The sequence below is a fragment of the Sphingobacterium spiritivorum genome, assembly GCF_016724845.1.
In the GTDB taxonomy this organism is placed as follows: Bacteria; Bacteroidota; Bacteroidia; order Sphingobacteriales; family Sphingobacteriaceae; genus Sphingobacterium; species Sphingobacterium spiritivorum_A.
The window spans coordinates 2,017,295-2,132,637 of the sequence record NZ_CP068082.1 but is presented as its reverse complement, the minus strand read 5'-3'; the positions used below and the strand labels follow the sequence as shown (position 1 = coordinate 2,132,637).

Genomic DNA, 115,343 nt, shown 5'->3' with positions numbered 1-115,343 from the left:
TCCAGGTAATGATTGTCTGTATTGATAAAAAAATCTTTGCGAGATCCTTTAAAACGCACTTCGACAACATCGAAGGCTTTATAGTTAGATGGCATATCCATATTGGAAAGCCAGTCATATACATCTAATTTATTACATCCGCTGGTCATGCAAGAGCCATTGCTTTGGCAACCTGCCGGGGTAGCGCCTGCAACTGCAGTTCCGCTTCCACAACCTCCACCGGATGAGCAACTGCCACATCCCATATTTTTTCTTTATATATATTGAGTCCCTTTTGGGAACGTTTGATACTTAAACAATAAAACTAATTGCAAAGATAAATCTAAAAATAATATTTTAGGATTTGCATTGCGTTCTACACAATAATGTGTTTTTTCAAATAAAGATACAGCTTCTTCGATCTGATTCACCGTAAAAAGAGGCGCAAATTTATTTACAAACTCCAATTCCTTCTCCGGAAGGAACACCAGATCATGCAATTCTTCCTTGATAAGGATAATCTGCCTCATCATATTTATGGCATACAACAGAAAACTTTTCTGATTCTCTCTCCCCAGTTTTGACAACTCATCGTCACATATACTGATCATATGCAGACCTGCATCGCTGACAATAAATCGCAGCCAACGGATCAGTAAATCCAGATGATTACCGGATTCTGAGAGCAGATTGAGCGCCTGTTGAAGATTCCCGTCTGCAATAAATGCAATTTCTCCGGCCTGTTCTTTCTGAATTCCGCGTTCTTCTATCAGATAATTTGTAATTTCCTGATGTGGAAGTTTTTGAATCTTGACAAGCTGTGTACGGGAAATAATAGTATTTAATATGCGATCCTGATTTTCTGATACCAGTAGAAAAAGGGTTTTTTCCGGTGGTTCCTCTATTAATTTGAGCAGAGCATTACCCTGTGTATCCAGGTATTCCGGCAGCCACATGATCAGGATTTTGTATTCTGCTTCAAAGGCTTTCAAACTAAGCTTTTTGATAATATCATGCGCTTCTGCTATATTGATATTCGCTTGTTTATTATCTGCTTCGAGTTGTCCTCTCCAATATTCAAGACTGAGGTATGGATTTTTCAAAAAAGCAGCACGCCATTCTTCCATATATGTTACAGAAGTTTCTTCTTTTCCTTTCGCAAAAAAGGGAAAAGAGAAGTGAAGGTCGGGATGAATTATTTTGGCATATTTCCGACAGGAATTACACTGACCGCAACTGTCGTCTGCAAGTTTGGCTTCGCAATTGATAAATTGGGCATAGGCATGGGCCAGAGCCAGGCTCCCCGAACCCTCAGGACCCAGAAACAACTGAGCATGACTCACCCTGTTCTCCAATACTGTGCGTACGAGATGATCTTTAATTTCCTGATGACCAATAATATCTTTAAACTGCATAATTCAAAGCCAACATACAAATGTAACAAAATATATTTGCGGATAGGGTTTCACCTGCTGTATGATAAAACAAAATGTCGAAAACTATTCGTGATTAACGACGGGTGAATACAAAGAATATTGATTCTTTTCTGTATTATTGCAAGTATAAATAAGTATATTAGGAAATGAGATTTATAGTATCCACTTCAATTCTATTAAAACAGTTGCAAGCCATCAGTGGCGCTTCAAGTAGCAGTACTGTTCTGCCTATTTTGGAAAATTTCCTGTTTGAAATCAAAGATAATACGCTGACAATTTCTGCGACAGATTTGCAAACAAGTATGGTGACTTCTTTACAGATAGAGTCTAAAGAGGAGGGGCGTGTCGCTATGCCATCTAAGATTTTGATTGAGACCTTAAAGACATTACCTGATCAGCCTGTAGCATTTTCTGTTGACACAAATACGTTAGCTATCGAGATCAGTGCGGGAGATGGTAAGTATAAGCTGAGTGGTGAAAATGCAGATGACTTTCCTAAGATTCCGACAGTAGACAATACATCTACCGTAAATATTCCTGCACCTGTTTTGGCTGAGGCTATCAACAAAACAATCTTTGCGGTGAGTAACGATGAGTTGAGACCTGCGATGTCCGGTGTATTGGTACAACTGGCGGAACAATCGACTACTTTTGTTTCTACAGATGCACACAAATTGGTGCGTTACCGCCGTACAGATATTTACACGGATAAACCGGCATCTCTTATTTTGCCTAAAAAAGCACTTTCTTTATTAAAATCGTCTTTACCATCTGACGATGTGAATGTGACTATTGAATATAATAATACAAATGCATTCTTCCAGTTCGGCAATATCTTTCTGATCTGTCGTCTGATTGATGAGCGTTATCCGGATTATGAGGCTGTAATTCCTCAGGTAAACCCTAATAAACTGACCGTAGACCGCTCTTTGTTTCTGAATACATTGCGTCGCGTTGTCATTTTTGCAAATAAGACTACTCATCAGGTACGTTTGCGTATCTCAGGTAGTGAGCTTAACATTTCTGCGGAGGATCTTGATTTTTCAAATGAAGCACACGAACGTTTGAGCTGCCAGTTTGAAGGAGATGATATGGAGATCGGTTTCAATGCTAAATTTTTGGTTGAGATGTTGAATAACCTGAGCAGCGAAGAAGTAATTATTGAGATGAGTACACCAAACAGAGCCGGATTATTGATCCCGGCAATCAAAGATGACAATGAGGACATCCTGATGTTGGTAATGCCTGTCATGTTGAATAATGCCGGTTAATTAGAACGTCTTGGAAGTTATATCATCACTTATTGATTTTATTCTCCATATTGATAAACATCTGGTCGAGATCGTCAATGATTATCAAACGTGGACTTATCTGATTCTTTTCATTATTATTTTTGCAGAGACAGGTTTTGTAGTTACTCCTTTTTTACCGGGGGATTCTTTACTGTTTGCAACTGGAGCCATCATTGCCAAACCAGAAACAGATTTAAATATCTGGCTGATGTGGGTTTTACTGATGGTCGCCGGTATACTGGGTGATATGGTGAATTATCATATCGGAAAGTATATAGGACCCAAAGCCTTCAGCGGTAAGTACCGTTTTCTCAAAAAAGATTATCTTGACAAGACTGAAAAATTTTATGAAAAATACGGAGGTAAGACAATTATATATGCCCGTTTTGTACCTATTGTAAGGACATTTGCACCTTTTGTAGCGGGAGTAGGATCTATGTCATACCGCAAGTTTGCTTCCTATAATATTATCGGAGCGATTGTGTGGGTGTCTAGTTTCTTATTTCTGGGATTTAAGTTTGGAGAGTTAGAATTTGTAAAGAAAAATTTTACATATGTCATTCTTGGTATTATTGTATTCTCTATACTGCCTCCTGTAGTGGAAGTGATAAAAGAAAAATTTAAAAAGAAGGAAGCCTAAAAGCTTCCTTTTTTTGTACTATACGTATTGCTATGGATCTGATTGCACAGCTTTTTGATTTTATACGACATATAGATCGGCATATGGTAGATATTGTCAATGATTACCAGGCATGGACATATGTTATACTATTTGTCATTATTTTTGCAGAAACAGGCCTTGTTGTAACTCCTTTCTTACCCGGAGATTCGGTTTTGTTTGCAACAGGAGTTATTTTAGCCAAGCAGGAAAGTCAGTTGTCAGTATGGATCATGCTTGTGTTGCTGATAGCTGCGGCTGTACTTGGTGATTTTGTAAATTATGAAATAGGTAAATACTTTGGTAAGCGATTGTTCAAACCTGATTCTAAGATTTTTAAACCCTCTTACTTATTAAAGACAGAACAATTTTATGAGAAATATGGTGTTAAAACTATAATATATGCTCGTTTTGTACCAATTGTAAGGACATTTGCTCCTTTCATTGCTGGTATTGGTAAGATGCCTTATTCCCGTTTTGGATCCTATAATATAATTGGGGGAGTATTGTGGGTGTCTCTTTTTCTTTTGACCGGTTATTTCTTTGGTCAGATTTCCTTTATACAGCATAACTTTTCTCTCGTTATTTTGCTTATTATAACTATATCGGTTATTCCTCCGGTTGTAGAGATTGTCAGAAATAAAAGCAAATAAGTAACGTTTATAGATTAAACTTTTGTCTGACTCTTCAGTCTTCACTATAAAATATGCCTATGAAATATCTGATTGTAGCGATTTTTTCGCTGGTTGTTCATGCTGCGCAAGCACAACGTATTACCACAGAAAGAGATGAAGCGAAAGATGCGTATGTATTACTTAATGATATACGTAGTAATCCTTCTAAATACAGAAAGCAACTGGGAATATCGGATATACAAAATGTAACCCGGAAGGCATTGGTCTGGAATAAGCAATTAGCTAAAGTTGCAGAAGAAAGAGCCTATGATATGGCCAAAAGAGATTATTTTGACCACATTACACCTGATGGTGTAGGGGTGAATGTACAGATCGCAGAAGGAGGATATACTTTAAACAAAGACTGGTTAAAAAACATTAAAGCAAATAATTTTGAATCTATAGCTGCCAATCATCCTTCTGCTGTAGAAGGAATAAGAGCGCTGATCATCGGAAAGGGATCTCCCGGTTTTATGCACCGTAAACATTTGCTAGGTATGGATAAATGGAACGGATCGCTTCAGGATATAGGTATTGGATATGTCAGGATTCCTTCGGGAGCGACTTATAAAAGCTATCTCTGTGTTATAATCGCAAAGCATGACTGGTAATAAATGCATTATCTTCTATAAAGCTCACTTTCACAGGTTTATTTTTTACTTTTTATTTTTTACTTTTCATACCTTTGCATATGATAAAATCAATGACCGGGTATGGTATTGGCACTCATGACAATGAAAAGGTTAAGTATAGTGTTGAAATAAAATCCCTCAATTCAAAATTCTTAGAGCTTAATATCCGTCTTCCTAAGGCGGTTTCCGATAAAGAGCTGACCCTTCGCGGAGAATGTGGTAAGCTTATTGAAAGAGGGAAAGTCAACGTGATGGTAAACGTTGAGTATACCGATCAGACAGCAAAGGCCTCAAATATTAATGCTGCTCTCTTAAAAAAGTATTACGAACAACTTCAGGACATTGCTTTAGAACTTGGGGATAAACAGGCTTCCTTGTTTGCTTTGGCTTTGGATATGCCCGAAGTAGTCACCAATAATGATGACACGGTTGATGAAGAAGAAGGCGGTATATTGATGGCTGCATTTAAAGAAGCCGTTAATCAGTTTAATATATTCCGTGAAAAGGAAGGAGTGGTATTACGGAATGATCTGGAGCAGCGTGTACAGTTTATCCTCGATTATCTGACTTCAGTAGAAGCAAAAGAAACTTCCCGTATTCCGTTGATAAGAGAACGGATTAGTCAGTATATGGATGAAGTAGTCGGCAAAGAGAATATCGATAAGAACAGATTTGAACAAGAGCTGATTTATTATATCGATAAACTGGATATCACGGAAGAGAAAGTCCGCTTACGCAGTCATTGTAACTATTTTTTAGAAGCATTGAATGCACCGGATTCTAATGGTAAAAAACTTGGTTTTATCTCTCAGGAGATGGGAAGAGAAATCAATACTTTAGGATCAAAAGCTAATAATGCGGAGATACAGCAGATCGTGGTCCGTATGAAAGAGGAGTTGGAAAAAATTAAAGAACAGTTGCTAAACGTTTTATAGCCGAATGAAAGGAAAGTTAATCATTTTTTCTGCACCATCAGGAGCAGGAAAAACAACCATAGTAAGACACTTATTAAATAAATATCCGGATAAAATAGAATTTTCGATTTCGGCCAGCACGCGTGAACCTCGTGGAGAGGAAGTGGATGGAAAAGATTATTATTTTATTTCGAAAGAAGAATTTTTGCATAAAATCGCAAAACAGGAATTCATTGAGTTTGAAGAAGTTTATTCGGGTACATTTTACGGCACACTTCGTTCAGAGGTAGAGCGTATCTGGGAAAAAGGGAAACACGTTATCTTTGATATAGATGTAGTCGGCGGTTTGCGCCTGCGATCCAAATTTCCGGACCAGGCACTTTCTATATTTGTACAACCACCTTCTCTGGAAGTATTGAAGGATCGGTTAAGAGGTCGTGGCACTGATAGCGAAGATAAGTTAAAAGAGCGTTTTGCAAAAGCAGAGCATGAGTTGTCTTTTGCTGATCGGTTTGATGTCATCCTCAAAAATTATGATCTGGATACGGCATGTGCTGAAGCAGAAAAATTACTGTTAGATTTTATCGGTAAAGATTAAGTAAAGAGTCAGTGATGAAGAAGGTTGGGCTTTTCTTTGGATCTTTCAATCCGGTACATGTAGGACATTTGATCATTGCCAATTATATGGCCAATCATACTGCTCTGGATGAAGTTTGGTTTGTGGTATCGCCTCAGAATCCTTTTAAAAAGAAAGCATCTTTGGCGGATCCTTATGATCGACTGGAGATGGTGAATCTGGCTATTGAAGATACGGAAAACTTAAGGTGCAGTAACATCGAGTTTAATCTTCCTGTGCCATCTTATACTATAGATACACTTGTACACTTATCTGAGAAATATCCGGATAAGCAGTTTCACCTTATTATGGGGCAGGATAATCTGGAATCTCTCCAGAAATGGAAGAATATTGATATTATTCTGCGGGATTATCATATCTATGTATACCCACGGCCAGGATATAATTCCGGCGATCTGAAAGATCATCCTTCTATAACCCTCACCGATACCCCTTTAATGGAATTGTCTTCTACTTTTATACGAAAGGCCATTCAGGAAGGCAAGGATATTAAATTTTTCACACCGGATAAGGTTATAGAATTTATTGACAAAAAAGGTCTTTATACTAAATAGAAAAACAGAGCCCATCTACGTAGATGGGCTTTTTTATTGCCACATCGAAAGAATATGGTTTTCCTGTTTTATGGAAAGGCAGTTCGTAAAGCATCCTAAAGTTAAATAACCATTATTTAACTTTTAAAATTCAAGGTCATGGCAGAGCTAAGTCTTAAACAACAAAACACCGGAAAAAAGGAACGAAGAAGTATCAGGGCAAGGGCAATGCCTAAAGTAGATCTGACGGCTATGGTAGATCTGGCATTTTTACTGATTACCTTTTTTATGCTGACCACTTCATTGAATACACCCAATAATCTGGCTGTCGCTATGCCGGATAAGGGACCCATTACCGAACCGGTATTGATCAATGAGGACCGCACCATCAATCTTTTATTGGGAGATCATAATGAAATCACCTATTATAAAGGTGCTGATCAGCATCCAAAGAGCAGACCTGTAAAGGTTTCATATGGTAAACTGGGACTGAGAGAGCTATTGATAAAGCTAAAAACGGAGATTTTCCAAGGCACAGGCGGCCAGGATATGATTGTGCTGATCAAGCCCGGAAATGAATCTGTGACAAAGGATCTGGTAGATGTTCTGGATGAGATTCAGATAGCAGATGTCCGGCGGTTTATGATTACAAAGATGTCTGAAAAAGAAAAGGAAATGCTCTAATGGGTAGGATACAAACAGTAAAATAAATGGCTTCCGAAAAGGGAAGCCATTTATTTTATTCTGAGACTATCTTCCCATCCATCCGCCATCTACGGTAAGAATGGTACCGTGTACATAGTCAGATGCCTGAGACGCTAAGAAAACGGCAGGACCTTTAAAATCTTCCGGTTGTCCCCATCTTCCTGCAGGAATACGATCTAATATAGATTTTGATCTTTCAGGATCGTCTCGGAGTGCTTCCGTATTGTCCGTTGCAATATATCCCGGAGCAAATGCATTCACATTGACTCCTTTGGAAGCCCATTCATTGGAGAAAGCTTTTACAAGAGAGCCTATTGCTCCTTTTGAAGCGGCATATCCCGGAACATTGATTCCCCCCTGGAATGTCAGCAGAGAAGCTGTAAATACAATTTTACCGGATCCTCTGGCAATCATCTCTTTTCCGATTTCGCGGGTCAGTATAAATTGTGCATTTTGATTGATTTCGATAATCTGATCCCAGTATTCGTCCGGATGTTCTGCAACAGGTTTTCTCAGGATATTACCGGCATTATTAAAAAGAATATCAATCTGCGGATGTTCTGCTTTGACCTTTTCAATAAAAGCATACAGGTCTTTTCTGTCGGAAAAATCTGCCTGATATGCGCTGAATTTTCTTCCGATAGCTTTAACGGATTTTTCTACCGCAGAGTCCTGCAGTTCTAAGGATGCAGATACACCTATAATATCTGCTCCGGCCTCAGCAAGTGCTTCGGCTATGGCTTTTCCGATACCTCTTTTACAGCCCGTTACGAGAGCTGTTTTCCCTGTCAGGTCAAACATTTGGGTTATGGACATAGTATATTTATCTTTAAAAGTTGTATGCTGATAACTCTTCTTTAGTACAATTATTTCAGCGTAACCTTTAGCGGTTTGCTAATATTTTGTTGTTGCTTCTTTACATAATCAAACCATTTCTGTGCAGATGTGATTTTTCCGGCTCTATCCCAGGCAGCACCGTTATAGTAAACGAATTTCTTATTTCCGGGAATAGTCGTGTGTACCAGAAACTGTTTAGGATCCTTAGTATCTAGCGTTATTTTATCTTTTCCGAACAATACAGCTGTGCCGGTAGTTCCTTTGTCAGTTAATGTCGGTTCCCAATACGCAAGACTGTTGTTTGCAAATTGATAAGCTGGTTTTTCTTCACCTCTGCGGGATAGCCCTATTACGACAGCTGTAGAAGATTTCTTATTGTTTTTCAGCTCTACCTGTATTTTATTGAGCTGAGACCCTGCATCAATAGATATTGTTTTGGAGAGTTCAATCGTGTTTCCTTCAATTTCCTCAGGTTCGAATATCAATCTGAATGTCGACCGGATAGGGCCATTGTCCAGCACTTCAAATTTGCGGTAATGTTTGGTAAACTTTATATTTCCATTGACAAATAAGGCCAGATCACCGACACCTAAAGTCTGACCTACTGAATAATAGTCCAGACCTTTGCCATGATCTGCATGATAATCGCCTGTTTTGTACCATTCATTAATAACCAGTTCAGATGTTCTTTTTGACCAAAAATCGAAACCTTGTGCATCTTCACTTGTACCTTCTAATGCTTTGCCATAGGCTCTGTATGCCGCAATATCATTTTCCCAGGCAAAATCATCTTTCCGCTCAGGGACATACCTTGCATAGGTCCGTACCTGAAAAGTAGCTCCTTTTTGAGGTTTTACCATTAAAGTCAGTTCCTGTTGTTTACCAACGCTGACTTCCACCAGAACATTCTGCGGAGAAGACTGTCCCAGTTTTTCAAGTTGATGTGCAACTTCGGAACCGTCAGCAGCATTGACAATCGTAAATACGGAATCTACTTTAAAATGCTTTGTGAACGAGGAATAAGGGATACTTATCAGTTCATGACGCGAATGATTACCCGGGTTTTTAACTACAATTTTTTGCTGTGCGGATAAAGAGTGTGCAAGAGCAAGAGCTACAAAAGCGGCTATGAATGTCTTTTTCATCTTTATTTATTTTAATTCGTTAATGGCCACTTTGTCCATATCATCATAGTCCAGGTTTTCACCGGCCATTCCCCAGATAAAAGTATAATTACTTGTTCCAGCTCCTGAGTGTATGGACCATGGCGGAGATATTACGGCCTGATCATTTTGCATCCAGATATGTCTTGTTTCATCCGGTTGTCCCATAAAGTGACATACGGATTGCTCCTGAGGCACTTCGAAGTAAAAATAGACTTCCATGCGGCGGTCGTGTGTATGTGCCGGCATCGTGTTCCAGACAGAGCCCGGCTGAAGCTCAGTCATTCCCATCTGCAGCTGGCAAGTTTCCAGTACCGTATTCAGTAGCATTTGATTAATGGTACGGTGATTCGCCGTTTCCAATGTTCCCAGTTCTTTTTTGATGGCTGTTTCCTTTGTTACTTTTTTCGTTGGAAAACTACGGTGTGCCGGAGTGGAATTCATATAGAATTTGGCTGGTTTTTGAGTATCCTCACTGCTAAAGAAAATCTCTTTATTTCCTTTTCCTATATAGAGCGCCTCTTTATAATCCAGTTCATATACTGTTCCGTCAACCTCTACCGAACCTTTTCCGCCGACATTGATAATACCCAATTCACGGCGACTCAAAAAATACTCTTCTTTCAATAATTCAGGAATCGTATCTAATTTGATTTTTCCGGATACAGGCATTGCGCCTCCGGCCATATAACGATCATAGTGTGTATATACAAAATGAATTTGATCTGCATCAAAGAGCTTTTCTATCAAAAAGTTTTTTCTGAGACCGGCGGTGTCAAGAGTTTTGCTTTCCTGAGGACCGATGGCGTATCTGGATTCAAATATTGTTTTCATGTTAGAAAAAATTTAATCGTAATGAGGGATGAATAAATTTCTAAATTAACGGTTTTAGACGGGATTGACACATAATTCTACGAAAAGGTTTTCAATCATTTATGAAAGTAAAAATAAAGATTAAAGGGCAGATAAATATAAAATATAAAGAGCTGATTATAAGAAGAGTGCTGAAGAATAGCCATTCTTCAAAAACAATATGGGGGCTAAGGTTGTTATCTTATTACATTCTCAAAATTTTTTAAACTAAAACAAAGGAGGAAAAAGATGAGTAAATTAACATGGGAAGGCCGTTGGAACGAATTAAAAGGTAAGGTTAAACAGTCGTATGCAGATTTGACAGATGATGATTTGTTGTACGAAGAAGGAAAAGCCGATGAACTGTTGGGCCGCATTCAAAAGAAAACTGGAAAAACGAAGGAAGAAGTAGAAAACTGGTTCAACAGTTTGTAATCCTTTAGTTATTGTAATAAGATCGTTAAGCGTTAGCTAATTTAGCTAGCGCTTTCTTTTTTTCTTTCTAAATTAGCAGTATGGTAAAAAAGAAGCCAACCATATTAGTGGTTAATGATGACGGTATAACAGCACCGGGAATAAAGGTGCTTATCGAAGAAATGCAAAAACTGGGACATGTGGTCGTCGTCGCTCCTGACAGCCCGCAATCGGGAATGGGACATGCGATCACTATCGGAAAACCTTTGCGACTGGATAAAGTAAGCCTTTATGAAGGAGTAGAAATGTACAAATGCTCCGGTACTCCGGTAGATTGCGTAAAACTGGCCGTAAATAAGATTTTCAAAGGTAAAAAGCCTGATATCTGTGTATCAGGCATCAATCACGGACTTAATAATTCTATTAATGTCCTGTACTCCGGGACAATGTCTGCTGCGGTGGAAGGGGCTATAGAATCTATCCCTTCTATCGGATTTTCTCTGGATGACTTTACTTACGATGCTAACTTTGATCCCTGCAGGCCTTATATATTGAGTATAACTCAACAGGTACTCAACAACGGATTGCCAAAGAATACCTTATTAAACGTCAATTTTCCGAAAGGAAACGATATTAAAGGAATTAAGATCTGCCGTCAGGCAGGAGCACGTTGGGTAGAGGAGTTCGATGAACGTGTAGATCCGCACAACCGGGATTATTTCTGGCTTACCGGCAAATTTCAGCTGGAAGACCGCGGAGAAGACACAGATGCACATGCTCTCAATCATGGATATGTATCTGTCGTTCCGACACAATATGACATGACTGCACATCATGCTATTCCGGAGTTGAATTCTTGGAGTTTTGATGTTTAATCCGGATCATGCAGAAAAATAACTTTTTGATCGGGATAGCATTAGGCATAATTGCTCCGGTGATCGCCTATCTCTTGACAACCTATACCAGTCTGGAGACCATGTTGTCTGCCAATAAGCCTGCGATAATGTATTTCATAGCCGGATTGGTCAATCTGGTTATGCTCCGTTACTTTTATAGAAATGACAAAGAGCAGACGGCCAGAGGTATTATGTTGGTTACATTTGCAGGGACAGTCATATTGATTTATACATTAAAAATATTTGGATAATGAAATTAACATTAGGTTTTTCTCCATGCCCTAATGATACGTTTATCTTCGATGCGCTCATTCACAATAAGATAGATACAGAAGGGTTGAGTTTTGACGTAGAATACCAGGATGTGGAAACCCTTAATCAAAAAGCTTTTCAACAGGAACTGGATGTAACCAAGCTGAGTTATCATGCCTTCGCCTATGCAGTAGAGGACTATGAATTACTGGATGCCGGAAGTGCCCTCGGATTTGGTGTTGGCCCCTTGCTGATCACAAAAGATGAAAAATTGGCAGGGCGACTGAAAGAATCTCTGGATAATAAAGGTACGTTGAGTGCTGATCTGGCAGATTTGAGAATAGGGATTCCGGGAAAGTACACCACCGCAAATTTTCTCTTAGGCCTGGCTTTTCCGCAATTGCAAAATAAACAGGAAGTCGTTTTCTCGGGTATTGAACAGGCTTTGATTGACGGAGACATTGATCTGGGCTTGATTATCCACGAGAATAGATTCACATATGCAGATAAGGGACTTCATAAAGTAGTCGATCTGGGTGATTTTTGGGAAAAGACGACCGGATACCCCATTCCGTTAGGCGGTATTGTGGTCAGGAGAGGGTTGGAAGATGAGGTGAAACAAAAGCTTAACCGTGTGTTAAAGAGGAGTGTAGCCTTTGCTTTTGAAAATCCAAAGTCCGGACTGGACTTTATCCGTTCGCATGCACAAGAAATGAGTGAAGAAGTGATGTACAAGCATATTGAGCTGTATGTCAATTCGTATTCCAGAGACCTGGGGAATGAGGGCAGAAAGGCCATTGCCTATATGTTTGATAAGGCTTTGGCATTAAAGCTGATCCCTGATACCGACAAGAAATTGTTTCTTTCTTAAAATGAATAAAAAAAAGCCGGTGATTTTGTAAGTTATCATATCTAATAACTAAATTTGCCCGATTAGTGTCAAATTGTCTGCAAAATAGTTTTGGAGTCATTATTGCGAAATGCTATAAATTGAGATAGATAAAAAATTATGTTAAAATTTTTAAGTAAATTATTTGGTAGTAAATCCGAAAGGGATATCAAAGTTATCCAACCCATTGTTACCAAAATCAAAGCTGAATACGAAAAGTTATCCAGTATAACCAATGATGAGCTGCGCGCTAAGACAACAGACTTCAAAAACCGAATTAAAGAATACTTAGCTGATATCGATGAGGAAATCAATGCCCTGAAAACAGAGGCTGATGCTGATGATGTCGATATGATGCATAAAACAGAAATCTATGATAAAATAGATAAACTGAAAAAGGATCGTGATAAAAAACTGGAAGAAGTGTTGATGGAAATTTTACCTGAAGCATTTGCAGTAGTAAAAGAAACAGCAAGACGTCTTTCCGAAAATGATCAGCTGGAAGTTACGGCTTCTGAGTTTGACAGAGAAATAGCATCCCGCAAACCGAATGTCATTATAGAAGGTGATAAAGCGTTCTGGAAAAATACATGGATTGCTGCCGGTACAGAAGTGAAATGGAACATGGTTCACTATGATGTGCAGTTGATAGGTGGTATTGTATTACATCAGGGTAAAATTTCTGAGATGTCTACAGGGGAGGGTAAAACATTAGTAGGAACATTACCTACTTATCTGAATGCCCTTTCAGGACAAGGAGTTCACATCGTAACGGTCAATGATTATCTTGCTCGTCGTGACTCGGAGTGGAATGGCCCGTTATTCGAGTTCCACGGATTGAGTGTAGACTGTATAGACAAGCACCAGCCAAACTCTCCGCAACGTCGTAAAGCATATGCTTCTGACATTGTTTACGGTACAAATAACGAATTTGGTTTTGACTATCTGCGTGACAATATGACGCAGACTCCCGATGCACTGGTACAAGGCAAGCTGCACTATGCCATGATCGATGAGGTTGACTCTGTATTAATTGATGATGCCAGAACACCGTTGATTATCTCCGGACCTATTCCACGTGGCGATGAACATGAGTTCTACCAATTGAAACCTCGTATCGAGCGATTGGTAAATGCACAGAAAAACTATATCAATACTGTCCTGAATGATGCTAAAAAAGCGATCAATGCCGGTGATTCAGATGTAGAAGGCGGAGGAATGGCCTTATTACGTGCTTACAGAGGTCTTCCAAAAAATAAAGCATTAATCAAATTCCTGAGTGAAGGCGGTAACAGACAAATTCTTCAAAAGGTAGAGAACTACTATATGGCGGAGCAAAACCGTCAGATGCCTAAGGTAGATAAGGAATTATTCTTCGTCATCGATGAAAAAAATAATCAGGTAGAGCTGACAGATAAAGGTATCGAACTGATCACGGCATCAGGTGAAGATCCAAGTTTCTTTATTCTTCCGGATGTAGGTACAGAGATTGCTGAAATTGAAAAATCAACACTTACTACAGAAGAGAAAGTTCATAAAAAAGAAGAGTTGTTACGTGACTACGCTGTTAAATCTGAGCGTATTCATTCGATCAATCAGTTATTAAAAGCATACACATTATTCGAAATCGATGATCAGTATATCGTCGATGACGGAAAAGTGAAAATCGTAGATGAGCAGACAGGTCGTATTATGGAAGGACGTCGTTATTCTGACGGTCTTCATCAGGCGATCGAAGCAAAAGAAAATGTAAAAGTAGAGGACGCTACACAGACATACGCTACGATTACTTTACAGAACTACTTCCGTATGTACCACAAATTGTCTGGTATGACGGGTACAGCATCTACAGAAGCAGGAGAGCTTTGGGAAATCTATAAACTGGATGTTGTAGAAATCCCGACAAACAGAGCAATTCAGCGTGATGACAGAAATGATCTGATTTATCGTACCGCTCGTGAGAAATACAATGCAGTAGCAATGGAGATACAGAGACTGACAGAAGAAGGCCGCCCGGTACTGGTGGGTACGACTTCAGTGGAGATCTCCGAATTACTGAGCCGTATGTTGAAGATGAGAGGTATCAAACACAATGTACTGAATGCTAAATTACACCAGAAAGAGGCAGATATCGTTGCTGAAGCAGGTAAAGCCGGAACAGTGACTATTGCTACAAATATGGCGGGTCGTGGTACGGATATTAAGCTTAGTGAAGATGTCATCAAAGCAGGTGGTCTGGCTATCATCGGTACGGAGCGTCACGAATCACGTCGTGTAGACCGTCAGCTGAGAGGTCGTGCGGGTCGTCAGGGAGATCCGGGTTCTTCTCAGTTCTTCGTTTCTCTGGAAGACAACCTGATGCGTCTGTTTGCTTCTGAGCGTATTTCTAACATCATGGTAAAAATGGGTGTGGAAGAGGGCGAAGAGATGCAACACAGCATGCTGACGAAATCTATCGAACGTGCTCAACGCAAAGTAGAGGAAAATAACTTCGGTATCCGTAAACGTTTACTGGAATACGATGATGTGATGAACTCGCAGCGTACAGTTATTTATACTAAACGTAAAAATGCATTATTCGGAGAGCGTCTGGATGTAGATTTGAATAACACTATTTTTGATGTTGTTGAGGATATCGTAGCAGAAACAAAAGAAGGAGGATCATTCGAAGAGTTCCAACTGGAAGTGATCAGACTGTTTGCTTTGGATCCGGAAGTTACAGCAGAAGAATTTGCACAAAGTAATATTACTACATTAACAGATCGTTTGTTTGATCAGGTGATCAGTCATTATCACAATAAAGCTGTTCAGATCGGAACACAGACATTGCCTGTACTGGCGAATGTGTTTGCTGAGCGTGGTAATGTTATCGAAAATGTAGTTGTTCCTTTTACGGATGGTATCCGTGGTATTCAGGTTGCGACTAATCTGAAAAAGGCAATCGAAACAAACGGAAGAGAAGTCTTCAAATCATTCGAAAAAGGTATAGTACTGGCATTGATAGACGAAGCCTGGAAAGAACACCTTCGTGAGATGGACGACTTGAAACAGTCTGTTCAGAATGCGGTATACGAACAGAAAGATCCGATCATTATCTATAAAATGGAAGCTTACTCTTTATTTAAATCGATGTTAGCTTCGATGAATAAAGAAATTGTCAGCTTCCTATTTAAAGGAGAAATCCCGGGTCAGACACAGGAAGTGGCTGAAGCTCGCCCTATACCGGCACAGCCGGCAAGAGTTGTTGCTTCAAAAGCAGAACTGACTTCTCCGACCGGAGTGAGTGATGAAGATGTACAGGACACCAGAGAAAATGCCGTTACACAGCCTATCCGAAAAGAAGCTACTGTAGGCAGAAACGATGATTGTCCTTGCGGATCAGGTAAAAAATACAAAAATTGCCACGGCAAAAACAGTTAATCTTTTTGAAGAATAAAGTATTCACAATGTATAAAAAGGGATTAATACTATTTTTTTTGATGTTTGGATGTGCAGTGTTTGCGAAAGCACAGCAATTAGGACGGGTTGAGGTGTTTAAGGACTCCCTGATCTCGGTTCTGCAAGCCTACAGATCGGAAGAAGGTATTAATCCCTCTCTTGAAAAAAAGACAGTTTCTATAGGAAAAACCTCTGTAGTGGATAAATCCAAGATGAAGCGTGTCAAAGTTCGGGGATTCAGAGTACAGATCTTTTCCGGAGCCAGCCGTAACGAGGCATATGCTGAACAGGGAAGGTTCAAAAACCTATATAAAGAGTACGAGGCTTATGTTAATTATGACGAGCCAAACTACCGTGTAAAAGTGGGAGACTTTACAAGTCGCTCAGAAGCAAACAATCTGATGCGTATTTTAAGGTCTCAGTTTGATAATGTATTCGTCTTTACAGAAGACGTTTACGTCTATCGTTAAAGTTGCTAATCATGACAATTTCAAAGGAACAGGTACAACAGCTTGCAGAAGAGTTTTTAAATGATATTATAGCTATCAGAAGACATCTGCATCAGCATCCTGAGCTTTCCTTTGAAGAATACAATACTTCTGCTTTCATACAGGATCAGTTAAGACAGCTGGATATTCCGTTTACAACAATGGCCAATACAGGTGTAGTGGCATTAGTAAAAGGAGATCTTCCAGGTGAACAGGTAATTGCCCTCCGGGCAGATATCGATGCTTTACCGATTCAGGAAGTAGAAGGCAGATCATATGGTTCATCCAATCAGGGTGTGATGCATGCCTGCGGACATGATGCTCATACATCCTCTTTGCTAGGGGTTGCCAAAATTCTTCATCGTCTCAAATCTACTTTTTCTGGCACAGTCAAAATGATCTTTCAGCCGGGAGAAGAACGTCTTCCTGGCGGAGCATCACTGATGATCAAAGAAGGAGTATTGCATAATCCGGAACCCAAATCTATCATCGGACAACATGTAATGCCGTTTATCGAAACCGGGAAAGTCGGTTTCAGAGAAGGTAAGTATATGGCTTCCTGTGATGAGTTGTTTATGACTGTCAAAGGCAGAGGCGGCCATGGAGCACATCCTCACCAGAATATAGATCCTATTGTCATCACAGCACATATTATTACCGCTTTACAGCAGATTGTAAGCCGTATGGCAGATCCGCGTACACCTACTGTATTATCCTGGGGTAAGGTACAGGCAAATGGTGCAACAAATATAGTTCCCAATGAAGTTTATCTGGAAGGAACTTTCAGAACATTTGATGAAAAATGGCGTGCTGAAGCACACGAAAAAATGATTAAGATGGCTGTTGGCATAGCCGAAAGCATGGACGCTGTCTGCGACTTTGAAGTGCGTAAAGGCTATCCTTTCTTAATTAATGACGAATTAACAACCCGTCAGGCCAGATTGCTGGCCGAAGATTATCTGGGGAAAGAGAATGTTGTGGATCTGGATCTGTGGCCTGCAGCAGAAGATTTTTCATATTATTCTCAGGAAACGGACGCCTGTTTCTATCGATTGGGAACGGCTAATACAGCCCGCGGAATTACCTCAGCGGTACATACCCCTACATTTGATATTGATGAGCAATCGCTACGAACAGGTATGGGTCTGATGGCTTATATCGCACTTCGTAAATTAGGAAATTAATATGTCTTCTCACCACATTGTCCGTGAAAATCAAGAGCCGGCCTTATTGATAGATGTACTGGATGCTATCGATGAAGAATCCTTAGGTCAGTTACTGGAATGGAGCCCTACACTTATCAGCAGTGACGCCAGTTACGATGCGCTCGAAAGTCTGGGGATTAAGGTAGATGTTCTTTTTCTTCACGGTTCCGTATATGATATCGATATACAGGAACATACCCGAATATTTCCTGTAGAACAATCCTACCTCAGCAGTGCGCTACATTATCTTGTCGAAAACGGACATCGGGCCGTCAATGTTATAACAGATCACATCCCGTTTGAGCTATTGCTTTCCTACGCAGACAAGCTGGACATGGTTATTATATCCACAGAGAGAAGAACAGTCCTGGTAAAGTCTCCTTATGAAAAGTGGAAGCCGCAGGGAGAGATATTACGTGTTGTCGGTTCGGATAAAATACGTACACATGGATTGACCGCAATTGGAGATAATCACTATAAAACTTCTGCCGAAGGATTTTTTAAGATAGAATTTGATGAACCTACATTTCTGTTTATAGAAGAAGAACGATGAGCATTACCATCCAAAAGGCAACGGAGCATGAAGCGGAAACTATTGCTCAAATTGGCTGGGCCAGTTATTATACTACATACCCTGAAATCTTATCAGCCGATCAGATTGAATTTATGCTGGAGAAGAGTTACACAGCATCTGCAATCAGCCAATTGATGAAAGAGGGGCATTTGTTTTATATCCTGTATGATGAAGGAGAGGAACAGGGCTTTTTATCTGTCAGATTGAAACCTGAGGATGCTGCTGTGCTGCGCATAGAAAAACTTTATTTACTTGCTGTTGCGCAAAAAAAAGGGTTTGGAAGTAGACTTATTTCATTTGCAGAAGATGAGGGCGTACGGTTTGGCTGTAAGGTATTGGAACTTAATGTAAACCGGAATAATCCGGCTTACCATTTTTATAAAAAAGAGGGATTCCACGTCTCTGAAGAAGTAGATATCCCTTATTTTGGTTATGTGCTGGATGATTATGTCATGCAGCGTTTACTCCCTTAGTTTTTCCACTCTGGATGGTGTCTGTTTACCGTTGACGATACCCGTAATACCAATGGCAATTGCCTCAATACTGGCTTTTATATTTTCGATATTCAGTGTGCTTACTTCATCTTTTACAGTGTGGTAGTAGGTATCCTGATCCATCTGACTGGTTGAAAAAGAGTGAGCAGGTACACCTTGTGCCGCCAAGACAGCATTATCACTTCTGTAAAACAGATTCTGCTGCGGATAGGGATCCGGATAAAATTTAAATTTAGAACCTTTCAGATTTTGCTGCATCAATTCTCCGAGATTGGATTGATGATAACCCGTAATGTACATCGTATTGGGGCCGAATTTGGAATCTTTACCAATCATTTCCATATTGATCATGGCTGTGACCTGATCCGGATTAATGTGTTTGGAAAAATAAGTGGAACCGTACATACCAAGCTCTTCTCCGGTGAAGGCCACGAAAATAAGCGTTCTTTCATTCTTATTTACTTTTTTAAAATGCTTTGCCAAAGCAATCATAGCCGTTACACCTGACGCATCATCGTCTGCACCATTGGCAATAGAATCCTGTCCTTCGGGAGTCAGAATGCCGATATGGTCATAGTGTGCTGAAAAGATTACATATTCGCTGGCTTTGGATTTTCCCGGAATTATACCTGCCACATTGAACATAGGTATACTTTCATAGTTATTCTTAAATTCTATCTCATAATTATCTGAAATCTGATGGCCGAGAATAAAGACAAAACTATTTGTGAAGACCGCATTGCCGTCTGTAACCAGACTTTCTTTTTCATATATCTTTTGAAAACGTTTAAACATATCTTTAAAAGACGTATCTACCTGAACAATTGCATTTTGGATTCCGCTTTGTACAATTTTTCTGAACTCTTCTGAAAAATCACTGCCAGCCTCTATCTTTATTACTTTAGTACCACTTTTTGCATCCAGGTGCAAATCTTTTACGCGGCTCAGGATCATTACATTTTCTGGTGAGACAGGGGTTTGATCAATAGATACTTTCGGAACGGACGGGCTAATCTTTTGTACCTGAAAAGTCTGACGGTAGTTCTTTTCTGCATATGGCTCCAGACCTATACTTTGAAATTCACCTGCGATATAATCTGCTGCTTTCTCGATGTCCTTTGTCAGGGCCGAACGTCCCCGCATCTCATCTGACGCGAGTGTATTGAGGATATTGGTGATATAGGCATTATCTACAACAGGGGTTGTGGATTTTTGTGCCGTACTATTAAGAGAGGCAAATACAAACAAACCACAAAATAAAGCATTAATTCTGTTCATAATTAAAAAGGTATTTACATGGACAAGATACGGATTTTTAACAAAAATAGGTTTTACATGTAACGGCCGCAACAGGAACCTTCCCGAAGACGGGGAGAAGAAATTGTTAGGACTATTTTTTTAACACTAAAGAGCAGTTCATTATTCCTTTTTCCTTGAAGCAAATCCTTATATTTGATTAAAATATTTTAAGAAATCATGAAAGAAGTATCCGTTGCTGAATTAAAGCAAAAAATCGATAATAATGAAGATTTTCAACTAATAGATGTTCGCGAACCCTTTGAGTATGAAGTGTCTAATCTGGGTGGACTTAATATTCCTTTGGCAGGTATTGTTATTGAAGCTGAAAAAATTGCGAAAGACAAACCTGTTATTATCCAGTGCCGTAGCGGCAAACGCAGTGCACAAGCCGTAATGCTTCTTGAGCAGCAGGGATTTGATAATCTGGCAAACCTTAAGGGAGGTATTCTGGCCTGGAAAGAAGAGATCGATCCTGAGCTGGACGTTTATTAGTCTGCACATGAAAAATCTGGAGCATCAGACCAAACAGGCTTTTTTGTTTAGTCTTGCTTTTTATGTAATAGGTCTGTTTTCCTGTTTTATCAATATACAGTTTGCGACACTTATTATAAGTGTTTCGTTATTGATTTCCCTGATCTGGGTATTTCTGGTCCTGAGGGAGATTTTTCTTTCGGGGAGGATTTCTAATGTAGAAAGATTGGGATTAGCCATTTTCATTGTAATGGGCAATATTCTGGCGGGAGCTGTATATTTCTGGTTTTTACGGAATAGGGTAATCCATTCCGTTCAGAAAAATAAGTTTAATAAATGAAAAAAGAGATTATTTATAATGTAGGCCTGAATGTGGGTATGATGTTGCTTATCATGATCGGATATACAGCTTACAAGAGTGGGAATGCATTAATTTTCGGACTGTCAATTGCGCTGGGAGTCGTACTGATCTACCTGAAAATTGTGTTGCTGAAACAGGTCAGAAGAAAGACAAGAACACCTCAGCAGGTTTCGTTGAAGACTACGACGACAACAAAGAAGAAAAAGAAACGGGCTTAATTTTAAGCCCGTTTCTTTTTCTATTTTACAAATGGCGGTTTTGCCACTTTAGCTTTAATTTTCTGATTACGGATGTGGATAAAAATCTCTGTCCCTTCTTTAGCGAAAGCCTGATCAACATAGCCTAATCCGACAGATTTTTTCAGTGATGGTGACTGCGTTCCGGAAGTAACACGACCGATAACATTTCCGTCTGCATCTACTATTTCATAGTCGTGACGGGGAATACCGCGGTCTATCATTTCAAAACCCACTAATTTTTGTTTTACTCCGGCTTCTTTTTCGGCTTTCAGATTCGCAGAATTTACAAAATCCTTTGTGAATTTCGTTACCCAGCCCAATCCTGCAGCTAATGGTGAAGTGTTATCATCAATATCATTGCCATACAGACAAAAGCCCATTTCCAGACGAAGTGTATCTCTCGCACCTAAACCGATTGGTTTAATGCCGTAAGCCGCTCCAGCTTCAAATATGGCATCCCATACTTTCTGTGCATCCTCATTGGCAACATAAATTTCAAAACCACCTGCTCCGGTGTATCCTGTAGCAGACACCAATACATTGTCTACACCTGCGAAAGTACCTTTAGCAAATGTATAATATTCCATTGGAGCAAGCTCTATATCAGTAAGGGATTGCAGAGCTTCTGCAGCCTTAGGACCCTGAACTGCAAATAATGAAGTCTGGTCAGAGATGTCTTTCATCTCAACACCATATGTATTGTATTTGCTGATCCAGTTCCAGTCTTTTTCTATATTGGATGCATTGACAACAAGGAAATAAGTCTTTTCATCAATACGGTAAGTCAGAAAATCATCTACGACACCACCATTTTCATTCGGAAGGTAGCCGTACTGTACTTTTCCGTCATATAATTTGGATACGTCGTTTGAAGATACTTTCTGAAGTAAATCCAGGACATTGTCTCCCTTTAAAATAAATTCACCCATGTGACTTACATCAAACACGCCGACACCGTTGCGTACAGTTTCATGTTCGTCATTAATCCCAGAATATTGAACCGGCATATTGAATCCCGCGAAAGGAACCATTTTTGCGCCCAACGCAATGTGATGCTCTGTAAGAGCTGTATTTTTAGACATAAACAACTTAAGTTTAATTTTGTACAAATTTATAAATTAAACCCACAAAAAATGAGGGTTTACGCTTTTTGTGCAATCGTTTACTTCGATAAGGTTAGCTTATATATTATAGCTTCGTCTTCGTCATTATCCCGATCCTCACAAAGCAGAAATTGAACAGACTTCTGATCTTCGCTATAAAAAGTAATGCCTTCGATCTTATGTGTTGTGGAAATCTCGAGAGTACGCTTTATTTCAAAAGTCCCGGCATCCATTATTCCGATGAGCGACCCGCCGATCTCTCCATCGTGATAATTGGAATTTGAATCTTCTGCAGCAGCAATAAAATAGATCTGATCCTGATGTAAGATGGCATCTGTAAAACCTGTGCTGATCGTCTTAATGGCCGGCAGAGCAATATCCTTCCACAGAATTTCCTGTTCCGGATGCTTTCGGTTGATCTGGAAAACAACATTACGCTTCTGCGGTCCGTTGCCTCTGTTGAATAAGAGGATGCGGTCTTGATCTACAATAGCACCTTCTATATTAAAATCAGCTTCGCTGATGTTTGCCGCTTTCTGTAATCTCGAATAAAGTGCTGTCAGATCAGACGGATTTACTTTAAATGAGTTGTCCGGGAAGACCTCAAAACCCTTATTTCGCTTAGCTGTCGAACCGGAGCCGTATAGAAATAACGTGTTATCATACAGACTGATTGCTTCAATGTCGGCTTTTTCTTTTTTAATAATATTTTCTCCCAGTATTTCAGAAGAGGTAAGAGGAAACTTCTGAAGTTGATTTTTTTTGAGGTGATAGTCATATATGTAATGGCTGTTATCAGCGATCAGATACAGATGAGACTGATTATAGACTAATCCGGACGCTGCACTGATGCCGATTATTTTACAGAAGACCTCTAAGATAAATGTGTTCATGACTACAGATTTGGTGACTCTAATTTTAAAATAGATAATACCCTTTCAAACTCCGGTTGTAAGGGGGCTTTTATAAGTATTATATTTCCTGTTGTGGGATGTTCAAAAGATAGCTGAGATGCATGAAGCATCATTGTATCCATTTCGAAACGTTCTTTCCACAATTTGTTTTGCTTGTTGCAGCCATGCGGCCTGTCGCCCAGTATAGGATGGAAGATATGGGCAAAATGCTTTCGCAGCTGGTGCATACGACCCGTTTCCGGATTGGCTTCTACAAGAGAATATCTGGAAGTTGTGAAATTGCCTGTAGGAAGATCAATTTCAGACCGGGACAATGTTTTATAATGCGTTAAAGCCTCCTGCTCTTCTCCGTTCTCTTTTTTCAACGGATAATCTATCCGACCTTCATCTTCTGTATATCCTCTTACCACTGCCAGATAAGACTTATTCATTTTTCGATCCTGAAACAGTTGCTGCAATGACTTGTCCATTTCTTTTGTAAGCGAGAATAACAGTATTCCTCCTGTTTTGCGGTCTAGCCGGTGGGCAGGATATACGCGTTGCTGAAGCTGATCACGCAGGAGCTGTAGTGCAAATTCAGAAGCATCCCTTGCTATAGGTGAACGATGTACCAGCAGACCATGTGGTTTATTGATAGCGACGATCTCCTGATCTTGATGTAGGATATCCAGCATTATCTTTGGTTATATTTTTTTAAGAACTTTGATGATATCTGCTATTTTCTCGTCTATCTTACTGCTTAGCCATACTTTGCCGAAAGCACCAATACCGATTACGGTTTGTTTATTTTCCCAGCGAACCTTAGTTGTAGAGAATAAAAAGTAATTGTCTATCTGTACACTTCCTTTCATAAACTGATTGATCATCTGGTCTCCAAATAATTGCATTCCGAAATCAAATGCATCCTGATGCTTGTAGCTTAACTGCTCTTTTAAGATCTGCTTTGCTTTGTCGCGTATAATCTCTTCGTGTTTTTCGCGCGGAGGATTTGTTAAGAACGCGGTGATCATCAGAATGATCAGCACAAGTGCTATATATCTGCTTTTATTTTTCATGCTATCGCTTTATAAACAAAAATAGCGTTAAACTTTCGCTTAACGCTATTCTTAAAGAAAGATCTTTTTTAAAAGATAAGTTGATAGATCCATTCGGTAAGTTTCCAAAGGATGAAAATCATAATTCCGCAGATCAGCAGGAGTATACCCAGTACTGCGGCAACTAACCAAACACCTGAACCCTGGTGCTTTCCTTCGTAATAATGTTCCCGTAAGATCTCCACATTGCGCTGATTGGACTTCTTAAAAAAGTCAAAGATATTTCCTAAAAACGGAATGGCACCCAGTATGGCATCGATCATAATATTGATCAGCATCTTGACGACAGCTTTAGAGCTTACCCCGTTTCTCCACATCACCATGACCAGCATCAGTGATGTCGAAAAGGTAACCAGATTGCCTGCAAACGGGATCAGATTAAGAAGAGGGTCCAGGCCAAACCGGACTCCTCCAATCTTAAATTTGTTGTCCAGTATCCAGGATACTCTTTCTACCCAGGCAAAATCCTGCTTTAAGCGGAGTTCCTTTTCTTCGGGCAATAGAAATTTTGGCATGGATTATAATAATTCAAAAATCGCATCTATCTCCATATATATTTTGATAGGTTTGATATCGATGTCGAGACTTTCCTGTTCAGGTGCTCCGCCCATTGCATCCGCAGATTTGAATGACATAGCACGTACACTAGGCGCATAATTTGCAAAATTGAAACTTGTATTATCATTGATGATTAATACCTTACCAACTTTGTCACCAGCAGCAGCAGCTAAGATAGTTGCATTGCTTTTTGCATCATTAACAGCTTCTGTTTTTAATTGTTTCTCCAGTTCTTTCTTTCCTGAATAGTCGTATTCATTGATTGATGTGTTTTGAAGACCTTTTGCATCTACATCATCAAACAGACTGTTTAGTTTGGAAAGATCAGTTACTTTAAGACGATACTGACGGGACTGCAGTAATTCTGAGTTTTTCTTTTTCTTAGCGTCGTTGTTGTTATAGCTCCAAATATTCTGAATGGTGAAATCTTCTTTTTTGATACCATTGGCCATAGCAGCATCAAACAATTGTTTTTCAAGTGTTTCGATGGTTACTTTCTTTTTGGTATTTCCATCCAGGTAGTACTCTCTTAAAGATACAGAAAGATAAATAATGTCCGGAGTGACTTCTTTTTCAGCCTTTCCTTTTGTTGACACCTTGCGTATATTGTCTGTAACTTGCTGTTGTGCGTACGTGGTTCCCATAATTCCTAGAATTAAAATACCTAATATTATTTTCTTCATATCTGTTGTTTTATGCCTTAGACCTGTCAAAAACTTGACCATTTTTCAGGCTATAAGTAAAATATAGACGTAAAAAAGAGAATTTAGTTTAATGTTTTTTGCCGATTTTAAATAATTATAAATATCTTTAGGGAATTAAATATTATACAAAATGCAAGAAGGAGTAGTAAAATTCTTTAATGAAGCCAAAGGTTTCGGTTTCATCATTCCTAATTCTGGTGAAGGAGAAATCTTTGTTCACGTTACTGGATTAATTGACAAAATTCGTGAAAACGACAATGTTTCTTACGAAGTAGAACAAGGCCGTAAAGGTCTTAACGCGGTAAATGTAAAAGTTATCTAATTAATAGATTCAAGATATATTTATTGTGAAAAGAGCCGTTTTCGATATCGAAAACGGCTCTTTTTTTATCGGAATATTTCTTCAAGAATATACACTGAATTTATTTCTCCAAAATTCGCAACATGTATATTATAAAAGTCCAGCATCTTGGAAAGTAATAAGGCACGCTCTTCTTTATTGATTTTGAGAAGAGCTGCGGATGCATAGGTCGACCCGATAAGCTGATGAAATATTTCAGTGTGCGGAGGCTGCAGTACATCGCTGTGAGCCGGCAAAGAGCTGCTGAAGTTTCCTTCTCTCAGGTCAAAATAGGGCAGAACTTTTGTTCCCACATTTGGGAGAAACCCCAAAAACATGCTCAGTTTTATAAGAAAAGTAAGGTGAAAGTTTGCCAGACTATGGTCCGTTTCATCCAGATAGCGTATTGACTGAAAAATAAAATTAAACAGAAAACCGTCATGCTGCTGTTGCTTTAATGACTTGTACAGGACCTCATTAAGAAAGATAGCGATAGAGCTCTTTACAATATTGTAGGGCAGATCCAGTAAAGGAGGAGTCTGGTGTGCTTCAGAGATGCGTTGCAGATTGTTGTTATCCTTGTGATATACGATCAGTTCCAGCAGATGAAGTGGCTGAAAGAGGTTTGCCTTTATCTTTGCTTTTGGTTTTTTCGCCCCGTTGACCAAATAGGACTGTAGTCCGAAACTTTCAGTATAGACCTGTACAACCACACTACTTTCAGAATAGTTTGTCAGTTTGAGGGCTATACCTTTTGTTTTATGCAGCATGCTGTTCGGATTGAGGCAGGCAAAAATAGTGATTTGACAGCAGTAATATCTGACTGATTAATCTTTGTGCTGCTCTTCATGTCTGGACTCCATAATGCTCTTTCTTTCTATCTTACGGATCAGACTGTAGATAATTGTTACAAATCCCCAACTGAAAATAAGAACCCCCAGGATCATGATAATCTTATAGAGATCAATCTCCTGACTCATCATCCAGTATCCCCCATATATAATCAGTATGCCTGATACAGATAGTATAAGCCCTCTTCGTAAATATTTGTTCATTGTGAATTGTTGAAAACTATTTGATTAAAGATACAAAGTTAGATTAAAATAAAAAGTTATTTTTGCGCACTGAACTGTCCTGCATCATAAATATTTTAAATATTTCCCTTCCAAGTCTTGTATTTGCAAAAAGAAATATAGATATTTGCAAACTCTTTGCGAAAAGACATATTAGTAATATACAGACAACAATAAAAATCAGATATCATGTCAAGAATTTGTGATTTAACAGGCAAGACGGCATTAAATGGTTACCGCGTATCGAATTCGAACGCAAAAACCAAACGTAAATTTTATCCAAACTTACAAACGAAGCGTTTCTTCATTCCAGAAGAAAATCGTTGGATTACGTTAAAAGTTTCAACTTCGGCGATTAAGACGATTAATAAGAACGGTATCACTGCTGCTATTAATACGTTTATTAAAAAAGGATCTATCTAATTAGGTCAGTCGCCTGTTGCATTAAATATTCTGAAATTCAATCCCCGTTAAGGCGGATATAAAATAAAGTAAAACAATGGCTAAAAAAGGAAATAGAGTACAAGTAATCTTAGAGTGTACTGAGCACAAAGAAAGTGGTCTTCCGGGAATGTCTCGCTATATCACCACAAAAAACAAAAAGAACACAACTGAGCGTCTTGAATTGAAAAAATTCAATCCGGTGTTGAGAAAAGTTACTGTTCACAAAGAAATTAAATAATCATTATCACAAGATCCCTTTTGGGATATTGAGTTAAAAAATATAAAACCATGGCAAAGAAAGCAGTTGCATCGTTACAAAAAGGTGGCGGTAAAGAATTTACAAAGGTTATTATTACTACTCGTTCTGCAAAAACTGGAGCTTATACTTTCAAATCAAGCATGATTCACAATGATAAAGTGAAAGATGCTTTAGCTGCAGCTACTAAATAAGACGAAACAGTAAGATATTCCTTTTTTAAAGTTTTTCTTTAAAAAATTCTCAAAAGCCGTTTTGGTATATTACCGAAAGGGCTTTTTTCGTTACATCTAAATTTGCGTATATTTGATGCGTATATCTGTTCTGCAAAGGGATAAAACCTATGCGACAGAATCATTTTACATTACACGGTTTCGCTCAGGACATCTATGGGATTATTCGATTTTTTCAAAAAGAAGCAAGAAACGCCAGAAGCACAGGAAGCGCTAGATAAGGGCTTAGAAAAAACTAAAGAAGGGTTTTTGTCTAAAATTACAAAAGCAGTGGTCGGTAAATCTACTGTGGATGATGACGTGCTTGATGAGCTGGAAGAAATACTGGTTACTTCGGATGTTGGCGTGACGACTACACTGAAAATCATAGATCGTATTCAGGCTCGCGTTGCAAAAGACAAATACATCAATACTTCTGAGCTTAACAATCTGCTGAAAGACGAAATACAGGCTTTGCTTGCAGAGAATAACAGCTCTGACTTCGAAAACTTTGAATACGGAAATCATAAGCCCTATGTGATCATGGTCGTAGGTGTCAACGGCGTTGGTAAGACAACGACGATAGGTAAACTTGCTCACCAATTGAAAGCTGCCGGTAATAAGGTGGTATTAGGTGCTGCCGATACGTTTAGAGCGGCAGCAGTGGATCAGCTAAAATTATGGGGAGAACGTGTCGGTGTACGTGTTGTGGCACAGGCTATGGGTTCTGATCCGGCATCTGTTGCTTTCGATACAATCAAGTCTGCTGTTTCCAACGGAGATGATGTGGCCATTATTGATACCGCAGGTCGCCTGCATAATAAAGTGGGATTGATGAATGAGTTGGGAAAGATCAAGAATGTCATGCAAAAAGTTATTCCGGGAGCACCACATGAGATACTATTAGTGTTGGATGCTTCTACGGGACAAAATGCGATCGAGCAGTGTACGCAATTTACTCAGGCCACAGATGTCAATGCGCTGGCTTTGACAAAATTGGACGGAACAGCAAAAGGAGGTGTCGTGATCGGTATTTCAGATCAGTTTAAGATCCCGGTCAAGTACATAGGAGTAGGAGAGAAGATAGACGATTTACAATTGTTCAATAAAAAAGAATTTGTTGATTCTTTATTCAAAGAATCTGCAAGGTAATATGAAAACAAAATCTGTAAGACCTGCTGAAATTAAGCAGAAACCCCGTGTTAATGTGATCACGTTGGGATGTTCCAAAAACATTCATGACAGTGAAGTGCTGATGGGCCAGTTAAAAGGGAATCAAATGGAGGTGGTACATGAAGCCTCTAATATTCAAAATAATGATATTGTAGTGATCAATACCTGTGGTTTTATCGATAATGCCAAACAGGAATCCATTGATACCATTCTTCAATACAGCGAGCTCAAAGAGCAGGGTAAAATCAATAAAGTAATCGTTACAGGCTGTCTGTCTGAACGGTATAAACCTGAGTTGCAAGCTGAAATTTCCAGTGTAGATGCTTACTTCGGGACAAATGATTTGCCGGAGTTATTATCTAGTATAGGAGCAGATTACCGCCATGAATTACTGGGTGAGCGCATGCTGTCTACACCTTCACACTTTTCATATTTTAAAATTGCAGAAGGCTGTAACAGACCATGTTCGTTCTGTGCTATCCCGTTGATGCGCGGAAAACATGTTTCCAAATCCATGGAAGATCTGGTAAAAGAAGCGAAATTCCTTGCCTCTAATGGTACAAAGGAATTAATTCTTATTGCGCAGGATCTGACTTATTATGGTCTGGATATTTATGGTAAGCGTAATCTTTCTGACCTTTTGCGTAATCTTTCTGACGTAGACGGTATAGAATGGATTCGTCTTCAATATGCTTATCCTTCCGGATTTCCAATGGATATACTGGATGCGATGGCAGAGCGATCGAATATCTGTAATTACTTAGATATGCCTCTTCAGCACATTTCAGATAATATGCTGAAATCTATGCGGAGAGGGACAACGAAACAAAAACAAATTGATCTGGTGAATCAGATCCGGGATAAAGTGCCTGATATTGCTCTTCGTACAACATTGATCTGCGGATATCCGGGTGAGACTGAACAGGACTTTCAGGAGATGTTGGAATGGGTGGAAGATTCCCGTTTTGACCGCCTCGGTTGTTTTACCTACTCGCATGAAGAGAAAACCCATGCTTATTCGTTGACGGATGATATACCGGAAGAAGTAAAGGAATCCCGTGTAGAACAGATCATGGAGGTTCAGCAAGGAATTTCATACGATATTAATCAGGAGAAAATCGGCAAAATCTATAAAGTGCTGGTTGATAAAGTGGATGGTGATTATTTTATCGGACGTACAGAATATGACTCTCCTGAGGTTGATAATGAGGTGTTGATCTCTGCAAAAGATGCCTACGCCCGCATAGGAGATTTTGTTCAGGTAAAAATTGACCGTGCTGAAGACTTCGATCTTTATGGTACTATTGTCAAATAATAGAAGAAGGGCCTTTCATTCCCGCTAAATTTTTATTTTTGTTAGGTTCCCTATGGGACAAGTGTATTTTTTTCTAATGCACTCAAAATTTAATAAGCAGGAATGAAAGCAACTTATATAGATTACCGTGATACCAACAGTTTTTCCAAGACCTTAATCGCTTATCTGGAAAACCATCCGGAGCTCCAGCCATTTTATGGAAACCGACCTGATCTGGATGGTTTTGCAAAGCAAATTGAACACAAAAAGACTTTCACACACAGGCCTTTGCTGGTCGATCAGCTGCGGGATCAATATACAGGACTGCTTGCTGATGCTCCTGCCGTAGAAGCCAATATCACGGCCTTACTTGACGAAAATACCTACACCGTAACCACCGGGCATCAGCTTAATATTTTCACAGGACCTCTTTATTTTATTTTTAAGATTATTACGGCTATCCGGTTAGCGGACGATCTGAAAAAGGCGCATCCGGATAAAAACTTTGTGCCTGTATACTGGATGGCGACAGAAGATCACGATTTTGAGGAGATAAATCATACACGTGTCTTTGGTAAAAAAATAAGTTGGGATACTCCGGCGGTATCTGCCACCGGACGTATGACTACCGAAAGTATAGAAGAAGCGGTCAAACAGTATAAAGCGATATTGGGTCTTTCAGACAATTCCTGTAAACTAAATGATAAAGTAGATAAAGCGTATATCGAACATAATAATCTGGCAGACGCAACCCGGACGTTTGTACACAGCCTTTTTAAAGAATATGGCCTGCTTATTCTGGATGCTGATCGCAGAGAATTGAAAAAGGTATTTGCTCCGGTTATCAAAGAAGATATTCTTCAGGAAAAAAGCTATAAAGCTATTCAGAAAACGTCTGAAGAACTGGAAGAGAAAGGTTTTTCTACTCAGGTGCATGCCCGGGAGATCAACTTTTTCTATTTAACAGATACGTACAGAGAGCGAATTGTTAAGCTGGATGACGGCCGTTATGAAGTTCTGCATCAGGATGTCTATTTCAGCAGGGAAGAATTAGAAAAAGAGATTGATAACTATCCGGAGCGCTTTAGCCCGAATGTGATCATGCGGCCTATGTATGAGGAAATAATTCTTCCTAACCTGGCTTATATTGGCGGGGGAGCGGAAATGGTATACTGGCTTCAGCTAAAAGCAAATTTTGATCAGTATGCTGTTGATTTTCCGATTTTGGTACCCCGTAATTCAGCAATGATCACGGATGATACTATTGCCGGTAAAATCTTTCGTCTGGATCTCACATTCAAAAGCATATTTAAGCCTGCAAATACGCTTAAGAATGACTATGTGCGCAGGCACACGACCCACCGGCTAAATCTTAATGATGAATGGATGGAGCTAAATGCGATTTTCGGTAAAATAAAACTCCGGACACATAAAATCGATCCAAGCTTAGGGCCAAGTACGGATGCGGTCAAGGCCAGACTAAAAAAGGCAATAAAGAATCTGGAGAAAAAGCTGCTGAAAGCAGATAAGCGCAATCATAATGAAGCGTTGACGCAGATTGAACGCGTTAAAGAGAAGTTGTTTCCGGGAGGAGGTTTACAGGAACGCACCGAAAACTTTGCTCTGCTGTATGTCAAATATGGAGATGAACTTTTCCGTGAGCTTTACAAGCATTTTAATCCTCTTGATTTTAAGTTTAGCATACTGTATTAAGATATCGTTTGTTGCGGCAGAAAGACTTCTGCCATCATGCACCTCGCACCTCCTCCGCCACAGGTTTCGATCACGTGGAGAGGGCTTTTCAGGAGTGTGCCATATTGGGACAGCATATCTATCTGTATAGGGAGCAGACAGTCGTATGCCTGGCTGCTCATCACTACAAACGGAGCTCCGGAGACAGCATGTACCTGTAAAATGTTTCCGGCAAATTTACCTGCCTGCTCCTCCGTAATAAATACAATTTCTTTATTGTCTTTATGAAGGCTGTCAATTACCAGCTGACGTTGCAATTTATTGTCTATTGCATCTGCACAGAGTACCGCAAAATGGTCTCCGACAGCCATCATCACATTTGTATGATAAATCGCTTTACGAAGTTCGCCAACTGATTGAAAGGATTCAAACAGAACGGGTGTATAATCCATGGTCAGACAGAAACGGTGTACAAGATCACTATCGGCTCTGGGGGACAGAGAGCAGTATACTTTTCGGTTTACCCGATCCAGAATAAGGCTTCCTGTTCCTTCCAAAAACAGATGTTGCGCTTCTGAAGATGTAAGGTCCCAGCTGTCGGTGACAGAGAATCCCGCATCTTTCAGCGGAGTGAAAATATCTATTTTACGCTCATTTCTTCTATTTTCAGCAAACATAGGGTACAGTACTATTTGTCCGTTTTCATGAAAAGAGATCCAGTTATTCGGAAAGATGCTGTCGGGAGTATCGTATTGACCGTCATCCTGTATGACGATAAGCCTGATTTCGTGTTGTTTTAATAAGGAGACAAAGTTATCGAACTCTTGTTGCGCAGAAGCATTGATATGCTCATCCGACCAGCCCGGGATAGCATGTTGGAAATAATTATTGGTTGCGGTCTGTTCGTTCTTTCTGAAAGATGCCGGACGGATCATCAATATCGTATCTGTAGTTTGTCTCATAGTATTAGTCTGCATCTCTCTGTAGTGATAAAGTAGAACACCTGAGCGGGCCTTCTTGTTTTCCGATTTGTGCATAAGGTATTTCTTCCACGTGAAACCCGTTGTCTCTTAGCTGATTATTGGTTGTTTATGAAATGGGTTCTGAGACTATTGGAACCTGTCCTCATTATAAATATATTAATATGGACAGACTTTGTGGGCCAGAAATTATCATAATGGAAAAATATTGCATGGCAGATTCGCTGATTTATAAAATAGCCTGTCTGGTAGTAGAATGATGTGTTACATATGCCTTTAACGGGGTAATCTATTTTATTAAAATGATAGCGCAAACGGTTGTTTTACAGGGTAAGTATACTTCGTGTGTCACAAGGTAAAAATGACTTTTTTTAGGCTTTGAAAATATGTATCTTTGCACATCCAAAATTCGTCTGTTTTGTGAAGAAATAAAGCCCTATAAACCGAGGGTCGGTACTGAACAAAAAGCGGTAACTTTTTACATCCATGAGTAAAATACATTTTCAAGAAAAATTCGAAAGTCGTCACAACGGTCCAAGTCAGGTTGAAGTGAATGAGATGTTGTCAGCTTTAGGTGTTGACGCTGTTGATCAGTTGATTGATCAGACAGTTCCTTCTCAAATCAGAGCTAAAAAAGCATTAAACCTGCCTACAGCATTGAGTGAGACTGCCTATTTGAAAAGAGCTAAGCAAATCGCCGAAAAAAATAAGGTGTTCAAATCCTATATTGGCCAGGGATATTACGATGTAATTCTTCCGGGAGTTATCCAGAGAAATGTATTCGAAAATCCGGGATGGTATACACAGTATACGCCATATCAGGCGGAAATCGCTCAGGGTCGTCTGCAGGCCTTATTGAATTTCCAGACCGTTATTACTGACTTTACAGGTTTGGAAATTGCGAATGCATCTTTGTTAGATGAGGCGACAGCAGCTGCAGAGGCGATGTTTATGTTGTATTCTGCGCGTAAGAATAAAGCAGCAAACACTTTTTTGGTTTCAGAAAAAGCATTTCCGCAGACGATTGATGTATTGAAAACAAGAGCAATCTCCTTTGGGATTGAATTGAAGATCGCATCTGTTTCAGAATCTAATCTGACAGACGATGTTTTTGCAGTTTTCTTACAGTACCCACTGGGTGACGGATCTATCATTGATTACAAAGCATTCGCTGATGCCGTTCATGCAAAAGGAATGACAATCTGCGTGGCAGCGGATCTGATGAGTCTTGCCTTACTGACGCCTCCGGGAGAATGGGGTGCTGATGTTGTTGTCGGTAACTCGCAGCGATTCGGTGTACCAATGGGTTTTGGAGGTCCTCATGCGGCTTTCTTCGCTACAAAAGATGCTTACAAACGTAATATTCCGGGACGTATCATAGGCGTTACTTCTGATTCAAACGGTAACTACGCTCTTCGTATGGCACTGCAAACCCGTGAGCAACATATCCGTCGTGATAAAGCTTCTTCTAATATCTGTACTGCACAGGCATTACTGGCTATTATGGCTTCTTTCTATGCGGTATATCACGGGCCACAGGGGATTAAAAATATCGCAGGACGTATCAACGATCTTGCACAATTATTAGATCATGCTGTTCAATCACTGGGTTATACTCAATTGAACAAAACATATTTTGACACGGTTCGTTTCGAACTTGGAGAACATGCCGGTTCATTGAAAGCTGAAGCGCTGAATAATGAGATGAACTTCAATTACAATGGTACAGAAGTAAAAATCTCTATAGACGAAACGACTACCTTTGAAGATATTCAGACCATCACAAAAGTATTTGCTAAAATAATCGGCAAGACACTGAGTGATGTTGATTTTGATGCTGCTGAGAAAGCGATTTCATCATCTATTCCGGCTGAACTGGTTCGTCAGAGTGCTTATCTGACACACCCTATCTTCAATAGTTACCACTCTGAGCATGAGATGTTACGCTATATCAAATCATTAGAGGCGAAGGATCTTTCTCTATGTCACTCTATGATTCCGTTGGGATCATGTACCATGAAGCTGAATGCTACAGCAGAAATGGTTCCTGTGACCTGGGCACAGTTTGGCGGACTTCACCCGTTTGCACCGCTGGATCAGACTTCGGGATATATGCAATTGATCGGTGAACTGAATGACTGGTTGTCTGAGATCACCGGATTTGCTAAAATGAGTTTTCAACCTAACTCCGGAGCACAGGGAGAATATGCCGGTCTTATGGTGATCCGCGCTTATCACGAAAGCCGTGGTGATCATAACCGTAATATCTGCTTGATTCCTGCATCTGCACATGGCACCAACCCTGCATCTGCATCAATGGCAGGATTGAAAGTTGTCGTAGTAAAATGTGATGATTTCGGTAATATAGATGTAGCTGATCTAAAAGCGAAAGCTGAGGAACATGCGGCTAATCTGAACTCATTGATGGTTACTTATCCATCTACACACGGTGTATTCGAAGAATCTATTATTGAGATATGTGAGATCATCCACGCAAACGGAGGTCAGGTATATATGGATGGTGCGAATATGAATGCACAGGTAGGCCTGACAAGTCCGGGTCATATCGGAGCTGACGTATGTCACCTGAATCTGCACAAAACATTCTGTATTCCGCATGGTGGTGGTGGTCCGGGTATGGGGCCTATCGGTGTCGCTAAACATCTGGTTCCGTTCTTACCTAACCATGAAGTAGTAGAAACTTCCGGTGAAGAAGGGATTCATGCTGTCTCAGCAGCTCCTTTTGGTTCTGCATCTATTCTGGTTATTTCGCATGCGTATATTGCTATGATGGGCGGAGATGGTCTGACAAATGCAACTAAAACAGCTATTCTGAATGCAAACTACATCAAATCCAGATTAGAAAACCATTATCCGGTATTATATTCCGGAATCAATGGTCGCTGTGCGCATGAAATGATCCTGGATTGCCGGAACTTTAAGAACGTAGGAGTGGAAGTTGCTGATATCGCTAAACGATTGATGGATTATGGTTTCCATGCGCCAACAGTTTCTTTCCCTGTAGCGGGTACCCTGATGGTTGAACCTACAGAGTCTGAGTCTAAAGCAGAATTAGATCGTTTCTGTGATGCATTGATCGCTATCCGTCAGGAAATTGCGGCAATAGAATCGGGAGAGATTGATCAGACAGAGAATGTTCTGAAACATGCACCACACACAGCGGCTGTCGTGACTGCAGATGAGTGGACAAGATCATACAGCCGTCAGACTGCTGCATATCCGTTAGACTATCTGAAAGCACATAAATTCTGGCCATCTGTAGGTCGTGTAAATGAGTCTCAGGGAGACCGTACGCTGATTTGCTCATGTCCTTCTATTGAAGAATACATGGAGGCATAAGCCTTTCATTATACTACAGAAAGAGGCATTACTTTTAAGTGATGCCTCTTTTTTTGTTAATTGCTTTACCGGAGTAAACATATCTTAGCATAACAGATGCTTTCAAATTTTTCGAATGAGTAAAATGCTGTTTAATAGATTATTGTATATGTGGCGGGATTTTTTATATTTGTTAAACAAATAAGTTATATATGAAAATCTGTGTGGTACAAGCCTCACAAATACGAATCAGTACAGTTTAGAATCCGCCCGTCGGTCTTTAAAAAACAAATTTTATACATATGAAAAGCTATTTCAAAATTATTTCAACTCTTACTTTGTCTGCAGTTTTACTATCTGCCTGTGGCGGAAATAAAAAAAGTGAAGACGGTGATACATCTACAGAAGAAAAAGGAGGTATCGCAGACGTAGTTTCAGGGGTCAAAAATCTGAATAATCTAACTGATGGTGCGGCAAAAATGGAGGAGGTACAGAAAAAATTAAAAGGACTGACTCCGTTATCTAATGAAGAACTGAAAGCGTTCTTTCCGGAAACATTAGAAGGATTGAAGAGAACCAGTATTTCGGTAGGGAATGGTGAAATGTATGGAAATATCGCTACCGGTAACGCGACATATTCAGATGAAGCGGGTAAAGAAATCACCGTTAAATTAATGGATGGTGCAGGAGAGCTTGGATCAGGAGTTATTTCTTTGCTTGTGCTCGGTTATCAGGTGGAAAGTGAAAGTGAAAACGGAAACCGTGTAGAGAAGACTGGCGAGTTTAATGGAAAACGTGGTAAGACAGAAGAAAGCAAAGAAAATGACGGAACAGCAGATTACTTTGTTTCTTCGGTAAGCTTTTTAGAAAAAGACAGATATAATGTTGAATTAAGAGGCCAGCATTTTTCTTTGGCTGAATTACAGAAAGCAATGGATAAGCTGAATTATGCAGCTTTAAAATAAAAGATAGATAAAAAGAGGGGCTAACAGCCCCTCTTTTTATTTAGCTTTGTTGAAAATACACTTCTTCATATGGTTGGATCAGTACCCAGCCTTCTCCCTGAAACATCATTTGAAATTCTTCACCACTTCCACGACCCAGAATACTTTTGAATGATACATTGCTTTTCAATTCGGGTTTTAAGTGTCCTGCCCATGCTACAGTCGCATTCGGATCTGTAAACACAGGATTGCCCGGAGTTACCATCAGTGTAAGCGGATCGCCGTGTGTCGTAATGGCAACATATCCACTACCTGTGAGCCGAACCTGAAATAATCCTCCGGAAAGCATTCCCGCAATACTTTTCAGCATTGTAATTTCATTTTTGATACTCTGATCGTGTGCAAGGATATCATTTCCATTTACACAGATAGACTCATTATTGAGTTGCAGGATCTGTACCTTTTTACCCGAATCTGCCACATACAGTCGTCCTGTACCCTGAGCTTTCATAAGCTTGGCTCCTTCGCCGGTAAGGGTTTTCTTAAGGAAGTTGCCAATACCTCCGGAAAGCATGCCTTCCCGCTCAAATTTGATAGTACCGACATATCCGACCATACTTCCGTTTTTGGTCCACACAGATTGATTATTCAGGTTAATCTCCAGCATTTGTGCTTTTTCCAACTCAAAATAATCATGTTCTGAATCATCCTGCCTTGTTTTTGCAATGAATGATTGTAATGAAAATTCGCTCATAATTGTAGTGTTGTAATAAATGTATTATTAATTGTTTTCTTCCGTTTAATAAGAGTACCTGTTGCTTCTATGCTAATTATGTGCCAGGAGGTTTGTCCGGTCTTTTATTTGGGTTGCAGGTTGTATATTTGTTTAAAATAATGATTTATGAAGATAAAAATTTCTACGGGAATTATGCTGGCTTCTTTTGTAATCGCCTCCTGTTCAGGCGGAAAGTATGCCGCAACTGAGAAAGTGTACAAAAACAAAGCAAAAGAATTTGCCAAACAATATAAAGAAGTTCCTCCCAAAGATCAGGCTATTTCCAAATTGTATCTGGTAAAGGATAAGGAATGGGTGGCTTCTATAAATTTTGGTATCCGCAAGCCTAACTATGTTGTCATCCATCACACCGCACAGAATTCTACGGATCAGACCATTAAAACATTTCATTCTGCCAAAGCAGGTGTTAGTTCACACTATGTGGTAGGTCGTGACGGTAAGGTAGTACAGATGGTCAATGATTATTACCGGGCACATCATGCCGGAATTGGAAAATGGGGAAATGATACAGATCTCAATTCTTCATCTATAGGGATAGAGCTGGACAATAACGGTACTACAGATCCCTGGACTGAATCACAGATCAATAGCCTGATCGAACTGCTTACTTATCTGAAAACAAAGTATGGTATTCCACAGGCTAATTTTATCGGTCATATGGATCTGGCGCCTACACGTAAGAATGATCCGACCCGTTTTCCATGGAAAGCATTGGCTGACAAAGGATTCGGTTACTGGTATGATGATTTCCTAGAAACGCCGCCTGTGGATTTCAATCCAGTAATGGCTTTACGTATTATAGGATATGATATCAAAAATCCGGATGCTGCTATCAAGGCATTTAAGACACACTATATCCAGAGAGACATTACTACAGCTACTCTTACGGATGAAGATCGTAAGATTATGTATGCTATTTATAAGAAGTTTTTATAAAAGATTCCACCTTATACAAATAAGGCCTTACTTGCGTAAGGCCTTATTTTTTTATATTGTTTTCACAAATTTCGGATCGTAATTCTCAATATCAATAATGTATCTGTTCTGTATCAGAAAGTCGAACAGAGGCTTCGCTTCCGGCGAAACTTTAAGATTCTCCGTTGTGATGATATTTTCATTTTTATCCATGTAAGGATAGACATACAGCTTTACATTTTTGCTAAACATTCCACTGATATAACCCAGTAATTCGTTTGTATAATGATCTTTATTATACTGATCCGAATTGAAGATATTTCTCAGGTTGGAGATATTGGAAGCAATCCCGATATTCCCTGGTTTGAACTGCGTGACATATTCTGCCAGGTGATTGTTTCTGCGGAAATTGGATACCAGAATATTGTTACCTGTTGAGCAGAGGTATTCTGCACGTTCAGCGAAGTATTTTAGATCCTCATTGGAGATATTTGAATCTTCATCCAGTACATTTCCCATCAAAACCTCAATCATAACGACCACATTTTCCGGATTTGCATTTGTATTGCGTTTGAATTGCTCTACTGCAAGATTGAAAAGGTCAAAGTTTGGAAGGGATTTCTGACGGTATTTCGTACGGAGAATGATGATATCTTTTTTATACAGGTAATCTTTGCTCTGTGCCGCTTTACCATCCGGTTTGAAGATTGCTGCTTTTGAAAATCCCTTAGCCACAAGATAAAGGTTGATCAGACGTTCATTGACACGTTCAAAAACCGGACCTTCTACTTTTACCAGATCTATTTCCACAGATCCTGCGGAGACATTATCTACGAAAGACTCAATCATGGACTGGATATCGTTGGTATAATAATATGCAGCATATACCAGATTGACACCGATGGTACCCAAGACTTTTTGCTGCTGCTGGTTGTCATTGTCCAATAACCGGGTGTGAATGATGATCTGATTAATAGGGCCGTTTGTGACCGTCTGAAAACGGATACCAATCCAGCCATGGGGTTCATTTGTCTTTGTAAAATTGAGGGTAGTAACGGTATTTGCAAAGGAGAAGAACTTTTTGGTAGCGTATTTTTCTCCGTGAAGGCGCTCTGTTAAAAGTTCAAATTCGTGGTGGAGCATTTTGTTGAGGCGAGGTCTGCTGACGTATCTGCCGGACTCTTCAGCTCCGTATATGGCATCACTGAAGGCCATGTCATATGCTGAAATGGTTTTTGCAATAGTGCCCGAAGCAGCTCCGGCACCAAAGAAGTTTCGGGCGACTTCCTGTCCTCCTCCAATCTCGGCAAATGTACCGTAAATATCGGGATTCAGATTTATTTGAAGTGCTTTTCTCTTGGTTTCAATAATTTCTCTCGCCATGCGGCAAAGGTACAAAAAAGCCTACGGCTTCTAAAGTGAAATGATGTTTAGAGATAACAACATTCGTAAAGAGATGGTTTATTCAGTGTTTGCTTCTTCCAAACAGAGCTTATACAAAAGATTGTTTCTGAAAAGTAATAAAAACCAGGCTTGCTTTAAAGCAGGCCTAGTTTACGGAAGGCATAGAACAGGGCTGCAGTATGCAGGGCCTGTCCTAATTTATTTTCAAACAGAAAAGTTTTAGCCTCTTCAATGGTCATTTCCACAACTTCGATATCTTCTGAGTTGTCGAGTTCCTGCTCCTGCACTTTTACGCCACCTTGCAAGATGTACGTGTAGGTGAGATTGCCACTGGTAGCCGGATTGGCGTAGAGCTTACAGATCTCTTCTATTCCTTCGAAAGCAAATCCCGTTTCCTCCAATAGTTCTCTTCGTGCTGCATCCCGGGGATCTTCTCCTTCTTCCACAACACCGGCAGGCAATTCGACCATAATCTGATCTGCACCATGACGGTACTGACGTACAAACAGGATTTTTTGATCTTTAGTAATGCCGATCATGTTGACCCATGTCGGATACTCCAGCACATAGTATTCTTCTTTTATATTACCGTTCGGAAGCTCCATTTTGTCTACTCTGAGTGTGGCCCAGGGACGCTTGATAATGTACTCCGAAGCAAGTAATTTCCATTTTTCCATCTTGTCAGCTTAAATAATATCGGCCATCATTTTTTCAACCTTATCCTCCAGGCGCTGTGATACCGTTTGGTATTCTGCAACTGAGTTTAGAGATTCTTTTACTGAACAGTAAAACTTGATCTTAGGTTCTGTTCCAGACGGGCGTGCAGAGATTACATCTCCGTCTACGGTGATAAACTGCAGTACATCGGATTTAGGAAGATCGATCGCCTTCTTTTCTCCGGTCGCTAATAGGATGGAAACACTGTTCTGATAATCACGGACCTCTTTTACAGTAATACTGCCCAATGTCTTTGGCATATTTTCGCGAAGCCTTACCATCATTGCTGCAATTTCTTCAGCTCCGGCTTTTCCCTTTTTAGTCAGTGACACCAGTTTTTCACGATAACATCCGAATTCCTGATAGATGTCCATGAGTACATCGTAAACTGATTTACCCTTATTCTTAAAGTAAGCAGTCATTTCTGCAAGAAAAGCGCAGGCATTTGGAGCATCTTTATCTCTGACAAGATCGCCGACCAGGTATCCGTAACTTTCTTCTCCTCCGGCAAGATATTCCTCTTTTCCAAGTAACTTTGTCATCAGCTCACCAATGTATTTAAATCCTGTAAGCGTTTCATAGTGCTTTACACCAAAATGTGTAGCAATATCGGCCTGAAGGTTAGTGGTAACTATCGTTTTGACAATGTAGGCTGTTTCTGATAGCTTATTCTGTTCTTTTTTAGCACTTAATACATAATAAATCAACAGACTTCCTATCTGATTGCCGTTGAGCAATTCAAATTTACCTGCATTATTTTTTACGGCTACACCTACGCGATCCGCATCCGGATCCGTTGCCAGTACTAAATCTGCATCTACAGCTTCTCCTTTAGCTTTGGCCATTGCCATAGCATCCTCTTCCTCCGGATTCGGGTAAATTACTGTCGGAAAATTTCCATTTGGAGTTGCCTGTTCTTCCACAAGTATCACATCTTCAAATCCCCATGCCCTGAGGAGCTGCGGAACGATGGTAATACCTGTCCCGTGAATAGGAGAGAAGACTATTTTCAGATCTTTTTGTGCTTTTACGATCTCAGAATTGATACTGAGTGCCACATTGGCTTTGATATAAGCCTCGTCTATTTCGGTTCCGACAGGAATAATGTTTTCTGCGATAGCTTCAAATTTGATGTCATTGACAGAAGCAATAGCATTGACTTCATCAATCACATTTTTATCATGCGGAGCTGTGAGCTGGCAACCGTCATTCCAATAGGCTTTATATCCGTTATATTCTTTAGGATTGTGGGATGCGGTCAGCATAACACCACTCTGACAACCAAAATGACGTATCGCAAAGGATAATACCGGTGTCGGACGTAATTCGGAGAACAGGTAAACTTTAATACCGTTTGCAGCGAACACATCAGCTACCAATCTGCCGAAGGATTGTGAATTGTTGCGACTGTCGTATGATACAGCCACTTTGATCTCCTGACCGGCGAATTGTTTTTTGAGGTAATTTGCCAGGCCTTGTGTGGCTTTTCCGATGGTATATTTATTCATTCGGTTAGATCCTACGCCCATAATACCCCGAAGGCCTCCTGTACCAAACTCCAAATCCCGGTAGAAACTGTCAATTAATTCTGTTTCTTCATTTTGATCTATTAGTCTCCGGACCTGATCTACTGTTTCCTGATCATATTCAGATCCCAGCCATTGATTGATTTTGGCCTGTGTATTTGTGTCAATAGTACTCATATGCTAAACTCTAATTGGTAGTAAATATAGTCAATCAATAATGAGATTGCTAAATAATTTTAAGCATTACAACATAATTTTAAGCATCACAGCTGCTGTATGCGCGGTCTAATAGTGTGACATACCAGGCATTCTGATACCTGGTAATGTGAAATATGACAGATTCCTTTCCGGTTAGAATAACTCTGTAACTCGTCTGCTCCAGTGTTTTCATCTTTTGGATTTCTTCTGCAGGGATTTCCTGTTCCTTGACGCGGTCGAGAAATGCGGCTAATGAGGAGAGCGTATTCGGGTGAGTTGTCGTATCTATAAACCAACCATCCTTACTCCATTTCTCATGTTCGCAACTATACGTCGGCAGGCTTGCGAATGTGATTCCGTAATCATTTTGAAATGCAGGGTAAGGATAAAAACCGGGTAAAGGATTTGCAAAATCCAATGTTGATATCCGTTGAAAGCGATCTCCGGCTCCGATTCTAAAAATGATAGTCAAACCCAACTCAGGATGTATCAGGGCATTTACCTTTGCTGAGTCCTGACTTAAATAAGCCCTGACAAAGCGGGAGGCAATTTCCTGAATTTCTACTTTTTCATCCGTTTGAGCGGATGTAGTTTTTTCCGAATGCGCCAGTTCCGAAGCCTGTTGTGATTCCTTCTTTGTTTTGGAATTGCAACCCGCCAGCAGCAAGAGCATTAGGATCAGAATTAGGGGACTTCTCCTCATTTATTTATTGTTTTTACGAATGCTCTGTTCGATCATATCCCACATTTCTTCAGGTATTGCTTCGAATCCGCTGAACTGTCCTGCCCCCTGCAGCCATTCTCCGCCATCGATGGTGATGATTTCTCCGTTGATGTAGTTGGCAAAATCTGAAACCAGAAAAGCAGCCAGATTGGCTAATTCCTGATGGTCTCCGACACGTTTTAGCGGTACCCGGTTTTTAAAGTCAAACTTTTCAGCCAGATCTCCCGGTAATAACCGGTCCCATGCTCCTTTTGTCGGGAAAGGTCCCGGAGCAATGGCATTGTGCCGGATACCGTATTTTCCCCATTCTGCAGCAAGGGATTTGGTGAGGGTCAGCACTCCGCCTTTTGCGACAGCTGACGGGACAACGTATCCCGAACCCGTAAATGCATAAGTCGTGATAATATTCAGAACTGAGGCCTGTTGCTTTTTCGCAATCCAGTTTTTTCCAAATGTCAGCGTACAGTTAACCGTTCCTTTGAGCACAATATCAATAATCGTGGAGAAGGCATTTGCAGACAGACGTTCGGTAGGTGAAATAAAATTACCGGCAGCGTTATTTAACAGCGCATCTACACGTCCGAACCGTTCTTCTGTTGCAGCCAGCAGATGTTCTACTTCTTCTATATTCCGGATGTCACAGGCTATGGGTAGAACGGTTCCTCCTTTTTCTGCCATCATCTCCTTTGCGGTGACTTCCAGTACATCTATTTTCCGGCTTGTGATGACGATATTGGCACCCAATTCAAGGAAATAAGTTGCCATTTTACGTCCAAGTCCTGTTCCTCCTCCGGTGACGACGATTGTTTTTCCTTTTAATGCATATTCTTTTAAGGCTCCTTCTACTTTTGACTGTTCCATATTATGCTTTTTTTGCGGTTAAATTTTCAATAATTGTTTTGAGCACTGCCCGGGTTGCGGGTGCCCACCACTGCTTGAGTACCTGATCGATAGCCGCTTCCTGCTGTTGAGTGATACTTTCTAGTAGTTCTTTTCTTAGATTCTGTTTGGTACTTCTCCAGGAATTCTTTTCAAATTGCGTTACCGATTTTATCTTACGTAATGCTGCGGTTCGAATACGGTCCGGGTCGACGACTTCATCTATAAGGCCGACTTCAAGAGCCTTTTCCGGATTAAGTAATTTCCCTTCTAACAGGTATTGATAAGCCAGACGCTGTCCGATCCAGAAACTGTACAGTTTAAAGATACTTGGCGGAACAACAATCCCAACCGGTACTTCATTAAGACCGATGATAAATTCACCACGAGCCATTATCCGGTAGTCGCAACAGATACCAAGTACACATCCTCCTGCGGGACTATGCCCGGATATAGCTGCCACAGAAGGTTTGGAAAATGCGGTGAGTGTATGTATCAATGTCATAAACCTGGACCAGAAGATCTTCATCTGCTCTTCATTGTATTGATACAGGGTGATGAGGTCGAGTCCGGAGGTGAAAAAATTCTCTTTCCCATGTAAGATAATACCCTCAATGGCGGGGTCTTCTTCTGCTTCGAGAATGGCTTGTGTAAGCTCGTCAATCATTTCCATGTGCATGGCATTAGACTTTCCTCTATCCAGCGTAATGTGTGTGATCCGTTCTTCGGTATTAATGGTGATAAACTGCATATTCTAATTATTTTACGTCAAATTTTAAAACTCTTCTTCCAATGCGTCCCTTTGTATCAACGCCTTCCAATGTAATTTGGTATGTTCCTTTTTCATCTGAAGTGAAGAAAGAAAAATTTGTTCCTTTCTCATCTTTAATAAGAAGGTTTGGCTCCCAGTGGATTGTTGAGCGGTAATCACGGGCAAATGCTTTTTCCGGATCATTGACTTCGTAATCGGGCTTAAAAAATGTCTTATTAAGGTGAAATCCTTTTGGTGTGGCTGTCGCTATTCCTTTTGGATCAAAATTGCTGGTCATGGAAGCCTTTCCGGTTTTTGAGGAAATAACAATGAGACCTCCGCCACCGTATGAGCCGTAGATAGCAGTGTACATCGGGCTGCGGAGCACCTCAATACTTTCAATATCGAATGTATTAATCATACTGAGTTGATCAGCTTCAATGTACATTCCGTCATAAACGACCTGCATAGGTACATTTCCACGTGTGTTGTAGGGAATGCCTCCTTGAAAATAAACGCCCATTAACCGGCCGTTAAGACACATTTCCAGAGTAGGACAGGTTTGCAGATCTTCTTCTGTCAGAATCTGATCGGCGCGACCGGAGCCATTGAGATTGCGGGAGCTTTCGGCAGCTTTTTTCTCTACACGTCGTGTAATAGCGACTTCTTCCAGAAAAATAGTTTTCTCCAAAAGCCCTTTTTGCTGCATTTCTGCAAACATGCGCTGGTTTTCTTTTATTGTTTTTTGAAATGTAAAGTTTACATTGCTCGATTCTTCAGGGGCATTTTTATTTTCTTTTACAAACGGAGGGACGGTGGGATCAATATCGATTTCTACATTTTTTTTGCCTTTCTCATCTGTCGCAGAGATCAGGAATTTAACACTGTCCGGAAAGACGAGATTATCAAAGTTAAATCTTCCGTCCGCATTTGCAGTGGTATCGATAAAATCCATGAAATTTCGCGTGGAGATTAGCTGTAGTTTAGCATTCGGAACCGTTCCTTTTCGGGCGTATTTCCTTACCACACCTTTGATAGATAGCATTTTTTGAGGTTCGAATACAGGTTTAGTATTTGCTAATGAGTCTATTTTCTGCCATTCAATTTTTCTCCAGCCTTGTGTGATCATGAGATTGTCCAGATCCGTAATATTAATGCTGTCCGGGTTTTCAAAATAGTATCCCGGACGTTCGATATATCCTTTTATATCTGAAGCTAAGAGTAATTGGGAATAGATATTCGGAGCATCTTTATCGTATGGCTCATTTCGGTTAAGATTAATGACGGACGCCGAAAGGCTGGCAAAATTGGAAGCATCCTGAATGGCGTCATCGAGACGAACGTTTACTTTACTGCGTGTTGTGTAATCGGTCTTGTCCGTACTTATCTTTAGAGGAAGGATATTTTGCGGATTGGAGGTGAAGACCATTCTTTCGATAAGAGGCAGGCCTGCTTCAGAAAGTAATGTGATCTGATAGATACCGGTTGGCAGATTTTTTTTCGGGATCATAAATAGCAATTCGCTCTTACTTACTTTTTGCTTAGCCACGTAAAGGAGCTCCCCTAAGTGCTGTACCAGCAGATAGACTTCTTTCTGATCTACACGATCGGGAGAGAAACTGTATTGTGCTGCAATACGGTCCTGCATAAACGGGTTTACAGCAACACTGATACCGGAACTCTGTGTTTCGGGAAGTTTTGCTGATAGGACGGATCCGTCTTCAAAAGTGACTTCAGCCATGTATTGCTGATCTTTGAACGGATTAAAGGTGAAGCTGCCTATCCCGAGTTCGTTGGTCTCAAATTCAGCGACGACTTCTTTTTTATTATCCATTACCTTGCCTTTGACCTTTATACCCATGCCATTTGGTTTCAGGGCTTTGACACCGATCTTTGATAACGTATTGTCCAGTAGAATTCCGCCCTCAGGTAAGAGTTGCAGGCTGTTGTCAGAAGGTGTCTGAAGTGGAATAATCTTCTTGACCGGACGCTTGTCGGTAGATTCGAAAGCCAGAAGAATGTATCCTGAAGTGAGTTTTTTATCTGTTTTGAGTGTCAGATCTCCCTTATCATCTGTTTTTTCGCGACCCTTGTCTTCTATCTTGTCCCCCATATATATACGGTACTGTACATTTGTGTTGATCAATGGGGCTCCTGCGAAATTTTTAAGATTGATCACATAGGTATTTTTCTTTTCTGCAGGATCTGAGGTGGGGATAAAAGAGGTGGTCGAAACAACATTGTCACTTCGGCCGTTTGATATTTGTATGGTCCGGTCGTAAAAGTAAGCATCATCATTATTGCGCATCCAATTGGTATAGGCGCGGATACGGTAAGAGCCTTCTGTCAGGGTATCGATGAGTTCAATGTCACCAATGCCAAGACCCGCAGTCATGGGAATGGTCAGGGATTTAATGATTTTCTTTTCTGGTCCGATCAGTTCAACATAACCAACACCACTCATATTTGACAGCAGGTTTTCTATTCCGACTGTAGTGTAGGCCTTAAACCAAATAGTCTCCCCCGCACTGTAATGTTGCTTATCAAGATGGAGATATATTTTTTCCTGAATATTGTTGCTTAGATAGGTGTCGAGTTTTTGGGTGACATTGTCAATGACTGTTGTTTGTGCCATCGCTGAGATAGAAAGCGATGTAAACAAACACAGGTAGAAATATTTTAGACTCATGATCGGTTTTTTTAGAAAATTAAGAAAAAATACATAAAGTATAAAGGTTATTTGATAATTAGCAGATTAGACTCAAAAATATCCTCGCATTCCGGCCAAAACAAATATATTTGCGGTATGAATATCCTAATCATTGGTTCAGGCGGTCGGGAATCTGCCTTTGCATATAAAATTGCTCAAAGTAAAAAATTAGACAAATTATTTATTGCTCCGGGAAATGCAGGTACATTGGCCTATGGAGAAAACGTGCCTTTAAAAGTAACTGATTTTGAAGGACAGGCGCAGTTTGCGCTGGATAATGATATTGATCTGATATTGGTGGGACCTGAAGAACCTCTTGTAAAAGGAATTCATGATTACTTTCTCAGCAGAGAAGATATAAAGCATATTCCTGTAATCGGTCCTCAGCAGGAGGGAGCACAGTTGGAGGGGTCAAAAGATTTCTCAAAACAGTTTATGCAACGCCATCAGATTCCTACAGCGGCTTCCCGTTCATTTGATCGGTCTAATCTGGAAGAGGGACTTGCTTATCTGGAAACACAGAATCTTCCGATTGTACTAAAGGCGGATGGTCTTGCTGCAGGTAAAGGCGTATTGATCTGCGAAAGTCTTCAGGAAGCAAAGGATGAGCTGAAAGCGATGATTGCGGATGCAAAATTTGGCGCAGCCAGCGATGTTGTAGTCGTTGAGGAGTTTTTGAAAGGAATAGAGCTGTCTGTATTTGTACTTACAGACGGGACTTCATATAAGGTATTGCCATCTGCAAAGGATTATAAACGTATCGGCGAAGGTGATACCGGACTCAATACAGGTGGTATGGGTTCCATTTCGCCTGTTCCGTTTGCTGATGAAACGTTTCTCAACAAGGTGGAAGAACGAATTATTAAACCTACAGTAGATGGTCTGAAGAAGGATAATATTCCTTACAAAGGATTTATTTTTATCGGTTTGATGAATGTCGGCGGAGAGCCTTTTGTGATCGAATATAATGTACGCATGGGTGATCCGGAAACAGAATCGGTATTGCCTCGTATTGAATCCGATCTGGTTGATTTACTTGAAGGTGTTGCTCAGGGAAATCTGGATACCCGTTCGTATACGGTTTCATCAAAAACGGCTGTTACGGTAATGTTGGTTTCAGGTGGATATCCGGGTGATTACGAATCCGGGAAAGTGATATCTAACATAGAAAATGTAAAGGAATCTATCGTATTCCATGCCGGTACAAAGGAACAGAATGGCGAGGTGTTAAGTGCCGGAGGACGTGTCATCGCAGTGACTACTCTGCAGGATACATTATTTGATGCTTTGCAGCAGGCGACAGCTGATGCAGGCCGGATATACTTCGATGGTAAGTATTTTCGCCGTGATATTGGCTTCGATCTGATCTGATTTGAAAAACATTTTTCTCAGTCTCAATAGCTTACGTTGTGACTGAGAAAAATATTTTGGAAGCAATAAAAATCCTCTTATATTTGCATCACCAAAAAAATAATGGCCCGTTCGTCTAGGGGTTAGGACGCAAGATTTTCATTCTTGAAACAGGGGTTCGATTCCCCTACGGGCTACACATCTTGAAGTCAAAACATACAAAAGCCTGCAAATTAAACGTTTGCGGGCTTTTTGTTTTTTACAGCATCCTGATTCATTCAATTATTCGCATAAAAACAGTGAGTAATTCAGTGAGTCAATTCCTGACCTACCGCTACTCACTGAAAGCACATTAAGTTGTTGAACGACAACCTGTTCAATAACCGAACATCTTGACTGCCATAGGCTGCAAGGCTAATTTTGTTCACCATAAATGATGTATTATCATGAGTACAAATTATTCCTTGCTCTTCTACTTGAAGAAGCCAAAAAATTATGTGTACGGCCCCAAGCCGATTTACATGCGTATCACCGTGGCCGGTGACCCCAAGGAAGTGGCCACCGGCCGTGAGTGTGACCCCCTACGGTGGAACGCCAAGGCCAACCGTGCCAAGGGCACCAAAGAGGACATCCGTAACCTGAACGCATACCTCCACACGCTGGAGCGAAAGGTGGCCGATGCCCACCTGCAACTCGTAAAGGACGGTGCGGAAATCACCGCCGAATCGCTGAAACTGAAATACCTCGGCAAGGACGTGCAACGGCGGTATTTGATGGAAACGTTTACCGAACACAACGGGAAGATGGAAGCGTTGCTTGGGAAAGGTTTCAAACCCAACACGCTGAAAGGCTACAACACTTCTGTTGCACACCTGACCTCCTATTTGGAAAAATGCTATGGTGAAACGGACATCGCCATCCGGCACATTGACCATGCATTCATCACAGGCTATGAGTTTTTCCTCCGCTCTGACATGGGATGCAGTGTGGTGTCGGCAGCCAAGTACATGAAGCACCTGCGTAAAATCATAAACCAGTGTCTTGCACACCGATGGATTACGGAAACCCCCTTTGCGTTCTACAAAACGAAAGCCAAGCCAAGGGAAAAGGAATTCCTCACGTCCGATGAACTGGACAGGATAGCCCAAAAGGAATTTTCCATAACAAGGCTGGCACATGTGCGCGATATCTTCGTGTTCTGCTGCTATACGGGGCTGTCATACGCCGATGTGCAAAAACTGCAAAAGACGGATATCGCCAAGGGTATTGACGGTAGATTGTGGGTATTGACCAGCCGGGAGAAAACGAAAACTTCCTCCAACATCCCGCTGCTTCCGCAAGCCTTGGAAATCATCGAACGCTATGCGGACTATCCCTCATGCGTAGCAAGGGGGATGGTGCTTCCGGTATTGAGCAACCAAAAGATGAACAGCTACCTGAAAGAGATTGCCGACCTGTGCGGCATCACCAAAAAGCTGACATTCCACATGGCGCGGCACACATTCGCCACCACGGTGACACTGGCCAACAACGTGCCTATCGAAACGGTTTCCAAAATGCTGGGACATACCAATATCAAAACTACCCAGCACTATGCGAAGCTGCTGGACACGCGGATCGGTAGCGACATGGACGCCTTACAGAAGCGGTTGGCCGGAATACATTAACGGCAACAGACGTCGCTGAAAATTATTCATACTTTTACACACGTACACCCAAGCAGAACAATGAAGCAAAAAGATGACTATCTATGGAAAGGGGTTTTGGAAGATGTTTTTGACGACTTCCTCCGTTTCCTGTATCCCGATGCGGACAGCGTTTTTGATCTAAGCAGGGGTATCACATTCCTCGACAAGGAGTTGGAACAATTGTTCCCTCCGGAAGGTAATGAGTTCGCTCCCAAAGTGGTTGATAAGCTGGCGCAGGTATACACCCATGACGGTATGGAGGAATGGGTTTTAATCCATGTCGAGGTACAGGGCACCTGTCGCAAGGATTTCGCCTCGCGGATGTTCACCTATTACTATCGGATACTTGATAAATACCACAAACGTATCACTGCCTTTGCCATCCTGACAGAGGCCAGTAAAAAGCCAAGGCCCAATGTCTATGAAGAGGAATTCATGGGTACAAGCATCCAATACAGGTTCAATACCTACAAAATTGCTGAACAGGATACCGATCGTCTTTTGGCATCCGACAATCCTTTTGCTCTGGTCGTCCTAACGGCCAAGGCGGCATTTGTCGGCAAAAACCTGAATGACAAAGACGAAAGCGACAAGGCCTTGTTACAGACAAAAATACAGTTGGCGCGTGAATTGCTGGAAAGGAATATGAGCAAGGAAAAAATCAGGGGACTGATGAATTTCTTACGCTACTATGTACGTTTTGATAACTCGGAAGTAAACACTATCTTTGAACAAGAAGTCGAAAAATTGACAGAAAGGAGCCACACGATGGGTATCGAAGAATTATTATTAAACAGGGCTAAAAAGGAAGGCAAGCGTGAAAGTTTAATCTCCGTTGCCCGCGAAATGAAAAAGGACGGCATTCCCGTTGAGCAGATTGTCAAATTTACCAAGCTGTCCATCAAGGAAATCGAAAAACTTTAATAAAAAAATCCTCACAATATAGTGCAAGCCATCCCCGAAACGGATGGCTTTTTTCGTATCCTCCCTTATTACACATACAACTAACACTTCGCTATCGGCTCACTATTGGTTCTTATCGGCTCGTATCGGTTCATTTCAGTAGTATAGTTTTTAAATCTGTACACACCAAGGCATTTTCACCGCTTAGGCCACCGGAACGCAAGGCGGGGGAATCGGGTCAAGGGCGCCGGAGGGCAAAGGCCTGTGGGCGGCGGCGTTTATATACCCTTGACCTTTCCCCGCCGTGGGTAATTTTGGCCGGGCGGTGCAAAGGCCGGATGCCCTTAACCACCCGTAAACTTACCTCCTGACACCCCGTGACTGCGCTTTCTTTTTCCGTTTGCGCCGCTTTTCCTCTTCCTCGATGGGGTTTTGCTGCTCACCCGCCCCCTCCACCGGGGCCATCAGCAATCCCAATAGGTCGGCAGCCATGCTGCCCGTGGTGGCCAGCATATCGCCCACGCTTTCGAACATGCCTTGGGCAACATCATGCGCCAGCTCCATTGCCAACGGCTGTTCCCGTGGATGCCGCCCCGTCAATTCCGTGAGCGTGTGCATCTGCGCCTTTTGCTGTGCCGTACCGTTCTTCATCGTATTGGCATATTGCAGGCTGTCTTTCAGGTTTCGCTCGAAATCGAACAGTTCATCGAACAGGGTTTCGCCCGACTGCTTGAACGCGGTGCGGTCGAACTGCCCCAACTTCTGCGAATGGGCTTTGTTCCTGCCGCGTGACGTATTCTGCGGGCTTAGCTTGATTTTATTGGTGATGTCCTTGCGGCTCACGATGATTTGGACGTGCATCTGCCGCCCCTCCTTGCGTTCTCCTCTTTTCTTTAGTCCGCTTTTTACTTCTTTGTCATTGTGACTGTAATAGCGGTGGTTTTCCAGCTTGCCGAACCAAAGCAAATCCCGGTGGCTGTCTATGCCGGGGCGTTTGAAGTTACGGGCGTATTCGTCCATCACCCTCGTGGCAAATTCCTTGAGTTTTTCCCTTGCCCCGTCCTCGCCGTATTTGGACACGAGGTGCGCCAGTTCCTTTTGGCTGGGGCTGACGTTGATGAGGAAAAACTTACTGTCTGCCCTGCCCAGCTTCGCCACGTTGCGGTCGATGCCCATCCGCACCCCGTGGGGTTTGCTGTCGCTGTCCGTTCCGTTGAACCAACGCTCCGGTTTATTTTCCATCCCGTTTTCCGGCTTCATCCGGTTTTCCTTTTCGAGGTAATGCACCAGCGCACCGCTGCTGCCCTTGTTGTCGCCCGTTTCCGATTTGGTGATGTTGATATACATAATCCTACGTTACAGATTATCCAGTGATTGCCTTACATGTTTGGCCAGTTCCTCCTTTTTGGCCGCCGATACAGGCCACCCGAGGGCTTCCCTTTGGGTAATGTAGTAATCCAGTACCTGCCGGAACCTGGACTTCAATGTTTCCCTTTCCCGCATGTTGCCAAGTATCTTTTTCAGCGTGCCGTCCACCAGTTTCAGGTAGCCGATGGTTTCCCTGCCCATGATGGTTGCCTCCGACTGCCCTTTGCCGATATTTTTTAAAAGCGGGCTTTGTGCTTTGGCGATGGCCATCAGTTCCTCCATCGCCGAATACATCGGCACCAGCATGTCACCCTCCTGTTTGCGGATGAACGAGAGGATGCGGCTGATGCCGTTTGACAGTTCCTTTTTCAGCACCTCATCGTTCAGGTCGGCGGGGTCTTTCTTGCTTTTGTAGAAATAATCCACCATCTGCATGACCACTTCCCGCTTGGTGCGGCCAAGTTTCCGCGCAAGCAGGGTGAGCCGTTCGTCCACCGCCTCGGGGAAACGGACGGATTTCTTGTTCTCGTCAATCCTGACCATTTACCCCTCCCTCCGTGCGGATGATGAACCTGAACCTGCTGCCCTTGGCCGGATGCCACGAGGGACGGTACTCCACATAACCGTAGGCCACCAATTCCGACAGGCATTTGTGGTAGGTGGCGATGGAGCGTATCCGCGAGAAGCGCATCAGCTTCCTGCGGCTGGCGTGGAAATGGCGATGCGGATTGCCGCAATCGTGGTGGTAAAACAACGCCGCCACCAAACCGATGTGCGTGGGCAGCAAACGCCCGTCATCGCCAATCCGCTCAAAGAACGCGCTGAACGCGTGCTTGGGCAATTCCATCCGTTCACCCATTGCCGTTACCTCCCTCCATCATTTTCCTGATGTCCTCCCTGCGGTAGTACATGCTGCCGCCCAACTTGCGGTACGGCAGCGTCCCGTTGATACGGAGATTCTGCAACGTACCGGGCGATACGCCCAGCAGCTTGCGTACTTCAGCGCTTTTCAGCCATTCCCTTTCAAAGCTATCTTTTGCCTTGCTCCCGATGATTTGTTTGAACTCCTCCAGCATTTCCCGCTTGAACTGCCGGAGGTCTTCCCGTGTGATGATGTCTATTTCCATATCCCTATCATTATATTTCCATATCCGTATATCCCGCTATCGGGATATTGATTCGCGCCGTTTACACGGCGCACGGTATACGGCCAAGTATACCGAAACCTTACGCTGGGGCTGTGCCAGCGTATTGGGGTATCCCCGGAGGATACCCGAAACCCCCATGGCGATAGCTTGGGGCAAGCAAGTAGGGCTATGCCCAACTTCCGCTTGCTCCATTCCCATCATGGAATGGCAACTTAGCGGTGGATGCGGGTGGCCACGTGCTGGATGCTGACCTGGTAGCAATTGCTTCCTGTGTCCCATCGGACGGCACCCGCTCCGTTGGGACAAAATTGGGGGATAAAACAGGGATATGGATGACCATCCGGGGCGGCTTGGTCATGTTCGGGGATTGAACGGGTCGGGGTCAGGCTTGGTCTACGGAGACGATGCGGAATAGCTTCCTGCCTTCGGGAACCTGCGAACCTTTTATCGGGGCTTCGTCCTTGCCCACGAAATAATTGCGTGCCGTATCCAATGGGATTTCCTTGCCGCCATGGTTGAAGTATTTTGCAATGAGTTTGTAGTACGGGCTGTGGTGGTCACTTTTGAGCAGATTCCTCCCGTTGGGCAGTTCCACTTCGCGCAGTTGCTGGATGAGGTCAATGAGCGTGGGCAGATAGCCGTCCTCCACATACACTTTCTGTGAAACCCCGTATTTCGAATGTGCTTTCAACTGTTCTTCCAAATCCTGTATACAGGCTTGGAGTTCGGCTATCTTTCCGTCTTTTTCTTTCAGCAGCACATCGTTTGGCCTAATGTTCCATTTATCGCGTGTACCGAGGTATTGCTGGAATTCGGTAAGTTTCCCGATGTTTGACAGATGCCGGGGATGCCCGGATGAGAACGGGTCTTTCCGCTCGAAATGTTCAATCCGTTTCTGCACGATGTACCACACATGGGAAAGGAAATCTTTTTCGGAACACTGCCCTGTGGACAAGAAATGATTCAGGTGGTAGGTGTAATAGTTCTCAAATTCGGTTTTGTCCAGCCCATATATTTTGAGCAAAAAATGGTTGTTGCCATACCCCCTCTTCAAACCAAGTATGTTGCCTACATCAAACGGATGTGGCGAAAAATCGAAGCGCTTTCTACTTTTGAAGTAATTTAGTCCCATCGTGATAGTCCTTAAATTTATAGCTACAACATCCTGTCCAACGGACTTTTGATTGCATTTAGTTGCGCATTGCCGACTTTTGCATAAAGCATCGTAGTCTTGATGTCATTGTGACCAAGTAGCTGCTGTATGAATGAAATGTCCGTGCCGTATTCCAGTAAATGCGTGGCGTAACTATGCCGCAAACCGTGTATCCCTATCGGCCTGTTTACCTTTGCGGCCTTCATCGCATTCTTGAACACAGCTTGGACACTGCGGACGGAATACCGCCCTCCGTACTGACCTTCAAAAAGATAAGTCTTAGGACGATACGCTTTATAATACTCCCGCAGCAAATCCAGCACTGCGGTCGGTAGCGGTACATACCGGTCTTTCTTTCCTTTGCCCGCTTCGATGAGTACCTGCATCCGTCCACTGTCGATGTCACTCACTTTCAGATTGACAACCTCACTTACTCGCAGCCCCATTCCGTAGCACAGTTGCAACATCAGCAAATGCTTCCGGTTTCGTACCGTGTTGAATATCCGTTTCACTTCCTTTTGGCTCAACACCTTTGGCAAAGTGGACCGCCTCTTTGGGCGTGGGATTTCAGCAAAGAAATCCGGTTTATGGAGTACCTGTTCAAAATAGAATTTGATGGCATTGAGCCTGCTGTGCAGCTGGCTTTCCGAAATCTTCAATGTATTGATACAATAAAGGATGTAAGCACGGAGACGGTCGTAGCCCAGCGAATCAACGGGCACATCTTTCACCACATACAGCAACTGTGCAAATTCGACCATGTAGGTCTTTATGGTGTTCGGGCTGTAGGCTTTCATCTGCAACACCTCTTTCATACGTTGAAACTCCCGTGCATTCACGGGTGACAATTTGGACAATACCCCTTTCCCAACCGGTGGGATTTCCATCCTAAACAGTGTCCGGAAATGGGTGTTGTCTGGCACATACCAGCACTTTTCAGACCTGCTCCACCTACCTTTCAGCGATTTGACCAAATCAATCTTTGACCGGTAGTATTTGAAATCTATCCAAATGACCGCGGCTTCCTTGTGCCTGCCTTCCCGAAAATCAAAACCAGAAAAATCAACAACTTCCATACTGCGTATTTTGTATTATCTGCCAAAGCAAATCTAATAAAGTTATACAAAATACGCAATAGATGGAATCTGATAATACCAAAGCAAAGAGCTTGAAAACAACAGCTTATAGGGGTTGACAGAAGATACATGACATCCTTGCATATAGAAGATTATTGCGTATATTTGAGAGTTAGCCGTCATTGTAAAAAGACACCGTACAAAAATCGACAATGGACTTAAATCCGAAAACATACGAGCCAAATATTGAACTGACAGAGTTCGTTAAAAGATATTGGACACTAGACGGTGAAAAGGAAAATATACCAATCAAAAACACCATCGTGCCAGACGGAACAATGAAATTGATTTTTCATTATGGCGACACTTATAAACATCATTCACAAAATGGCGAGATAACCGTTTTACCAAAGTGCTTTTTAATTGGACAACTGACAAAGCCCTATGTAATTGAACCAGTTGGTGTAACGGGCAGTTTTGTTGTTCAATTCAAACCAAATGGGTTTTTACCTTTTACATCAATTCCAATCAAAGAATTAGAAAATACCGCAGTTCCATTGGACATTTTATTTGGAGAAGACGGCATAAAACTTGGCAATCAAATCTTAACCGAAAAATCTACACCTGAAAGAATTCAAATTGTTGAAGGCTTTCTTTTAAAACAATTAGCCGACAGAAAAAACATTGACAATATCGTAAAATCAACTATTGAAACCATATTCAGTACAAATGGACATTTTTCGGTAAATGAATTTTCAAAAAACAATAACATAAACCGAAGACAACTAGCACGGAAATTTTCTTCAGCCATAGGGTTAAGCCCAAAACAACTTGCAAAAACGATTAGAATGCAAACAACATTGAAAGTATTATTGAATGAAGAAGTTACAAAACTAACTGACTTGGCTTATGAAAACGAATATTTTGACCAAGCCCATTTTATAAAAGAGTTTAAAGAGTTCACAGGTTTGACACCAAAGGATTTTTTCGGTGACGACTTAAAAATGTCATTGATATTTGACAAAAAATAGGCTTGTCCCATTTTTACAATTTTGCCGTTTTGACTGAGTTTAACTTTGCATCGCAATAATGCAAAAACTTAAAAATCATAGTAAAATGGCAAATGTAAATCCAGTTGGTTGGTTTGACATCAATGTGGCAAACTTAGACCGAGCAAAAAAATTCTACGAAACAGTTTTCAATTTAAAGCTGACAGATGCACCCATTGAATGGGGCAAGCAATCATTCTTCCCTTTCAGCCCTGAAAGCCACGACATTTCAGGTGCATTAGTGGAAAAAGCTGATTTTGTTCCAAGTAGCAATAATACGGTTGTCTATTTTGAAACCGAAGACAACATTGCAGAAGAACAAAGAATTGAAGCAGCAGGTGGAAAAGTAGTGCAACCTAAAATGAATATTGGTGAATTTGGTTTCATCTCAATTTTCATTGACACAGAGGGCAATACTATTGGACTTCATTCACGTAAATAATTTTTACTGATGGCTTACGACACAAATCTTGCTGACAGAGTCAGAGAATATCTTGCTGAAATACCAGAAATAGAAGTTGAAGAAAAACTAATGTTCAATGTTCTAAACTTTATGGTCAACGGAAAGACTTGCGTTTGTGTAAGCAATGAAAAGTTAATGTTGCGTTTTGGCCCAAGCCGACAGGAAGAACTTTACGAGAAAGATGGTTATGAGACAATGTTGATGAAAGGTAAAGAATACAAGGGCTACTGTTATATAAATCCTGACGGGTTTAAAAATAGAAAAGACTTTGAATTTTTCTTAACCATATGCCTTGAATACAATAAAGTCGCAAAATCATCTAAGAAACGAAAGATGAAATAAAACAACGAACGGCTAACAGCGGTTTTGCGTCAGGCGGGGTTCAGTGCTTCGTCTGACGCTTTTTGCTATATTTGAACTTTCGTGCTTCGTATCAAGTGTAGTGCTAAAAAGCCCGCCCGAACGCAAAGCCGCGAAACGTTAGCGTTCATGCTAAAAGACAGCGGACAGGCAAATTGATAATGAAACGATTGACAGAAATAAAATGAAAGATTATAAAAGAGAAATAAGCCGACACTCTTTTTCGTAATTTTGTCGTCTAAAATTATAATTATGAGAAACCTTTTAACAAAAATAATAACGATGCTTATGCTCTCATGCAGCATTGCATCTTATGGACAAACAGACAGCATAGTTCAAAAAAATGACTCAATTAATAATATCGCCCTGCATGAATATAATCAAAAACTTGCAGAAGTTGAGCAGCACCGTATTGCAGATTCGATAAAAAAGATTGAACTGGAATCTCAACTACTAAAATTGAAAACGACCGACAATTTTCAAAAAGAAGAATTACTGCAGCAACTAAAATCAATTGAGGAAAACGAGAAAAGCAGAATTGAAGATAAAAAGAGACATATTGACTCATTGCGAAATACAGCCAAAGGTTATCCTGTTTTCGGAGTAATGAAAGACACGCTGTTTTTGGTCTATTCTAAAATTGGAGCTTCCACTCCAAAAGAAAGGGCAATAAATATAAGCCGTAAGATTGACAAACTTTACGAAGACGATTTTTTTAAGACTGATTCTATTCTGGTTGTAAAATCTGAAAATACCTATGACATAGTATATGGAGAAATTATTTTAATGAGCATTTCGGAAAACGATGCAATATGGTATGGAAGAAGCATGCACGAATTAGCCCAATCATTTAAAGAAAGTATAAAAAACTCTATAGTTGAAGCAAAAAATGAGAATAGCTGGTTGAAAATTATTGTTAGAATTGGTTTAGTATTACTTGTTATTGCAATTGCATGGGGACTGATTTGGTTAACTGGTAAGGGATATTCGAGACTGCTGTTGTTTATCAATGCTAAAAAGGATAAATGGCTGAAGGATTTGTCGTACAAGGACTATACTTTTTTAACAGCAGAACAAGAGATGCAGGTTATTCTTTTTCTTATTAAAATATTCCGTTGGTTCGTATATGCAATACTACTTTATTTTACTTTGCCCATTATTTTCAGCATTTTCCCTTTTTCGCGAGATTGGGCAGATGCTTTGTTTCAACTCATTTGGTCGCCATTTAAAGGGGTTTTAATTGCTGTTTGGGAATACCTACCCAACTTGTTCAGTATTCTTGTTATTTATTTCGTAATGAAATATGTGATACGATTTGTAAGGTATATATTTCACGAAATTGAAGCAGAAAAACTAAAAATATCAGGCTTTCATGCTGATTGGGCAATGCCAACCTACAGTATTGTAAAATTCTTGCTCTATGCATTCATGTTTGTTTTAATATTTCCTTATTTGCCTGGTTCCGATTCAAATATTTTCAAGGGAGTCTCTGTTTTTATTGGGGTTCTGTTTTCTTTGGGTTCATCATCAGCCATTGCAAATATGGTTGCCGGATTGGTAATAACTTACATGCGACCTTTCAAAATCGGCGACCGTATAAAAATCGGTGATGTTACAGGTGATGTGGTTGAAAAAACATTATTAGTTACAAGAATAAGAACGATAAAAAATGAAGTTATTACAATACCTAATTCATCAGTACTTAATGGCAATACCACGAACTACAGTAGTGAAGCAATAGAAAAAGGATTAATCATTCACACTACTGTAACTATTGGATACGATGTGCCTTGGAAGGATATGCATCAGGCTTTGATTGATGCCGCATTAAGAACAAACTTGATACTTGATGAACCTAAGCCATTTGTTTTGCAAACAAGCCTTGAAGATTTTTATGTTGCATATCAAATTAACGCATATACAAGGGAAGCAGGGAAACAGGCTTTAATATATTCAAACCTGCATCAAAATATTCAGGATATATGTAATGAAAGAGGTATTGAAATTCTTTCGCCACACTACCGTGCAGCAAGAGATGGAAATATGACAACAATTCCAGCCGACTATTTGCCAAATGACTATAAAGCACCAAGTTTTAATGTAAAAGTGGAAACCTCAAATGATAAATAAAATAGAAAATATTATCAAAATACAAAAGCACGAAACGCTAACATCGTGTATAAAGCATTGGGGGTTAAGTGGTTAATTCAAGCGTTCTGCCCCGCATCGGCGTTTGTGTCGGCGGATAGGAACGAAGCCCGCAATCCCCAACGCTTCATACACGCAACCGTTAGCGGTAATTTTTACAGACAATACCACTCACCATAACGACAACATACAAATGACAGACCCGAAAGACAAATGAATATTATAAAAAAGAATTTCGCTATTTGGACAATCGTTGCTATGAATTTAGTCTTGACATCCTGTGCAGGACTCAAAAATTCACAACAAGCATTACAATTCGATAAAAGTTACTGCAATAAGCAGACTTTTTCTTCATATACCAAAGACGATGTGCCTAAACCTTTTCACGAACTTAAACCTGACACAGCTTTAACAAACAGGTTTTCCGACCAATCGCTTAATATCGCCAATGCCATTGGTTTAATTGATGTGTTAACAAAATATACACATTTACAAATTGACTATAGTTCAAATCCTACGTTAGAAAAGAAGGTTGACTTACTTGAGTATTCGCAACATATCAATCAAAAATTAAATATTGCTTCTCTTGAAATATCAGCCTTAGCAAGTGAACTTGACTGTGAAGAAGAACGTGCAAACCAATTTGCATATTACTTAAAAGAAAGAGAAGGAAAAACCGAAAAAGGATTGATTATAGGTTCAATAATTGTAGGTGCTGCTGGTGCGGTCGTAACAGAAGTAATATCAAACAATAGTTCTAATGAAAAGATTACAACTGGTCTAACAATTGGTATTAGTCTTACGGAAGCAACATTAGGTGCTTTGATGTTAATCAATAAAAGAAAAATAGAATTCTATCATAATGACAATGCACTAACAGATATTTGGAAAAATTCAGACGTTTCTAACTATTTTCCGTCCTCTATTTGGTATTATCTAACTTATGAAAACCCTAATAATAACGAAAAATCATTAGCTAAATTGTTAGTAGATAAGTCGATGCTCTTTGGGCAAATTTCAAGTGAGAAAGAAAATTCAAATAATAAGAAGATCGAGCTATATTTTGGCAAAGGAGGACAGTATCGGGCTGATGATTTACAAAATAGAGCCGATATGTTAGACCAAACGGAAGCATATGTTACTTTGATGAAACAAGATTTAAAGATTTTAGCATACGAAATCGAAAAACTATATTTTAAATAAACCATCTTTCAATGTTAAATAATGCTTAGAAAATTTGAAATAAGAAATGGAGTAGTCGAAAAGCTCATTTATTCAATGCTTATTGTGCTAAAAGGACTTGGACAAATAATGCTCCAGGAAAATGCCGTTACAGGATTACTTTTTCTCATTGGCATTTTCTATGGTTCATTTATAATGGGTGCTGCTGCGCTTTTAGCAGTAGTGTGTGGAACTACTACTGCCTTACTGCTGAAATATGAAAAATCAGAAATTGATAAAGGACTTTACGGTTTTAGTGCGGCATTGGTTGGTGTTGCAGCCATACTATTTCTAAAACACGTTTTGATAAGTTGGATAATTATTATTATCGGCTCTGCGTTAGCAACTGTGTTGCAGCACCTTTTTATAAAACGAAAAATACCTGCTTTTACACTGCCTTTTGTTTTGGTAACTTGGATTATCCTTTTATTTGCCAATAATTATTTCGCAGGTATAATTTCAGAACTACCAGTGGCAACTGCCTCTACTAATAACAATTTTACTTTTGTTTTCAAGGGCTATGGACAAGTAATTTTTCAAGATAGTTTAGTTTCTGGGATGCTCTTTTTTCTCGCAGTATTTATTGGTTCACCAATTTCTGCATTATATGGACTTGCTGGAGCAATGCTATCCGCTGTTATTGCATTCAACCTCTCTGCACCTGCTAGCGACATAAGCCTTGGACTATTTAGTTATAATGCTGTATTGTGCGCTATTGTGTTTGCAGGCAACCAAATTAAAGACGGATTTTGGGTTTTAATTGCCGTATTACTTTCGCTTGCCATTAGCTTCTTAATGCTGAAGTTTAACATTATCCAACTTACGTTTCCTTTTGTTTTGGCATCTTGCATTACTCTCTTATTTAGGAAATATCTTGGTAAATCAATACAAAAAGAAAAAATTAACCAAAATACTCAACATTGACAATTAAAACTACCGCTAACATCGGTTTGGCAAAAGTGGGGCTTTTGTGCTAAATTTGAACATTGGGAATTCTAATCAACTTTTGTACTAACATAAACATTTGTACTTCTAATTCCCCACCTTCGCCAAGCCGAGAACCGTTAATATTTCATTCTTACATCACAGGAATTTTTGTATCTTAGCACTATAGCAATTGCAGCTAAAACGTATGTCAAACCAGTGAGTGATTCGATGAGTTGGAAAAAGGTACGGTTGTAAAACATTGATAAAGAGATTGATGCCCGATAGGTTCGATTCCCCTACGGGCTACTAAACAGGACAAATGAAATATATTTTCGTTTGTCCTGTTCTTTTTTGGAGTAATCCGTTGTTTATCTGGAAGATATGGTGTGCGATTACGTTCATTCGGGTGGTTCGATATGTTTTTCCGTCAAACTCCAATTTTTCAGGGAATATCGAACCAATGATTGCTCTCCTCGTTTGGATTGAGCCTTCGGAATATAGTTTCGGGATATTTACGATACTATGTAACGCTCTTTCCAACGTTTTGTCAATATTGGTGCCCTTATTGTCAGAGTTATCTTTGCTCAATTGTTCTTCCAGATGTTCAATTTTCTCTCTGCATTCTTTTTTGATTTCGAGGTATTCTTCATCATCGATAGTTTCGGACAGCAGTTTGTTCCGTGCTATGGATAGCTTTGCGTTAAGGCGGTCTATTTCCTGTGCAATTCTTTTCTTTTCGTTAATTGGATTTTGTATAAACTTTTTATAATTGTCCAATAAAAGCTTTTTAAGAATGCTTTTTACGCCATCGTTCAGCTCGAATTGGCGTATACCTTTTTCAAAAATGTCGTTGGCTAATTCAGCTTTCTGACGAAAGCCACACGAAGAAAGACAATGGTAGTAATAATAACGGTTCGTTCTTCCTTTGGAAGCACTGCCTGTAAGATTGCGTCCGCATTCAGAACAGACCAAGAAACCCCTCAAAGGAAGATTGACATCTGAAAGTATTTTAGTATTCGGACGTTCTGCTCTTTTGTTTTCGTCTAATATCAGTTGTACTTTATTGAAAAGTTCTTTGCTTATGAGTGGTTCGTGTTGACCTTGTACCAAATGGGCTTCTTCATCCTGAAATTTTGCAATGAATATCTTTCCGTAGTATAATGGATTTCGGATAGCGACATGGAAAGCACTTCGGCTTAATTTCGTCGCACCTAAAGTATTCATCTTTTGCCTTACCTGATCAGCAGCAAGTATACCTTTTGCAATTTCATTAAAAGCCCATTGCATAACTGATGCCTCCGGATCTTTTAATGCAACGTATTTCCTGCCATCTTCTTTGCTTCTATTGATATATCCAAAAGGAGCTTTGCCCATCAAACGACCTTCTTTTCTTGCTCTGCGCATCCCGTAAAAAGTATTCAATGCCCTACGATCGTTTTCTACTTCGGGTGCTGCTAAATAAATAGCCAGCATCATTTTGTTTTCGGGAATAGTAAGATCTAAAGGCTGCTCTACAGCTTGCGGTTCTACACCTAATTTGTTTAGCGTACTAATCATCTGATAAGCATCACCTGCATTACGGCTGAACCTATCCCATTTGGTAAAGAGAATTAGATTGGTTTTGGAACTTTTCTTTTTCAGATTGTTTAGCAGTTTTATCCATTCAGGACGATTAAAGGTTTTGGCAGAATGGTCTTCATAAATAACCTGTCCGATAGTAATCTTATTAGTCGTACAGTACCTCTTCAGACGTTCCTCCTGATCGCGTTGCGAATATCCTTTGTCTGCCTGCTCGTCTGTAGAAACACGTATATATAAATCTGCTTTTTTCATTGCTAATCGCTTTATAAATGAATACTTGGAGATTAGCTAACTTACGAATTAAATCACTCAATATCAAAACATTCCGAAATAACTGTCATCGTAAGATTGTACAGAAATTCCATAATAAGTTCGGCTTCTTCCTGTCCCACGTCAATACCTCCTTTGCGGAGAAGCTCCATTGCTTCCCCGATAGGTATTTTCTCTATTTCTCTCCGCTCATGCATTGCCAAATCCTATGTTATTATGGCTAAAATAATAAGGGATATAGATCAGACTTTAGTTGTTGTAGTAAGAGGTAGCATTTGACACCTATGTTCTCAATACTATTATGAATATTCAAAAACGAACAAAAAAAAAACAAAGATAAGGCGGACACCCACTGCTCCGCCCAACCAAAAGACTACGGCATAATGCTTTTGTTCGTTCCTCCCAAAACCACCCTTCGGGACTTATTCCGTTTCCTTTTGGTTTTGCGCTTATCCACCTTGATTGCATGGCTTTCTTTTTTTCTGTTTTTTCTTTTGGAAATAATTTTAATAGAAAGTAAGATTTAAAACATATCAGCAAGCATTCAACGGTATGCTCTTGCCTGATTGCAATCCGTCAGGCTATCGGTGTTGCATTCCTGCAATCTTGATAGTCAGATTGCAGGAATACTTGCATGCCAGCTGCTTCTATCTGTCGGATACAAAATATTGTCGGTAGTCAGTGGCATTATTTGGCATCCGTTGGCTTATGATGTTTCTATTATTCTTCCCGAAATTCAACACTTAGAATAGCAATTTCTATGCTAATTCTAATCGATCTCAAAGAGTAGATTTTTGTGTTCACCGCAACACGGCAAGTTGTGTTTTGAGGCACTCGAAATTAAAATAGTGCCTCAAAACAACTTGCTCCGCTAACAGGCGGAGAGGTAAACCATTTCTCCGAAGTCGAATGGTTGAAGCATTAAAAATGGATTTATAATGGAAGAAAAGAACAACAAACGGAACAAGGGAGGACGTAAACCAAAGCTAAATCCCAAAATGCACCGCCATGTCTTTCGATTGACAGACGAGGAAAATGCTAAATTCTTAACGCTTTTTGAAGCATCAGGAGTACCTAATAAAGCAAAGTTTATCGTTTTATTATTATTTGGAAAGGAGATAAAATCGGTCAAAATCGACAAGGGAACGATTGATTTCTATATGCGACTGACTTCCTTTTACAGTCAATTCCGTTCTATCGGAGTAAATTATAATCAGATAGTGAAGATGCTATACCATCATTTTTCAGAGAGAAAAGCCGCTGCTTTTCTATACAAATTAGAAAAGCAAACGGCTGAGATGGCATTGTTGTGTCAAAAAATCGTTCAGTTAACGTAAGAATTTGAAGCAAAACATTTGAAAAAATAAAGTAAGATGCCAGTCAAGCTCCTGCCTACCCTTCTACATTGGATATTATATCTAAGTAGCCGTACTACAGTTGTAAGTATGAGCATTCATAATCATATCATTATCAACAAAGGAGAAGTAACCATTGTGGGAAATGATAAGGTGGTCAAGCAGTTTTGTATCAGGCATATACAATATTTCCTGAATACCGTTTGTAAGTTGCTTGTCTGATTTACTCGGTTTGAGGTTGCCGCTTGGGTGATTGTGAGCAACGATTACATTCTGAGCAAGTGTCTTACAGGCAATGGCTACCAGCAGTTTATTGTCAACGATGCAACTTTTACCATTGCCTGTACCTATGAGTCGCCAGCATAGTACATTGTTTGCCTGATTGAGAAATAACACATAAAACTGTTCCTGTACAGAGAGCAACGATAAGTCCCAGATTTGCCTGAAAACTGCGTTTGCCATGCTGCTACAATTAATTGTTGCGTAATGTTTGGGTGGGGTGTAACTGATTTCAACTTCAGGAAGTTGATAATTGTCCTTTTCGGTTCGCATACAAAAAGTTTTTTATTGTTAAATAAAAGAGGTAGGTCTCTGCGAACCGATTCCATGCCAGGCATAGAAAGGACTGCGGGACTTGCACCCGTAAGCCTACCAAAGTTTTTTGTTTCAGTACTTCGTGTAAAATAAATTGCCTCATAAAATTATGAAATCAGTTCGCATTACAAACATATAACAGTTATATGAGAATGCCAAATATTTTTGGGTGAGCTTGTTGGTTTGCTGTTGATGTTTATAGAATGCTTGGACGGTATGCAGTTTATCTCAACTTTAGGCAGTTGAGATTGTACTTTGTATTTGGAGTAACGGATGTGTCGGTTTATCATTAGAAGAGGCGGTCGCTGCGAGACACATTAAATGACAAGCAAATAATAAGACTACGGACTTACACCGATACGCCGCCCAAGTTTCTTTTTTTAAGTCTTTTAGTGGTATTAGACCTTGTCATAAAAAGTAATTTTAATATATCTCGCATTACAAACATATAACAGTTATATGAGAATGCCAAATATTTTTGGGTGAGCTTGTTGGTTTGCTGTTGATAGTTTTCTTTTTGTCTGAAAATGAATATCCTCCTTTATTACGCTTTGTTCCATGCAACTTTTAAATTACATTTGTGTAACCTAAAAAGTTCTTCAGTTAAATTTTTCAGAATGGAAATATTAAATAAAAGTGTTGGGCAGATGCTCAAAGAAGCCAGAGAACAAAGCAGATTAACACAGGAGCAATTAGCCCAAAAAGTAGGAAAAAAGAGAAGTTACATCTCAAAATTAGAAACAAAGTACGGTAACAACATTAAGCTTCAGACGCTAAAGGAAATCGTAGAAAAAGGTTTTGAGGGAAAAATTAAGATTGACATAGAACTATAATTATTTGAATTAAACATAATGACCAATACATTACAATTAGAAAAGACCCTTTGGCAGGCAGCCGATAAATTGAGAAACAATATGGATGCTGCCGAATACAAGCATGTGGTATTAGGGTTGATTTTCTTAAAATACATATCAGATGCCTTTGATGAACACTATGAGCATTTGAAATCCATAGAAGACCAAACAGGCGCTGACCCCGAAGATAAGGACGAATATACGGCAGACAAAATATTCTATGTTCCGCCTTCTGCCCGCTGGAAATGGCTTCAAGGCAGGGCCAAATTGCCTACCATAGGAAAAGATATTGACGATGCGATGGATGCCATCGAAAAAGACAATCCGTCCCTAAAAGGTGTTTTGCCCAAAGACTATGCCCGACCTGCATTGGACAAGCAACGTCTGGGAGAATTGATTGACCTGATTGGTTCTATCACATTGAGTAAAAATGGAAGTGGAAAAGGAAAAGATGTTTTAGGATTTGTATTTGAGTATTTCTTAGGACAGTTTGCAGATGCTGAAGGAAAAAAAGGAGGACAGTTTTACACGCCTCAAAGCATTGTCAATTTGTTGGTTGAAATATTAGCTCCTGAAGCTGAAAAAAGAGTATATGACGGTGCCTGCGGTAGTGGCGGAATGTTTGTACAGAGTGAGCGTTTTATAGAGATACACGAGCATCGAAAAGGTAAAATTTCTATTTTCGGACAGGAGAGCAATCCTACTACTTATAAACTGGCTAAAATGAATTTGGCCATTCGGGGTATTGACGCCAAAATAGAATTGGGTGATACGCTGATGAATGATAAATTTCCTGAATTGAAAGTAGACTATGTGATTGCCAATCCTCCGTTTAATGTCAGCGACTATAACATCAACAAAGCCGAAACTCATAAATGGAAATATGGAATCCCTCCCACAGGCAATGCTAACTACGCCTGGTTGCAACATTTTGTAAGCAAACTCGCTCCGTATGGCACAGCAGGTATCGTATTGGCAAACGGCAGTATGAGTTCTGAAATCGCTACTGAAGGACAAATCCGAAAAGAAATGATTGAAGCCGATCTGGTGGACTGTATGGTAGCCTTACCTTCTCAATTATTTTACAACACCCAGATACCGGCTTGCTTATGGTTTTTGGCTCGCAACAAAGAAGGCAACAGCAAACTGCGAAACCGCAATCACGAAATATTGTTTATTGACGCACGTGAATTGGGTACGATGATTAGTCGCAAACAACGAGAACTGACCGACACAGATATTGCCAGGGTAGCAGCAACGTATCACAATTGGAGAAGTCCCGAAAAGTTTGCAACAGATTATAAAGATATTCCGGGATTTTGTAAATCTGCAAATATACAGGACGTACGTAAAAATAATTATATCCTTACTCCGGGCAGATACATTGACTTTAAAGCAGTAGAAGATGATGGTGTGGCTTTTGAAGAAAAGATGAAAACGCTTACAAGCACATTGGCAGAACAAATGCACAAAGCAAATGAGTTGGACAAGCTGATAAAAACTAATCTTGCCAAAATAGGATTTGAAATAAATGGGTAGATTTAAAAGAAGCAAATCTAAAAAAAGAGATAGAATACAAAAAGTAACGGATAATCCGAAAGAAACGCAATATACTATGCTTAAAACGCTCATAGTTTTTGATACCAATGCACTTCGCAGTACAGAAGCCGGACAGGTGGCATATCGTTTCTTTGCCTTTGGTAAACCCTTTCAGTTGATTGAAGATTACATTAATGCAAATCATCTTAATGAGCATATTCACTTGGCGATTCCATCTTGGGCAATTGAAGAATTAAAAGACCAGAAAAACAGGCAATATTTGGAAGACGTAGAAAAATATAAAGAAGTAACGGAAAGACTATTTGGATTACCCAGCTTTCAAGAAATACCATTACCCCAAGAAGAATTTGATTGCAGAGCATACATACAGGAAAAAGCAGAGGAATTTTTAGCCACCAAACAACTTAAAAAACTGGACATTAAAGAGGAGTTGGCAAGTACTGTTCTTAAAAGTATGATGAGTAGGGTTTTAAAAGAAGAAAAATTTAAAAAACCATTTGCTCATTCCGGAAAATATAAGGATGCTGGTTTTAAAGACAATATTGTTTGGGAAAGTCTGATGCACTACGATGATGTAGAGGCGTATAATAAATTCATTTTTATAACAAAGGATACGGACTATGGTAATTGCCAGAATGAGTTTAAAGATAAATGGAATAAGCATATCATTACGCTGAAAGATGAAAACTCTGTTATTGCAGAAATATTAAAAGACTATGAATTGTATATCAATGAAAAAGCACTTTATGATTATACACATACTGAATATTTCCTGGATTATTTAAATGACAAACTCACACAGAAATCAGAGATTGAAAGAGAAACAGGAACATTTAAAATCGAAAATTTTAAAATAAAAGAGTCTTCTGTAAATATTGAACGAATGCCGCCTTCTGAAGACGAAGACGAATGTATACTGGTACATTCTTCTATAGTTATTTTCTATAAAGAAGGTGCAATTAAAAAAGAGCAAGAAGTTATGATGACGACAAAACTTGCTGACGAAGAAACAAAAGATATTTTAGAAACAACATATAACCCGGAATTGATTTAATGAGCAACTGGAAAACATATAAGTTGGGGGATTTGATAGATGTAAAACACGGCTTTGCATTTAAAGGTGAGTTTTTTTCTGATGAGCCAACAGAAGATATTCTTTTAACACCTGGTAATTTTAAAATTGGAGGAGGTTTTAAAACGGACAAATTCAAATATTATAAAGGAGATTATCCAAAATCTTATGTTTTAAAAGAGGGTGATATTTTAATCACAATGACCGATTTGAGTAAAGCAGGGGATACTTTGGGTTATTCTGCAAAAATACCAAAGCATAACGAAGTTAACTATTTACATAATCAAAGACTCGGTTTAGTTCAATTCAAAAGTGATGACATCGACCCTGATTTTCTATATTGGGTTTTAAGAACACAACCTTATCAGTATTATATTGTTGGTTCTGCAACTGGCTCTACTGTGAAACATACTTCACCTACAAGAATATGTTCTTACGAATTTCAAGTACCAAAAGACAAAAAAAAACAAAAAGAAATCGCTCAAATCCTGTCTTCATTAGACGACAAAATAGAATTACTTCAACAAATGAACCAAACTCTTGAAAACATAGCACAGGCTATCTTTAAGGAATGGTGTTGTGTTGAAGAGGATATTATTCCAGAAGGTTGGAGTTGGAAAAAATTAATTGATATTGCTAATGTTTCGTCTAGTAAAAGAATTTTTAGAGAGGAATATAAAATAGGTGGTATTCCGTTTTATCGTGGTAAAGAAGTTACTCAATTATCAAATGGTGAAGCAATAAGTACGGAATTATTTATTTCTGAAGAACGATATAATGAAATCAAAGAAAAATTCGGAGTTCCGCAAATAGGAGATATTCTTATTACTTCTGTTGGTACAATAGGTTCTGTGTGGTTAGTTGATAATGATTCCCCTTTTTATTTTAAAGACGGAAATGTTACTTGGGTGAAAGATTATAAAACTGTTGTTAACGGAGAGTTTGTCTATGAATGGCTACAGACAAAAGAAGCAAAGGAACAAATTAAGTCTGTTACAATTGGAAGCACACAACAAGCATTAACTATCTCTGCATTAAGAGAACTAAAAATATTAATTCCCGACACTGAAACGGTTTCAAAAGTATGTAATCAATTGGGGAAATTGAATGCAAAAAGAATTAATAATCTAAATCAAATCCAAACCCTTACCCAAACCCGTGACACATTGTTACCGAAGTTGATGAGCGGACAATTAGAAATAAAAAATTAAGATTATGGCTATAGCAAAATTGGTCAATGAAGAAGATACTTTTCGTATCTACAAAAATAGCAAGGGAAAATTGTTCAAATTTATCTTAGAAGACGAATTTGAAATATTGATTGAAGATATAGATGGAAATTCTGTTGGAGAATTTGAATTTCAAGAGTTAGATTATGGAAATGGCTATAAGATAATGCGTATGTACACCAACGCGTATAAAAACACAGGATTAGGCTCTGCTGCGTTAAGTTATTTCTTAGACGTATTTGGAGGACCTTTATATACCTCCCCTAATGACGGATTGCCAAGAGATGATGGTAGTCATCTAACAGAAGATGCTCCGGCATTTGTACAGCATATGATAGCAAAGGGCGTTATTGATGGCTATGATAACAGATTTACCAACAGTGAAGAAGATATAAACGGTTTTTTTTAATAGCTATGAGAATAATTGTTTTACAAGGAATGTCAAACACAGGAAAAACAAGCACCTTAAACTTATTGTATAATATGCTTGTGCCTTCTTTAGCTACTTCACACGGAGATCGAATCGTATTAGGCAACCCAACTCAAGGTGATTTTTCAGAAACAATAACATATCATAAAGAAACTATTTTCTTTTTTACAATGGGTGATTTCCCTAAAAAACTGGAATTAGCAATAAGGGATGCTCGACATAAAGGTGTAACAACTTTTATTTGTGCTTGTAGTCGTTTATCACCACCTTTAACAGCTGAACTACAACGTAACAGGACGGCTTTTATAAGTAAAACGGTTTCTGTTATTACTTCGCAGCAAGTCACTTTTAACACAGCAGACGCACAAATAACATTAAATTTGATTTAAAAAAACTTACACTTAGTGTAAATTAAAAATAAAATAATTACCTTTGTAGTGGATATAAAATTTGGACATAAGAAATTAGCTAAATTAGCCAACGACCTTAGAAAGTGTAAGCAGGAGATGGGCGAAAGAAGAGCCACACTTTTTTTAAAAAGGTTGACTGATTTGCGGGACGCTGAAACACTTGAGGATGTAAGACACTTACCGGGGCGATATCATGAGCTCAAAGAAACACGCAAAGGACAGTGGGCTTGCGACCTTGATCATCCTTATCGTCTTATTTTTATACCACAAGAAAATCCCATACCCACCAATGAAGACGGGCAATACATCTGGTTCGAAATTGTAGGTATAGAGGTTATTGAAATAGTAGATTACCATTAAAAATAGCAGCAATTATGGCAACTGTAAACGAATTTTATTCAGACATAGCATTCCATCCAGGCGAAACCCTGACAGAGAAATTGGAGGAGCTGAAAATGGGCCCCAAAGAATTTGCTATCCGTACCGGTAAACCAGAAAAAACAATTATTGCTATCCTCAAAGGTGATAGTTCCATCACCCCAGAAATGGCTATTCTTTTCGAAAGTGTTTTAAAAATTCCTGCTAGTTTTTGGATTAAGCGACAATTCAGCTTTGATGAGTTCAAAGCACGCGAAAAAAGAGCATTAACCGTTGAAGAAGCTAAGGATTGGGCAAAGCGTTTCCCAATTGCCGATATGGTAAAGTGCCAGTGGCTGAACGCAAAAACAAAAGTAGAAGAGAAAGTAGAGGAATTATTTCATTTTTTTGGCGTGAGTTCACCAGATGCGTGGAAAGATTATTTTTTCAACCAACAGTTAAAGGTAGCATTTCGAATATCATTAGCACACACCAAAGAACCTTATGCTATCTCTGCTTGGATAAGGCAAGGCGAAATACAAGCTAACCGATTAAATTGCGGAGCATATTCAGAAGCTAAATTCAAAAAAACATTAAAAGAAATTAAAACCATAATGGCTACACAGCCTGATAATTTTTTTGAACAATTGCAACAGCTATGTTTGGCTTGTGGAGTAAAAGTAGTTTATACTCCTTGTATAAAAAAAGCCCCTTTGAGTGGTGCAACTCGTTGGATAGATGACAATCCGTTGATACAATTAACAGGCAGATACAAGCAAAATGATCGTTTTTGGTTTACTTTCTTTCACGAAGCAGGACATATTTTATTGCATGGTAAAAAGGATATTTTCTTAGAAGATATTGACTACTCGGATGCAGATTTACAAAAAGAAGCTGAGGCAAATAATTTTGCAGTAGAATGGACATTCTCAAATGAGCAGGAAGAAGAAGTATTAAATGCTACTCCATTAACTATTGAAAACATTGAGGAGTTTGCCAAATTATTCAATACACATCCTGCAATGATTATAGGTCGTTTCCATAAAAAAGGATTATTGCATTATGCAGAGGGAAGAGACTTCTTTGTAAAACTTGAATTTTCAGATAACTAAAAATGAAAAACAGTATCACCCAAAACCCAATAGAAACAGTTACACAAACAATATTTAATTTGCTGTAAGAAAACCGAATATAGAAAAGAACATCATAAATTAATGTGTAAATTTGCATAATATGGCAAAGGCAGACTACATCATATCGTTAATTAAATCGCACTATAGTAATGAACCCGAAAGGTTCACAACAATTGCATTGCAGATAGCTGCCCACGAAGCCAAACTCGGGCATAATATTGTAGCCAACGAGATTAAAACGATTATTGACAAGGCAAAGGAAACCAAACATAAAACCAAAACGTTTGCTCCAGATTTACAAGGCTTGATACAGGAAAACGTTCCTGCGGTAAATCTTTCGGATATGATTGCTTCCGATGACATTAAGTCAAAAGTTAATCGTATCATAGCAGAATTTGTACAACGCGACAAACTTCGTAAACACAATTTAGAAAACCGCAGAAAAATTTTGCTTTCTGGTCCTCCCGGAACAGGAAAGACCCTGACAGCTTCTATCCTTGCCAATGAATTGGGATTACCGCTTTATACCATTTTAATGGATAAGATGGTAACAAAATTTATGGGCGAAACCAGTGCCAAACTTCGTCAGGTGTTTGATTTGATTGAGCAGCGACAAGGCGTTTATCTGTTTGATGAATTTGATGCGATTGGTGGGGAACGAAGCCGTGACAATGATGTGGGTGAAATGCGAAGAGTATTAAACTCTTTTCTCCAGTTCATTGAACGGGATAATTCAGACAGTCTTATTATTGCTATTACCAACAATAAAGAACTTTTAGACCAAGCCCTTTTCCGGAGGTTTGATGATGTTATTTTATACAACCTGCCAAGTCTGGAAGAAAAAGAAGAACTACTTAAAAACAGGCTTGCTCAATTTGCCAGAAAAATCAAATTTAAAGACTTACTGCCCAATATTAACGGTTTGAGCCACGCCGAAATATCACTTGCGTGCATTGATGCCATTAAAGAAACTATCTTGAATGACAAGCAACCAATGAACAATGAATTAATTCTCAGAGCAATCAAAGACCGTAATGCAGCATATCATAAATAATTTGGACGTATGGCGCTATATAAACACATTTTTATTACAGGAAATGTAAGTAGTGAAAAATTTAAAACGCCGCAAAGAGGTGGTGGAGAATCAAATATTCCTGCTCGTAATAGAATGGCTCACAGCCAAAAACTTTTAAATCAGTTTGATGCAATCTGGCAAGCAAAAGCACAATTGCAACAACAACGTGGAGCAGAACAAATAGCAACCAGAGAGGGAACCTATATTTCGTTTACCAGTGCCGCCAACCACGACTTGATTACCAAAAGTCTGGAAGACCTTAGAAAGGATATTCGCTTATTGAATATCAAAGAGATTCCTGTTGGTGATAACCAAACTCAGATACGGGCAACAGTGTATGTCCCTAATGGAAAAGAGGGGCATTTCATTTCCAAAATCCAAAAATATCAGCAAGAAGAAACAGCTAAAGGAGAACCTAAAAATGCTCCTTTAGTAAATAGTATAGAAGACGTAAGCACAGCATTATTGGAAGGTTTGTGGACAGATAATCCACAACTTATTCCGGCAGATGCAACAAAGTGGTGCGAAGCATGGCTAAATGTAAACACAAAAGAAAACCAAGAACAAGAACAGATTGCACAATTTCTTACTACTCTTGAAAACATCGGTATTGATGTTAAGCATAATGACGAAGGAGTAAGAGTCATTGTTTTTCCCGAAAGAGCAGTTCTACTTATCAATGCAAACCGTACACAGTTAATTGAACTAATGCTGCAAAGCGATTTACTGGCAGAATTTAGGGCCGGTCAAGAACCGGCTGGATTTTGGGTAAATGAAAATAATGTAGAGCAACAGAATTGGGTAAATGATTTATTAGGGAGAATAGAACTTGTTGATAGCAATGTAAAGATTTGTTTATTAGATTCAGGTGTAAACAATGGACACCAATTGTTGCAACCACTCATTGATGATGCTAATACGCTGACTGTTGATAATGTCTGGGGAACAGATGACCATGAAGCACGAACAGGACACGGAACATTGATGGCGGGTGTTGCGGGTTATGGAAAAATGGAACAGGTGCTTGACTCACAAAATCAAGTTCTGCTTACGCATAGGCTTTGTTCCGTAAAAATTCTTCCACGCCCCCATCAAAACGGAACACCCAAAGAATTATGGGGTGATATAACTGCACAGGGAATTGCAAGAGCAGAAATTCAAAATCCCAATATGGTTTTGGTTTATTGTATGTCCGTTACTTCAACAGAAGATGTAAATGCTGGGCGACCTTCCTCTTGGTCTGGAGCAGTGGACAACTTAGCTTATGGCGAAGGTACAAATCAGCGATTGATAATTGTTTCAGCCGGTAATATGAAAAATGTTTATCCTGAACTTAATGATTTAATCGACTATCCAATATTAAACTACAGCACTTCTGTTCAGAACCCTGCTCAGGCTTGGAATGCCATAATAGTTGGGGCACACACAGAAAAGATCTTGGTAAATGATGCTTTTTTTGCTAATCATTCAATATTAGCAAATGAAGGGGCCCTTTCCCCACACAGTACTACATCTTTGATTTGGGAAAAAAGATGGCCAATAAAACCCGATGTTGTATTTGAAGGAGGAAATTTACTGAAAGCACCTGATAACAGTATTGCGTCTCACGAAGACTTGGAACTCCTCTCCACTTCAAAATCTATACAAATTAAGCCATTTGATACTGTGAATGCTACAAGTGCAGCCGCCGCACAAGCATCCTGGTTTGCAGCAAAAGTAGCCTTCGAATATCCGGATGCCTGGGCAGAAACCATCAGAGGGTTAATAGTTCATTCTGCTGATTGGAATGACGCGATGCGTAATCAGCATGAAAAGCAAAACAATAAAAGAGATATTACAAATCTGCTACGAACTTTTGGTTTTGGAGTTCCCAATTTAGACAAGGCTTTATACAGTCAGGAGAGCGCATTGACATTTGTTGCACAAGAAACCATTCAACCCTTTAATTACAAAGAAGGAAGTAGCGATACCGAAACGAATGAAATTCACTTTTTCGATCTTCCCTGGCCAAGCAATTTATTATTGGATATGGGACAAATACCTGTTAAATTGCGGGTTACCCTATCCTATTTTATAGAACCGGGGGCGGGTGAAATTGGCTGGAAAGATAAATATCGTTATCAATCGCACGGTTTACGTTTTGATGTAAATAATATTGGTGAAAATGAGGATGATTTTAGAAAACGTGTAAATAAAGCAGCCAGAGAAGAAGATGAAGTAGTAAATGGAAATGCAGGAAGTAATCGTTGGGTAATAGGGGCTAATAACCGTAGTAGCGGCTCAATTCATTCTGACTTTTGGGAAGGTACTGCGGCAGATTTAGCAACCTGTAATCACATCGCTGTTTATCCGGTTATTGGATGGTGGCGTGAGCGGAAACACTTAGGAAAAGTAGAAAATAAAACACGTTATTCCTTGATTATTTCGCTTGAAACTCCTGTCCAAGACGTCGAACTATATACAACAGTCAAAGCGATGATTGAAGTACCAATTGAGATTCAAATCTTATAGAAGAATATGAAAATATGGCAAGCATCACCGAAAACCAAATAGAAGAAATAGCATTGGGATATTTAAAAAGTTTAGGCTATGAATACCTGAACGGAGTAAATATATCACCAGATGGCGACCACCCCGAAAGACAGTACAACGAAGTGGTGCTGACTACTCGTTTGCGGGATGCCATCGACAAGCTCAATCCAACCATTACGCAAGATGCCAAAGAAGATGCTCTCAAAAAAGTATTGCGTACCGATAGTCCCAACCTCCTTATCAACAACGAAACATTTCATCGTTACCTGACAGACGGTGTAGATGTGGAGATAAGAACCGAAAACGGCATCAGAGGTGAGAAAGTATATATCATTGATTTTGAAAATACGGAGAACAACGAATTTCTGGTTGTCAACCAATTCACCATTATAGAAGGCAATCAGAATAAACGACCAGATTTGATTTTGTTTGTCAACGGTATGCCGTTGGTTGTCATAGAACTCAAAAATGCCGTAGATGAAAATGCGACCATCAAATCAGCATACAATCAACTGCAAACCTATAAACAAGCCGTTCCCTCACTATTTACCTACAACGAATTATCAATTATCAGCGATGGCTGGGATGCGCGTTGCGGAACACTTACCAGTGATTTTGGCAGGTTTATGAGTTGGAAAACTAAGGACGGAAAAACAGAAGCTACTCATTTGGAAATGCAAATGCAGGTCATGTTCAACGGAATGTTGAACAAACAGACGCTTTTGGATTTGATTGGTCAATTCATTGTTTTTGAAAAAAGCGACACTAAAACCCTTAAAAAAATTGCTGCCTATCACCAGTATTATGCAGTGAATAAAGCGGTAGAAAGTACTGTACAGGCAAGCTCACAGGAAGGTGACAGACGTGGTGGTGTCATATGGCATACACAGGGAAGTGGAAAGAGCTTAAGTATGGTTTTTTATTCGGGTAAATTGATTATTGATCCTCGAATGGAAAATCCAACTTTGGTTATTCTGACTGACAGAAACGATCTTGATGAACAATTGCACGAAACCTTTACCAATTGCCAGCAGCTTTTAAGACAAGAGCCTCAAAAGGCAGAAGACCGAAAAGATTTAAGGCGGTTATTAAAAGTGGCTTCAGGTGGTATTGTATTTACGACCATTCAGAAGTTTATGCCGATGCAGGAAGATATGATTCAAGCCGAACATTCGAATATCGTAAATGAACCAGCTGCGGAATATATCGGTGCAGACATAAAAGCCTTAAGTGAACGTAAAAATATTGTTGTCATAGCTGACGAAGCTCATAGAAGTCAATATGATTTTATTGACGGATTTGCCAAACATCTAAGAGATGCCTTACCCAATGCTACTTTCATTGGTTTTACAGGTACTCCTATCGAAACTTCAGATAAAAATACACAGGCCGTTTTTGGTAACTATGTAGACATATATGATATACAGCAGGCTGTTGACGATAAAGCAACTGTACCCATTTTTTATGAAAGCCGTTTAGCAAAAGTACATTTTGAGGAAAATGAAAAGGTACATTTAGACGAGCAGTTTGAAGAACTTACCGAAGGGGAAGAATTGAGCAATCGTCAGCAGATGAGAGCTAAATGGACACGCCTGGAAGCAATTGTAGGTAATCCAAACCGTTTAGAAAAAATTGCCAAAGACTTAGTGTATCATTTCGAACAACGCAATGCCGTCTTGGATGGCAAAGCAATGATCGTAGGCATGAGCCGAAGAATCTGTGTGGATTTATACGACGCTATTATCAAGCTCCGTCCCCTATGGCATTCAGATGATGACGACAAAGGTGTTATCAAAGTGATAATGACAGGTAGTAGTAGTGATACCTTAAATATGCAAAAACATATTCGCAGCAAATCTAAGCGAAAAGCTATTGGAGACCGCCTCAAAAATCCGAATGATCCGTTGAAGTTAGTTATTGTACGCGATATGTGGCTCACAGGCTTTGATGCGCCCTGTCTTCACACTTTGTATGTAGATAAACCAATGCGGGGACATAACCTGATGCAGGCTATTGCTCGTGTAAACCGTGTCTTTACCGAAGGTAAAGAAGGTGGATTGGTAGTAGATTATTTGGGTATTGCACAAGAACTGAAAACCGCATTAGCCGAATACACGGCAAGTGGTGGAGAAGGAAAACCAACACTTGACCAGGAATTGGCAGTAGCCAAAATGTTGGAGCTTTATGAAGCAATAGATTATCAGCTGCGTCATTTTGATTGGCGAAAATTTTTCACACTCTCACCCGAAGAAAAACTGAATTTCATTCCTGTAATTGTAGATTATATTTTCAGTCAGGAAAATGGAGAACAGAGTTTTACAGAAAATACCAAAAATCTGTTGAAAGCATTTGCTATTTCTGTACCTCACGAAAAAGCTATGGCCATCCGTGATGATGTAGCCTTATTTCAGGCGATTAAAACAAGATTGGTAAAAATATCCGATAGAAATGAAGGCGGTAAAACGGATGAAGAAATGGAAACCGCTATTAAGCAAATTATTTCTGAAGCCATTACAGCCGATAATGTAATTGATATTTTTGATGCTGCAGGTTTAAAAAAACCAAATATTGAAATTTTGGACGAACGTTTTTTGCAAGAACTGAAAGATTTACCCCAAAAGAATTTAGCGGTTGAATTGCTTAAAAAACTACTTAAAGACGAAATCAAAAAGAAATCAAAAATCAACCTGGTTGAAAGCAAGAAGTTTTCCGAATTGTTGGAAGATGCCATTAAACGCTACCACAACGGAATGATTGACACCGTTGAATTTCTCGAAAAAGTATTAATCCCTTTTGCTGAAGAAATGAAAAAAGCAAACAAACGAGGGGACAAACTGGGATTAGATTATAGAGAATATGCTTTCTATACCGCTTTGGAAGTCAATAACAGTGCAGTTGCAGTACTTGGAGATGATATTTTAAAACAGATAGCACAGGAATTATTAAAAACCGTTCGTAACAGTACGACTATCGACTGGACAATAAAAGAATCCGTTCAGGCAGAACTCCGAAGAAATATCCGAAGAATATTAAGAAAGTCCGGCTATCCACCAGACTTACAAGAAAAAGCAGTAGATACTGTAATTGCACAGGCTAAAATGTTAGCGGATGACTTATCGAAAAATAACACTCAGTAATAGAAACAATAGGGATTTATTTATCAATATCGTTTATCGTTGCAATAAACTCCAAATCTTCCAAAAAATGTTTCGAGATTTGTTCGGTTTGGGCTACGAAAGCGACTTCAAAAGAGTCGCTTTTTTGCTTCCTTCCCTTTTTTACAAAGCATAATATTTTTATTTAGTAACGGATAATTTTTGAATACGAAGAATTAGGATGCTTATATTTTATTATTAAATTGCTGACAATTATTAAGCTGGAAAATATAATCAATATATGAAATCACTGCTCTTACTGCTCTTCATCCTGGCCGGATCTATTTGCTGTGCACAGACTATCCGAAAAGAAAGATTAGACTCAGTACTCAACCATATTGAACAGTATAATCAGGGGATTGGAAATGTATCTGTCTATAAGGACGGAAAGGAAGTGTATAACCGAAGTTTCGGACAGTCAAAAGTCAGGGATCTAACCTTTGATGAACATACAAGCTACCAGATAGGTTCTGTGACGAAACTGGTAACGTCTGTACTTCTCTGGAAATTGGTTGAACAAGGTAAGTTAAATTTAGAGGAAAAACTGAGCACCTATTTTCCTGATATCCCCAATGCAGATAAGATTCATTTAAGTCAGATTCTCAGTCACAATAGTGGTTTGGGAGATTATACAAGTATTGGAGAGGGCGAACCCTGGCTAATAGAAAAAAGATCTGTGGATTCTATCTTGAATGTTATACGACACGAAAAACCTCTTTTTGAGCCCGGAGCCGACATGCGGTATTCAAATTCCGGATTCTATTTATTAACGAAGATCATAAAAAAATGCTATAAGAAACCTTATGCAAAGATTGTCGAAAAAGAGATTGTCAAACCATTAAAATTAAAGGATTTCAGATCTTTTGACAGTTATAATAATAACTATTTCCGGTCTTACAGGTATGTTAATGAATGGATTGAGGTTCCGGATTTTTATCCTCAGAATATTATCGGTGTGGGAGATATTCTGGCTACTCCACGGGATCTGAACAATTTCCTTGAAGGGCTGTTCGCGGGTAAGCTACTGAAAAAGGAAACGCTCGAAAAAATGAAGGCAGGTAAAGATAATAATGGTTTTGGAAAAGGATTTATGTATATTCCTTATAAGAAGAATGTCTTTTTGGGACATGGAGGAGATACTTATGGAACACACACTTTAGCGGGATACAATGTGCAGGATAAGATAGCTATTTCTATTACAATTAACGGTCAGCGGTATGAGCATAATGCTGTCTATATTGCTATTCTGGGTGCTATCTATGATCCTGAACTTAAATTACCCGAATTTGAAACCAATGTTCTGAAACTTTCTCCGGAACAGTTAAAGCAGTATGAAGGAGTGTATTCATCTGCGGATTTCCCGCTGAAAATAAAAATTTTCCAGGAAGACGGAGAGCTGTATGGACAGGCCGAGGGGCAGGGTGCATTTCCGTTAACCTGTTATAAAAAGGACAAGTTTATGTTTGAGGCTGCTCAGATCTATATGGATTTTTCCCCGGCTCAGGATAGTATGTTCTATCGCCAGCGTTCGAATGAGGTCAATTTCAAACGCCTAAAAACAGAACAGGTTAAAGAGTAAATAATTAGTTCAACTATGCAAAACCTCACCCTAACCCTTCCGACAGGTCGGAACAGGTTCTCCTTAAAAATGAGAGGGAAATGGTTTATCAAAATAAAAAAAGAGTGTTTAAAAAGTCACGTCAAATCCTTTGAGAATTTCATATCTGAAATGATGCTATAAGGAGGTACTTATAAAATCGTATAAAATTGCGTCCATCCAACCTTTTTGGACAGCCTCTTTTTTTGTGCTTATTTAGTAATTAGACTTGTTTCTTAGGTGAGACTGGGATTCGTCCTATATCCCGTCTCTGCAGACACCTGAAAATCCGTTCCTTCGGATTATTGAAAACGGGGGTATACTGAGGGCCATAGTGTGTCAGATTATCGATGACACTGTAAAGTGATTTTCCCACTTTCTTAAAACCTGTGCCCCGGAAATCGGTAAGATAGATGTCAAATTCGTGTGATTCGGGGTTTGACTCATAATCCCAGAACAGGTAGAGTCCATTTTCGCTGCTGGCAAAAGGAAATAATCGTTTTAACAATTCAGAGGAACCATCCGGTTCCAGTTCAAACCAGATATCATTGTTATAAACATCTTCGATATACGTGTTTTTGATTTCTTCCGATCGCACAAACAGGGAATCACCGTAGTCTCCCATGGGTATATAAATTAGAAACTCTCCCAATGCCACGCCATATCCGTAGGTCAGAACAAAATCTTTGTAAGAATCCGGAAAACCTTTGCAATTTGGGAATTTATAACTTTCAAGAGATTGTGTATCCCCAAACTCTAGCGGAGTTCCTGAGAGTTTAAGGTCAAATTGAGATTTCATAAAGCAACGTAATTATCAGAATGTGTAAATATAATCCCCTTTAACCAATATCATTAAAAGAAGTAATCTGATTCTTGTACAGATCTATTTTTTGATAAGCCCTGTTAAAAAACATTTTTTTATCACGGGTGCCCGCTGTATTCAGAAGTTTGGAGTTTTTGAGCTGATGCTGAAAGAAATTAGAAACATGCTTACACGTGTCCGTATCATTGGTGATAAAATACCCCAGCATGGTATACGGGACAAATAAAGATTTACGTTGTTTATCTGCTACGAGAACATTGTTATTCAGGATCAGCAGATCATGATAATAGAGACGGTACTGTTCATTTTGCGCGGTACATTTTTTCTCGAGAGAAAATATCAGTTCTTTAAGATTTTCACAGAGAGCTTTTCCATTATCTGCAGTTAACAACCCCGCATGAAAGAAATACATGATTTGCTGCAGAGTACTGTTTATCGTCGTATCATTCCAGATTTCATGAGCACTTATGGCAGAATAGAAATGATTTAGTTTTCTGCTGTTATCCATAATCCGGGCATTTTTTTCAAAGGTTTCAAAAGAAATATCCAGACCTTCCATATTCAGCAGATTCAACCATACATAACGCTTGAATGTAGATAAGAGATCTGTATTTATCGTATAGAATATCGGAATATCTTTAGCCGAATAATAGAGACTGGTCTCGGTACCGGGAAGGTAGTCAATTAAGGATTTGAGAGAGTTGTCCAGATAGCTGCTGAAGTCATTCAGCGTCTGAATCTCTTTTGTTCTTTTGACCAATACATGCTCACCCCGCTGAAAAACCTGATCCATTGAAAAACCAAAGTAGTTTGCCAGCTGAACAGATTCTTCAATAGAAAATTTACTTTTCATCGATATACGCCGATGTGCAGCGTCATAGCTGATGTCCAAAGCAGCAGATACTTCCGCGATAAGTGACTGGTGTTGGCCTGTTTTTTTTTGGATTTCGCGGATTAACAGTTCCTGATACATAGGCTTATTTTGTGATTTTCACAAAAATGCAAAATATTATTATTGATTGTCACAAATTAAACAACAAAAATCGCAATATGTTTGTGTTTACTAATATCAATTATTATGGCCTCATCAATTGAAAATACAGACATTAAAGGTATAATACACAACCTCAAAAACCGCAAACCTGCAGAATTAGCAGTTGACTGTACACTTCCGTTATCTCAGGAGGTAAACAGGGAAGGTCTGGAGCAGCGGCATTCGTTTTTACAAAAGATTACCGGAAAACAATTTCCCTGTCTGGCGGGAGGAGAGAGCAGAGATGAACCGGATCTTCTTAACGGAAATATTGAAAATTATATCGGGATGTCTTGTGTGCCAACAGGAGTGATCGGCCCGTTACGGATTACGGGTTTTGCCGCCAATGCTGATTTCTATGTCCCTCTGGCAACGAGTGAAGGTGCTTTAGTAGCCTCTTATCATCGCGGCACAAGAGCCTGTTTTATGGCAGGTGGTATTACTTCAATATGTCTGCAGGAAGGTGTACAACGCAGTCCCTTGTTCAAATTTGAAAATGTAGGCGAACTAGGTCTGTTTGTGAGCTGGCTACTTCCGCAGGAAGAAAAACTAAAGGAAATCACAAAACAAACCAGCCGCTATGCCCGATTAGCCAATATGCAGATTCAGATCGAAGGGAACCATCTCATTGTCACTTTTGAGTATCAGACTGGAGATGCGGCAGGGCAGAATATGGTCACGATATGTACAGATGCCATATGCCAGTATCTGGTATCACACAGTCCTGTAAAGCCTAAGCTCTGGTTTGTAGAAGGTAATTATTCCGGTGATAAAAAAGCAACTGCTCTATCTTTTACAAATGTCCGCGGCAAAAAGGTAACTGCGGAAATTGTGCTTCCGGAGACTATTGTCCGGCAGGTATTGAAAACCTCACCTGAACTTATGGCAGAATACTGGCGCTCCTCAACAATGGGTATTATTCAGAGTGGTGCTATAGGAGCGCACGGACACTATGCGAATGGGTTGGCGGCTTTGTTTCTGGCAACCGGACAGGACGTTGCCTGCGTGGCAGAAGCAGCGACTGGTATAACACGTATGGAGCTTAATAAGGATGGTTCCTTGTACGCAAGTGTGACTTTACCTAATCTGATGGTTGGAACAGTTGGTGGAGGAACTCATCTGTCCACACAGCGGGAGTGTCTGGAAATGATGGATTGCTATGGAGCAGGCCAGGCCAGAAAATTTGCTGAAATATGTGGTGGTCTTGTGCTGGCTGGCGAACTCTCTATCGCAGCAGCGTTATCTGCAGGGCATTTTACAAGTGCTCACCAGAAATTCGGACGTAAGAAATCTGTATAGCTATGGATACTAAAAAAGAAAACATATGGAATGTGCCCAATGCCTTATCCATATACCGAATACTGGCTTTGCCTTTTATTATCTATGCAATATGTGTAGGAGACAAACCGCTTTTTATTACACTTCTGTCTGTCAATCTGATAACGGATATCCTGGATGGGCTTATTGCCCGTTTATTTCACTTACAAACGGAATTGGGTGCAAGACTCGATTCTCTGGCCGATATCGGCACCTATATTATGGCTTTTGCGGGAATGATTGTGCTGGAGAGATCTTTTGTTATGGAGCATAGGATAGAATTCAGTCTGCTGATCGGGATGTGGCTGCTACCTCAGTTAGTGAGTTTGATCCGTTTCCGCAGATTTCCGAGTTTTCACCTCTGGTCCTACAAAGTAACGGGATATGTGCAGGGTGTCTTTATATTCACATTTTTCATATTCGGAGTAAGTACGATTTACTTTTATATTATGCTGGTCATCAGCTTTCTGGCCTATATGGAAGAATTACTTTTAGTATCAATCCTGCCCGAACTCCGGTCGAATGTGAAAAGCAGTTTATTCGTGTGGAACAAATCAAAGAAATGATGTTTTTGAACCTGATCTATATAGTTATTTTATTTTTCGGGATTGGTGCCCTGCTTACTGTAATACTAAATAAAAACAGCAATCCGGAGCAGAAAAGATCCCGGTGGATTAAGTATATTCTTTATTTACTGATCGTCCTTATTACAGCCGGGTGCATTCAGGCCGGGCTGATGATTTATCTGGCATCGGGACTCATCTTTGCCGGATTTGTGGAGCTTCTTATGGTGGGCATGTGCTCAAACCGGGGTGTAATTTTCGGCGCTGTATCAATCCTTATTTATATCGGTATTACTATAGGCTTTTATAGGTTTATTGTCAGCAGTACTCCTGAAGTGTTGCTGTATATCTATACCATTATTTTTACGTTTGACGGCTTCTCGCAGCTCTTCGGTCAGTTGTTTGGTAAAAGAAAGATATTACCGAATATCAGCCCGAACAAAACTACTGCAGGCACAGTTGGAGGGAGCATTGCAGGCTATACAACAGGCCTGCTTATTATTGATCATGCACAGACCGTTGATGGGTTTGGCCTGATTTTACCGCTATTGATCTGCATCTGTGCTTTTGCAGGAGATGCTCTGGCATCCTGGTATAAGCGACTTTGTGCAGCAAAAGATTACAGCAGGCTGATTCCGGGACATGGAGGTATCCTGGACCGCTATGACAGCTTTATTTTCACCGGGTCGGTTATCGGTTTAGTTCATTTTGGGCGAATACTTTGTTAACAGATATGGAAACAGGAATAGTTAATGCACTGATACTTTCAGGACTTTTTTTATCGCTGTTTGCTGTTGCAGAACTGTTATATCACTGCTGTAAAGTAAGGGCTGAATTCACACGCAAAATCGTACATACAGGTACAGGCTTATTAGCATTGCTTTTTCCACTGATGCTGGATAATCATTGGTGGGTTTTAGTTTTATGTACTTCTTTTACTATTCTGCTGATATATTCTGTGCATTTTCGTTTACTCCGGTCGATTCATGCTATTGACCGGAGATCTGTTGGCAGTCTGGCGTATCCGGTTGCGGTATATGGCTGCTATCTGAGTTATACCTTCCTGAACAATCAGTTGATATACTACTATCTTCCGGTTCTGATATTAGCGATTAGTGATCCGCTTGCCGCATTGAGCGGAAAGCGATGGCCATTGGGTGCTTATCAGATCCGGGGAGCACACAAGACAATGGTCGGTTCCCTTTTCTTTTTTATCAGTGCCTATTTGATTATGCTGGTTTCCTGCATTTTATTCCGGTATCCTTTGCAGGGACAGGAGATGCTGGTATTAGCACTGCTTTCCATTATCACAGCTCTGACAGAGGCATTGAGCCGTGACGGGTATGATAATGTCACGATCCCGTTTGCCGTATCTGTCGGTTTTTACATCTTTGAGACTTTAACTCTCTGATATTTTATCTCTAAAAGATCATTGCCGGGATATGGTCGCTTTTCAAAACAGCGTGGATCCAATGGTCTGAAAATGACGATGTGCCTAATGTCAGTAATCAAGACACTAAGCACATACCGCCATCTTCTAAAAATCAACCAGAACCCAATTCTTAACTATTATTCACTAGACATGGCTAATGTCAGATCTGTTTCAAAGGTCAGACCTGTAGTGGTAACCGCTTTTATTATAAACTTATAACTTCCGGCTTTCAATGCATCATCTTTTTTAACAGTTACAATTCCGGTAGCAGGATTGACAGCAAAAGTGTTGTTGCTATCTGTAAAAGCTTTGCCATCCTTCTCTACCGAAACAAGACTGAATGAAGATTTGTATTTATCCGGATATAAAGTAGGAGCAGCAGAGACATAGCCGTTAGATAAGCCAATATGAATCAGATTGAGTCTGATTGTCAGGTTGTGTTCCGGATAATACATTCCGAAAAAGAATTTGATTTGCGGAATAAATATAACCTGGAAAGGAGTTGAGGCAACTGGAAATCCATCTTTTAGCAAAGCGGGTGCAAGATCATATTTTTTTTCAGCTTGTTTCTGAGGGTCTCCGGCAGTAGCGGCAAATTTGATCTGATTACCGTCTATGCTGACTGCCGTATCTCCGTCCGCAGGTTTTGGCAAGAACCAGGAAGTACCGTTAGTAGGTGTTTTCAATGCATCCAATTCAAAACTAGCTCCTTTATCATTGTATAAGACATAGGAAAAGGGAGTTTCGCCGTTGTTTTGGACTCCTTTAATGCTCACTTTAGCCGGAGAAACTTTGATTCCTACCGTTTGTCTGCCCACGACAGTGCCGTTAGCTGCGGTAGCTACTACCGTTACTTTGTAAGTATCCGGAATTTTGATTCCGTTCGTTAGAGAAACGACTCCATTCGGGTATAGAACATTACTGTTAATGTGAATTTTATTTTGTTTTTTTTGAATGGTGAAGGCCTGACTTAATTTATCGTGCAGTTTGGTTGTTCCCGAAATCGTAATATTTTCCGTTTCAGCGAATTCCAGCCGCAAGGAGACATCCCCGTGTTCTGCTAAGGAGCCGGGCAACGTCAAATCTTTTTCTTCTCCGTACAGGAGTGAAAGTTGTGATGGTAATTGAAGTTCAATCTGGGGATCTGGTGTTTTTTCATCTTTTTTGCAGGCCGAAAACGTAGACAGCAACAAGGCTGTGGCGCAAGCAAAAAGCAAGGATTTAGTGTAATTGTAGCGTTTCATAAAATGTATTTTTTGACGAAGGTAGGAATATATTGTAATAAAACGCAACAATGTTGCATTTAAAATTTGTTTTTATATTTTTGCACCATCATTTAAACATTACTTCTCAACTCTATATGAAATCGTTTCACTATCGTATTCCGTTAGTACTTATTCTATCCACAGGTATATTTTATGTTCCCCGTCTTCAGGCGCAGGAAAAAGTCACTCCTGATAGTCTGAAAAAGATCAATTTACCCACAGCTATTGTAACAGGCAGTAAATCCTCAAAGGGAAATGTGTCTGAGCTGAGTCGCAAAGACCTCGATATATTGCAGGCAAAGACGCTGGGCGAAACCTTGAGCCGTGTTCCCGGAGTACAGAATGCGAACTTCGGCCCGAATTCTGGAGCGCCAATGATCAGAAGCATGAGTGGAAACCGTGTCAAAATCCTTTCTAACGGATTATCTTACAATGATCTGTCCGGTATAAGTCCCAATCTGAACAGCAATGTTGATATGGATAATTTACTGGGAATTGACGTGTATAAGGGTAGTGCGAGCGTGCTCTATGGCGGTAAGGCAATCGGAGGAGCTGTGGATATGCACGATAACACAATTCCAGTGACATTATTTGCACAGTCTTTTGGAGGGCGTGTCACGGTAGAAGGTGGTACGAATAGCGGAACCAGACAGGCCGTCGATATCAATGGTAATCTCGGGAAAAAATGGGCCTGGCATTTCGGGGGAATGAATCAGCATAATAATAATCTTAAAATCCCAGGAAATACCAAAGCTCCGATAGCGTATGATCCCCGGATTGATCACCTGACCGAAACAATGGCACAGGTTAATGTGGATAGAGAGACGATTCGTAATCTGAGCCTGTATCCTTACCTAAGCCAGTTTGTACTGGATCATTTGAATGATCCCAAATGGGGGCTTTCCGAAGCAGATCTTTATACTTTTGAATCCCATTCTGTTATCGGTACTGAGCGTGTGCTCAATCCTCCCAATGACAAATATATCGCGGGACAAGACCCCGAAACACCTCTTTCGACGACTGTAGTACATGGGATTTCGGATTATGCACCCGTGAGCAGAGGGATCATGCCCAACAGCCATGCGGAGAGCCGGGCGATAAATATCGGAACGAGTTATATTCAGGATCGGTGGCGGATAGGCTTAGGCTACCGTGCATTGGAGGGATATTATGGAATTCCGGGATTTGCGATGACAAGTAAACCTAAACATTCACACGATGTAGTGGTGCCAATGCCGGACTACGCACCGATCAATACAAGGGCTCTGGCTCACAGTGCACTTTTTGAAACAGCTTATCGGGCTGATTCTTCTATTATATCCGCCTGGAAACTCAATTATATGATGCAGCGATCTGATGACAGAGAATTGGTGGGAATATACCAGGTCAATAAATTCAACAGCACCAGACACGCCCTCCGAACAGATATGGAACATCAGGTTAAAAAATTCTGGAAAGGAACCAGTGGAACAGATTTTTCCTTTTTAAAAATTGATGGAACGGGGGCACAAAGATATTTACCCAATAATTGGAGCCGGGAGGTTGGCGCATTTACGCTGCAGCAATTTACTTTCCAACCCGTACTGTTGAATCTGGGGTACAGACATGATTGGGTCGTACGGCGGGCAGAACATGATGCCGGATATAAAACGAGTCGCGGGATGGCAGGAGGAAAGCTTTCCGACCGGAATTTTGATCTGAATCATTTTTCTGCTGATCTACGCTGGAACGTATTGAAAACAGCTTTTGTTAAATTATCCTACAATCATGCTGAACGTGCTCCTGATGTAAACGAACTATACGCCGGTAATGATCATTTCGCAATTATGATTGAAGAAAACGGAGATGACAGATTACCCAAAGAAGTTGCTAAAACCTATGAATTCGGAGCCGGCTGGCAGGGGTACGGTTTTCAGGTGAGTGCAACATATTATGAAACAACGTTTGACAATTACCTTTATCTGGCACATACCGGAATATCCAGATCCGGAGGTTTTCTGGTCAAGGAATGGAGAGCTTCCGATACGAAAATTTCAGGTTGGGAAGCTGAACTAAGCTACAAAGCTTCCTGGACTAGGGGCAGAACGTGGGAGATATCCTCTTTCTTTGATCTGGTCAAAAATGAAAACACAGCAGATGATAATATGCGTAAATGGGCTGAAGGAGATTATATGCCAAATCTTCCCACCAGCCGATACGGCCTTGCAGGATCGCTGCAGTTGGATAAGATATTTTTTCATGCATCCTTTGACCGCTATCTGAAACAACGTTATTTAGGGAAAAATATAAATCCGGAGCCTCCGATGCCAGCTTATTCTCTGCTTGCGGGACGGGTCGGATATAGATTGAAGTTTATGGGACAGACAGTAGAATGCTATGCGCTTGGTAATAATCTGCTGAACATAGAAGCCAGACCACAAAATTCCTTTTTAAAATATCTTGCCCCTCTTCCGGGTCGGAATATCTCTTTGGGCGTCAAAGTGCTTCTGTAACAGTCGGATTTATGAATAAAGATTGTTCAGAGCAGGTTTTTTGTGTAAGTTAGTTAGATCTTGTAAATGAAGGTAGTTTGCTTTCTGAGTTCTTAATAAACAATACGATGCTATGGAAGAAACCAGAAATGGAGTTAAGGTGCTGTACGCTAAATCGAGAGCCGAATGGCGCCAGTGGCTTGCGGATAATCATCAGGCCGCTGACTCGGTGTGGCTTGTTGTTTTCAGAAAAGAGTCTGCTGTACAAAGTGTGCTGTACTCTGAAGCCGTGGAAGAGGCGCTTTGTTATGGGTGGATTGACAGTCTCAAGAAAAAACGGGAACCGGATGGATGCTTTCAGTTTTTTTCTAAAAGGAAAGCGAAGAGCAACTGGAGCGCTGTAAATAAGAATAAAATTGCATTGCTGATTGAGCAGAATCTGATGACGGATGCTGGTATGGAAGTGGTGGATATAGCCAGGAAAAATGGTATGTGGGATGCATCCGATAATGCGGAGAACCTGTTGATTCCACCAGATTTGGAACATGCTTTTCTTATTAATAAAGAAGCATATAAAAATTGGGAAAGCTTTTCAAAAACATCAAAAAAAGAAATTTTGAAATGGATCTATAATGCGAAAAGACCTGAAACCAGACAAAGGCGAATCGAAGAAACAATCTCTTTAGCCACTGAAAATAAAAGAGCAAAATAGTTTATAAGTTGAATTTAAGGAATAGCAGGGAGAAAATAAATTCTTTATATTGGACGTTTATATATCAGCCATTTATAATTAAGAAGAAACCCTTTGTTTAGAAATTTACTACAAATCAATTATACAACTATATGAATCAAAAACCATCAAGTGCATTTATTGCTGCTTCCTGGATTGCTCTGGCAGCAGGAATTGCCGGCTTTCTTATCGGACTATGGAGAGCTGAAATGCTGTTAAATGAAAAAGGCTATTATTTCACTGTTTTAATGTTCGGACTTTTTGCTGTTATCTCCGTTCAGAAGAGTGTACGGGACAGACTGGAAAATATTCCGGTTACAGATATATATTATGGACTTAGCTGGTTTTCGACTATTCTGGCCATTGTATTACTGACCATCGGGCTTTGGAATGCAACCCTGCTTCCAAGTGAAAAGGGATTTTATGCCTTCTCCTTTTTACTGGCATTGTTTGGTGCTATTGCTGTACAAAAAAATACAAGAGACAGTCAGCAACTGGCGAAGAAACAGGATAATCAGGATCCGAATTTCTAATAATTACTACCTATTCTTACTTATATATCGTGTGAGAAAGAATAGATTTTGAAACATGCTTCCTGATAAAAAATAATCAACTCTACTGACTTCTCCGTTGGGGAGTTGATTATTTGTCACAGAATAGATATACGCTATATGTGTGTATATAGAAATTTTAGAACTATTTTTATATACAGATACCTTTGAAAAACAATATGTATGTCAGGAACCGACATACATATTATTATGATAATACAAACGGCTAACCCATGAAAATCACCATCACATTGTTTGTACTTACTATCGGAACTTTGTTAAGTTGTCAATCCACAACAGATAAACGCACAAAAGAGCAGGTGAATTTACAAGATTCATCATATCAGGTGTTTACGCTGACAAATAATAAAGGGATGACGGCCAAATTCTGCGAAAACGGTGCAAGAATTATGAGTCTGCTGGTACCTGATAAAGATGGAAATCCTGTAGATGTCGTGATTGGATTCGAAGATCCTGCAGATTATGACACAGCTACTGAACCTTATTTCGGAGCAACAATAGGCCGGTATGGAAACCGGATTAATAAAGGTAAATTTTCACTTGAGGGTAAAGACTACCAATTGACGATCAATAATGGTCTGAATACATTGCACGGAGGTACAACAGGATTTCAGTATAAAAAATGGAACCTCGAAAAAGTTGGTGACAGCACACTTGTCTGTACACTGGTTTCACCGGATCTGGATAATGGCTTTCCCGGAAATCTGACGGTCAAAGTGATATATACCCTTACGAATCATAATGAGCTGACGATGGAGTATGAAGCGACAACTGATAAAACCACAGTCGTGAATCTCACCAATCATGCTTTCTTCAATCTGAACGGATCCGGTAGTATTCTTAATCATGTCCTTCAGATAGATGCGGATCAGTATACACCTGTTGACAGCTCATTAATTCCTACCGGAGAGCTGTCAAATGTAGGAGGAACAGCTTTTGATTTCAGAAAGGAAAAGAAAATAGGAGCTGACATAAATGATAAAAATGAGCAGTTGAATTTCGGGAAAGGGTATGACCATAACTTCGTTCTTAATAAGAAATCTACGAGCCCGGTGGCAACCGTAAAAAGTACAGATTCGGGAATACAAATGCAAATCTATACCAGTGAGCCCGGACTGCAGTTTTATTCCGGCAATTTCATGCAGGAAAAAAACATACTCAGAAACGGTAATGATATTTACAGATCCGCATTTTGTTTAGAAACGCAACATTTTCCGGATAGTCCCAATCATGCTAACTTTCCTTCAACTGTGCTTCGGCCGGATGAGGTATATCATACAAAATCAACCTATGCTTTTTCTACCGTTAAATAACTGAAAAACGTTTGGAACCAAAAAGAAACAAACTAATGATTATGAAAAAAGGAATATTGCTGATACTGGTGGGGTGGCTATCTGTAGCTCAGGTCTTTGCTCAGAAGGAATGGAAAATAGTGCCCGGAAAAATTACCACAGAATGGGCTTCAAAAGTAAATGCATCTTCTCCCCATGCGGAGTATCCGCGACCACAATTAACACGTAATAATAACTGGAAAAATCTTAATGGCCTGTGGCGATATGCGATTTTGCCTGATGGTGCTGATGCGCAAATTCCGGAATCTTTTGACGGAGATATTTTAGTTCCTTTTGCCGTAGAATCCGCATTAAGTGGAGTGGGCAGAGCCGTGGGGAAAGATAGTGTACTCTGGTACTACCGGGAGATTGAAATTCCTTCTTCTCTGCGGAAAGGGAAAGTGTTATTACATTTTGGAGCGGTAGATTGGGCAGCACAGGTCTATGTAAACGGGACAAAGGTTGGAACACATGAAGGAGGATATGATCCGTTTTCGTTTGACATCAGCTCTGCACTGAATAAAGGCACAAAACAAAAGATCGCTGTTCGGGTCTGGGACCCGACAGACGAAGGGCCGCAGCCTGCCGGTAAACAGGTCAACAAGCCGGAGTCTATCTGGTATACACCAGTCACAGGGATCTGGCAGACCGTATGGGTAGAGGCTGTTCCTGAAACGTATATCTTGTCAACCCGTCAAACGCCTGATATTGATAAGTCGCAGCTACAGCTGACAGTAGAGACAAGTAATCTTCAGACGGGTGATGAGATAAAAGTAACCGCATTGGACGGATCAGCAAAGGTTACAGAGCAGTTGCTGACAGACGGAGAGACGACTTTATCTATTCCAAATGCAAAACTGTGGTCTCCGGAAAATCCTTTTTTATATGATCTGAAAATAACGGTACTACGCAAAGGAAAAGTGATAGATGAAGTTGGAAGCTACTTTGGAATGCGTAAAATATCCATGGCTAAGGATCAGAATGGCATACAGCGCATGATGTTGAATAACGAGTTTGTATTTCAGTACGGACCATTGGATCAGGGCTGGTGGCCGGACGGATTATACACCGCTCCGACTGATGAAGCACTGGTATTTGATATTCTGAAAACCAAAGAAATGGGATTTAATATGATCCGTAAACATATTAAAGTAGAACCAGCCAGATGGTATTATCACTGTGATAAGCTGGGGATGCTGGTATGGCAGGATATGCCCAGCGGAGACAGGGGAGATAACAACTGGTCTCAGCACCTTCGGGTCAAGATGCCTGCCGGAGAAAAAGTCGATGCCGATCACGATCTGATAGCGCAGGCACCAGATCTCAAATTTGATAAGATGCGTTCTGCAGAATCAGAAAGGATATTCCGTAAAGAGTGGAAAGCAATCATGGATAAATTCCATAATTATCCGTCTATCGTTGTCTGGGTTCCGTTTAATGAAGCCTGGGGACAATTCAAAACGAAGGATATCGTGGAATGGACGATGAAATATGATGCCAGCAGATTGGTAAATGCTGCAAGCGGAGGTAATTTTTTCGTAGGCTTGAGTCCGATACTTGATCTACATTATTATACGGGACCCGCTATGCCGGATCCGGCTGTATATGGCAGCAAACAAATTCTGGTATTGGGCGAGTTTGGAGGATTGGGACTTCCTGTCAAAGATCATGTATGGCTGGATAAGGGCAACTGGGGCTATAAGTCCTATGATGACAAAGAGAAACTGCTGGTTGAGTATGCTAAGCTTATAGGGCGTCTTCCGGAATTGATCCGCGCCGGACTTTCTGCAGCGGTATATACTCAGACTACAGATGTGGAGATTGAGACTAACGGACTTATGACCTATGACAGAAAAGTAATAAAGATTCCTGTAGACGAATTAAAAAAGATTCACAGCAAACTTTATAATAAATAATTGATTTACAGCACATATTGTTTTGTAATAAGAAAGGTGTCTCTTTGAAGACGCTTTTCTTATTTGTTCTTTTCTGTAATCCAGAGGGACATATATCTGGTGCTTTGCAACGTGTGATGTTGCAGGATCTGCCCTACAAAATGAGTTTGCCGGTGTAAGACAAGAGAACGCTGTAACTCAAATAGTCTTTGTATAAACGTCTCCGCAAACTTCCTGCTGGAATATCGGTTATTGATAATCGAAATGCCTTTTTTCTGCGCCTCATTCCAGATCTCCCTGTCCCGATAAAGGATAGTGACCTGCTCCGTAAACAGGTTTATATCATTCTCCACTGCGCCAGGCCAGTTAACTCTGTCAGCCATTGATTCGGCTCCTGTTGAGGACGTGACAGAGGGTGTGCCGGTTTGCATGGCATCTATAAACTTACCCTTTATACCTGCTCCGAAAGGGATAGGTGCGATCAGCAGTCTGTGGTTCGCCATTGTTGCTCTGGCATCTTCTGCCCGGCCGGCTATAAAAAAACGCTCTTTAGGATTATGGAGTTGTAAGACTTTTTGAGAAGGATAAGCACCATAAATATAAAGAGAGACTTCAGGCATTTTTTTACGAAGTAGCGGCCAGATGTTTTTCTTAAGATTCAGTACGGTATGCCAGTTGGGTTCATGCAGAAAATTGCCAATAAACATCATATCTTTTCTCTCTTCAAATGTCTTCCAGGATGCAGCTCTCTCATCATCAATTTCCTGTTCCAAAAAAGGCAGATAATATAGTAAACGAGGGTCTATACGGAATGTGGAAGTCAGTAGATCCATCTCTGTCTCTGAGATAATCAGACTGATGTCCGATCGCAGAATAGCAGCGAGTTCGCGTTTGGTGACATCGTTGTAAAGGTCGGGAGCAGCATGTGTCGTATTCTGCTGACGTGCGTGGCGGAGAAAATGAAGATCTTCGGTGTCCAGGATCTTTAGCGCATCCGGGCAGTGTTGTGTTACTCTCCATCCATACTGCTCTTCGATCATAAAGCGGTCGAATACCACCATAGCAGGATTCAGTTCTTGAATAAAAGTATCAAAAGAAGGATCATTAAGCAATATTGGAGCTTCTTCTACACCCATGGCAACAAGATCAAGACTGTATGCAGACTTTTGAGCAGCACAGGCAAAGACGACCTGTAAATCATGTTGAAGGAAAAGTTCTATCAGTTGCTGCATCCGGAATCCTGCCGCTGAGGATGTCGGTTCCGGCCACACAAGGCCAATAATTAATACGTTTTGCTGTTGCATGAAGTCCAAAGTTAAGCCAATTTTAACACGAAGGTTAATTTTTTTTAACATTGCTTTATTGATAAATAATACTACATTCGTTTCATCAATGAGGTTATAATGAACGCATTGCTCAAAGAAAAAATAAGGAGTTTTTCACCAAAGACATATTGGAAAGAGATCGTAGCTATCTTCGTTATCCTTTTGGCTTTTTTCTTTTTCCGGAGTGAACGTAAGGAACTGGCATCCATTCTTCCGCAATTGCAGCAGGCTGATCCCGCCTGGCTTATTGGCGGAGTCTGTATAACCATACTGTATATTCTTCTTCAGGGCTGGATGTACATCCAGAGTTTCCGCACTATAGGCGCATCTCTGCATCTTTCAGATGCTATAGAACTTTTTTTAAAACGTAATTTTTTAAGTGTATTTCTTCCGGCAGGAGGAATCAGCTCGCTCGCCTATACCACGGCACAGCTGCGCCGGCGCAAGCTCAAAGCTACGCAAATCCATCAGGCGGGGGCGATTTACGGCTATGTCGGCCTCTTGACGGTATTTATTATCGGAGTTCCGGTTATTATCTACACGTTATGGGATCATCGTACCTTTAATGATGCCTGGCTGGCCTTACTGGCATTAGGTCTGCTTCTGGGTATTGCTTTTGCTGTTTTCTGGTCCTTTAGAACCCGAGGTAAACTTTACGGCCTCGTAGAACGGCGGTTTCCAAAAGTAATCCATCAGATAGACGAAGTCTTTTCAGGTAGTCTGAACCGTAAGCATCTGTTGTATACCGTTCTTATTTCTACCCTGATCGAATGCTGTGGTATTCTGCATGCTTTTGTGAGTATGTATGCCTTAGGTGTACACATCTCTTTCGAAGCGGCTGCGGTAGGCTATACGATTTCGGTAGTACTGATGATAATTTCTCCTTTTTTAAGAGGACTGGGAGCTGTGGAATTTACGATGCTGTACATTTTTACAGCCTATGGATACGCGCATGATCAGGCTTTAGGAATTACATTGCTGTATCGGGTATTTGAATTCTGGTTGCCTTTGTTTGCCGGAATAATTTCGTTTTTGTGGCGGGGAAAGCAATTAATTGTACGGATTCTTCCGGCGGTATCTATTTTCTTTTTAGGGCTCGTCAACCTGATTTCGGTGGCCACGCCACCTCTCGCTGAAAGGATGCGACTGGAGAGATTTTATCTGCCTGCAGAAGCGATGCATGCTTCCAAGCTGATGGTACTGGTCATGGGAATAGCACTTATGGTGACATCAGCGTATCTCCTGAAGGGACTTCGATTAGCCTGGGTTGCGGCTATTATCTTTACCGTACTGTCGTTGTTCGGCCATCTTGGAAAAGCCTTTGACTATGAAGAATCCATAGTTGCCTTGCTCATTCTTTTCCTGTTAATGAGCAACAGAAGACAGTATAATATCAAGACAAATCTGAATTGGATCCGGATTGGCTTTATAACATTCTTTACGGTTCTGGCCGGAGTGGGGCTATTCGAATTTCTGAGCTTCTATTTTATAGATAAAAAGCACTTTGGTGAAGACTTTTCCTGGCAGGAATCGCTTTACCATACGATCCGCAGTTTTCTGTTGTTTTCGGATGATGAATTAAATCCGCGCACAAACTTTGGTCGCGATTTTCTCAATATCACCCGGTTACTCGGGCTGTGTTCCTGGTTATTATTATTATATACTATTCTTCGTCCGAAGATTGTGCACCCCGAAAAGATTCAGGAAGGTCACGAGCTGGAGAGAGCAAAGAATCTGTTGCAGCTCTACGGACATTCCCCAATGGATTATTTCAAAGTATCTGCCGATAAGCAGATCTATTTTTCAACACTGACAGATGGATTTGTGTCCTATGCAGCAGCCAGTGAGTTTGCCATAGTACTGGACGAGCCTGTTTGTGAAGAAGAAGATAAGGAAGAAGTAATTGCCGAATTTGAAGAGTACTGTCATGGGCTCGGTCTGAAGACGGCATATTACAGGGTAGATGAAAGCAGTCTGGTCTATTTCATGGATATGAAAAAGCAGAAGATCGTAATCGGTCAGGAAGCTATCATGGAAACACGCTCTTTTTCCCTTAGCGGAAAAGACCGGAAGTCCTTACGAAACGGGCTTAATGCGCTCACAAAGAGAGGATATAGTGCTGAGGTGCTGTATGCTCCCCACAGCCCGGATCTGGTAGAGGAATTGCAGTCCGTTTCGCAGGAATGGTTAGTATCATTTGGCAAAAAAGAGATGATCTTTTCACAGGGTATGTTTGAAGCCGAAACAATACAATATCAGGATGTAATTGTCGTGAGAGATGAAGAAAAAAAAATACAGGCTTTTTTAAATATTATTCCGGATTACGCTCCTGAAGAATGTACCTATGATCTGATCCGTAAACGTGCCGAAGCTCCGGGGGGATGCATGGATGCGCTTATAGTTGAATTAATAGGGTACGCACAGCAAAAAAATCTCAACTATCTTAATCTGGGTATGATTCCTATGAGCGGACTCAGTAATCCGGACAATCCGGCAGAGCAGATTATGAAGTTTGCATCCGAGAAAGTCGGTAGTTTTAAGCATTATCAGACCTTGCGGAGTTTCAAGGAGAAGTATGCAACTATATGGGAAAATAAGTACCTTGTATTCAGTAATGATTTTGATTTACTACAATTACCTGTAGCACTGACAAAGGTAATGAAGCCTGGAAAGTAGGAGAGGTCTATATATGAAAAAGAATTGGGGTTTATTGGCAGCATTGATGATTTTAATGATCGTACAGGCTCAGCAAAATACGGTTCCTATGAAAGAATGGAAGGGAAACACAAAAGTTCCGTTTATCTTATTTTTTAGCGGAGATGGCGGATTGAACACTTTTTCGAGCAATCTTTGCAGTGCATTCGCAAATAAGGGCTATGGCATTTCCGCTGTGGATTCCAAAAAGTATTTCTGGAATAAGAAGAGCCCCCAGCAGCTTGCCACTGATATGACTATCTATCTCCATAAGATACTGGACAAAAGGCCTAATACACAGTTTGTCATTGCGGGATTCTCTTTTGGCGCCGATGCAGTTCCCTTTCTTGTAAACAGACTTCCTGGAGATCTCAAAAATAAATTGTATCGGGCTATAATGATAGAGCCTTCTACCTCTACCGATCTGGAGATTCATCTGGCAGATATGGTCGGCCGGAGTCATGTCAAAAGAAGCCTCAATGTCATTGCTGAAATAAATAAAATAGAAAATACACAAACCCTTCTGTTGATGGGAAACGATACCCGGGATTTTCCTTCCTCGCAACTCATCACAAAACACTTACGTATTCAGGTACTGAAAGGGGATCATCATTTTGACGGACATGAAGATGAAGTGGCGAATGCTGTGATCAGCGAACTGACATCGCATCATTAAGAATCAATTTGACAATGCCGGTACCTAAAAGCGGCATAATATCCTTATTTTTATACTTTGAAAGGAAGAAGAGGTTGATATCGGCAGATTATTAAACAGCTTCTACTATTTACTCTTTTTACTTTATATATGTTAGGATTGAAATTATTAACGGATCCCCGTTGGGCAAATATTGCAGAATCTAATTTAGAGGAGATTCTTACAGATCACGCCTGGTGCGAACAAAAAGCAGCAACAAATGCTATTTCTCTGATTACTTATAACTCTGAACATGAGGATCTTGTGCATGAATTGACGGCAATTGCTATTGAAGAAATGCAGCATTTTCAGATGGTTATTGAGATTATCCGGGAAAGAGGGTATACGCTGGGAAGAGAGCGTAAGGATGACTACGTAGGTCAGCTGATGAAGTTTTCAAAGAAAGACGGAAGCCGTAATATGGCTTTTATTGATCGTCTCCTTTTTGCCGCTATGATAGAAGCCAGAAGCTGTGAACGGTTCAGGGTATTATCTCAAAATATCAAGGATCAGGATCTTGCCAGATTCTACCATGATCTGATGGTCTCTGAGGCGAATCATTATACTACATTTCTGAATTTTGCCAGAAAATATTCTACAGATGTAGATGTTGATAAACGTTGGAAGGAGTGGCTGACATTTGAAGGAGAATTGATTCAGAGTTACGGCAACAAAGAGCTTATTCACGGGTAATCTACACGAGATATTTTCATAACAAACGTTTCTTATCATACATCAATGCAGGAACAACCAATCTTATCTAATTTTGTTGATATAAAATGGAGAATATTATGGAATTAGGAATAGGAATGTTTGGGGATCTTCAAATAGATCCTGCTACCGGCAAGATACAGGCTCCACAGGAGCGTTTACATCAAATTATTGAAGAGGTCAAGCTGATGGATGAAGTCGGTCTGGATTTCTTCGGAATGGGAGAGCACCACCGTTCAGATTATGCTGTAGCTGCTCCGGAAATTATTTTAGCGGCGGCAGCATCCGTTACTAAAAATATCAAATTGGGAAGTGCAGTTTCTGTATTAAGTTCTGCAGATCCGGTTAAGTTATATCAGGATTTTGCTACCGTAGATTTACTTTCCAACGGTCGTGCCGAAATCATGGCCGGCAGAGGTTCTTTTATTGAATCATTTCCATTATTCGGGTTTAAATTAGAAGATTACAGTGAGCTTTTTGAAGAGAAATTAGACTTATTGCTTCGTATCAATAAACAACAAACGGTTAACTGGACCGGTAAGTTCAGGCCATCCCTCATTAATCAGGAAATTTTTCCGAGAGCTGTGCACAATGAACTTCCGATCTGGATCGCAGTCGGAGGTACGACTTCTTCTGTTATCCGTGCCGGTAAATTAGGACTTCCTGTTATGTTTGCGATAATCGGAGGAGCTGCTGAACAGTTTCAGCCTTTGTTCGAAATGTACCGCCAGGCATACGAAGATAATGGACATGATATGAGTAAATTTCAGGTAGGGGTACACATGCATGCCTTCTTTGGTGAAGACAGCAGAAAAGTATCGGAATACTACTATCCTGTATATGCAGCTCAGATGAACAGAATAGGTAAGAGCCGCAACTGGCCTCCTTACCAAAGATCACAATATGATTTTGGTCGTTCTATCCATGGACACCTGATCATAGGAAGTGAGAATGAAGCCATAGAAAAAATCCTTCATGTACAGGAAATGTTTGGTTTGACACGTTTCTCAGCACATATGGATGTCGGTAGTCCGGATCACGATATGATGATGAAATCCATTGAAATATTCGGTACAAAAATAGCTCCTGCTGTTAAAAAAGCATTAGCCAAAGCCGAATAAATAAGGATACATTTTTCTTTTATGGAATTTGATCTGATGCTGCATCATGTCTAAAATTCAAAAGAAATGAAAAATGTACAACGAATCTTGTTAATAGGATCAGCAGTACTGGTCCTATTTTCGTGTAATAAGCTTTCGGACTCTTCTAAGGTCGCTTTGTCCGAGCCTGATGCCGCAGAACCTATGGCGCTGAATCTGGAAGATCTGAGTGAACCGAATGCTGCAGTTGATGCGGCGGCAAAGGTGAGTCTGGTTGTGCCCCAGAAAAAAATCATCAAGACAGGATCTGTTTCTGTAGAATCCCGGGATGTAGCGAAAAGTAAAAAAGATCTCGATGCGCTGGTCAGCAAACATAAAGGGTTCTATGAAGAAGAGACACTTTCAAAAGGAAATTCAATAGCCTCGTATAATCTTAATATCCGGATTCCTGTACAAGGCTATGATTCATTCATTGCAGAACTGGAAGGTGGGAAGGACAATATTACAAGTAAGAGTATTCAGTCTCAGGATATGACCGGGCAGTATTATGATCTGGACTCGCGGCTGAAAAGCAAAAAAGCCTATCTCCAGCGGTATACAGAACTGCTTAGTAAAGCCCGGAATGTCAAGGAGATCTTAGAGATTGAGGAGCAGATACGGGTTATTCAGGAAGAAATTGATGCAACGGCTGCTTCTCTCAAATCTTTAAATGAACAGGTCGCATACAGTACGCTTTCTGTCTATCTCTATCAGGAACAATCCAATATTTCCATCGGGGCAGACAGCTTTGGCACCAAGCTGGTGGATGCGGTTCGTTTCGGATGGACGGCGTTGGAAACCTTTTTTATTATCCTGATTCGTATCTGGCCGTTTTTACTGATCGGAGTATTGGGATTTGTATTTATCCGCAAATATAAAAAGCGCAGGAAACAATAAAATTTACTGCTGTCTTTTGTGAGAAATGATGCCGCTATACCTGGAAATAGCGGCATTTTTTAATAATAAAATGGGATGAAATGTATCTTATACACGTAAACGTTTTCGTAATTTTTTCGTTGTAAATGCAAGAATATTAGGCGTATAGATCATTATATTTGGTTGATACCAATCAAATAAACTACTTATGAACAATCTAAAAACACTAATACTGGTGGGGGTATTGGGCATGCTGTACGCTTGTCAGAAACCCAATGTAACGGATACACAATCCGATTCAAAACTTTCCAATACAAATACTGTTGCCAGTCTCCCGCTGAATGCCGGTGGCTTTGTTTCAAATGCCAGAAACCTGAATATCATTTATTTTGTTCCGTCCGACAATCCGGCAGTAAGTGGTTATAAAGAGCGGCTGAGTGATCTGCTGATTCATTTTCAGGGATTTATTACAGCGGAGATGACCCGTAACGGATATGGAGGCAAAACTTTAGGACTTCCGCTGGACAGTACGACTAATCGTGTAAAAATTATAACAATACAGGGCGCGCAACCTCAGGCAAATTACCCATACAGTACGACAGCTGCGAATGCCATTATAAGTGAAATAAATGCTTATAGATCCACGCATCCACAGGAGTTTTCTACAACGTATCACAATCTGATTATTTTGCCTCAACGTACAGATGGCGGTGGGCAGCCTTTCTTCGGCCTTGGAAGAAACTGTTTTGCCCTAGATAACCCTAATATCAGCCTGGCAGCTATGCCAACTACTACATCTGCTTATATCGGTGGACTGTTTCACGAGTTAGGACATGGTCTAAACCTGCCTCACAACAAGGAGAAAGTTTCAGAAGCTCCGGTATTAGGAACCTCATTAATGGGGAGCGGAAATTCTACTTATGGTAAGACAGGCAAAAAGACCTTTCTTTCAGAAGGAGATTGTGCTATATTATTTCACAATGAACTGTTTCAGCCGTCTGTCGTTCCTGGACAATATGGAAGTCTGACTACAAATGTATCTCTTACAGAAGCGTATTACAATACAGCAACATCAAAAATGGTTATTTCAGGAACATTTACCAGTAATCAGACATTGGCAAACGTCCTTTACTACTTTGATCCGGTCAGTAGTCCGACGAATACAGATCATGACTCTCCCATGTGGGTGAATGCTCCTTCCGGAAATACATTTCATATAGAAATGCCTGTAAGTGACTTACATTCCTTAGGTAATACATCTTATAATTTTACAATACGGTTGCTTGCTGAAAACGGGAACATCAGCGCTAAAGGATATACTTTCAGTTTTGTAAACGGAGTTCCAAAATTTGCAGGCAATACAACTACCGTAACGCAAAACTGTTCTTACGGAGGATATAACATTACACTTCCATATGGCTCTTATACCACAGCAGAGTTGTCCGCATTAGGTGTCGCAAACAATGATGTTTCCGGTATAAAAGTACCGATGACTGGCGTCAGGGTAAGATTGTACGATCAGGACAACTTTGCCGGAACTCCGCTTCTGATGACCACAAGTGCAGATTGTCTGGCCGGAAGTTATGGTTTTAATGATAAGACCAGTTCTGTTATTGTCGAGCCTTATGGTGGCGGGGGTACAGCCAAATTTTATAAACATTGCAGTTATGGCGGATATGAGGTCGAATTGCCGGTCGGAGGATATACAACAGCAGAATTAATCGCTAAAGGAATCTCCGATAATGATATTTCAGGAGCGTTATTGTCTCCGAATATCCGGGTGACACTGTATGATCAGGACTACTTTAAAGGCAGTAGTTATGTATTGAATGCCTCCAACAGTTGTATTACATCATTTAATGATAAGGCATCTTCCGTACTTATAGAATATGTGAATTAATAGTAAAACAGGTGATTGATAGTAGGCTGCTTCGGAGACGGAGCAGCCTTTTTTTGATACTGCTGTGTCATTAGAAAAGACGGATTTCCAAAATTAACCGTAACTTTGCGCCGTGGCAGTAAAAAGTAACATCATCGACATCAGAAGTTTAACACTCGATCAGCTGAAGCAAAAGTTAGTTGAAATGGGAGAGCAGGGATTCCGCGCCAAGCAGATATATGAATGGCTGTGGCAGAAATCCTGTACTGACTTTGATGAAATGAGTAACCTGAGTAAAGCATTGAGAGACACATTAAAGGCAAATTTTGCTATTAATGCCGTGACTGTCAAAGAATCACAGGTCAGTTCGGACAGAACTATAAAAAGCTCTTTCTGGCTTTATGATAACAATGTTATTGAAGGAGTACTTATTCCTACTACCGATCGTATGACTGCATGTGTCAGTTCTCAGGTGGGATGTAGTCTTACCTGTAAATTTTGCGCAACCGGATATATGGATCGCAAACGCAACCTGAATGCGGATGAAATATACGATCAGGTTGTATTGATCAGCAAACAGGCTGAAGAAAAATACGGACAACCCCTGACAAATATTGTGTATATGGGTATGGGCGAGCCTTTGCTTAACTATGCCAATATGATGAAGTCTGTCGAACGGATTACCTCTCCCGACGGATTGAATATGGCCGCTAAGCGGATCACTGTATCTACAGCAGGTATTGCCAAAATGATCAAAAAACTGGGTGATGATGGTGTGAAGTTTAATCTGGCACTATCTTTACATGCCGCCAATGATCAGAAGCGTAATGAAATCATGCCTATAAATGAGCAGAATACACTGAAAGCTCTTGCTGAGGCACTGAAATACTTCTACCTGAAAACCAAAAGCCCGATCACCTTTGAGTATATTGTCTTTAATAATTTTAATGATGAGCTTGAAGATGCGAAGGAGCTGGCCCGTTTTTGTAAACATGTCCCCAGCAAAGTCAATCTGATTGAGTATAACCCCATATCATTAGCAGATTTTACCAATGCTGATGCTGATAAAATAGATGTTTTCGCAGAATATCTGCGTAGTCAGGGCATCATCACAAATGTACGCCGTAGCAGAGGTAAAGATATAGATGCTGCCTGCGGACAGTTAGCGATCAAAGAAGAAGAAGCTGTATAGCCGGTTTTCAGTTTTCATTTTCATTGGTTAACTTTAAGGGAACCAATGACTTGAATGTATGAAGCTGCTGTTCTTTTGGAAAGATTTTCTATCCTTATTTTTTCCGGAATGTTGTTTTGGCTGTGGAGCAGGGCTGCTCTACCAGGAAAAATTTCTATGTACCACATGTCTGTACCATTTGCCGCTGACCTGTTTTCACCTGGACAACAACAATGAACCTACACGCCAGTTAAGAGGAAAATGTGATTTTCTGAATGCAACAGCTATGCTGTTTCTGTCCAAAGGAACATGTGTAGAACGTATTCTTTATCAACTCAAATATAACGGACATCCTGAAATCGGTTATTTCCTGGGAATGAAATATGGTGAAGTACTTAAGAGAACCAGCGAATATGCAGATGTAGAACTTGTTGTCCCTGTTCCCTTACATCACAGGCGCCAGAGAAAAAGAGGGTATAATCAGGCAGAATATTTTGCAAAGGGGATCGCAAGCTCGATGAGTATACCGGTGGATAGTGTCAGCATGGTTCGGACTGTAGAGACTTCGAGCCAGACTATGCATGCCAGACTGGATCGGTATGACAATGTAGAGGGCATATTTGACATCTTGCAGAAAGAAGCACTGAAAGATAAACATATACTCCTTGTAGATGATGTATTGACAACAGGAGCTACCCTGGCTTCTGCTGCCCGTACACTAACAGGCATCAGCGGAGTCCGGGTGTCCATTGCTACCCTTGCAAGAGCCTGACTTTATTTTCGCTTACCCGAGTTTACAGAGGGGCAGCCACAGTCTTTCTTAAAGATGGAGCAGGAGCTTATGCATACCGTTGTGAGGGCAATCATAATAGTAAAAATCCAGTATTTTCTTTTCATATTGTTCTTTTGTGATAGAGTAATGAATACGCAAAGACACCCATTCCTATACCTACAGTGTCTGCAAATATATCCCACCAGTCTGCACTTCTTGTCGTTGTAAGATACAGTTGTATCCCTTCTGTCAGGAAAGCAAATGATAAGGCTATTAGTATGATTATAATACTTGTTTTCAGCTTGGTTGCCCTTCTTTTGGATTGTAAAACGGACCCGAAGTAGGACAAGACTGTAAACACAAAAAAGAAACCTGTGTGTACCAGTTTATCAAATCCTTCGAACGTACTGACGCCATTGAAATCATTGGACGGAAGGCTAATCAATATAAGAACGATTATGGACCACAAAATCGTCCATGAATAGTTTATTAAAAATCTCATTAAAATATTCTTTCATTATAAGGAAGGTTAAGATGCCTTCCATGTTTTAAAAATAGGGAAAAATAACGGAATAATGATTTTTTTAACTTTTTGAAAAGCGATCAAAAAAAATCACAAAAAATTATTTATCTGATTATCAGTGTTTTGAGTGTTAATGTTTAAAAAATATAGTACTATGTATTGCAAAGTACAGGACAAAGCATATATCTTTGTATTGTTATGATAGCTGAAAATACACAAACACAAATGAGGAAAGGGATTCTGGAATACTGTATCCTTTCTATTATTTCCCGAGGGGAGATATATGCCTCAGATATTATCAGCGAACTAAAAAAGGCGCAGTTACTGGTAGTAGAAGGTACCCTATATCCATTACTTACTCGACTTAAGAACAATGGTTTGCTGAGTTATATTTGGAAGGAATCGACTTCAGGTCCTCCAAGAAAATATTATGAGATCACTGCAGAAGGTCTTCAGGTCCTCGAAAAATTAGATGTTACCTGGAAAGAACTGGTATTTGCAGTATCTACATCAATTGAAGGAAGAACAAACTAAAGGCTAACAATTAGAAACATATATCATGAATAAGACAATAATTATCAATATTAACGGGATCGTCTTCCACATAGAAGAGGATGCCTACGAGACACTCCGATCTTATATGATCGACATTAAACGCCACTTTGGTAAATCGGAGGATAGCAAAGAAATTCTGGAAGATATCGAAAACCGGATTGCAGAGATGTTCAGCGAGCGTATCGAGAGCGGACGTAAAGAAGTCATTAATAACGAAGATGTAAATGATGTGATCGCTCAGATGGGGAGAGTGAGTGACTTTGATACTGCGGATGAATCTTATGGCGAAGGATATACACAACAGGATTATACGAATAACCAATCTTTTAGTTTTGGTAAAAAGCTGATGCGTGATCCGGATGATACTGTCATCAGTGGTGTATGTAGCGGGATCGGACATTATGTAGGACTTGAAGCACGCTGGGTACGCCTTCTGTTTGTTTTATTTGTTCTTCTGGGAGGTTCAGGCATATTAGCTTATGTGATTCTCTGGATTATTATGCCGGTAGCAATCACCCGCGCAGATAAAATGGAAATGAGAGGAGAAGCTCCGAATCTGCAGAATTTTAAGAAAAATTTTGAAGAAGAAATGAGTGGGTTTCGCGAAAATTTTTCGGGGGCCGGCGATTCTCTTAGTCAAGGAGTTCGTTCGGCCGGCGATGTTATCGTCAAGATCTTGACTGTGTTTGTAAAAGCAATAGGACTGGTGATCGCTTTTTCAATAGGGCTGAGTTTGCTGGGACTCTTGATTGCTGTAATTTTCTTCGCCTTCGGAATTTCAGGATTCAGCGATAACGGGATAATGTATCCTGTCAATTTCATGGAACCTAATCAGGCTTATATAGCACTTATTGCAGCTGCTTTTGCGATCGCAATACCGATGATAGCTATTTTTTACAGCATTATACGGGCGCTTTTCAATAAAGGTTCTATGAATAAATATGTATCCATTTCCCTATTCATTGTATGGCTGCTGGCTACAGGAGTGAGTATTTCTTATGGTGTCAATACGATGAAAGACTTTAAAGAAGAAAGTACAATCGTTGAGGAAAAACCAATTCAGAGACAGGCAGTATATCATCTTAGTGAGCGTGATGTAAGAGTGATCAAAGTGGAGGAAAGCAATACCAAAAGAACAATCAAGATAGACGACAGAGATCTTAGCGATTTTCTGAAAAATAATATCAGGGTGAGAGTTGAAAAAATAGACTCTCTGAAAGCTCCGTATATCAAATATGAATATTCATCAAGAGGTAAAAATTATCAGCTGGCTACCAACCGTGCTTCGCAGATCAGATATCAGGTAACTCAGGATAGTCTGGGCATACATTTTGACAGTCATTTTAAATTAAGAGAGAAAGAATTGTACAGAGATCAGGAAGTAACAGTGACACTTTACCTGCCTGTAGGATCTAAAGTAATCATTGACCGCTCTTTGGAATATAAATTAAGAGATATCTCTTACTACGATTGTAAAGTAAGATATGAAGAGGATGTGAAAGAAACGGAGTGGAACGTGACAGATCTGGGATTGAAATGTGCTATCGAACCTAAAGAAGAAACTCCGGAAAATCAGGAAGTTACTATAGAGCAGGATACTATTAATCACAATGACGATGAGACAAATGTAAATATCTCTAAAGATGGTATCAAGATCACAACGAAAAATTCAAAAGACACATTGGTGAATATCGGGAAAGATGGGGTGAGGATAGATACCAAGCAGAAGGATAAAAAATAAAAAGCGAAAGCGGGAAAGGAATGCAACCTTTTCTTTCCCGTTAGCGTCTAACCTATATAAAACAGTAAACAACAAAAGGCCAACCGCCACAAACTGATCATCAATATATCGGAGTGACAGCTTATTTCGGAGAGAATTTTCCGGAACAGGGAAGCCTTATTTTTTAAAATCTATGAAAAGACTAATACAATTATTAATTATTACAGCCGTATTCTATGTTGGGAAACTGAATGTGTTGGCGCAGGATAATAACCTGAAAGGAAGGATTGTGGATGAAAAGCAACAGCCCGTTGCGGCAGCGACTATGTATCTGTATGTGGCGGAAAAACAAGTGCTTCTGAAGTCGACAGTATCCAATGAAAAGGGAGAATATGAATTTGTAAATGTTCCGGAGGGCAAATATATTATTGAAGCAAACAGTGTAGGATATGCAAAGGAAAAATCAGCAGTCACGGATATCAATGGTCAGAACAGAAGAGTAGCTGACCTTATTCTCAAAAATTCTTCAACCGTACTTGCAGAAGTGCAGGTACAGGGAAAGAAGCCTTTGATCGAGAATAAACAGGGGAAGTTAATTCTGAATGTAGAAGACTCACCATTGGCTGCAGGTAATAATGCACTGGAAATTATCAAAAGAGCTCCCGGTGTAAGTGTAGATCAGAATGACAATATTCAGTTGATGGGGCAGAGTGGTATTAATGTTACAATAGATGGTCGTCAGACTTATATGACTGGAGATCAATTAGCCACTTTATTAAAGAGTACCGATGGCAATCAGGTCAAATCTGTAGAAGTTATTACGGCCACTTCCGGTAAAGACGATGCAGAAGGATCTACAGGTACGATCAACATCGTTCTGAAGAAGAATAAAATTGAAGGCTTCAACGGAAATTTCAATATATCTGCCGCTCAGGCGCGCAGATTCAGAGGAAATACTTCCCTGTCTGTAAATTATAAAAAGAACAATACAAATGTGTTTACATCATATTCCTATTTCAACGAGCGCTATATCAATGATATCAACGTCGACAGAACTATTGCAAATAATGGAATAAATACTAATTTTTCTCAGATTAGTCAGATTGATGCACGGGACAGGACACATAGTTACAAATTTGGTGTAGAGCAGAAAACATCAGCAAAGAACACAATGGTACTGCAATTCATCGGTCGTAACAATAATGAACTGAATGATAATGGGAGTACAACGGAAGTGCGGATTGTGAATAATCCTGTTGATTCGATCGTAAGGTCAGTTTCAGATTATAAAGAGCGTTTCAATAACTATTCTGTCAATTTTAATAATGAATTTAAGATTGATTCTACCGGACGTAAGCTGGTACTGGATCTGGACTGGAGCAGATTCCGAAACAGCAAAGGAGCGGATTATGATAACAGAACTTTTCGTCCTGATAACCAGCTGATAGGTACAGCAGAATTGCTGCAAAGTGATATGCCGGTCGGGATTGATATTTACGTAGCAAAATTAGATTATTCTCATCCCTTGAATAAAAATCACACAATAGATCTGGGAGCGAAATATTCGAATGTGAAATCCGATAACGACCTTTTATTTGAGCAGTTTGAAGGGAATAATTGGGTAAATGATACGACCCGAACAAACCACTTTATCTATAAAGAGCAAATCGCTGCAGGATATGTGGATTATTCAGGTCAGTTTGGCAAGTGGGGTTTAAAAACCGGACTAAGAGCGGAGTATACACAGTCTGATGGTAATTCCATTACAATGGGTAAACGCTCAAAGCGGGATTATCTGGATCTGTTCCCTACGGGTACACTTACCTATACGGTCAGCCCTAATCATATTGTGTCTGTAGGATATGCCAGAAGAATCAATCGTCCAAACTATAAGTATCTGAATCCGTTCGATTATTTCATTGATAAGTTTACATCAGAGAGAGGAAATCCGTATCTGAATCCGCAATATGCAGATGAATATAAGTTTAACTATACCTTATTACAGAAATATAACATCGCTATGGGCTACACAGTCAAGAAAGATGCGATCGTGGAGAGTATGGGGCAGGATGCAACAACAAATACAACCTGGGTAACACGCGAAAATCTGGGAAGAAATAAAGAGGCTTACATCAATCTGAATGTTCCGGTAACCGTAACAAAATTCTGGTCGATGTATAATAACATGACAGCTGTTTACATGAAGTTTGAAGGAGAGGTTGCCAATAATGCATTAAACCGGCAGACGGTACTTTTTCAGGGAAATTCCATGAGTACATTTAAGATTTCTTCTTTGTTGTCTGCTGAGGCAAATGTGAATTATATGTCTCCGTTTTCCTATAATATTTACAAACTGGAATCTCGCTGGAATCTGGATCTGGGAGTTACCAAGACCTTTAAGAATCAAAGAAGCCTGATCAAACTGGCCGTAAACGATATATTCAATACGGGTAATCATAATCTGTCAACAAACTTTGGTGAATTCAATACCAGAATCCGTCAGACACATGACCGTCGTGTGGTCAGATTGACATACACCTATAAATTTGGAAACCTGAAAAATAATTTCAATAAAAAAGACACAGGGAACGAAGAGAAAAGCCGTGCACAATAAAAGATTGTTTCAATGTTTAGTTAGTTATGACCGTAAGCGCGCGAGGCACTTACGGTTTTTTTTGTGCAGTCTTTACTACATGGATATTTCATAATTTATCCAGCAATGTGTCCAGATGTCTGTCGCATACAACATATCCTTTACCTCCTGCGACCCCATTACTGTGGATATGAGTATAGGGGATACCGCACCCGGAGGAAGCGGAACTATTCGTCGTCCCTTGAGCAGGATCTGTATAGTCAGTTTTGTAGTGCTGCTTTGGATATATTGCAGGGGTACAGTGATGGAAGAGGAATAAATCAAATGATCTTTGCTCCAAGTGAAGGTTCCTTTTTTCTCTTTCAATTTTCCTTCCGTCAATATTCCGTAGGCGTTGTACTTTGGCAGCTCACCATTAGGTATATCTTTAAAATGATAGATAGCCATTGCATCCAGATTCATTGAGTCTTTGAATATAGGATACTGTAGTGTAGGTACAGCTACAGTATCTCTTTCTCCTTTTGTATTGAAAAAGAACCACACACCTCCAGGCTGCCTGATCTTTTGCGCATACTCATCCTTATACAGCTTTATATAGAGATTTTCGCTGTCGTTGGATATTTTCCAGTAAAGCGCATTCTCCGGGTCATATTGCATGCCTTCAGTAGGAGATGTCTGCGCTTTTATGACTAGCGGTATCAGAAGGATCAGAAAAGTAAGGTGGAATAATTTCATGTGTCTGAAAAATCTTGTATATACCAACAGCATATTGTCACCCCTACATTATTTCATAATCTATCCAGCAATGTGTCCACGTGTCCACGACATATATATAATCTTTTGCCTCTTGTGGGGCTGTTGTTGTGGATATCAGTATGGGGGATACTGCACCTGCAGGAAGCGCAACTGTACGCATACCTTTGAGCAGAATCTGTATAGCCAGCTTAGAGCCATTTATCCGGATACATTGTAAGGGTACAGTGAGAGATGCAGAATAGATAAATTGATCTTTACTCCAAATTGTTGTGCCCTCATTCTCCTCCAGTTTTCCTTCGGTCAATATGCCGTAGGCGTTGTATTTTGGCAGTTCACCATCGGGTATATCTTTAAAATGATAGACAGCCATCACATCCAGATTCATTGGTCTTTTATATATGGGATACTGTAGTGTGGGTACAGCTACAGTATCCCTTTGTCCATTTGGATTGAAAAAGATACGGATACCTCCTTTTTGTTTAACTTTTTGTGCATATTCGTTCTTGTACAATTGAATATATAGATTTTCTTTGTCGTTGGTTATTTTCCAGTAAAGCGCATTCTCCGGGTCATATTGCATACCTTCAGTAGGAGATGTCTGCGCTTTTATGGTTAGCGGTATCAGAAGGGTTAAAAAAGTAAGGTGGAATAATTTCATGTGTCTGAAAAATCTTGTATATACCAACAGCATATTGTCACCCCTACATTATTTCATAATCTATCCAGCAATGTGTCCAGATGTCTGTTGCATAGAGCATATCATCTACCTCCTTTGAGGCTGTAGATGTAGATATCAGTATAGGTGATACCGCACCTGGAGGAAGCGGAACTTTTCGCCGTCCTTTGAGCAGGATCTGTATAGCCAGCTTAGAGCCGGTTGTCCGGATATAGTGCAGGGGTACAGTTATAGATGCGGAATATATCGTATGGTTTTTGCTCCAGATAGATACATCTTCTCTCTCTTTCAATATACCTTCGGCTAGTATGCCAAAGGGGTTGTATTTGGGCTGTTCACCATCGGGTATATCTTTAAAGTGATAAACAGCCATTACCTCCAGATTCATTGGTCTTTTATATATGGGATACTGTAGTGTGGGTACAGCTACAGTATCCTTTTCTCCTTTAGGATTGAAAAAGAACCAGACACCTCCGGGTTGCCCGATCTTTTGCGCATACTCGTCCTTATACAGCTTTATATAGAGATTTTCGCTGTCATTGGAGATTTTCCAGTAAAGTGCATTCTCCGGATCATACTGCATCTCCTGAGTCGGTGATGTCTGCGCCTTTGTGGCTAGCGGCATCAGAAGGATCAGAAAAGTAAGGCGGAATAATTTCATGTATTTAGAATTGAAAAATCTTGTATATACCAACAGCATATTGTGACCCTTACATTATTTCATAATCTATCCAGCAATGTGTCCATATATCTGTCGCATACAACATATCCTTTACCTCCTGCGACCCCATTACTGTGGATATGAGTATAGGGGATACCGCACCCGGAGGAAGCGGAACTATTCGTCGTCCCTTGAGCAGGATCTGTATAGTCAGTTTTGTACTGCTGCTTTGGATATATTGCAGGGGTACAGTGATGGAAGAGGAATAAATCAAATGATCTTTGCTCCAAGTAAAGGTTCCTTTTTTCTCTTCCAATTTTCCTTCCGTCAATATTCCGTAGGCGTTGTACTTTGGCAGCTCACCATTGGGTATATCTTTAAAATGATAAATAGCCATTGCATCCAGATTCATTGAGTCTTTGAATATAGGATACTGTAGTGTAGGTACAGCTACAGTATCTCTTTCTCCTTTTGTATTGAAAAAGAACCACACACCTCCAGGCTGCCTGATCTTTTGCGCATACTCATCCTTATACAGCTTTATATAGAGATTTTCGCTGTCGTTGGATATTTTCCAGTAAAGCGCATTCTCCGGGTCATATTGCATGCCTTCAGTAGGAGATGTCTGCGCTTTTATGACTAGCGGTATCAGAAAGATTAAAAAAGTAACGCGGAACAATTTCATGTGCTTAGAATATTTAAAGACTGTTCATATATATTCCTCATCTATAAGTCCCCTGCTCTGAGGTAAGGACAATTCAGGGCAACATTAAAAGATGAGAACGGCCAGGAACAGGTATTGGTTCTTACATCCCATATCAATGGTGCCGGGCATTGAATTGCATATGTATTTCCCTGATCACAAATATAAAACCATCGACAATCCGAATAATTAGGGTAAAAAGTGTACCCAAGTTTTACTTCGCGGCACATGTCCAGATTAATATCAATTGTCCAGCCACCTTGTGCCTTTGCCGGATTAAGATAACAAAGATTCATCAGAATCAGTGTTAACATGATAATTGTTGCTTTCATA

The 115,343-nt window shown here is 40.2% G+C and carries 114 protein-coding genes and 1 tRNA gene (1 of these 115 cut by a window edge); 73 read left to right on the top strand and 42 right to left on the bottom strand.

Features of this window, described 5'->3' with window-relative positions:
* Both I6J03_RS08980 and I6J03_RS08975 read right to left on the bottom strand, forming a co-directional pair.
* Positions 1-149, bottom strand: partial view of a PSP1 domain-containing protein gene (locus I6J03_RS08980; protein ID WP_003009643.1) — the 5' portion only. It extends 1,150 nt beyond the left edge of the window; 149 of the gene's 1,299 nt are visible here — the first part of the coding sequence; it begins with the start codon at positions 147-149; the stop codon falls past the left edge of the window.
* A 105-nt stretch (positions 150-254) separates the two neighbouring features.
* The gene (locus I6J03_RS08975; protein WP_003009637.1) at positions 255-1,394 is read right to left on the bottom strand and encodes a DNA polymerase III subunit; all 1,140 of its coding nucleotides are present in this window, start codon (positions 1,392-1,394) and stop codon (positions 255-257) included.
* A 167-nt stretch (positions 1,395-1,561) separates the two neighbouring features.
* Between I6J03_RS08975 and dnaN the strand changes: the two genes are divergently transcribed.
* The 8 genes from dnaN to I6J03_RS08935 all read left to right on the top strand — a co-directional run bounded on the left by dnaN (position 1,562) and on the right by I6J03_RS08935 (position 7,439).
* The gene (gene dnaN, locus I6J03_RS08970; protein ID WP_002998480.1) at positions 1,562-2,686 is read left to right on the top strand and encodes a DNA polymerase III subunit beta; all 1,125 of its coding nucleotides are present in this window, start codon (positions 1,562-1,564) and stop codon (positions 2,684-2,686) included.
* Positions 2,687-2,696: 10 nt separating this feature from the next.
* Positions 2,697-3,347, top strand: a complete 651-nt coding sequence (locus I6J03_RS08965; RefSeq protein ID WP_003009634.1) for a DedA family protein — start codon at positions 2,697-2,699, stop codon at positions 3,345-3,347.
* Positions 3,348-3,379: 32 nt separating this feature from the next.
* Positions 3,380-4,018 carry a DedA family protein gene (locus tag I6J03_RS08960; RefSeq protein ID WP_003009632.1) on the top strand — a complete coding sequence of 213 codons (639 nt, stop codon included), beginning with the start codon at positions 3,380-3,382 and terminating at the stop codon, positions 4,016-4,018.
* 59 nt (positions 4,019-4,077) lie between these two features.
* Positions 4,078-4,650 carry a CAP domain-containing protein gene (locus tag I6J03_RS08955; RefSeq protein WP_157600527.1) on the top strand — a complete coding sequence of 191 codons (573 nt, stop codon included), beginning with the start codon at positions 4,078-4,080 and terminating at the stop codon, positions 4,648-4,650.
* A gap of 80 nt (positions 4,651-4,730) precedes the next feature.
* Complete coding sequence (locus I6J03_RS08950) at positions 4,731-5,606, top strand: YicC/YloC family endoribonuclease (protein WP_003009625.1); 876 nt, start codon at positions 4,731-4,733, stop codon at positions 5,604-5,606.
* Positions 5,607-5,610: 4 nt separating this feature from the next.
* The gene (gene gmk / locus I6J03_RS08945) at positions 5,611-6,183 is read left to right on the top strand and encodes a guanylate kinase (RefSeq protein WP_115170340.1); all 573 of its coding nucleotides are present in this window, start codon (positions 5,611-5,613) and stop codon (positions 6,181-6,183) included.
* A gap of 14 nt (positions 6,184-6,197) precedes the next feature.
* Positions 6,198-6,776 carry a nicotinate (nicotinamide) nucleotide adenylyltransferase gene (gene nadD / locus I6J03_RS08940; RefSeq protein WP_003009619.1) on the top strand — a complete coding sequence of 193 codons (579 nt, stop codon included), beginning with the start codon at positions 6,198-6,200 and terminating at the stop codon, positions 6,774-6,776.
* 138 nt (positions 6,777-6,914) lie between these two features.
* Complete coding sequence (locus I6J03_RS08935) at positions 6,915-7,439, top strand: ExbD/TolR family protein (protein ID WP_003009616.1); 525 nt, start codon at positions 6,915-6,917, stop codon at positions 7,437-7,439.
* A 66-nt stretch (positions 7,440-7,505) separates the two neighbouring features.
* On the opposite strand, the gene I6J03_RS08930 is transcribed toward I6J03_RS08935, so the two are convergent.
* From I6J03_RS08930 to kduI, 3 genes are read right to left on the bottom strand one after another with little or no spacing between them, the layout of a single operon-like run.
* Positions 7,506-8,276 (bottom strand): SDR family oxidoreductase, encoded by a 771-nt coding sequence (locus I6J03_RS08930; protein ID WP_002998461.1) that lies wholly within the window; start codon positions 8,274-8,276, stop codon positions 7,506-7,508.
* 50 nt (positions 8,277-8,326) lie between these two features.
* The gene (locus I6J03_RS08925) at positions 8,327-9,442 is read right to left on the bottom strand and encodes a DUF4861 family protein (protein ID WP_003009611.1); all 1,116 of its coding nucleotides are present in this window, start codon (positions 9,440-9,442) and stop codon (positions 8,327-8,329) included.
* 6 nt (positions 9,443-9,448) lie between these two features.
* A complete protein-coding gene (gene kduI, locus I6J03_RS08920; protein WP_003009608.1) occupies positions 9,449-10,294 on the bottom strand; it encodes a 5-dehydro-4-deoxy-D-glucuronate isomerase in 846 nt (281 codons plus the stop codon).
* 267 nt (positions 10,295-10,561) lie between these two features.
* Between kduI and I6J03_RS08915 the strand changes: the two genes are divergently transcribed.
* The 9 genes from I6J03_RS08915 (at position 10,562) to I6J03_RS08875 (ending at position 18,941) form a co-directional block, all read left to right on the top strand.
* A complete protein-coding gene (locus I6J03_RS08915) occupies positions 10,562-10,747 on the top strand; it encodes a CsbD family protein (protein WP_002998456.1) in 186 nt (61 codons plus the stop codon).
* Between the two features lie 80 nt (positions 10,748-10,827).
* Positions 10,828-11,601: a 5'/3'-nucleotidase SurE gene (gene surE, locus I6J03_RS08910; protein WP_003009602.1), complete on the top strand. Its 774-nt coding sequence runs from the start codon at positions 10,828-10,830 to the stop codon at positions 11,599-11,601.
* Positions 11,602-11,609: 8 nt separating this feature from the next.
* Positions 11,610-11,873, top strand: coding sequence for a hypothetical protein (locus I6J03_RS08905; RefSeq protein ID WP_003009599.1), 264 nt, complete (start codon positions 11,610-11,612; stop codon positions 11,871-11,873).
* The gene (locus I6J03_RS08900; protein WP_003009597.1) at positions 11,873-12,745 is read left to right on the top strand and encodes a 1,4-dihydroxy-6-naphthoate synthase; all 873 of its coding nucleotides are present in this window, start codon (positions 11,873-11,875) and stop codon (positions 12,743-12,745) included. The genes I6J03_RS08905 and I6J03_RS08900 overlap by 1 nt, the downstream gene beginning before the upstream one ends.
* Positions 12,746-12,883: 138 nt before the next feature.
* On the top strand, positions 12,884-16,183 hold the full coding sequence (secA, locus tag I6J03_RS08895) for a preprotein translocase subunit SecA (RefSeq protein WP_003009594.1): 3,300 nt from the start codon (positions 12,884-12,886) through the stop codon (positions 16,181-16,183).
* Between the two features lie 59 nt (positions 16,184-16,242).
* Positions 16,243-16,671: an SPOR domain-containing protein gene (locus I6J03_RS08890; protein ID WP_236586221.1), complete on the top strand. Its 429-nt coding sequence runs from the start codon at positions 16,243-16,245 to the stop codon at positions 16,669-16,671.
* Between the two features lie 11 nt (positions 16,672-16,682).
* The gene (locus tag I6J03_RS08885; RefSeq protein ID WP_201694323.1) at positions 16,683-17,873 is read left to right on the top strand and encodes a M20 metallopeptidase family protein; all 1,191 of its coding nucleotides are present in this window, start codon (positions 16,683-16,685) and stop codon (positions 17,871-17,873) included.
* Between the two features lies 1 nt (position 17,874).
* Positions 17,875-18,447: a hypothetical protein gene (locus tag I6J03_RS08880; RefSeq protein WP_003009583.1), complete on the top strand. Its 573-nt coding sequence runs from the start codon at positions 17,875-17,877 to the stop codon at positions 18,445-18,447.
* The gene (locus I6J03_RS08875; RefSeq protein WP_003009581.1) at positions 18,444-18,941 is read left to right on the top strand and encodes a GNAT family N-acetyltransferase; all 498 of its coding nucleotides are present in this window, start codon (positions 18,444-18,446) and stop codon (positions 18,939-18,941) included. The genes I6J03_RS08880 and I6J03_RS08875 overlap by 4 nt, the downstream gene beginning before the upstream one ends.
* Here the strand turns inward: I6J03_RS08875 and I6J03_RS08870 are convergent.
* The gene (locus I6J03_RS08870; protein ID WP_003009578.1) at positions 18,930-20,240 is read right to left on the bottom strand and encodes a M28 family metallopeptidase; all 1,311 of its coding nucleotides are present in this window, start codon (positions 20,238-20,240) and stop codon (positions 18,930-18,932) included. The two genes, I6J03_RS08875 and I6J03_RS08870, sit on opposite strands and share 12 nt — an antisense overlap.
* A gap of 198 nt (positions 20,241-20,438) precedes the next feature.
* Between I6J03_RS08870 and I6J03_RS08865 the strand changes: the two genes are divergently transcribed.
* Genes I6J03_RS08865 through I6J03_RS08855 form a run of 3 tightly spaced genes read left to right on the top strand, consistent with a single transcriptional unit; the run spans position 20,439 to position 21,311 of the window.
* Positions 20,439-20,753: a rhodanese-like domain-containing protein gene (locus I6J03_RS08865; RefSeq protein ID WP_003009575.1), complete on the top strand. Its 315-nt coding sequence runs from the start codon at positions 20,439-20,441 to the stop codon at positions 20,751-20,753.
* 7 nt (positions 20,754-20,760) lie between these two features.
* Positions 20,761-21,072, top strand: a complete 312-nt coding sequence (locus I6J03_RS08860) for a hypothetical protein (RefSeq protein ID WP_003009572.1) — start codon at positions 20,761-20,763, stop codon at positions 21,070-21,072.
* On the top strand, positions 21,069-21,311 hold the full coding sequence (locus tag I6J03_RS08855; protein WP_003009569.1) for a DUF6358 family protein: 243 nt from the start codon (positions 21,069-21,071) through the stop codon (positions 21,309-21,311). Before I6J03_RS08860 ends, I6J03_RS08855 begins: the two co-directional genes overlap by 4 nt.
* A 20-nt stretch (positions 21,312-21,331) precedes the next feature.
* On the opposite strand, the gene gcvT is transcribed toward I6J03_RS08855, so the two are convergent.
* The 6 genes from gcvT to I6J03_RS08825 all read right to left on the bottom strand — a co-directional run bounded on the left by gcvT (position 21,332) and on the right by I6J03_RS08825 (position 25,684).
* Entirely contained in the window at positions 21,332-22,414 is a 1,083-nt protein-coding gene (gene gcvT, locus I6J03_RS08850) for a glycine cleavage system aminomethyltransferase GcvT (protein WP_003009566.1), read from the bottom strand.
* An 80-nt stretch (positions 22,415-22,494) separates the two neighbouring features.
* Positions 22,495-23,328, bottom strand: a complete 834-nt coding sequence (locus I6J03_RS08845; protein WP_003009563.1) for a DUF6929 family protein — start codon at positions 23,326-23,328, stop codon at positions 22,495-22,497.
* Positions 23,329-23,330: 2 nt separating this feature from the next.
* A complete protein-coding gene (locus I6J03_RS08840) occupies positions 23,331-24,023 on the bottom strand; it encodes a pseudouridine synthase (RefSeq protein WP_003009561.1) in 693 nt (230 codons plus the stop codon).
* Between the two features lie 9 nt (positions 24,024-24,032).
* Entirely contained in the window at positions 24,033-24,404 is a 372-nt protein-coding gene (locus I6J03_RS08835; RefSeq protein ID WP_003009559.1) for a DUF4359 domain-containing protein, read from the bottom strand.
* 68 nt (positions 24,405-24,472) lie between these two features.
* A complete protein-coding gene (locus I6J03_RS08830) occupies positions 24,473-24,958 on the bottom strand; it encodes a DUF4112 domain-containing protein (RefSeq protein ID WP_003009556.1) in 486 nt (161 codons plus the stop codon).
* Positions 24,959-24,961: 3 nt separating this feature from the next.
* A complete protein-coding gene (locus tag I6J03_RS08825) occupies positions 24,962-25,684 on the bottom strand; it encodes an SIMPL domain-containing protein (protein WP_232279773.1) in 723 nt (240 codons plus the stop codon).
* Between the two features lie 151 nt (positions 25,685-25,835).
* Here I6J03_RS08825 and I6J03_RS08820 point away from each other — a divergent pair, with 151 nt between their 5' ends.
* Positions 25,836-26,027: a cold-shock protein gene (locus I6J03_RS08820; protein WP_002998417.1), complete on the top strand. Its 192-nt coding sequence runs from the start codon at positions 25,836-25,838 to the stop codon at positions 26,025-26,027.
* 65 nt (positions 26,028-26,092) lie between these two features.
* On the opposite strand, the gene recO is transcribed toward I6J03_RS08820, so the two are convergent.
* Together recO and I6J03_RS08810 are read right to left on the bottom strand one after the other, a co-directional pair.
* Positions 26,093-26,815, bottom strand: coding sequence for a DNA repair protein RecO (gene recO, locus I6J03_RS08815; protein ID WP_003009548.1), 723 nt, complete (start codon positions 26,813-26,815; stop codon positions 26,093-26,095).
* Between the two features lie 57 nt (positions 26,816-26,872).
* Entirely contained in the window at positions 26,873-27,100 is a 228-nt protein-coding gene (locus I6J03_RS08810; RefSeq protein WP_003009545.1) for a hypothetical protein, read from the bottom strand.
* Between the two features lie 207 nt (positions 27,101-27,307).
* On the opposite strand from I6J03_RS08810, the gene rpmB reads away from it, so the two are divergent.
* From rpmB to bshC, 6 genes are all read left to right on the top strand, one after another.
* Positions 27,308-27,541 carry a 50S ribosomal protein L28 gene (gene rpmB / locus I6J03_RS08805; RefSeq protein ID WP_002998411.1) on the top strand — a complete coding sequence of 78 codons (234 nt, stop codon included), beginning with the start codon at positions 27,308-27,310 and terminating at the stop codon, positions 27,539-27,541.
* A gap of 76 nt (positions 27,542-27,617) precedes the next feature.
* On the top strand, positions 27,618-27,800 hold the full coding sequence (gene rpmG / locus I6J03_RS08800; protein WP_002998409.1) for a 50S ribosomal protein L33: 183 nt from the start codon (positions 27,618-27,620) through the stop codon (positions 27,798-27,800).
* Positions 27,801-27,850: 50 nt separating this feature from the next.
* Positions 27,851-28,012, top strand: coding sequence for a DUF4295 domain-containing protein (locus I6J03_RS08795; protein ID WP_002998407.1), 162 nt, complete (start codon positions 27,851-27,853; stop codon positions 28,010-28,012).
* A 195-nt stretch (positions 28,013-28,207) separates the two neighbouring features.
* Positions 28,208-29,182 (top strand): signal recognition particle-docking protein FtsY, encoded by a 975-nt coding sequence (ftsY, locus tag I6J03_RS08790; RefSeq protein ID WP_002998405.1) that lies wholly within the window; start codon positions 28,208-28,210, stop codon positions 29,180-29,182.
* 1 nt (position 29,183) lies between these two features.
* The gene (gene rimO / locus I6J03_RS08785) at positions 29,184-30,518 is read left to right on the top strand and encodes a 30S ribosomal protein S12 methylthiotransferase RimO (protein WP_003009540.1); all 1,335 of its coding nucleotides are present in this window, start codon (positions 29,184-29,186) and stop codon (positions 30,516-30,518) included.
* Positions 30,519-30,620: 102 nt separating this feature from the next.
* Positions 30,621-32,210, top strand: a complete 1,590-nt coding sequence (gene bshC, locus I6J03_RS08780; RefSeq protein ID WP_003009537.1) for a bacillithiol biosynthesis cysteine-adding enzyme BshC — start codon at positions 30,621-30,623, stop codon at positions 32,208-32,210.
* On the opposite strand, the gene ctlX is transcribed toward bshC, so the two are convergent.
* On the bottom strand, positions 32,207-33,151 hold the full coding sequence (ctlX, locus tag I6J03_RS08775; protein WP_039990234.1) for a citrulline utilization hydrolase CtlX: 945 nt from the start codon (positions 33,149-33,151) through the stop codon (positions 32,207-32,209). The genes bshC and ctlX overlap by 4 nt on opposite strands.
* A gap of 504 nt (positions 33,152-33,655) precedes the next feature.
* On the opposite strand from ctlX, the gene gcvP reads away from it, so the two are divergent.
* Both gcvP and I6J03_RS08765 read left to right on the top strand, forming a co-directional pair.
* Positions 33,656-36,529, top strand: coding sequence for an aminomethyl-transferring glycine dehydrogenase (gene gcvP / locus I6J03_RS08770; RefSeq protein WP_003009531.1), 2,874 nt, complete (start codon positions 33,656-33,658; stop codon positions 36,527-36,529).
* 281 nt (positions 36,530-36,810) lie between these two features.
* Positions 36,811-37,473, top strand: a complete 663-nt coding sequence (locus I6J03_RS08765) for a hypothetical protein (RefSeq protein ID WP_003009528.1) — start codon at positions 36,811-36,813, stop codon at positions 37,471-37,473.
* Positions 37,474-37,513: 40 nt separating this feature from the next.
* Here I6J03_RS08765 and I6J03_RS08760 read toward each other — a convergent pair whose 3' ends face one another.
* Entirely contained in the window at positions 37,514-38,206 is a 693-nt protein-coding gene (locus I6J03_RS08760) for an AIM24 family protein (protein ID WP_002998389.1), read from the bottom strand.
* A 147-nt stretch (positions 38,207-38,353) separates the two neighbouring features.
* Between I6J03_RS08760 and I6J03_RS08755 the strand changes: the two genes are divergently transcribed.
* The gene (locus I6J03_RS08755; RefSeq protein WP_003009524.1) at positions 38,354-39,184 is read left to right on the top strand and encodes an N-acetylmuramoyl-L-alanine amidase; all 831 of its coding nucleotides are present in this window, start codon (positions 38,354-38,356) and stop codon (positions 39,182-39,184) included.
* A 51-nt stretch (positions 39,185-39,235) separates the two neighbouring features.
* On the opposite strand, the gene I6J03_RS08750 is transcribed toward I6J03_RS08755, so the two are convergent.
* From I6J03_RS08750 to I6J03_RS08720, 7 genes are all read right to left on the bottom strand, one after another.
* Positions 39,236-40,546 carry a hypothetical protein gene (locus tag I6J03_RS08750; protein ID WP_003009521.1) on the bottom strand — a complete coding sequence of 437 codons (1,311 nt, stop codon included), beginning with the start codon at positions 40,544-40,546 and terminating at the stop codon, positions 39,236-39,238.
* Between the two features lie 155 nt (positions 40,547-40,701).
* Positions 40,702-41,244 (bottom strand): NUDIX hydrolase, encoded by a 543-nt coding sequence (locus tag I6J03_RS08745; protein WP_003009518.1) that lies wholly within the window; start codon positions 41,242-41,244, stop codon positions 40,702-40,704.
* Positions 41,245-41,253: 9 nt separating this feature from the next.
* Complete coding sequence (locus tag I6J03_RS08740) at positions 41,254-42,987, bottom strand: phospho-sugar mutase (RefSeq protein WP_003009514.1); 1,734 nt, start codon at positions 42,985-42,987, stop codon at positions 41,254-41,256.
* Positions 42,988-43,066: 79 nt separating this feature from the next.
* The gene (locus tag I6J03_RS08735; RefSeq protein WP_003009511.1) at positions 43,067-43,711 is read right to left on the bottom strand and encodes a hypothetical protein; all 645 of its coding nucleotides are present in this window, start codon (positions 43,709-43,711) and stop codon (positions 43,067-43,069) included.
* Positions 43,712-44,593, bottom strand: coding sequence for an SDR family oxidoreductase (locus I6J03_RS08730; RefSeq protein WP_003009507.1), 882 nt, complete (start codon positions 44,591-44,593; stop codon positions 43,712-43,714).
* A gap of 1 nt (position 44,594) precedes the next feature.
* Entirely contained in the window at positions 44,595-45,362 is a 768-nt protein-coding gene (locus I6J03_RS08725) for an enoyl-CoA hydratase/isomerase family protein (RefSeq protein WP_003009504.1), read from the bottom strand.
* A gap of 7 nt (positions 45,363-45,369) precedes the next feature.
* Positions 45,370-48,051: a TonB-dependent receptor plug domain-containing protein gene (locus tag I6J03_RS08720; protein ID WP_232279772.1), complete on the bottom strand. Its 2,682-nt coding sequence runs from the start codon at positions 48,049-48,051 to the stop codon at positions 45,370-45,372.
* A gap of 117 nt (positions 48,052-48,168) precedes the next feature.
* Here I6J03_RS08720 and purD point away from each other — a divergent pair, with 117 nt between their 5' ends.
* The 4 genes from purD to I6J03_RS08700 all read left to right on the top strand — a co-directional run bounded on the left by purD (position 48,169) and on the right by I6J03_RS08700 (position 52,034).
* A complete protein-coding gene (purD, locus tag I6J03_RS08715) occupies positions 48,169-49,443 on the top strand; it encodes a phosphoribosylamine--glycine ligase (protein WP_003009500.1) in 1,275 nt (424 codons plus the stop codon).
* A gap of 104 nt (positions 49,444-49,547) precedes the next feature.
* Positions 49,548-49,619: transfer RNA gene (locus I6J03_RS08710), tRNA-Glu, on the top strand.
* 249 nt (positions 49,620-49,868) lie between these two features.
* The gene (locus I6J03_RS08705; protein WP_003009497.1) at positions 49,869-51,089 is read left to right on the top strand and encodes a site-specific integrase; all 1,221 of its coding nucleotides are present in this window, start codon (positions 49,869-49,871) and stop codon (positions 51,087-51,089) included.
* Between the two features lie 60 nt (positions 51,090-51,149).
* Positions 51,150-52,034 (top strand): RpnC/YadD family protein, encoded by an 885-nt coding sequence (locus I6J03_RS08700; protein WP_003009494.1) that lies wholly within the window; start codon positions 51,150-51,152, stop codon positions 52,032-52,034.
* A 339-nt stretch (positions 52,035-52,373) separates the two neighbouring features.
* Here I6J03_RS08700 and I6J03_RS08695 read toward each other — a convergent pair whose 3' ends face one another.
* From I6J03_RS08695 to I6J03_RS08670, 6 genes are all read right to left on the bottom strand, one after another.
* Positions 52,374-53,360 (bottom strand): DUF5712 family protein, encoded by a 987-nt coding sequence (locus I6J03_RS08695; RefSeq protein ID WP_003009490.1) that lies wholly within the window; start codon positions 53,358-53,360, stop codon positions 52,374-52,376.
* A 9-nt stretch (positions 53,361-53,369) separates the two neighbouring features.
* Entirely contained in the window at positions 53,370-53,924 is a 555-nt protein-coding gene (locus tag I6J03_RS08690; RefSeq protein ID WP_003009487.1) for a BfmA/BtgA family mobilization protein, read from the bottom strand.
* Positions 53,911-54,228, bottom strand: a complete 318-nt coding sequence (locus I6J03_RS08685; RefSeq protein WP_232279771.1) for a hypothetical protein — start codon at positions 54,226-54,228, stop codon at positions 53,911-53,913. Before I6J03_RS08685 ends, I6J03_RS08690 begins: the two co-directional genes overlap by 14 nt.
* A gap of 4 nt (positions 54,229-54,232) precedes the next feature.
* The gene (locus tag I6J03_RS08680; protein ID WP_003009484.1) at positions 54,233-54,508 is read right to left on the bottom strand and encodes a helix-turn-helix domain-containing protein; all 276 of its coding nucleotides are present in this window, start codon (positions 54,506-54,508) and stop codon (positions 54,233-54,235) included.
* A gap of 403 nt (positions 54,509-54,911) precedes the next feature.
* Positions 54,912-55,661, bottom strand: a complete 750-nt coding sequence (locus I6J03_RS08675; protein ID WP_003009478.1) for a hypothetical protein — start codon at positions 55,659-55,661, stop codon at positions 54,912-54,914.
* Between the two features lie 23 nt (positions 55,662-55,684).
* Positions 55,685-56,569 carry a tyrosine-type recombinase/integrase gene (locus I6J03_RS08670; RefSeq protein ID WP_232279770.1) on the bottom strand — a complete coding sequence of 295 codons (885 nt, stop codon included), beginning with the start codon at positions 56,567-56,569 and terminating at the stop codon, positions 55,685-55,687.
* A 401-nt stretch (positions 56,570-56,970) separates the two neighbouring features.
* On the opposite strand from I6J03_RS08670, the gene I6J03_RS08665 reads away from it, so the two are divergent.
* From I6J03_RS08665 to I6J03_RS08640, 6 genes are all read left to right on the top strand, one after another.
* Positions 56,971-57,789: a helix-turn-helix domain-containing protein gene (locus tag I6J03_RS08665; RefSeq protein WP_003009472.1), complete on the top strand. Its 819-nt coding sequence runs from the start codon at positions 56,971-56,973 to the stop codon at positions 57,787-57,789.
* A 58-nt stretch (positions 57,790-57,847) separates the two neighbouring features.
* Positions 57,848-58,249, top strand: coding sequence for a VOC family protein (locus I6J03_RS08660; protein WP_003009469.1), 402 nt, complete (start codon positions 57,848-57,850; stop codon positions 58,247-58,249).
* A gap of 9 nt (positions 58,250-58,258) precedes the next feature.
* Positions 58,259-58,612 (top strand): TfoX/Sxy family protein, encoded by a 354-nt coding sequence (locus I6J03_RS08655; RefSeq protein ID WP_003009466.1) that lies wholly within the window; start codon positions 58,259-58,261, stop codon positions 58,610-58,612.
* Positions 58,613-58,882: 270 nt separating this feature from the next.
* The gene (locus I6J03_RS08650) at positions 58,883-60,760 is read left to right on the top strand and encodes a mechanosensitive ion channel family protein (RefSeq protein ID WP_003009463.1); all 1,878 of its coding nucleotides are present in this window, start codon (positions 58,883-58,885) and stop codon (positions 60,758-60,760) included.
* Between the two features lie 231 nt (positions 60,761-60,991).
* Positions 60,992-61,981 carry a hypothetical protein gene (locus I6J03_RS08645; RefSeq protein WP_003009460.1) on the top strand — a complete coding sequence of 330 codons (990 nt, stop codon included), beginning with the start codon at positions 60,992-60,994 and terminating at the stop codon, positions 61,979-61,981.
* Positions 61,982-62,002: 21 nt separating this feature from the next.
* Positions 62,003-62,923: an urea transporter gene (locus I6J03_RS08640; RefSeq protein ID WP_003009457.1), complete on the top strand. Its 921-nt coding sequence runs from the start codon at positions 62,003-62,005 to the stop codon at positions 62,921-62,923.
* A gap of 309 nt (positions 62,924-63,232) precedes the next feature.
* Here the strand turns inward: I6J03_RS08640 and I6J03_RS08635 are convergent, their stop codons facing one another.
* Both I6J03_RS08635 and I6J03_RS08630 read right to left on the bottom strand, forming a co-directional pair.
* Positions 63,233-64,759, bottom strand: coding sequence for a recombinase family protein (locus tag I6J03_RS08635; protein ID WP_003009454.1), 1,527 nt, complete (start codon positions 64,757-64,759; stop codon positions 63,233-63,235).
* Between the two features lie 53 nt (positions 64,760-64,812).
* Entirely contained in the window at positions 64,813-64,974 is a 162-nt protein-coding gene (locus I6J03_RS08630) for a hypothetical protein (RefSeq protein ID WP_003009452.1), read from the bottom strand.
* 741 nt (positions 64,975-65,715) lie between these two features.
* On the opposite strand from I6J03_RS08630, the gene mobA reads away from it, so the two are divergent.
* Complete coding sequence (gene mobA, locus I6J03_RS08625; protein ID WP_003009448.1) at positions 65,716-66,114, top strand: conjugal transfer protein MobA; 399 nt, start codon at positions 65,716-65,718, stop codon at positions 66,112-66,114.
* 81 nt (positions 66,115-66,195) lie between these two features.
* On the opposite strand, the gene I6J03_RS08620 is transcribed toward mobA, so the two are convergent.
* Positions 66,196-66,684: a JAB domain-containing protein gene (locus I6J03_RS08620; RefSeq protein ID WP_003009445.1), complete on the bottom strand. Its 489-nt coding sequence runs from the start codon at positions 66,682-66,684 to the stop codon at positions 66,196-66,198.
* 659 nt (positions 66,685-67,343) lie between these two features.
* Between I6J03_RS08620 and I6J03_RS08615 the strand changes: the two genes are divergently transcribed.
* The 12 genes from I6J03_RS08615 to I6J03_RS08560 all read left to right on the top strand — a co-directional run bounded on the left by I6J03_RS08615 (position 67,344) and on the right by I6J03_RS08560 (position 82,112).
* Positions 67,344-67,559 carry a helix-turn-helix domain-containing protein gene (locus I6J03_RS08615; RefSeq protein ID WP_081445154.1) on the top strand — a complete coding sequence of 72 codons (216 nt, stop codon included), beginning with the start codon at positions 67,344-67,346 and terminating at the stop codon, positions 67,557-67,559.
* A gap of 18 nt (positions 67,560-67,577) precedes the next feature.
* Complete coding sequence (locus I6J03_RS08610; RefSeq protein ID WP_003009439.1) at positions 67,578-69,119, top strand: type I restriction-modification system subunit M; 1,542 nt, start codon at positions 67,578-67,580, stop codon at positions 69,117-69,119.
* A complete protein-coding gene (locus I6J03_RS08605) occupies positions 69,112-70,194 on the top strand; it encodes a PIN domain-containing protein (protein ID WP_003009436.1) in 1,083 nt (360 codons plus the stop codon). The genes I6J03_RS08610 and I6J03_RS08605 overlap by 8 nt, the downstream gene beginning before the upstream one ends.
* Positions 70,194-71,423, top strand: coding sequence for a restriction endonuclease subunit S (locus I6J03_RS08600; RefSeq protein ID WP_003009433.1), 1,230 nt, complete (start codon positions 70,194-70,196; stop codon positions 71,421-71,423). Before I6J03_RS08605 ends, I6J03_RS08600 begins: the two co-directional genes overlap by 1 nt.
* Positions 71,424-71,427: 4 nt before the next feature.
* Positions 71,428-71,850 carry a hypothetical protein gene (locus tag I6J03_RS08595; protein ID WP_003009430.1) on the top strand — a complete coding sequence of 141 codons (423 nt, stop codon included), beginning with the start codon at positions 71,428-71,430 and terminating at the stop codon, positions 71,848-71,850.
* 5 nt (positions 71,851-71,855) lie between these two features.
* Entirely contained in the window at positions 71,856-72,260 is a 405-nt protein-coding gene (locus tag I6J03_RS08590) for a P-loop NTPase family protein (protein ID WP_003009427.1), read from the top strand.
* Between the two features lie 117 nt (positions 72,261-72,377).
* Positions 72,378-72,641 (top strand): type II toxin-antitoxin system RelE/ParE family toxin, encoded by a 264-nt coding sequence (locus I6J03_RS08585; protein WP_232279769.1) that lies wholly within the window; start codon positions 72,378-72,380, stop codon positions 72,639-72,641.
* A 14-nt stretch (positions 72,642-72,655) separates the two neighbouring features.
* Positions 72,656-73,750 carry an ImmA/IrrE family metallo-endopeptidase gene (locus tag I6J03_RS08580; RefSeq protein ID WP_003009420.1) on the top strand — a complete coding sequence of 365 codons (1,095 nt, stop codon included), beginning with the start codon at positions 72,656-72,658 and terminating at the stop codon, positions 73,748-73,750.
* A 121-nt stretch (positions 73,751-73,871) separates the two neighbouring features.
* A complete protein-coding gene (locus tag I6J03_RS08575) occupies positions 73,872-74,825 on the top strand; it encodes an AAA family ATPase (protein WP_003009418.1) in 954 nt (317 codons plus the stop codon).
* A gap of 9 nt (positions 74,826-74,834) precedes the next feature.
* Complete coding sequence (locus tag I6J03_RS08570; protein ID WP_003009414.1) at positions 74,835-77,357, top strand: S8 family peptidase; 2,523 nt, start codon at positions 74,835-74,837, stop codon at positions 77,355-77,357.
* Positions 77,358-77,371: 14 nt separating this feature from the next.
* Positions 77,372-80,515 (top strand): type I restriction endonuclease subunit R, encoded by a 3,144-nt coding sequence (locus tag I6J03_RS08565; RefSeq protein ID WP_003009411.1) that lies wholly within the window; start codon positions 77,372-77,374, stop codon positions 80,513-80,515.
* A gap of 259 nt (positions 80,516-80,774) precedes the next feature.
* Positions 80,775-82,112 (top strand): serine hydrolase domain-containing protein, encoded by a 1,338-nt coding sequence (locus tag I6J03_RS08560; RefSeq protein WP_003009409.1) that lies wholly within the window; start codon positions 80,775-80,777, stop codon positions 82,110-82,112.
* Between the two features lie 241 nt (positions 82,113-82,353).
* Here the strand turns inward: I6J03_RS08560 and I6J03_RS08555 are convergent, their stop codons facing one another.
* Complete coding sequence (locus tag I6J03_RS08555) at positions 82,354-82,929, bottom strand: SMI1/KNR4 family protein (RefSeq protein ID WP_003009405.1); 576 nt, start codon at positions 82,927-82,929, stop codon at positions 82,354-82,356.
* A 40-nt stretch (positions 82,930-82,969) separates the two neighbouring features.
* Positions 82,970-83,926 (bottom strand): helix-turn-helix domain-containing protein, encoded by a 957-nt coding sequence (locus tag I6J03_RS08550; protein ID WP_003009402.1) that lies wholly within the window; start codon positions 83,924-83,926, stop codon positions 82,970-82,972.
* 105 nt (positions 83,927-84,031) lie between these two features.
* On the opposite strand from I6J03_RS08550, the gene I6J03_RS08545 reads away from it, so the two are divergent.
* Genes I6J03_RS08545 through I6J03_RS08530 form a run of 4 tightly spaced genes read left to right on the top strand, consistent with a single transcriptional unit; the run spans position 84,032 to position 87,277 of the window.
* Positions 84,032-85,285 (top strand): hydroxymethylglutaryl-CoA reductase, encoded by a 1,254-nt coding sequence (locus I6J03_RS08545; protein ID WP_201694321.1) that lies wholly within the window; start codon positions 84,032-84,034, stop codon positions 85,283-85,285.
* A 2-nt stretch (positions 85,286-85,287) separates the two neighbouring features.
* Positions 85,288-85,869, top strand: coding sequence for a CDP-alcohol phosphatidyltransferase family protein (locus I6J03_RS08540; protein WP_003009392.1), 582 nt, complete (start codon positions 85,288-85,290; stop codon positions 85,867-85,869).
* Positions 85,848-86,594, top strand: a complete 747-nt coding sequence (locus I6J03_RS08535; RefSeq protein WP_003009389.1) for a phosphatidate cytidylyltransferase — start codon at positions 85,848-85,850, stop codon at positions 86,592-86,594. The genes I6J03_RS08540 and I6J03_RS08535 overlap by 22 nt, the downstream gene beginning before the upstream one ends.
* A 5-nt stretch (positions 86,595-86,599) precedes the next feature.
* Positions 86,600-87,277, top strand: coding sequence for a diacylglycerol/polyprenol kinase family protein (locus I6J03_RS08530; protein WP_003009387.1), 678 nt, complete (start codon positions 86,600-86,602; stop codon positions 87,275-87,277).
* A gap of 158 nt (positions 87,278-87,435) precedes the next feature.
* On the opposite strand, the gene I6J03_RS08525 is transcribed toward I6J03_RS08530, so the two are convergent.
* Positions 87,436-88,542: a hypothetical protein gene (locus I6J03_RS08525; RefSeq protein ID WP_201694319.1), complete on the bottom strand. Its 1,107-nt coding sequence runs from the start codon at positions 88,540-88,542 to the stop codon at positions 87,436-87,438.
* A 116-nt stretch (positions 88,543-88,658) separates the two neighbouring features.
* Here I6J03_RS08525 and I6J03_RS08520 point away from each other — a divergent pair, with 116 nt between their 5' ends.
* The 5 genes from I6J03_RS08520 (at position 88,659) to I6J03_RS08500 (ending at position 95,583) form a co-directional block, all read left to right on the top strand.
* Positions 88,659-91,055: a TonB-dependent receptor gene (locus I6J03_RS08520; protein WP_003009376.1), complete on the top strand. Its 2,397-nt coding sequence runs from the start codon at positions 88,659-88,661 to the stop codon at positions 91,053-91,055.
* A gap of 112 nt (positions 91,056-91,167) precedes the next feature.
* Positions 91,168-91,746, top strand: a complete 579-nt coding sequence (locus I6J03_RS08515) for a YdeI/OmpD-associated family protein (protein ID WP_003009373.1) — start codon at positions 91,168-91,170, stop codon at positions 91,744-91,746.
* 131 nt (positions 91,747-91,877) lie between these two features.
* Entirely contained in the window at positions 91,878-92,297 is a 420-nt protein-coding gene (gene yiaA, locus I6J03_RS08510; RefSeq protein WP_002998337.1) for an inner membrane protein YiaA, read from the top strand.
* 251 nt (positions 92,298-92,548) lie between these two features.
* On the top strand, positions 92,549-93,649 hold the full coding sequence (locus I6J03_RS08505; RefSeq protein WP_003009369.1) for an aldose epimerase family protein: 1,101 nt from the start codon (positions 92,549-92,551) through the stop codon (positions 93,647-93,649).
* A 41-nt stretch (positions 93,650-93,690) separates the two neighbouring features.
* Complete coding sequence (locus I6J03_RS08500) at positions 93,691-95,583, top strand: glycoside hydrolase family 2 protein (RefSeq protein WP_039990230.1); 1,893 nt, start codon at positions 93,691-93,693, stop codon at positions 95,581-95,583.
* 59 nt (positions 95,584-95,642) lie between these two features.
* Here the strand turns inward: I6J03_RS08500 and I6J03_RS08495 are convergent, their stop codons facing one another.
* Entirely contained in the window at positions 95,643-96,866 is a 1,224-nt protein-coding gene (locus tag I6J03_RS08495) for a glycosyltransferase (RefSeq protein WP_232279768.1), read from the bottom strand.
* A 99-nt stretch (positions 96,867-96,965) separates the two neighbouring features.
* Here I6J03_RS08495 and mprF point away from each other — a divergent pair, with 99 nt between their 5' ends.
* The 8 genes from mprF (at position 96,966) to I6J03_RS08455 (ending at position 106,823) form a co-directional block, all read left to right on the top strand.
* Positions 96,966-99,563 carry a bifunctional lysylphosphatidylglycerol flippase/synthetase MprF gene (gene mprF, locus I6J03_RS08490; protein WP_003009358.1) on the top strand — a complete coding sequence of 866 codons (2,598 nt, stop codon included), beginning with the start codon at positions 96,966-96,968 and terminating at the stop codon, positions 99,561-99,563.
* A 13-nt stretch (positions 99,564-99,576) separates the two neighbouring features.
* A complete protein-coding gene (locus I6J03_RS08485; RefSeq protein ID WP_003009355.1) occupies positions 99,577-100,257 on the top strand; it encodes an AcvB/VirJ family lysyl-phosphatidylglycerol hydrolase in 681 nt (226 codons plus the stop codon).
* 129 nt (positions 100,258-100,386) lie between these two features.
* Positions 100,387-100,968 carry a tRNA-(ms[2]io[6]A)-hydroxylase gene (gene miaE / locus I6J03_RS08480; protein ID WP_002998324.1) on the top strand — a complete coding sequence of 194 codons (582 nt, stop codon included), beginning with the start codon at positions 100,387-100,389 and terminating at the stop codon, positions 100,966-100,968.
* Positions 100,969-101,066: 98 nt separating this feature from the next.
* Positions 101,067-102,107, top strand: coding sequence for an LLM class flavin-dependent oxidoreductase (locus tag I6J03_RS08475; RefSeq protein WP_039990228.1), 1,041 nt, complete (start codon positions 101,067-101,069; stop codon positions 102,105-102,107).
* A 66-nt stretch (positions 102,108-102,173) separates the two neighbouring features.
* Positions 102,174-103,022: a DUF4349 domain-containing protein gene (locus I6J03_RS08470; RefSeq protein WP_003009349.1), complete on the top strand. Its 849-nt coding sequence runs from the start codon at positions 102,174-102,176 to the stop codon at positions 103,020-103,022.
* 187 nt (positions 103,023-103,209) lie between these two features.
* Complete coding sequence (locus I6J03_RS08465) at positions 103,210-104,901, top strand: hypothetical protein (protein ID WP_003009346.1); 1,692 nt, start codon at positions 103,210-103,212, stop codon at positions 104,899-104,901.
* 112 nt (positions 104,902-105,013) lie between these two features.
* The gene (gene rlmN, locus I6J03_RS08460) at positions 105,014-106,072 is read left to right on the top strand and encodes a 23S rRNA (adenine(2503)-C(2))-methyltransferase RlmN (protein ID WP_002998315.1); all 1,059 of its coding nucleotides are present in this window, start codon (positions 105,014-105,016) and stop codon (positions 106,070-106,072) included.
* A gap of 58 nt (positions 106,073-106,130) precedes the next feature.
* Complete coding sequence (locus I6J03_RS08455) at positions 106,131-106,823, top strand: ComF family protein (RefSeq protein WP_003009343.1); 693 nt, start codon at positions 106,131-106,133, stop codon at positions 106,821-106,823.
* 121 nt (positions 106,824-106,944) lie between these two features.
* Here the strand turns inward: I6J03_RS08455 and I6J03_RS08450 are convergent, their stop codons facing one another.
* Positions 106,945-107,325 carry a VanZ family protein gene (locus I6J03_RS08450; protein ID WP_003009341.1) on the bottom strand — a complete coding sequence of 127 codons (381 nt, stop codon included), beginning with the start codon at positions 107,323-107,325 and terminating at the stop codon, positions 106,945-106,947.
* 219 nt (positions 107,326-107,544) lie between these two features.
* Here I6J03_RS08450 and I6J03_RS08445 point away from each other — a divergent pair, with 219 nt between their 5' ends.
* The 3 genes from I6J03_RS08445 (at position 107,545) to I6J03_RS08435 (ending at position 112,235) form a co-directional block, all read left to right on the top strand.
* Positions 107,545-107,880 (top strand): PadR family transcriptional regulator, encoded by a 336-nt coding sequence (locus I6J03_RS08445; RefSeq protein WP_002998305.1) that lies wholly within the window; start codon positions 107,545-107,547, stop codon positions 107,878-107,880.
* 25 nt (positions 107,881-107,905) lie between these two features.
* A complete protein-coding gene (locus I6J03_RS08440) occupies positions 107,906-109,642 on the top strand; it encodes a PspC domain-containing protein (RefSeq protein ID WP_003009338.1) in 1,737 nt (578 codons plus the stop codon).
* A gap of 172 nt (positions 109,643-109,814) precedes the next feature.
* The gene (locus I6J03_RS08435; RefSeq protein WP_003009335.1) at positions 109,815-112,235 is read left to right on the top strand and encodes an outer membrane beta-barrel family protein; all 2,421 of its coding nucleotides are present in this window, start codon (positions 109,815-109,817) and stop codon (positions 112,233-112,235) included.
* 75 nt (positions 112,236-112,310) lie between these two features.
* Here the strand turns inward: I6J03_RS08435 and I6J03_RS08430 are convergent, their stop codons facing one another.
* Genes I6J03_RS08430 through I6J03_RS08410 form a run of 5 tightly spaced genes read right to left on the bottom strand, consistent with a single transcriptional unit; the run spans position 112,311 to position 115,342 of the window.
* Positions 112,311-112,949, bottom strand: coding sequence for a hypothetical protein (locus I6J03_RS08430; RefSeq protein ID WP_201694317.1), 639 nt, complete (start codon positions 112,947-112,949; stop codon positions 112,311-112,313).
* Positions 112,950-112,992: 43 nt separating this feature from the next.
* Complete coding sequence (locus tag I6J03_RS08425) at positions 112,993-113,628, bottom strand: hypothetical protein (RefSeq protein WP_201694315.1); 636 nt, start codon at positions 113,626-113,628, stop codon at positions 112,993-112,995.
* A gap of 43 nt (positions 113,629-113,671) precedes the next feature.
* On the bottom strand, positions 113,672-114,307 hold the full coding sequence (locus tag I6J03_RS08420) for a hypothetical protein (RefSeq protein WP_003009329.1): 636 nt from the start codon (positions 114,305-114,307) through the stop codon (positions 113,672-113,674).
* 49 nt (positions 114,308-114,356) lie between these two features.
* A complete protein-coding gene (locus tag I6J03_RS08415; protein WP_201694306.1) occupies positions 114,357-114,992 on the bottom strand; it encodes a hypothetical protein in 636 nt (211 codons plus the stop codon).
* A 41-nt stretch (positions 114,993-115,033) separates the two neighbouring features.
* Complete coding sequence (locus I6J03_RS08410; protein ID WP_039990161.1) at positions 115,034-115,342, bottom strand: carbohydrate-binding module family 14 protein; 309 nt, start codon at positions 115,340-115,342, stop codon at positions 115,034-115,036.
* Between the last annotated feature and the right edge of the window lies 1 nt (position 115,343).

Bases quoted from the DNA above. Each gene is read 5' to 3' on its own strand.
- I6J03_RS08975 (WP_003009637.1), bottom strand. From the start codon at position 1,394: ATGCAGTTTAAAGATATTATTGGTCATCAGGAAATTAAAGATCATCTC.
- dnaN (WP_002998480.1), top strand. From the start codon at position 1,562: ATGAGATTTATAGTATCCACTTCAATTCTATTAAAACAGTTGCAAGCC.
- I6J03_RS08960 (WP_003009632.1), top strand. From the start codon at position 3,380: ATGGATCTGATTGCACAGCTTTTTGATTTTATACGACATATAGATCGG.
- I6J03_RS08955 (WP_157600527.1), top strand. From the start codon at position 4,078: ATGAAATATCTGATTGTAGCGATTTTTTCGCTGGTTGTTCATGCTGCG.
- I6J03_RS08950 (WP_003009625.1), top strand. From the start codon at position 4,731: ATGATAAAATCAATGACCGGGTATGGTATTGGCACTCATGACAATGAA.
- gmk (WP_115170340.1), top strand. From the start codon at position 5,611: ATGAAAGGAAAGTTAATCATTTTTTCTGCACCATCAGGAGCAGGAAAA.
- nadD (WP_003009619.1), top strand. From the start codon at position 6,198: ATGAAGAAGGTTGGGCTTTTCTTTGGATCTTTCAATCCGGTACATGTA.
- I6J03_RS08935 (WP_003009616.1), top strand. From the start codon at position 6,915: ATGGCAGAGCTAAGTCTTAAACAACAAAACACCGGAAAAAAGGAACGA.
- I6J03_RS08930 (WP_002998461.1), bottom strand. From the start codon at position 8,276: ATGTCCATAACCCAAATGTTTGACCTGACAGGGAAAACAGCTCTCGTA.
- I6J03_RS08925 (WP_003009611.1), bottom strand. From the start codon at position 9,442: ATGAAAAAGACATTCATAGCCGCTTTTGTAGCTCTTGCTCTTGCACAC.
- kduI (WP_003009608.1), bottom strand. From the start codon at position 10,294: ATGAAAACAATATTTGAATCCAGATACGCCATCGGTCCTCAGGAAAGC.
- I6J03_RS08915 (WP_002998456.1), top strand. From the start codon at position 10,562: ATGAGTAAATTAACATGGGAAGGCCGTTGGAACGAATTAAAAGGTAAG.
- surE (WP_003009602.1), top strand. From the start codon at position 10,828: ATGGTAAAAAAGAAGCCAACCATATTAGTGGTTAATGATGACGGTATA.
- I6J03_RS08905 (WP_003009599.1), top strand. From the start codon at position 11,610: ATGCAGAAAAATAACTTTTTGATCGGGATAGCATTAGGCATAATTGCT.
- I6J03_RS08900 (WP_003009597.1), top strand. From the start codon at position 11,873: ATGAAATTAACATTAGGTTTTTCTCCATGCCCTAATGATACGTTTATC.
- secA (WP_003009594.1), top strand. From the start codon at position 12,884: ATGTTAAAATTTTTAAGTAAATTATTTGGTAGTAAATCCGAAAGGGAT.
- I6J03_RS08890 (WP_236586221.1), top strand. From the start codon at position 16,243: ATGTTTGGATGTGCAGTGTTTGCGAAAGCACAGCAATTAGGACGGGTT.
- I6J03_RS08885 (WP_201694323.1), top strand. From the start codon at position 16,683: ATGACAATTTCAAAGGAACAGGTACAACAGCTTGCAGAAGAGTTTTTA.
- I6J03_RS08880 (WP_003009583.1), top strand. From the start codon at position 17,875: ATGTCTTCTCACCACATTGTCCGTGAAAATCAAGAGCCGGCCTTATTG.
- I6J03_RS08875 (WP_003009581.1), top strand. From the start codon at position 18,444: ATGAGCATTACCATCCAAAAGGCAACGGAGCATGAAGCGGAAACTATT.
- I6J03_RS08870 (WP_003009578.1), bottom strand. From the start codon at position 20,240: ATGAACAGAATTAATGCTTTATTTTGTGGTTTGTTTGTATTTGCCTCT.
- I6J03_RS08865 (WP_003009575.1), top strand. From the start codon at position 20,439: ATGAAAGAAGTATCCGTTGCTGAATTAAAGCAAAAAATCGATAATAAT.
- I6J03_RS08860 (WP_003009572.1), top strand. From the start codon at position 20,761: ATGAAAAATCTGGAGCATCAGACCAAACAGGCTTTTTTGTTTAGTCTT.
- I6J03_RS08855 (WP_003009569.1), top strand. From the start codon at position 21,069: ATGAAAAAAGAGATTATTTATAATGTAGGCCTGAATGTGGGTATGATG.
- gcvT (WP_003009566.1), bottom strand. From the start codon at position 22,414: ATGTCTAAAAATACAGCTCTTACAGAGCATCACATTGCGTTGGGCGCA.
- I6J03_RS08845 (WP_003009563.1), bottom strand. From the start codon at position 23,328: ATGAACACATTTATCTTAGAGGTCTTCTGTAAAATAATCGGCATCAGT.
- I6J03_RS08840 (WP_003009561.1), bottom strand. From the start codon at position 24,023: ATGCTGGATATCCTACATCAAGATCAGGAGATCGTCGCTATCAATAAA.
- I6J03_RS08835 (WP_003009559.1), bottom strand. From the start codon at position 24,404: ATGAAAAATAAAAGCAGATATATAGCACTTGTGCTGATCATTCTGATG.
- I6J03_RS08830 (WP_003009556.1), bottom strand. From the start codon at position 24,958: ATGCCAAAATTTCTATTGCCCGAAGAAAAGGAACTCCGCTTAAAGCAG.
- I6J03_RS08825 (WP_232279773.1), bottom strand. From the start codon at position 25,684: ATGAAGAAAATAATATTAGGTATTTTAATTCTAGGAATTATGGGAACC.
- I6J03_RS08820 (WP_002998417.1), top strand. From the start codon at position 25,836: ATGCAAGAAGGAGTAGTAAAATTCTTTAATGAAGCCAAAGGTTTCGGT.
- recO (WP_003009548.1), bottom strand. From the start codon at position 26,815: ATGCTGCATAAAACAAAAGGTATAGCCCTCAAACTGACAAACTATTCT.
- I6J03_RS08810 (WP_003009545.1), bottom strand. From the start codon at position 27,100: ATGAACAAATATTTACGAAGAGGGCTTATACTATCTGTATCAGGCATA.
- rpmB (WP_002998411.1), top strand. From the start codon at position 27,308: ATGTCAAGAATTTGTGATTTAACAGGCAAGACGGCATTAAATGGTTAC.
- rpmG (WP_002998409.1), top strand. From the start codon at position 27,618: ATGGCTAAAAAAGGAAATAGAGTACAAGTAATCTTAGAGTGTACTGAG.
- I6J03_RS08795 (WP_002998407.1), top strand. From the start codon at position 27,851: ATGGCAAAGAAAGCAGTTGCATCGTTACAAAAAGGTGGCGGTAAAGAA.
- ftsY (WP_002998405.1), top strand. From the start codon at position 28,208: ATGGGATTATTCGATTTTTTCAAAAAGAAGCAAGAAACGCCAGAAGCA.
- rimO (WP_003009540.1), top strand. From the start codon at position 29,184: ATGAAAACAAAATCTGTAAGACCTGCTGAAATTAAGCAGAAACCCCGT.
- bshC (WP_003009537.1), top strand. From the start codon at position 30,621: ATGAAAGCAACTTATATAGATTACCGTGATACCAACAGTTTTTCCAAG.
- ctlX (WP_039990234.1), bottom strand. From the start codon at position 33,151: ATGAGACAAACTACAGATACGATATTGATGATCCGTCCGGCATCTTTC.
- gcvP (WP_003009531.1), top strand. From the start codon at position 33,656: ATGAGTAAAATACATTTTCAAGAAAAATTCGAAAGTCGTCACAACGGT.
- I6J03_RS08765 (WP_003009528.1), top strand. From the start codon at position 36,811: ATGAAAAGCTATTTCAAAATTATTTCAACTCTTACTTTGTCTGCAGTT.
- I6J03_RS08760 (WP_002998389.1), bottom strand. From the start codon at position 38,206: ATGAGCGAATTTTCATTACAATCATTCATTGCAAAAACAAGGCAGGAT.
- I6J03_RS08755 (WP_003009524.1), top strand. From the start codon at position 38,354: ATGAAGATAAAAATTTCTACGGGAATTATGCTGGCTTCTTTTGTAATC.
- I6J03_RS08750 (WP_003009521.1), bottom strand. From the start codon at position 40,546: ATGGCGAGAGAAATTATTGAAACCAAGAGAAAAGCACTTCAAATAAAT.
- I6J03_RS08745 (WP_003009518.1), bottom strand. From the start codon at position 41,244: ATGGAAAAATGGAAATTACTTGCTTCGGAGTACATTATCAAGCGTCCC.
- I6J03_RS08740 (WP_003009514.1), bottom strand. From the start codon at position 42,987: ATGAGTACTATTGACACAAATACACAGGCCAAAATCAATCAATGGCTG.
- I6J03_RS08735 (WP_003009511.1), bottom strand. From the start codon at position 43,711: ATGAGGAGAAGTCCCCTAATTCTGATCCTAATGCTCTTGCTGCTGGCG.
- I6J03_RS08730 (WP_003009507.1), bottom strand. From the start codon at position 44,593: ATGGAACAGTCAAAAGTAGAAGGAGCCTTAAAAGAATATGCATTAAAA.
- I6J03_RS08725 (WP_003009504.1), bottom strand. From the start codon at position 45,362: ATGCAGTTTATCACCATTAATACCGAAGAACGGATCACACACATTACG.
- I6J03_RS08720 (WP_232279772.1), bottom strand. From the start codon at position 48,051: ATGAGTCTAAAATATTTCTACCTGTGTTTGTTTACATCGCTTTCTATC.
- purD (WP_003009500.1), top strand. From the start codon at position 48,169: ATGAATATCCTAATCATTGGTTCAGGCGGTCGGGAATCTGCCTTTGCA.
- I6J03_RS08705 (WP_003009497.1), top strand. From the start codon at position 49,869: ATGAGTACAAATTATTCCTTGCTCTTCTACTTGAAGAAGCCAAAAAAT.
- I6J03_RS08700 (WP_003009494.1), top strand. From the start codon at position 51,150: ATGAAGCAAAAAGATGACTATCTATGGAAAGGGGTTTTGGAAGATGTT.
- I6J03_RS08695 (WP_003009490.1), bottom strand. From the start codon at position 53,360: ATGTATATCAACATCACCAAATCGGAAACGGGCGACAACAAGGGCAGC.
- I6J03_RS08690 (WP_003009487.1), bottom strand. From the start codon at position 53,924: ATGGTCAGGATTGACGAGAACAAGAAATCCGTCCGTTTCCCCGAGGCG.
- I6J03_RS08685 (WP_232279771.1), bottom strand. From the start codon at position 54,228: ATGGAATTGCCCAAGCACGCGTTCAGCGCGTTCTTTGAGCGGATTGGC.
- I6J03_RS08680 (WP_003009484.1), bottom strand. From the start codon at position 54,508: ATGGAAATAGACATCATCACACGGGAAGACCTCCGGCAGTTCAAGCGG.
- I6J03_RS08675 (WP_003009478.1), bottom strand. From the start codon at position 55,661: ATGGGACTAAATTACTTCAAAAGTAGAAAGCGCTTCGATTTTTCGCCA.
- I6J03_RS08670 (WP_232279770.1), bottom strand. From the start codon at position 56,569: ATGGAAATCCCACCGGTTGGGAAAGGGGTATTGTCCAAATTGTCACCC.
- I6J03_RS08665 (WP_003009472.1), top strand. From the start codon at position 56,971: ATGGACTTAAATCCGAAAACATACGAGCCAAATATTGAACTGACAGAG.
- I6J03_RS08660 (WP_003009469.1), top strand. From the start codon at position 57,848: ATGCAAAAACTTAAAAATCATAGTAAAATGGCAAATGTAAATCCAGTT.
- I6J03_RS08655 (WP_003009466.1), top strand. From the start codon at position 58,259: ATGGCTTACGACACAAATCTTGCTGACAGAGTCAGAGAATATCTTGCT.
- I6J03_RS08650 (WP_003009463.1), top strand. From the start codon at position 58,883: ATGAGAAACCTTTTAACAAAAATAATAACGATGCTTATGCTCTCATGC.
- I6J03_RS08645 (WP_003009460.1), top strand. From the start codon at position 60,992: ATGAATATTATAAAAAAGAATTTCGCTATTTGGACAATCGTTGCTATG.
- I6J03_RS08640 (WP_003009457.1), top strand. From the start codon at position 62,003: ATGCTTAGAAAATTTGAAATAAGAAATGGAGTAGTCGAAAAGCTCATT.
- I6J03_RS08635 (WP_003009454.1), bottom strand. From the start codon at position 64,759: ATGAAAAAAGCAGATTTATATATACGTGTTTCTACAGACGAGCAGGCA.
- I6J03_RS08630 (WP_003009452.1), bottom strand. From the start codon at position 64,974: ATGCATGAGCGGAGAGAAATAGAGAAAATACCTATCGGGGAAGCAATG.
- mobA (WP_003009448.1), top strand. From the start codon at position 65,716: ATGGAAGAAAAGAACAACAAACGGAACAAGGGAGGACGTAAACCAAAG.
- I6J03_RS08620 (WP_003009445.1), bottom strand. From the start codon at position 66,684: ATGCGAACCGAAAAGGACAATTATCAACTTCCTGAAGTTGAAATCAGT.
- I6J03_RS08615 (WP_081445154.1), top strand. From the start codon at position 67,344: ATGGAAATATTAAATAAAAGTGTTGGGCAGATGCTCAAAGAAGCCAGA.
- I6J03_RS08610 (WP_003009439.1), top strand. From the start codon at position 67,578: ATGACCAATACATTACAATTAGAAAAGACCCTTTGGCAGGCAGCCGAT.
- I6J03_RS08605 (WP_003009436.1), top strand. From the start codon at position 69,112: ATGGGTAGATTTAAAAGAAGCAAATCTAAAAAAAGAGATAGAATACAA.
- I6J03_RS08600 (WP_003009433.1), top strand. From the start codon at position 70,194: ATGAGCAACTGGAAAACATATAAGTTGGGGGATTTGATAGATGTAAAA.
- I6J03_RS08595 (WP_003009430.1), top strand. From the start codon at position 71,428: ATGGCTATAGCAAAATTGGTCAATGAAGAAGATACTTTTCGTATCTAC.
- I6J03_RS08590 (WP_003009427.1), top strand. From the start codon at position 71,856: ATGAGAATAATTGTTTTACAAGGAATGTCAAACACAGGAAAAACAAGC.
- I6J03_RS08585 (WP_232279769.1), top strand. From the start codon at position 72,378: ATGGGCGAAAGAAGAGCCACACTTTTTTTAAAAAGGTTGACTGATTTG.
- I6J03_RS08580 (WP_003009420.1), top strand. From the start codon at position 72,656: ATGGCAACTGTAAACGAATTTTATTCAGACATAGCATTCCATCCAGGC.
- I6J03_RS08575 (WP_003009418.1), top strand. From the start codon at position 73,872: ATGGCAAAGGCAGACTACATCATATCGTTAATTAAATCGCACTATAGT.
- I6J03_RS08570 (WP_003009414.1), top strand. From the start codon at position 74,835: ATGGCGCTATATAAACACATTTTTATTACAGGAAATGTAAGTAGTGAA.
- I6J03_RS08565 (WP_003009411.1), top strand. From the start codon at position 77,372: ATGGCAAGCATCACCGAAAACCAAATAGAAGAAATAGCATTGGGATAT.
- I6J03_RS08560 (WP_003009409.1), top strand. From the start codon at position 80,775: ATGAAATCACTGCTCTTACTGCTCTTCATCCTGGCCGGATCTATTTGC.
- I6J03_RS08555 (WP_003009405.1), bottom strand. From the start codon at position 82,929: ATGAAATCTCAATTTGACCTTAAACTCTCAGGAACTCCGCTAGAGTTT.
- I6J03_RS08550 (WP_003009402.1), bottom strand. From the start codon at position 83,926: ATGTATCAGGAACTGTTAATCCGCGAAATCCAAAAAAAAACAGGCCAA.
- I6J03_RS08545 (WP_201694321.1), top strand. From the start codon at position 84,032: ATGGCCTCATCAATTGAAAATACAGACATTAAAGGTATAATACACAAC.
- I6J03_RS08540 (WP_003009392.1), top strand. From the start codon at position 85,288: ATGGATACTAAAAAAGAAAACATATGGAATGTGCCCAATGCCTTATCC.
- I6J03_RS08530 (WP_003009387.1), top strand. From the start codon at position 86,600: ATGGAAACAGGAATAGTTAATGCACTGATACTTTCAGGACTTTTTTTA.
- I6J03_RS08525 (WP_201694319.1), bottom strand. From the start codon at position 88,542: ATGAAACGCTACAATTACACTAAATCCTTGCTTTTTGCTTGCGCCACA.
- I6J03_RS08520 (WP_003009376.1), top strand. From the start codon at position 88,659: ATGAAATCGTTTCACTATCGTATTCCGTTAGTACTTATTCTATCCACA.
- I6J03_RS08515 (WP_003009373.1), top strand. From the start codon at position 91,168: ATGGAAGAAACCAGAAATGGAGTTAAGGTGCTGTACGCTAAATCGAGA.
- yiaA (WP_002998337.1), top strand. From the start codon at position 91,878: ATGAATCAAAAACCATCAAGTGCATTTATTGCTGCTTCCTGGATTGCT.
- I6J03_RS08505 (WP_003009369.1), top strand. From the start codon at position 92,549: ATGAAAATCACCATCACATTGTTTGTACTTACTATCGGAACTTTGTTA.
- I6J03_RS08500 (WP_039990230.1), top strand. From the start codon at position 93,691: ATGAAAAAAGGAATATTGCTGATACTGGTGGGGTGGCTATCTGTAGCT.
- I6J03_RS08495 (WP_232279768.1), bottom strand. From the start codon at position 96,866: ATGCAACAGCAAAACGTATTAATTATTGGCCTTGTGTGGCCGGAACCG.
- mprF (WP_003009358.1), top strand. From the start codon at position 96,966: ATGAACGCATTGCTCAAAGAAAAAATAAGGAGTTTTTCACCAAAGACA.
- I6J03_RS08485 (WP_003009355.1), top strand. From the start codon at position 99,577: ATGAAAAAGAATTGGGGTTTATTGGCAGCATTGATGATTTTAATGATC.
- miaE (WP_002998324.1), top strand. From the start codon at position 100,387: ATGTTAGGATTGAAATTATTAACGGATCCCCGTTGGGCAAATATTGCA.
- I6J03_RS08475 (WP_039990228.1), top strand. From the start codon at position 101,067: ATGGAATTAGGAATAGGAATGTTTGGGGATCTTCAAATAGATCCTGCT.
- I6J03_RS08470 (WP_003009349.1), top strand. From the start codon at position 102,174: ATGAAAAATGTACAACGAATCTTGTTAATAGGATCAGCAGTACTGGTC.
- I6J03_RS08465 (WP_003009346.1), top strand. From the start codon at position 103,210: ATGAACAATCTAAAAACACTAATACTGGTGGGGGTATTGGGCATGCTG.
- I6J03_RS08455 (WP_003009343.1), top strand. From the start codon at position 106,131: ATGAAGCTGCTGTTCTTTTGGAAAGATTTTCTATCCTTATTTTTTCCG.
- I6J03_RS08450 (WP_003009341.1), bottom strand. From the start codon at position 107,325: ATGAGATTTTTAATAAACTATTCATGGACGATTTTGTGGTCCATAATC.
- I6J03_RS08445 (WP_002998305.1), top strand. From the start codon at position 107,545: ATGATAGCTGAAAATACACAAACACAAATGAGGAAAGGGATTCTGGAA.
- I6J03_RS08440 (WP_003009338.1), top strand. From the start codon at position 107,906: ATGAATAAGACAATAATTATCAATATTAACGGGATCGTCTTCCACATA.
- I6J03_RS08435 (WP_003009335.1), top strand. From the start codon at position 109,815: ATGAAAAGACTAATACAATTATTAATTATTACAGCCGTATTCTATGTT.
- I6J03_RS08430 (WP_201694317.1), bottom strand. From the start codon at position 112,949: ATGAAATTATTCCACCTTACTTTTCTGATCCTTCTGATACCGCTAGTC.
- I6J03_RS08425 (WP_201694315.1), bottom strand. From the start codon at position 113,628: ATGAAATTATTCCACCTTACTTTTTTAACCCTTCTGATACCGCTAACC.
- I6J03_RS08420 (WP_003009329.1), bottom strand. From the start codon at position 114,307: ATGAAATTATTCCGCCTTACTTTTCTGATCCTTCTGATGCCGCTAGCC.
- I6J03_RS08415 (WP_201694306.1), bottom strand. From the start codon at position 114,992: ATGAAATTGTTCCGCGTTACTTTTTTAATCTTTCTGATACCGCTAGTC.
- I6J03_RS08410 (WP_039990161.1), bottom strand. From the start codon at position 115,342: ATGAAAGCAACAATTATCATGTTAACACTGATTCTGATGAATCTTTGT.